Annotated in this window: 96 protein-coding genes, 2 tRNA genes and 3 rRNA genes (2 of these 101 running past the window's edge); 64 read left to right on the top strand and 37 right to left on the bottom strand. The window is 55.2% G+C overall.

The features are described 5' to 3' along the window. Positions 1-931 carry the 3' portion of an ABC1 kinase family protein gene (locus LG300_RS08695; protein WP_404374555.1) on the top strand. Its footprint begins 317 nt before the window's first position, so only the last 931 of its 1,248 coding nucleotides appear in the window; its start codon lies beyond the left edge, outside the window; it ends in the stop codon at positions 929-931. Positions 932-1,057: 126 nt separating this feature from the next. Further along, on the top strand, positions 1,058-2,878 hold the full coding sequence (locus LG300_RS08690) for an SEC-C metal-binding domain-containing protein (protein WP_404374553.1): 1,821 nt from the start codon (positions 1,058-1,060) through the stop codon (positions 2,876-2,878). Positions 2,879-2,900: 22 nt separating this feature from the next. Here the strand turns inward: LG300_RS08690 and LG300_RS08685 are convergent, their stop codons facing one another. Next, positions 2,901-4,271, bottom strand: coding sequence for an AmpG family muropeptide MFS transporter (locus tag LG300_RS08685; protein WP_404374551.1), 1,371 nt, complete (start codon positions 4,269-4,271; stop codon positions 2,901-2,903). A gap of 132 nt (positions 4,272-4,403) precedes the next feature. Between LG300_RS08685 and LG300_RS08680 the strand changes: the two genes are divergently transcribed. Further along, complete coding sequence (locus LG300_RS08680; RefSeq protein ID WP_404374549.1) at positions 4,404-4,922, top strand: peptidylprolyl isomerase; 519 nt, start codon at positions 4,404-4,406, stop codon at positions 4,920-4,922. A gap of 158 nt (positions 4,923-5,080) precedes the next feature. Next, positions 5,081-5,206: a cytochrome c oxidase subunit CcoM gene (gene ccoM, locus LG300_RS08675; protein ID WP_404374547.1), complete on the top strand. Its 126-nt coding sequence runs from the start codon at positions 5,081-5,083 to the stop codon at positions 5,204-5,206. A 191-nt stretch (positions 5,207-5,397) separates the two neighbouring features. On the opposite strand, the gene LG300_RS08670 is transcribed toward ccoM, so the two are convergent. Further along, positions 5,398-6,999, bottom strand: a complete 1,602-nt coding sequence (locus LG300_RS08670; protein WP_404374545.1) for a ribonuclease J — start codon at positions 6,997-6,999, stop codon at positions 5,398-5,400. A gap of 273 nt (positions 7,000-7,272) precedes the next feature. Between LG300_RS08670 and purU the strand changes: the two genes are divergently transcribed. Together purU and LG300_RS08660 are read left to right on the top strand one after the other, a co-directional pair. Further along, a complete protein-coding gene (gene purU, locus LG300_RS08665) occupies positions 7,273-8,127 on the top strand; it encodes a formyltetrahydrofolate deformylase (protein ID WP_404374543.1) in 855 nt (284 codons plus the stop codon). A 21-nt stretch (positions 8,128-8,148) separates the two neighbouring features. After that, the gene (locus LG300_RS08660) at positions 8,149-8,820 is read left to right on the top strand and encodes an energy-coupling factor ABC transporter permease (protein ID WP_404374541.1); all 672 of its coding nucleotides are present in this window, start codon (positions 8,149-8,151) and stop codon (positions 8,818-8,820) included. A 20-nt stretch (positions 8,821-8,840) separates the two neighbouring features. Here the strand turns inward: LG300_RS08660 and lexA are convergent, their stop codons facing one another. Further along, positions 8,841-9,518 (bottom strand): transcriptional repressor LexA, encoded by a 678-nt coding sequence (lexA, locus tag LG300_RS08655; protein WP_404374539.1) that lies wholly within the window; start codon positions 9,516-9,518, stop codon positions 8,841-8,843. A 227-nt stretch (positions 9,519-9,745) separates the two neighbouring features. Between lexA and LG300_RS08650 the strand changes: the two genes are divergently transcribed. From LG300_RS08650 to LG300_RS08635, 4 genes are all read left to right on the top strand, one after another. Then, positions 9,746-10,423, top strand: coding sequence for a TetR/AcrR family transcriptional regulator (locus tag LG300_RS08650; RefSeq protein ID WP_404374537.1), 678 nt, complete (start codon positions 9,746-9,748; stop codon positions 10,421-10,423). After that, entirely contained in the window at positions 10,401-10,916 is a 516-nt protein-coding gene (locus LG300_RS08645; RefSeq protein ID WP_404374535.1) for a L,D-transpeptidase family protein, read from the top strand. The genes LG300_RS08650 and LG300_RS08645 overlap by 23 nt, the downstream gene beginning before the upstream one ends. An 83-nt stretch (positions 10,917-10,999) precedes the next feature. After that, positions 11,000-12,010, top strand: a complete 1,011-nt coding sequence (gene nagZ / locus LG300_RS08640; RefSeq protein WP_404374534.1) for a beta-N-acetylhexosaminidase — start codon at positions 11,000-11,002, stop codon at positions 12,008-12,010. A 55-nt stretch (positions 12,011-12,065) separates the two neighbouring features. Then, entirely contained in the window at positions 12,066-12,644 is a 579-nt protein-coding gene (locus LG300_RS08635) for a hypoxanthine-guanine phosphoribosyltransferase (protein WP_404374532.1), read from the top strand. A gap of 9 nt (positions 12,645-12,653) precedes the next feature. On the opposite strand, the gene LG300_RS08630 is transcribed toward LG300_RS08635, so the two are convergent. Further along, the gene (locus LG300_RS08630) at positions 12,654-13,487 is read right to left on the bottom strand and encodes a pyruvate, water dikinase regulatory protein (RefSeq protein ID WP_404374530.1); all 834 of its coding nucleotides are present in this window, start codon (positions 13,485-13,487) and stop codon (positions 12,654-12,656) included. A 250-nt stretch (positions 13,488-13,737) separates the two neighbouring features. Here LG300_RS08630 and ppsA point away from each other — a divergent pair, with 250 nt between their 5' ends. Continuing rightward, entirely contained in the window at positions 13,738-16,122 is a 2,385-nt protein-coding gene (ppsA, locus tag LG300_RS08625) for a phosphoenolpyruvate synthase (protein WP_404374528.1), read from the top strand. A 154-nt stretch (positions 16,123-16,276) separates the two neighbouring features. Continuing rightward, on the top strand, positions 16,277-18,064 hold the full coding sequence (gene ggt / locus LG300_RS08620; protein WP_404374526.1) for a gamma-glutamyltransferase: 1,788 nt from the start codon (positions 16,277-16,279) through the stop codon (positions 18,062-18,064). Between the two features lie 12 nt (positions 18,065-18,076). Here ggt and LG300_RS08615 read toward each other — a convergent pair whose 3' ends face one another. From LG300_RS08615 to acnB, 3 genes are all read right to left on the bottom strand, one after another. Continuing rightward, a complete protein-coding gene (locus LG300_RS08615; RefSeq protein ID WP_404374524.1) occupies positions 18,077-19,963 on the bottom strand; it encodes a glycerophosphodiester phosphodiesterase family protein in 1,887 nt (628 codons plus the stop codon). Between the two features lie 63 nt (positions 19,964-20,026). After that, the gene (gene rraA, locus LG300_RS08610) at positions 20,027-20,521 is read right to left on the bottom strand and encodes a ribonuclease E activity regulator RraA (RefSeq protein ID WP_404374522.1); all 495 of its coding nucleotides are present in this window, start codon (positions 20,519-20,521) and stop codon (positions 20,027-20,029) included. A gap of 136 nt (positions 20,522-20,657) precedes the next feature. Further along, a complete protein-coding gene (gene acnB / locus LG300_RS08605) occupies positions 20,658-23,261 on the bottom strand; it encodes a bifunctional aconitate hydratase 2/2-methylisocitrate dehydratase (RefSeq protein ID WP_404374520.1) in 2,604 nt (867 codons plus the stop codon). Between the two features lie 526 nt (positions 23,262-23,787). Here acnB and LG300_RS08600 point away from each other — a divergent pair. Both LG300_RS08600 and LG300_RS08595 read left to right on the top strand, forming a co-directional pair. Further along, complete coding sequence (locus LG300_RS08600) at positions 23,788-24,444, top strand: tRNA-(ms[2]io[6]A)-hydroxylase (RefSeq protein ID WP_404374518.1); 657 nt, start codon at positions 23,788-23,790, stop codon at positions 24,442-24,444. Between the two features lie 30 nt (positions 24,445-24,474). Continuing rightward, on the top strand, positions 24,475-28,380 hold the full coding sequence (locus LG300_RS08595; protein ID WP_404374517.1) for an AAA family ATPase: 3,906 nt from the start codon (positions 24,475-24,477) through the stop codon (positions 28,378-28,380). Between the two features lie 4 nt (positions 28,381-28,384). On the opposite strand, the gene LG300_RS08590 is transcribed toward LG300_RS08595, so the two are convergent. Genes LG300_RS08590 through queC form a run of 4 tightly spaced genes read right to left on the bottom strand, consistent with a single transcriptional unit; the run spans position 28,385 to position 30,868 of the window. Next, positions 28,385-28,666, bottom strand: a complete 282-nt coding sequence (locus LG300_RS08590) for a YkgJ family cysteine cluster protein (protein WP_404374515.1) — start codon at positions 28,664-28,666, stop codon at positions 28,385-28,387. Further along, positions 28,663-29,496, bottom strand: a complete 834-nt coding sequence (locus LG300_RS08585) for a 6-carboxytetrahydropterin synthase (protein WP_404374513.1) — start codon at positions 29,494-29,496, stop codon at positions 28,663-28,665. The genes LG300_RS08590 and LG300_RS08585 overlap by 4 nt, the downstream gene beginning before the upstream one ends. Next, positions 29,496-30,158: a 7-carboxy-7-deazaguanine synthase gene (gene queE / locus LG300_RS08580; protein WP_404374511.1), complete on the bottom strand. Its 663-nt coding sequence runs from the start codon at positions 30,156-30,158 to the stop codon at positions 29,496-29,498. Before queE ends, LG300_RS08585 begins: the two co-directional genes overlap by 1 nt. Further along, complete coding sequence (gene queC, locus LG300_RS08575; RefSeq protein ID WP_404374509.1) at positions 30,158-30,868, bottom strand: 7-cyano-7-deazaguanine synthase QueC; 711 nt, start codon at positions 30,866-30,868, stop codon at positions 30,158-30,160. Before queC ends, queE begins: the two co-directional genes overlap by 1 nt. A 205-nt stretch (positions 30,869-31,073) precedes the next feature. Between queC and LG300_RS08570 the strand changes: the two genes are divergently transcribed. After that, positions 31,074-31,490 carry an SRPBCC family protein gene (locus LG300_RS08570; RefSeq protein ID WP_404374507.1) on the top strand — a complete coding sequence of 139 codons (417 nt, stop codon included), beginning with the start codon at positions 31,074-31,076 and terminating at the stop codon, positions 31,488-31,490. A gap of 26 nt (positions 31,491-31,516) precedes the next feature. On the opposite strand, the gene LG300_RS08565 is transcribed toward LG300_RS08570, so the two are convergent. The 8 genes from LG300_RS08565 to LG300_RS08530 form a co-directional block, all read right to left on the bottom strand. Then, the gene (locus tag LG300_RS08565) at positions 31,517-31,756 is read right to left on the bottom strand and encodes a DUF2789 domain-containing protein (protein ID WP_404374505.1); all 240 of its coding nucleotides are present in this window, start codon (positions 31,754-31,756) and stop codon (positions 31,517-31,519) included. Between the two features lie 100 nt (positions 31,757-31,856). Then, the gene (locus LG300_RS08560; RefSeq protein ID WP_404374503.1) at positions 31,857-32,927 is read right to left on the bottom strand and encodes an asparaginase; all 1,071 of its coding nucleotides are present in this window, start codon (positions 32,925-32,927) and stop codon (positions 31,857-31,859) included. A gap of 30 nt (positions 32,928-32,957) precedes the next feature. Beyond that, entirely contained in the window at positions 32,958-34,157 is a 1,200-nt protein-coding gene (locus tag LG300_RS08555; RefSeq protein WP_404374501.1) for an MFS transporter, read from the bottom strand. 8 nt (positions 34,158-34,165) lie between these two features. Next, positions 34,166-34,669, bottom strand: coding sequence for a hypothetical protein (locus LG300_RS08550; RefSeq protein WP_404374499.1), 504 nt, complete (start codon positions 34,667-34,669; stop codon positions 34,166-34,168). A 75-nt stretch (positions 34,670-34,744) separates the two neighbouring features. Next, positions 34,745-36,001 carry a DEAD/DEAH box helicase gene (locus tag LG300_RS08545; protein WP_404374497.1) on the bottom strand — a complete coding sequence of 419 codons (1,257 nt, stop codon included), beginning with the start codon at positions 35,999-36,001 and terminating at the stop codon, positions 34,745-34,747. A 270-nt stretch (positions 36,002-36,271) separates the two neighbouring features. Then, positions 36,272-36,859, bottom strand: coding sequence for a membrane integrity-associated transporter subunit PqiC (locus tag LG300_RS08540; RefSeq protein ID WP_404374495.1), 588 nt, complete (start codon positions 36,857-36,859; stop codon positions 36,272-36,274). A gap of 15 nt (positions 36,860-36,874) precedes the next feature. Next, positions 36,875-38,557: an intermembrane transport protein PqiB gene (gene pqiB / locus LG300_RS08535; RefSeq protein WP_404374493.1), complete on the bottom strand. Its 1,683-nt coding sequence runs from the start codon at positions 38,555-38,557 to the stop codon at positions 36,875-36,877. Beyond that, positions 38,550-39,893, bottom strand: coding sequence for a PqiA/YebS family transporter subunit (locus LG300_RS08530; protein WP_404374491.1), 1,344 nt, complete (start codon positions 39,891-39,893; stop codon positions 38,550-38,552). The genes pqiB and LG300_RS08530 overlap by 8 nt, the downstream gene beginning before the upstream one ends. A 185-nt stretch (positions 39,894-40,078) precedes the next feature. On the opposite strand from LG300_RS08530, the gene LG300_RS08525 reads away from it, so the two are divergent. The 6 genes from LG300_RS08525 to LG300_RS08500 all read left to right on the top strand — a co-directional run bounded on the left by LG300_RS08525 (position 40,079) and on the right by LG300_RS08500 (position 48,114). Further along, positions 40,079-41,053, top strand: coding sequence for a calcium/sodium antiporter (locus LG300_RS08525; protein ID WP_404374489.1), 975 nt, complete (start codon positions 40,079-40,081; stop codon positions 41,051-41,053). 225 nt (positions 41,054-41,278) lie between these two features. Then, entirely contained in the window at positions 41,279-42,694 is a 1,416-nt protein-coding gene (locus LG300_RS08520) for a cytochrome ubiquinol oxidase subunit I (RefSeq protein WP_404374487.1), read from the top strand. Positions 42,695-42,696: 2 nt separating this feature from the next. Next, positions 42,697-43,698 carry a cytochrome d ubiquinol oxidase subunit II gene (gene cydB, locus LG300_RS08515; protein ID WP_404374485.1) on the top strand — a complete coding sequence of 334 codons (1,002 nt, stop codon included), beginning with the start codon at positions 42,697-42,699 and terminating at the stop codon, positions 43,696-43,698. A 4-nt stretch (positions 43,699-43,702) separates the two neighbouring features. Next, positions 43,703-45,388 (top strand): thiol reductant ABC exporter subunit CydD, encoded by a 1,686-nt coding sequence (gene cydD / locus LG300_RS08510; protein ID WP_404374483.1) that lies wholly within the window; start codon positions 43,703-43,705, stop codon positions 45,386-45,388. Further along, positions 45,385-47,097 carry a thiol reductant ABC exporter subunit CydC gene (cydC, locus tag LG300_RS08505; protein ID WP_404374481.1) on the top strand — a complete coding sequence of 571 codons (1,713 nt, stop codon included), beginning with the start codon at positions 45,385-45,387 and terminating at the stop codon, positions 47,095-47,097. Before cydD ends, cydC begins: the two co-directional genes overlap by 4 nt. Before the next feature lie 24 nt (positions 47,098-47,121). Continuing rightward, positions 47,122-48,114, top strand: a complete 993-nt coding sequence (locus LG300_RS08500) for an adenosine deaminase (protein ID WP_404374479.1) — start codon at positions 47,122-47,124, stop codon at positions 48,112-48,114. A 37-nt stretch (positions 48,115-48,151) separates the two neighbouring features. Here LG300_RS08500 and LG300_RS08495 read toward each other — a convergent pair whose 3' ends face one another. After that, positions 48,152-49,138 (bottom strand): cytochrome-c peroxidase, encoded by a 987-nt coding sequence (locus LG300_RS08495; protein ID WP_404377949.1) that lies wholly within the window; start codon positions 49,136-49,138, stop codon positions 48,152-48,154. A 411-nt stretch (positions 49,139-49,549) separates the two neighbouring features. Here LG300_RS08495 and LG300_RS08490 point away from each other — a divergent pair. The 5 genes from LG300_RS08490 to rrf all read left to right on the top strand — a co-directional run bounded on the left by LG300_RS08490 (position 49,550) and on the right by rrf (position 54,783). Continuing rightward, positions 49,550-51,082: ribosomal RNA gene (locus LG300_RS08490) — 16S ribosomal RNA — on the top strand. Between the two features lie 86 nt (positions 51,083-51,168). Next, positions 51,169-51,245, top strand: a tRNA-Ile gene (locus tag LG300_RS08485). A gap of 103 nt (positions 51,246-51,348) precedes the next feature. Then, positions 51,349-51,424, top strand: a tRNA-Ala gene (locus tag LG300_RS08480). Between the two features lie 215 nt (positions 51,425-51,639). Continuing rightward, positions 51,640-54,531, top strand: a 23S ribosomal RNA gene (locus LG300_RS08475). Between the two features lie 136 nt (positions 54,532-54,667). Further along, a 5S ribosomal RNA gene (gene rrf, locus LG300_RS08470) occupies positions 54,668-54,783 on the top strand. Together the 16S, 23S and 5S rRNA genes with 2 tRNA genes alongside form the textbook arrangement of a ribosomal RNA operon. A 185-nt stretch (positions 54,784-54,968) precedes the next feature. Here the strand turns inward: rrf and guaD are convergent. From guaD to xdhA, 4 genes are read right to left on the bottom strand one after another with little or no spacing between them, the layout of a single operon-like run. Further along, positions 54,969-56,279 (bottom strand): guanine deaminase, encoded by a 1,311-nt coding sequence (gene guaD / locus LG300_RS08465; RefSeq protein WP_404377948.1) that lies wholly within the window; start codon positions 56,277-56,279, stop codon positions 54,969-54,971. 1 nt (position 56,280) lies between these two features. Next, positions 56,281-57,150 (bottom strand): xanthine dehydrogenase accessory protein XdhC, encoded by an 870-nt coding sequence (xdhC, locus tag LG300_RS08460; protein ID WP_404377947.1) that lies wholly within the window; start codon positions 57,148-57,150, stop codon positions 56,281-56,283. Then, the gene (xdhB, locus tag LG300_RS08455; protein WP_404377946.1) at positions 57,147-59,570 is read right to left on the bottom strand and encodes a xanthine dehydrogenase molybdopterin binding subunit; all 2,424 of its coding nucleotides are present in this window, start codon (positions 59,568-59,570) and stop codon (positions 57,147-57,149) included. Before xdhB ends, xdhC begins: the two co-directional genes overlap by 4 nt. Continuing rightward, positions 59,554-61,005 carry a xanthine dehydrogenase small subunit gene (xdhA, locus tag LG300_RS08450; RefSeq protein ID WP_404377945.1) on the bottom strand — a complete coding sequence of 484 codons (1,452 nt, stop codon included), beginning with the start codon at positions 61,003-61,005 and terminating at the stop codon, positions 59,554-59,556. Before xdhA ends, xdhB begins: the two co-directional genes overlap by 17 nt. Before the next feature lie 198 nt (positions 61,006-61,203). Between xdhA and LG300_RS08445 the strand changes: the two genes are divergently transcribed. Beyond that, a complete protein-coding gene (locus tag LG300_RS08445; protein WP_404377944.1) occupies positions 61,204-61,854 on the top strand; it encodes a TetR family transcriptional regulator C-terminal domain-containing protein in 651 nt (216 codons plus the stop codon). 3 nt (positions 61,855-61,857) lie between these two features. Beyond that, positions 61,858-64,302: an ATP-dependent helicase HrpB gene (hrpB, locus tag LG300_RS08440; protein ID WP_404377943.1), complete on the top strand. Its 2,445-nt coding sequence runs from the start codon at positions 61,858-61,860 to the stop codon at positions 64,300-64,302. A gap of 14 nt (positions 64,303-64,316) precedes the next feature. On the opposite strand, the gene LG300_RS08435 is transcribed toward hrpB, so the two are convergent. Both LG300_RS08435 and LG300_RS08430 read right to left on the bottom strand, forming a co-directional pair. Continuing rightward, positions 64,317-64,550, bottom strand: a complete 234-nt coding sequence (locus LG300_RS08435; protein WP_404377942.1) for a hypothetical protein — start codon at positions 64,548-64,550, stop codon at positions 64,317-64,319. Between the two features lie 97 nt (positions 64,551-64,647). Beyond that, complete coding sequence (locus tag LG300_RS08430) at positions 64,648-65,001, bottom strand: hypothetical protein (protein WP_404377941.1); 354 nt, start codon at positions 64,999-65,001, stop codon at positions 64,648-64,650. Positions 65,002-65,134: 133 nt separating this feature from the next. Here LG300_RS08430 and LG300_RS08425 point away from each other — a divergent pair, with 133 nt between their 5' ends. The 5 genes from LG300_RS08425 to LG300_RS08405 all read left to right on the top strand — a co-directional run bounded on the left by LG300_RS08425 (position 65,135) and on the right by LG300_RS08405 (position 69,751). Then, positions 65,135-65,308 (top strand): DUF2970 domain-containing protein, encoded by a 174-nt coding sequence (locus tag LG300_RS08425; protein WP_404377940.1) that lies wholly within the window; start codon positions 65,135-65,137, stop codon positions 65,306-65,308. 120 nt (positions 65,309-65,428) lie between these two features. Next, positions 65,429-66,544: a cytochrome c oxidase subunit II gene (gene coxB / locus LG300_RS08420; RefSeq protein WP_404377939.1), complete on the top strand. Its 1,116-nt coding sequence runs from the start codon at positions 65,429-65,431 to the stop codon at positions 66,542-66,544. 66 nt (positions 66,545-66,610) lie between these two features. Continuing rightward, complete coding sequence (gene ctaD / locus LG300_RS08415; RefSeq protein ID WP_404377938.1) at positions 66,611-68,269, top strand: cytochrome c oxidase subunit I; 1,659 nt, start codon at positions 66,611-66,613, stop codon at positions 68,267-68,269. 37 nt (positions 68,270-68,306) lie between these two features. Next, positions 68,307-68,894 carry a cytochrome c oxidase assembly protein gene (locus LG300_RS08410; protein WP_404377937.1) on the top strand — a complete coding sequence of 196 codons (588 nt, stop codon included), beginning with the start codon at positions 68,307-68,309 and terminating at the stop codon, positions 68,892-68,894. Beyond that, positions 68,891-69,751, top strand: a complete 861-nt coding sequence (locus LG300_RS08405) for a cytochrome c oxidase subunit 3 (RefSeq protein ID WP_404377936.1) — start codon at positions 68,891-68,893, stop codon at positions 69,749-69,751. The genes LG300_RS08410 and LG300_RS08405 overlap by 4 nt, the downstream gene beginning before the upstream one ends. 4 nt (positions 69,752-69,755) lie before the next feature. Here LG300_RS08405 and LG300_RS08400 read toward each other — a convergent pair whose 3' ends face one another. Then, a complete protein-coding gene (locus LG300_RS08400; protein WP_404377935.1) occupies positions 69,756-69,947 on the bottom strand; it encodes a DUF2909 domain-containing protein in 192 nt (63 codons plus the stop codon). Between LG300_RS08400 and LG300_RS08395 the strand changes: the two genes are divergently transcribed. The 11 genes from LG300_RS08395 (at position 69,928) to LG300_RS08345 (ending at position 81,296) form a co-directional block, all read left to right on the top strand. Further along, positions 69,928-70,641, top strand: coding sequence for an SURF1 family protein (locus LG300_RS08395; RefSeq protein WP_404377934.1), 714 nt, complete (start codon positions 69,928-69,930; stop codon positions 70,639-70,641). The two genes, LG300_RS08400 and LG300_RS08395, sit on opposite strands and share 20 nt — an antisense overlap. A gap of 558 nt (positions 70,642-71,199) precedes the next feature. Further along, complete coding sequence (locus LG300_RS08390; RefSeq protein ID WP_404377933.1) at positions 71,200-72,258, top strand: heme A synthase; 1,059 nt, start codon at positions 71,200-71,202, stop codon at positions 72,256-72,258. A 117-nt stretch (positions 72,259-72,375) separates the two neighbouring features. Next, positions 72,376-72,843 (top strand): DUF2489 domain-containing protein, encoded by a 468-nt coding sequence (locus tag LG300_RS08385; protein ID WP_404377932.1) that lies wholly within the window; start codon positions 72,376-72,378, stop codon positions 72,841-72,843. A 248-nt stretch (positions 72,844-73,091) separates the two neighbouring features. Beyond that, the gene (locus LG300_RS08380) at positions 73,092-73,961 is read left to right on the top strand and encodes an OmpA family protein (protein WP_404377931.1); all 870 of its coding nucleotides are present in this window, start codon (positions 73,092-73,094) and stop codon (positions 73,959-73,961) included. Between the two features lie 212 nt (positions 73,962-74,173). Next, on the top strand, positions 74,174-76,096 hold the full coding sequence (thrS, locus tag LG300_RS08375) for a threonine--tRNA ligase (RefSeq protein WP_404377930.1): 1,923 nt from the start codon (positions 74,174-74,176) through the stop codon (positions 76,094-76,096). A gap of 12 nt (positions 76,097-76,108) precedes the next feature. Further along, positions 76,109-76,648 carry a translation initiation factor IF-3 gene (gene infC / locus LG300_RS08370; RefSeq protein ID WP_404378013.1) on the top strand — a complete coding sequence of 180 codons (540 nt, stop codon included), beginning with the start codon at positions 76,109-76,111 and terminating at the stop codon, positions 76,646-76,648. 81 nt (positions 76,649-76,729) lie between these two features. Then, positions 76,730-76,924: a 50S ribosomal protein L35 gene (rpmI, locus tag LG300_RS08365; RefSeq protein WP_009724291.1), complete on the top strand. Its 195-nt coding sequence runs from the start codon at positions 76,730-76,732 to the stop codon at positions 76,922-76,924. A gap of 57 nt (positions 76,925-76,981) precedes the next feature. After that, a complete protein-coding gene (gene rplT / locus LG300_RS08360; protein WP_009097607.1) occupies positions 76,982-77,335 on the top strand; it encodes a 50S ribosomal protein L20 in 354 nt (117 codons plus the stop codon). Positions 77,336-77,492: 157 nt separating this feature from the next. Continuing rightward, on the top strand, positions 77,493-78,512 hold the full coding sequence (gene pheS / locus LG300_RS08355) for a phenylalanine--tRNA ligase subunit alpha (protein WP_404377929.1): 1,020 nt from the start codon (positions 77,493-77,495) through the stop codon (positions 78,510-78,512). A gap of 26 nt (positions 78,513-78,538) precedes the next feature. Beyond that, positions 78,539-80,920 carry a phenylalanine--tRNA ligase subunit beta gene (gene pheT, locus LG300_RS08350; RefSeq protein WP_404377928.1) on the top strand — a complete coding sequence of 794 codons (2,382 nt, stop codon included), beginning with the start codon at positions 78,539-78,541 and terminating at the stop codon, positions 80,918-80,920. 79 nt (positions 80,921-80,999) lie between these two features. Next, a complete protein-coding gene (locus LG300_RS08345) occupies positions 81,000-81,296 on the top strand; it encodes an integration host factor subunit alpha (protein ID WP_404377927.1) in 297 nt (98 codons plus the stop codon). 106 nt (positions 81,297-81,402) lie between these two features. On the opposite strand, the gene LG300_RS08340 is transcribed toward LG300_RS08345, so the two are convergent. Further along, positions 81,403-81,609, bottom strand: a complete 207-nt coding sequence (locus LG300_RS08340) for a DUF2788 domain-containing protein (protein WP_404377926.1) — start codon at positions 81,607-81,609, stop codon at positions 81,403-81,405. 156 nt (positions 81,610-81,765) lie between these two features. On the opposite strand from LG300_RS08340, the gene LG300_RS08335 reads away from it, so the two are divergent. The 8 genes from LG300_RS08335 to LG300_RS08300 all read left to right on the top strand — a co-directional run bounded on the left by LG300_RS08335 (position 81,766) and on the right by LG300_RS08300 (position 91,162). Continuing rightward, positions 81,766-82,227, top strand: coding sequence for a flavodoxin (locus tag LG300_RS08335; RefSeq protein ID WP_404377925.1), 462 nt, complete (start codon positions 81,766-81,768; stop codon positions 82,225-82,227). Between the two features lie 2 nt (positions 82,228-82,229). Continuing rightward, the gene (locus LG300_RS08330) at positions 82,230-82,598 is read left to right on the top strand and encodes a hypothetical protein (protein ID WP_404377924.1); all 369 of its coding nucleotides are present in this window, start codon (positions 82,230-82,232) and stop codon (positions 82,596-82,598) included. Positions 82,599-82,750: 152 nt separating this feature from the next. Beyond that, positions 82,751-84,103 carry a trigger factor gene (gene tig, locus LG300_RS08325; RefSeq protein WP_404377923.1) on the top strand — a complete coding sequence of 451 codons (1,353 nt, stop codon included), beginning with the start codon at positions 82,751-82,753 and terminating at the stop codon, positions 84,101-84,103. A 65-nt stretch (positions 84,104-84,168) separates the two neighbouring features. After that, positions 84,169-84,786 (top strand): ATP-dependent Clp endopeptidase proteolytic subunit ClpP, encoded by a 618-nt coding sequence (gene clpP, locus LG300_RS08320; protein ID WP_083023527.1) that lies wholly within the window; start codon positions 84,169-84,171, stop codon positions 84,784-84,786. A 75-nt stretch (positions 84,787-84,861) separates the two neighbouring features. Further along, positions 84,862-86,142 (top strand): ATP-dependent Clp protease ATP-binding subunit ClpX, encoded by a 1,281-nt coding sequence (gene clpX / locus LG300_RS08315; protein WP_404377922.1) that lies wholly within the window; start codon positions 84,862-84,864, stop codon positions 86,140-86,142. A 200-nt stretch (positions 86,143-86,342) separates the two neighbouring features. Beyond that, positions 86,343-88,769, top strand: a complete 2,427-nt coding sequence (gene lon / locus LG300_RS08310; RefSeq protein ID WP_404377921.1) for an endopeptidase La — start codon at positions 86,343-86,345, stop codon at positions 88,767-88,769. A gap of 191 nt (positions 88,770-88,960) precedes the next feature. Beyond that, positions 88,961-89,233, top strand: a complete 273-nt coding sequence (locus LG300_RS08305) for an HU family DNA-binding protein (RefSeq protein WP_009724302.1) — start codon at positions 88,961-88,963, stop codon at positions 89,231-89,233. A 111-nt stretch (positions 89,234-89,344) separates the two neighbouring features. Continuing rightward, entirely contained in the window at positions 89,345-91,162 is a 1,818-nt protein-coding gene (locus tag LG300_RS08300) for a SurA N-terminal domain-containing protein (protein WP_404377920.1), read from the top strand. Between the two features lie 91 nt (positions 91,163-91,253). On the opposite strand, the gene LG300_RS08295 is transcribed toward LG300_RS08300, so the two are convergent. Then, positions 91,254-92,024: a UDP-2,3-diacylglucosamine diphosphatase gene (locus LG300_RS08295; protein ID WP_404377919.1), complete on the bottom strand. Its 771-nt coding sequence runs from the start codon at positions 92,022-92,024 to the stop codon at positions 91,254-91,256. A gap of 14 nt (positions 92,025-92,038) precedes the next feature. After that, positions 92,039-92,539 carry a peptidylprolyl isomerase gene (locus LG300_RS08290; RefSeq protein ID WP_404377918.1) on the bottom strand — a complete coding sequence of 167 codons (501 nt, stop codon included), beginning with the start codon at positions 92,537-92,539 and terminating at the stop codon, positions 92,039-92,041. Between the two features lie 156 nt (positions 92,540-92,695). Between LG300_RS08290 and LG300_RS08285 the strand changes: the two genes are divergently transcribed. The 10 genes from LG300_RS08285 to LG300_RS08240 all read left to right on the top strand — a co-directional run bounded on the left by LG300_RS08285 (position 92,696) and on the right by LG300_RS08240 (position 105,247). Further along, on the top strand, positions 92,696-94,375 hold the full coding sequence (locus tag LG300_RS08285; protein ID WP_404377917.1) for a glutamine--tRNA ligase/YqeY domain fusion protein: 1,680 nt from the start codon (positions 92,696-92,698) through the stop codon (positions 94,373-94,375). A gap of 11 nt (positions 94,376-94,386) precedes the next feature. Then, positions 94,387-95,772: a cysteine--tRNA ligase gene (cysS, locus tag LG300_RS08280; protein ID WP_404377916.1), complete on the top strand. Its 1,386-nt coding sequence runs from the start codon at positions 94,387-94,389 to the stop codon at positions 95,770-95,772. 105 nt (positions 95,773-95,877) lie between these two features. Then, positions 95,878-96,801 carry an ABC transporter substrate-binding protein gene (locus tag LG300_RS08275; protein ID WP_404377915.1) on the top strand — a complete coding sequence of 308 codons (924 nt, stop codon included), beginning with the start codon at positions 95,878-95,880 and terminating at the stop codon, positions 96,799-96,801. Between the two features lie 3 nt (positions 96,802-96,804). Beyond that, positions 96,805-98,004 (top strand): ABC transporter permease, encoded by a 1,200-nt coding sequence (locus tag LG300_RS08270; RefSeq protein WP_404377914.1) that lies wholly within the window; start codon positions 96,805-96,807, stop codon positions 98,002-98,004. Next, the gene (locus tag LG300_RS08265) at positions 98,001-98,966 is read left to right on the top strand and encodes an ABC transporter ATP-binding protein (protein ID WP_404377913.1); all 966 of its coding nucleotides are present in this window, start codon (positions 98,001-98,003) and stop codon (positions 98,964-98,966) included. The genes LG300_RS08270 and LG300_RS08265 overlap by 4 nt, the downstream gene beginning before the upstream one ends. Then, the gene (locus LG300_RS08260) at positions 98,956-99,729 is read left to right on the top strand and encodes an ABC transporter permease (RefSeq protein WP_404377912.1); all 774 of its coding nucleotides are present in this window, start codon (positions 98,956-98,958) and stop codon (positions 99,727-99,729) included. The genes LG300_RS08265 and LG300_RS08260 overlap by 11 nt, the downstream gene beginning before the upstream one ends. A gap of 133 nt (positions 99,730-99,862) precedes the next feature. After that, the gene (locus LG300_RS08255; protein ID WP_404378012.1) at positions 99,863-101,065 is read left to right on the top strand and encodes a thiamine pyrophosphate-dependent dehydrogenase E1 component subunit alpha; all 1,203 of its coding nucleotides are present in this window, start codon (positions 99,863-99,865) and stop codon (positions 101,063-101,065) included. A gap of 1 nt (position 101,066) precedes the next feature. After that, positions 101,067-102,044 (top strand): alpha-ketoacid dehydrogenase subunit beta, encoded by a 978-nt coding sequence (locus tag LG300_RS08250; protein WP_404377911.1) that lies wholly within the window; start codon positions 101,067-101,069, stop codon positions 102,042-102,044. Positions 102,045-102,060: 16 nt separating this feature from the next. Next, positions 102,061-103,332: a 2-oxo acid dehydrogenase subunit E2 gene (locus tag LG300_RS08245; RefSeq protein WP_404377910.1), complete on the top strand. Its 1,272-nt coding sequence runs from the start codon at positions 102,061-102,063 to the stop codon at positions 103,330-103,332. A gap of 43 nt (positions 103,333-103,375) precedes the next feature. Next, entirely contained in the window at positions 103,376-105,247 is a 1,872-nt protein-coding gene (locus tag LG300_RS08240) for a protein kinase (protein WP_404377909.1), read from the top strand. Between the two features lie 9 nt (positions 105,248-105,256). Here the strand turns inward: LG300_RS08240 and LG300_RS08235 are convergent, their stop codons facing one another. The 7 genes from LG300_RS08235 to LG300_RS08205 all read right to left on the bottom strand — a co-directional run bounded on the left by LG300_RS08235 (position 105,257) and on the right by LG300_RS08205 (position 112,565). Then, on the bottom strand, positions 105,257-105,862 hold the full coding sequence (locus tag LG300_RS08235; RefSeq protein ID WP_404377908.1) for an ABC-type transport auxiliary lipoprotein family protein: 606 nt from the start codon (positions 105,860-105,862) through the stop codon (positions 105,257-105,259). Then, a complete protein-coding gene (locus LG300_RS08230; RefSeq protein ID WP_404377907.1) occupies positions 105,859-106,800 on the bottom strand; it encodes an MlaD family protein in 942 nt (313 codons plus the stop codon). Before LG300_RS08230 ends, LG300_RS08235 begins: the two co-directional genes overlap by 4 nt. Positions 106,801-106,805: 5 nt before the next feature. Next, the gene (locus tag LG300_RS08225) at positions 106,806-107,627 is read right to left on the bottom strand and encodes an ABC transporter ATP-binding protein (RefSeq protein WP_404378011.1); all 822 of its coding nucleotides are present in this window, start codon (positions 107,625-107,627) and stop codon (positions 106,806-106,808) included. Continuing rightward, positions 107,627-108,739 (bottom strand): MlaE family ABC transporter permease, encoded by a 1,113-nt coding sequence (locus LG300_RS08220; RefSeq protein WP_404377906.1) that lies wholly within the window; start codon positions 108,737-108,739, stop codon positions 107,627-107,629. Before LG300_RS08220 ends, LG300_RS08225 begins: the two co-directional genes overlap by 1 nt. Positions 108,740-108,821: 82 nt before the next feature. Further along, entirely contained in the window at positions 108,822-109,643 is an 822-nt protein-coding gene (locus tag LG300_RS08215) for an IclR family transcriptional regulator (RefSeq protein WP_404377905.1), read from the bottom strand. Positions 109,644-109,779: 136 nt separating this feature from the next. After that, entirely contained in the window at positions 109,780-110,988 is a 1,209-nt protein-coding gene (locus LG300_RS08210; RefSeq protein ID WP_404377903.1) for a 3-oxoadipyl-CoA thiolase, read from the bottom strand. A 44-nt stretch (positions 110,989-111,032) separates the two neighbouring features. Then, positions 111,033-112,565, bottom strand: a complete 1,533-nt coding sequence (locus tag LG300_RS08205; RefSeq protein WP_404377902.1) for a 3-hydroxyacyl-CoA dehydrogenase — start codon at positions 112,563-112,565, stop codon at positions 111,033-111,035. Positions 112,566-112,756: 191 nt separating this feature from the next. On the opposite strand from LG300_RS08205, the gene LG300_RS08200 reads away from it, so the two are divergent. Continuing rightward, entirely contained in the window at positions 112,757-113,908 is a 1,152-nt protein-coding gene (locus LG300_RS08200; RefSeq protein WP_404377901.1) for an acyl-CoA dehydrogenase family protein, read from the top strand. Beyond that, positions 113,908-114,867, top strand: the 5' portion of a protein-coding gene (locus LG300_RS08195) for a class I adenylate-forming enzyme family protein (RefSeq protein ID WP_404377900.1). Its footprint extends 642 nt past the window's final position; only the first 960 of its 1,602 coding nucleotides appear in the window; it begins with the start codon at positions 113,908-113,910; the stop codon falls past the right edge of the window. The genes LG300_RS08200 and LG300_RS08195 overlap by 1 nt, the downstream gene beginning before the upstream one ends.

Here is a 114,867-nt window from a genome sequence, read left to right as displayed (position 1 = left end):
AGAGCGTCCCTTTGCCAGCGCCTCGATGGGGCAGGTGCATAAAGCGGTGACCCACGAAGGGGAGACCGTGGTGCTGAAAGTGCAGTATCCAGGGCTTGCCGAGGTATTGGAGAGCGATCTTAAACAGGTCAGGCGCATGATGGGGCTTGGGCGCTGGTTCAAAGTGCCCCAGGCTCGATTGGATGCGTTGTTTGAGGAACTGGCAGCGGGGCTGCGTGACGAGCTGGACTACCACGCCGAGGCCCAGGCGCTGGCCCGTTATCGGGAGCGCTATCGCGATAACCCCGCCTTGGTGATTCCCGAGCCGCTGTTTGAGCTTTCCGGCCAGCATGTCTTGGCGATGCGCTTTGTAGGCGGCACGCCGCTGCGGGATTTAGAGAGCGCCGATGACGCCACCCGTCAAAAAGTCGCCGTCGCGCTGGCGGACTGGATTACCGAGGAGCTGTTTACCTACCGCGAACTGCACGCTGACCCCCATGCGGGTAACTTCGCCTGCGATGAGCAGGGCCGCTTGGTGATTTACGATTTGGGCGCGGTGATTCCGGTCCCCGAAGCGCGGCTACAAGCCATGATGCAACTGCTGGATGCCACTTTGGCTCAGGACCCGATGGCGATGGACGAGGCGCTGATGAAAATGGGTGGCCGCCAGGGGCAGGGCGCGCCGCTGGCGCTCTATCGTGAATCCGCCGAGTGCGTTACCCCGCTGTTTGCCCCTGGCGAGCAGGATTTCAGCGATGTGCGCGTGCACCGCCGCCTACGGGAGCTGACCCCTAAGGTGTGGGCGGCGATGGACCGGCTGCAGCCACCAGCGGATACGCTGCTACTCTCCCGGGCGCTCAACGGCCACTACTGGAATTTAGTGCGCCTGAAAGCCCGTTTGGATATGCATGGCCGCACCCAGCCGCTGCTTGAGTGGGCGCGCACCGGCTAAGCAATCATTGACCCAACAATAACCGGCCAGCGATTGCCGCTGCGGTAGCACTGCCAGCCATGCTAGACTATTGCGCTTTTTAATTGGTTTTATAGATTTATAGTCTTGAAGACAGTGGAGACGGCAATGCTGGCGGTATGGGTCGATCAGCTGCTGGGATTTGCCTCTGGGGCACTCTCGGCAATCAGGCAACAAGAACACTACCCCGATTTTATGACATGGGTACGTGCCAAAGGCGCGGAGGCGTTTAACGGTGATCTTGCCACCGTACAGGCGCTAGCGCCGATTTTATGGTCGCAGACGCCCCTTGAGCGGCTGGATTTTGCCAGTGAGCCTTTAGCGACGCCTGGCCGTAACGAGCCCTGCTGGTGCGACTCCGGCCGTAAGTACAAGCAGTGCTGCTACCGTGTCGACTTCCCGACGGAAATCCCCGAGCAGATGATGTGGATGCTCTCGCTGCGCGAATGGAAGGGTGCCACGCTGAAGGCAGCGTTAGATAGCCAGCAGGCACCGCCCCAAGCGCTGCTAGAAGCCGGGCTGATTGCCGCAGAAAGTGGCCAAACCGGCCGTGCCATGCAGATTCTGGAGTCGCTGTTTGACGGCAGCGACTGGTCGCGTCTGCCGGAGCAGGCCGAACCCGCCTTTGAAATCCTGCTGGATATCTACCAAGAGCGTGGCTTTACCCGCAAGCGTGCGGACCTGTTGGATGACGTGATGGAGCGCGGGCCACTGTTTTTACGCGGCGTGGCCCTTGAGCGGCTGTGCTTGATGCACCTGGATAACGACGACTTGGACAGCGCCCGCGCGGCGTTCGTCAAAGCCCAGCAGGCGCTGCCCGATTCGCCCACCCTGGCCTACATCGAAGCCATGCTGCTGCTCCACGAAGGCCATGAGAAGGAGGCCAAAGAGCGAGCTAACTTCTGGTACCGCCGGTTGGTGCGTCAGGGGGATCTGGACGAAGACCAGCTCGATTTCCTGGCCGCCCTGGCGGATAACCCCGGCGCGACACTGGCTGACCAGCTCCTGAGTGCTGAAGAAGATATGGCGACGCCACTGGTCTCGCTGCAAGCGCTGCTGGCGGCGCTGCCCACCGCTCCCAAGCTTTCTATTGTGCAAGATGTCGAGTCCGGCCGTCTGCACTACACCACCACCGCCCGTGAAGAGACGCTGTTTGCCGCGTGGCACGAGCAGTTCCAGGTCATGGTGGATGAAGAGGTGGCGCTGGGCTTCCGTGACGACCCCTGGGTCAATGCGATTGATTGGATGTCGGCGCTGTGCGCCCACCCGGAGTGGCTGGATGCCCCCCAGGTGGTGCAAGACCTCACGCTGGCGCTGACCAGCCGCTTCGGCAGCTTGCCGTGGATGGCTCCTAGCCTGCTGGAGCCGTTGGCGCTGCGCCTTTCACGCTGGCTGGAGCAGGCCCGCGCCGCAGGCGACGGCAGCCTGTGTTGGGACGATGCCGATAACGCTATCCTGCTACGCACGGGCTTGGCACTGGTGGTGGGGATGGAGCGCGGTGCCCGTCAGCACTCCCGTGAATTGGCCGAAGAGCTGCTAGCGATCGACCAGGAAGATAGCCTGGGCCTGAAAGAGTTGGTGCTTGACCAACTACTGCGCGATGACCGCAACGAAGAGGCGCTGGCGCTGACCGAAGAGCCGCAAAAAGATGATGGCTCGCTGGTGCTGGGGTTATTGATGGGTCGCACCCTGGCGCTTTACCGGTTAGGGCAGCTAGAAGCCGCCGAAGCGGCACTGGCCAAAGTGATTGCCCACAATCGCCACGCGTTGGAGCTGATATGCGCCGAGAACCCCAAGCCCTCCATGCCCTATGCGGATGGGCAGGTTGACCCTGGCTCGCGGGCGGAGGCGTGGCAGTACCGCACGCTGATGCGCGACCAGTGGCGTACCACGCCTGGGGCACTGGCATGGTTAGCCCGCCACCGCTGAAGGGCGTTATACATGCGTTTGGCTAGCGGCCTGCCTCGTTCACTGGGGCAGGCACTAGCTGTTTATCCCGGCTGATCCAAACCGCCAGCAGAATGGCGGGCAAGCCGAGGAGCGTGGCAATCACAAAGAAGGTGGAGTAGCCCTGGGCGCTGACCACGATCCCGCCAAACCCGCTCAGGAATTTTCCCGGTAGTGTCATTAGTGAAGAAAACAGCGCGTACTGCGTGGCGGTATACGCCCGCGAGGTCAAGCTCGATAAGAAAGCGATAAACACCGCGCTGGCCAGGCCGTTGGCGAGGTTGTCCCCGATAATCGTCACCACCAGCATGGGCACTTGGTTGCCAATCAGCGCCAGCGCTGCAAACAGCAGGTTGGTGACCATCACCAGCCCTGCGCCAAACATCAGCAGCGGGCCGATGCCGTAACGGGCCACCAGCAGCCCACCCAGAATGCCCCCCGCGATGCTCATGGCAATCCCAAAAATATTGGTGACGCTGGCAATGGTGGCCAGCGAAAAGCCCAGGTCGATATAGAGCGGGTTCGCCATCGATGCCATGGCGAGGTCGCTAATTCGGAACACCGCAATGAACACCAAGATGCCCATCGCCTTCACCCCAAAGCGGCGGAAGAAGTCGGTAAACGGGCAGACAATCGCCCCAATCACCCAGGCGCCTAGACGGCGCAGCGTTTTAGGCTGGCCCCGACTGGCGCGAATAAAGGCACGCACTTTGGGTTCGTGGATTAATTGCACGGTTAATGAGGCGCGTCTGGGCTCTGGGCGAATCAGCACGGTGAGCACGCCCACGCCTACTAGCGCGGCCATGGTGAGGTAGGCTGCGTTCCAGGACACCGCCGAGGCCACATAGAGCGCACCGGCCCCCGCCGCCAGCAACCCGCCGCGATAGCCGATAATATAGGTAGAGGCCATTGCCGCCTGAACATCGTCATCGGCAGATTCAATCCGGTAAGCGTCGATAGCGATATCCTGCGTGGCGGAGCCAAACGCCACCAGCAGCGCAAAGGCCGCTACCCACCCTAGGTTGCCCACCGGATCTAACCCGGCCAATCCCACCAGACCCGTGGCAATCATTCCCTGGGCGAGCAGCATCCAGCCCCTCCGTTGTCCAAAGGCGCGTGTGAGAAGCGGTAGCGCTAACCGGTCTACCACCGGAGCCCAGAAGAACTTGATGGAGTAGAGCATCCCGATCCAGGCAAAGAAACCGATGGCGGCCACTTCGACCCCGTCACTGCGTAGCCATGCGGAGAGGGTAGAGAACACTAGCAGGAACGGTAGGCCAGCGGAAAAGCCTAAAAACAGCATGGTGATCACTGGCGCTCGACAGTAGATAGCAAGCGCTGCCAACCAACTGCGCTGAGGAGTCGGGGTGGGCATGTGGGGGGGTACTCCAAAAAGAAAACATCGGTGTCTAGGCCCGCTCAAAAACCGGTCGGTGTTAGACTAGCCCTGAGGTTCATGGCCTGGGTTCCATGACAAAGCCGACAGCTTACCGGAGAGGAGTTTTCCATGTCGATTACCGCCCATCAGGTAGTGACGCTGCACTACGTACTTAGCGATGTGCTGAACGATGGCACTACCCGCGTGCTGGACGACTCCAACGCACGTAATAAGCCCCTTGAGTATCTCCACGGCCACAACAATATTTTGCCGGGCCTGGAGAGGGATTTGGAAGGTAGCGCCGCTGGCGATGAGCTGCGCGTGACGCTCGCGCCTGCCGACGCCTACGGCTTGCGTAATGAAGACTTAGTGCAAGAGGTGAGCCGCGCCTCATTTGGCGGCGCGAAAATTGAGCCAGGCAGCCGTTTCCAAACTGAAGGCGAGGCGGGGCCGCAGATTGTCACCGTGCTGAGCATTGATGGTGATAACGTCACGGTGGATACCAACCATCCCTTGGCGGGCCACACGCTGCGCTATCAGGTGAAGGTTCTGGAAGTGCGCGAGGCTACTCGAGCGGAACTTGCCAAGGGCCATCCGCTGCCGCCGGGCACCGAACACAGCAAAGTAGAAGACCGCAAGGTGCTCTAAAAAAGCCGTTTTTCTCGGGTGAGGCGCGTTAAAAACTGACCTGTATCAAGTTCCTACTCGCCTTAGCAACAGCCATTTTAAAAGCTTGACCCAGGTCAGGTTCCCCCTTTCCGAACACAGTAGGATAGCCCCATACATCACGGCGGGAGGGGGAAATTATGTACTGGGACGACGCTGTTATTTTCGGCTTAGCCACTGTCGCATTAGTGATCACTTTTATGGTCGGTTGGGTTGGCTTTGTGATACGTGACCATCTGCGCAAGGATGAGCGTAAAAAGCCTTAATCCAGCAGGCTGTGCTAGTCGTCAGGGGAGGGGGCTTACGCTATGCGAGTAAGCTTCCTGTTGCCGGCCCAATGGGCCGGCTTTTTTTGGTTTTGACACATTTTCCAAGAACTTAATGTCTTGAACTACCATTCCTTGAACCGCCCCACTACTGAGCGCTTGTATAGTGGCTCTTGTAGTGACGGTGCTGCTTAAAAACTACTGCCTAGCTCTGTTTCTGAAGGCATTTCCGCTGCCATGATCTGTAGATGCACCTGCGGCATATGCTGCAAGTGGTTAGCTAGCCAGTGAACTAATCTTGGTTGAAGTGCGTGGCGCAAGTCCGCCAGAGTATCCGCTTCAATGTCTTCAAGCTGCTCATCTAGCCATTCGCTGAAGCTGTCTTCATCCATGGGGCTAGCGCCACTATTGTCCAGCATCAAACGGCCAATACGGCACCAACCGGTGTCTGTTGCCGCCACGGGAAGCGCGAGAAATAGGCTGCCACGCCGGGCGGTGGAGTGGTGGTTCTCTAGCCCTGGATGGGGCACGACGCTGTTCTGATTGACGATGCAGGGCGGCTGCGGGTAGCGCGCCTCGCAGCGTAGCCCCTGATGGTCGAGAACGAGCATGTCGCCATTCACCGGTGCCAGTGGGGCGCTGATACCCAACTCTTCAGCAAGTGCCTGATGCGCCTCTTGATGGCGTGCTTCGCCATGCACCGGTAGCAGCCTTTTAGGCCTTACCCACTGGTAAAGCTTCTTCAACTCTTCCTGGGCTGGGTGGCCGGTGGCGTGAAGCTCTGGATGGTTCATTTCGTCAAACAGCGTCACACCCAACTGCAACAAGCGTTTTTTCAGCTGCTCGATAGGGCGCTCGTTACCAGGAATCGCTTTGGCTGAAAAGATCACGCTATCGCCGGGCTCTAGGTCGACAAAGGGGTGGCGGCGCTGTGCTAGGCGCTGTAGGGCTGCGCGGGGCTCGCCCTGGCTGCCGGTGGCAATAATCACCACCTCCTCCGGCGGCAGGTAACCGAGGTCGTGGGGAGGTACCAGCGGTGGGAAGTCATCCAGATAACCAAGCCCTCTGGCGACACTCACCATACGCTCCATTGAACGGCCCATTAAGCTAACGCGCCTGCCACAGGCGTGAGCGGCTAAACCGATGGCGAGTACACGGGCTAGGTTGCTGGCAAAGCAAGATACTACTACGCGGCCTTTGCATGCTTTAAGCGTCGTGGCCAGCGCTTTGGCAACATCCCCCTCACTCCCTGATTGCCCTGGCATCGGCGCATTAGTGGAGTCACCCACCAGTAAGTCTACCGGTGCGAGTGCTCTGAATTGAGCGGCGTTAACGGGTGTGCCAATCAATGGGTTAGGGTCAAGTTTCCAATCGCCGGTATGCAGCACGCGATACTCACCTGCCTGCATGATAATAGAACAGCTTTCCGGGATTGAGTGGGTGACGTTTAAGTAGCGCAGTGTGAACGGGCCGCTCTCAACCGCATCGCCTGGCTCAATAATTTCAATCGCCGCGTTACTAAGCTGGTGTTCAGCAAACTTATGGCGCAATAGCCCGGCAGCTAACGGAGTTGCAAAAATAGGGCAACCCCATTTGGGCCATAACCATGCCACGGCACCAATATGATCCTCATGACCATGAGTAATAAACAGCGCTTTGGGCGTAATGTTAAGTGTGGCAAGGGTATCGGTATTGGGTACCTGCAGCGGGGTGTTGGGCAGGTCCTGACGAATCATCATGCCGCAATCGATGGCGATCCACTGGTCGTTGTATCCATACAGCGTAAGATTCATTCCAATTTCACCACATCCACCTAGCGGGAGTAGGCGCAGAGGCGGGCGGCGACGGGGACGAAGTTGAACGCGTGGTGGATGCATCAGTTATGAAAAGCCTAAAAAGTAATTCCTTAACTATACGGGATGCGGGGGGCGGGTAACAATCACCAAGCGCCTGACGACGATGCTTCCGTAACGTGCTTACGGTACACTACCTCGGCTAATGTAGTTTACCTGCCGGTAGGTAGGTGCTTGGCGAGCGTGCCGTTTAATACGTTAAGAGTGTTTGTTATGTCCCATTATTACCGTTTAGTCGTTTCTTGCCCTGATCAAGTGGGCATTGTGGCGCGTGTCTCAAGTTTTATTGCTCAACAAGGTGGCTCAATTACCGAAGCCAGCCAGCACTCTGACTTAGAGACTGGCCGCTTTTTCATGCGTTACGAAATCCTTGCCGATTCGCTGGGTATGTCGGCGGAGGCACTACGCACAGCGTTTGATCCCGTAGCCACCGAATTTAATATGCAGTGGTTGCTGGTAGATACTCAAAAGCGTCGCCGTGTGGTGCTGATGGTGTCACGAGAATCTCACTGCCTAGTAGATTTGCTTTACCGCTGGCAGGCGGGTGAGCTGGACTGCGATATTGTTGGCGTCATCTCTAACCACGACGATATGCGCTCGCTGACTGAGTGGTACGGTATTCCTTATTACCATGTGCCAGTAGACCCTGCCAACAAGCAGGCGGCATTTGAACGAGTGCAGGAGCAGATTGATACTGCCCGTGCGGATTGCATAGTGCTGGCGCGCTATATGCAAATTCTGCCGCCTTCACTTTGCGAACGCTATTCCGGCCGTGTGATTAATATTCACCACAGCTTTTTGCCCTCTTTTGCCGGTGCAAAGCCGTACCACCAAGCCTATGAGCGGGGTGTTAAGCTGATTGGGGCCACCTGCCACTATGTCACCGAAGAGCTGGATGCCGGCCCTATCATCGAGCAGGATATCCATCGTGTTAGCCACTGCCACACGCCTACCGATCTGGTGCGTTTTGGCCGGGATGTAGAAAAGGCAGTGTTAGCACGGGGGTTGCGTTGGCACCTGGAGGATCGTGTGTTGATTCATGGTAATAAAACCGTCGTTTTTAGCTAAATAAGCAGGTGAGGGAACGCCATGTCATTTGCACAAAGCGTACTGGCACCATGGGCATTGGTAGTGACATGGCTATTCTCGTTGAGCGTTCTTGCTTGGTGCCTATACTTGCGCCCCTGGCAGCCGCTACTCGAGGATACCGCGCTTCAGCATCGCTGGATGGCGGCCACGTTAGCCGTCATGCTGATGTGGCAGCTGCGCGCGCAAGCGGTAGATTGGCTGACCTTGCATTTGGTCTTCACAGTGCTGATGACGCTGGTATTTAAAACGCCGCTGGCGCTGATCAGCAATGTGATGATTAACATCGCCATGGTGGCCATTGGCAGAAATGAGTGGCTGCTATTGGGCGCAAATGTGCTGGTAACCGGCATTGTGCCTACGTTCGTGACCGGATTGGTATGGCGGTTTGTCGACCGCCGGCTGCCCGACAATTTGATGGTATTTCTGTTTGCCTGCGGCTTTTTCGGTGCTGCTTTGGCAACGTTAGGGGGAGGGCTCTCTGCGGTTGCACTGATTATCGTGGCGGGCACTGACCCAGAGGCTGTCCATCTCGCCCAGGAGTATGCCCGCTTCTTACCGTTATTGATGCCGTCAGAAGCATTTATTACCGGTATGCTGCTGAGTATTTTGTTGGTTTACCACCCAAGCTGGGTGGCCACTTTTAATGACCACCGCTATATCGACTTGCAGTAGGCTCCCCCGGGGGCAGGCAACTAGCCAAGCGCCTGCCCATTACCACCGCGAATAACGCCGACACCCACGCCTTCGATGTCGAGTTGCTGAGTGCGCAGATCAATCTCGATGGGGGCGAAGTCGGCATTCTCGGCAATCAGGGTGACTTGATGCCCCTGGCGTTTAAAACGTTTGACCGTCACTTCGTCCTCCAGGCGTGCTACGACAATTTGCCCATCGCGTACGCGGTCGGTGCGGTGCACGGCAAGCAGGTCGCCTTCCAGTATGCCGATATCCTTCATGGAAAGGCCGCGAACCCGTAACAGGTAGTCTGCTTTGGGAGTGAAGTAATCGGCGGGCAGCGGGCAGTAGCGATCAATGTGTTCAGCCGCAAGAATAGGGCTGCCAGCGGCAACCTCGCCAATCACGGGAAGCCCGTTGGTCGGCAGCTCAACGGTGGCAGAAGGGCTTGCCACTGGCGCCTCGGCAAGCTCCTGTGGCTCCTGGCTAGGTAAGCGAATGCCGCGCGATGTGTTGCGGATAATGCGGATAGCCCCTTTGCGCTCCAGTGCACGCAGGTGCTCCTCTGCGGCGTTGGGCGAGCGGAATCCAAGCGCTTTGGCAATTTCCGCACGGGTGGGTGGGTAGCCAAGCTCACCCATGGTTTTAACAATAAAATCAAATACGTGTTGCTGACGTGCTGTAAGTGGACGCGACATACCAAACTCCAAAACAGTGAAAAAAACAGTAGCTACATGTCGGCTTAATCAGTATGTGTTTAAGTATACAGTATGTTGCTCTGTCCAGTATATGGCGAGTTACGCTCAATATAAACAGCCGCTAAACGTTAATTAACCCTTGGCGCCTTAGGATAAGAGATTGAGCCAACATAGGTTATGGCATAGTATTCAGGCATGTTTTAAACACCTGTTTTTTGGAGGGCGCCATGGCCCAGTCAGATACGGTAACGCGTATTTTAGATACCGCAGAGGTGCTATTTGCAGAGCGAGGCTTTGCCGAAACGTCGCTGCGTAACATCACTAGCAAAGCACGGGTCAATTTGGCCGCTGTCAACTATCACTTTGGTTCCAAAAAAGCGCTGATTCAAGCGGTATTTGCCCGCTACCTTGACCCATTTTCAGTACGTTTTCACAGTGCACTGGATGAGCTGGAAGCCCGCTATCAAGGCCAGCCAATTCCGTTAGAAGTGCTTTTAGAGACCATGGCCACCACCGTGCTTGCCGTGCCTGCTGAGCGAAATAGCCTAAAGGTATTTATGCGGCTATTAGGGTTAGCTTACAGTCAAGCTCAAGGGCATTTACGGCGTTACATTCAGCAGGAATATGGTGATGTATTCACGCGCTTTACTGAACTTGTCCGCAAAGCAACACCCGATTTGCCAGATGCCGAGCGCTTTTGGCGGCTACACTTTATGCTAGGTACGGTGATATTTACGCTATCGGGCTTGGATGCGCTGCGTGATATCGCCGCTAAGGATTATCAAGAGCAGGTAACGGTGCGTGATCTTGTACGGCGGCTACGCCCAGTTGTGGTCGCGGCCATGAATGCGCCGTTACCGGCAGCCGTTGAAGAGGGGCCGTATGGAAACACCCAGGTTAGCTGAATTACCGCCTTCCCAAGATGCTTGGATCGACATCGATACCCAGCAGCAGCGACTGCGTTACTGGCAGGGGAAAGAGGTGAGCTATGAGTGCGACGTTTCCACTGGAGCGGCTGGCGTAGGACAGCAAGAGGGTAGCGGCCAAACACCGCTGGGCTGGCACTATGTACGCGCGTCTATTGGCAAGGGCTTACCCGACAATGCTGTATTTCGTGGCCGCCGATGGACAGGGGAAGTGTTTTCACCCCAGTTAGCCGTCAATTTTCCTAAACGAGATTGGATTCTAACGCGCATCCTGTGGCTCTGCGGGTTAGAGCGCGGTATAAACCGTGGTGGTGATGTCGACTCCCAACGGCGCTATATTTATCTTCACGGTACGCCTGAGAATCAGCCAATGGGTGTGGCTGCCTCCCACGGCTGCATACGCCTACGCAATCACGACTTACACTACCTGTTTGACCATGCTAAACCGGGCACGCCGGTTTGGCTGCATTAAGCTCACCTTCGGACACTCTGCCAGAATTTTGACACGCTAAGCGGTTAGTCTAGAATGGCTCCCTTTTTGTTGGACTCACCACCATGACGCAACCCACTGGCCCGGTCATGCTTGACCTTGAGGGGCCGCAGTTATCCAACGCTGAAAAGCGATTGCTAAAAGACCCAGCCGTGGGCGGCGTTATTCTATTCGCCCGCAACGTAGAAGATGCCTACCAAGTACGGCAGCTCTGCAGCAGTATTCGCCGCGTGCGTGGTGATCTGCTGCTTGGTATTGATCAAGAGGGTGGCCGGGTCCAGCGGATTAAAAAAGGGGTGACCACGCTGCCCGCCATGGCGCGAATTGGCGAGCTATTCGCCAGTGACCCAGCGGCAGGGCTAACCCTAGCCAAAGACACAGGCTGGCTGCTGGGCATGGAAATGGCCGCCTGCGGCTTAGATATGAGCTTTGCACCAGTGCTGGATGTTGAGAGCGGTATCTCCAGCGTCATTGGCGACCGCAGTTTCAGCAGCGACCCCGCTCATGTCGCCCAGCTAGGCCACGCCTTTATCGAAGGCTTGCATGACGCTGGCATGGCGGCCGTCGGTAAACACTTTCCTGGGCATGGCGGTGTAGCGGCGGATTCCCATATTGCGCTTCCGGTGGATGAACGCTCCCTGGCGGAGTTGAAAGCGCGAGATCTGGTGCCGTTTCGTGAATTAGCTGGCCTGCTGAACGGGGTTATGCCTGCCCACGTCATTTATTCAGCATTTGATACCCGGCCTGCAGGCTTTTCGCCTAGCTGGCTGGGAATGCTGCGTGAGTCGCTTGGATTCAAAGGGTGCATTTTTTCCGATGATTTGAGCATGGCGGGAGCGCATGAAGCAGGGACTCCTGCCGAGCGTGCCAAAGCGGCGCTGGCCGCTGGCTGCGACATGCTGCTGATCTGCAATGACCGAGCGGCCGCCATTGAGGTGGTAAAAGCCTGCCAAGGGGTGCTGAATAAACGGCCTGCCAAGCTGCGTTACGGCCGTGCCAGGCCCGAACTCGATGCGCTCTCTGCTTTAGGCCGTTGGCGCCGTACCCATGCCAAGCTTGAAGCCCTAACCCATTAATTTCCCTACTTATACCGTTTCCCGGTGAGTTTGACCCTGTATTTGGAGAAGTAGCATGTCCAAGCTGGATAAAGACGCCCTTGAATCACTAGACTCCATGCGTGAATTGATGGATAACGCCGACTGCCTGATTTCACAAGAGCAGGTTGAGCGTGCGTTAGATCGCATGGCGGAAGAGATTACTCGCGACTTAGGCGATAAACTGCCGGTGTTTTACTGCGTCATGAATGGTGGTCTCATTACGACAGGGCACCTATTGACGCGTCTTGGTTTTCCGCTGGAAGTAGACTATCTACATGCGACCCGCTACCGCAATGAACTGCGCGGCGGTGAGCTTTTTTGGCGGGTATCGCCCGAAATTCCGATGGCGGGCCGCCATGTGGTGATTGTGGATGACATTCTTGATGAAGGCTCAACCCTGGCGGCGATTTTGGAGTACTGCAAGGAGGCTCAGGCGGCGAGTGTGACCACCGCGGTACTGGTAGATAAGCAGCACGACCGTAAAGCCGTGCCAGGGCTTAAAGCCGATTACTGCAGCTTAGAAGTAGCCGACCGCTATGTGTTTGGGTTTGGAATGGACTACAAAGGTTACTGGCGTAACGCCCCTGGGATTTTTGCACCCAAGGGCATGTAATAAACGCGCCTAGCGAGGTGAAAAGCGCCTTGCTAGGCCGGTCTCTGCAATCATGCGGGTTGAGATCTCTTCGACTGAAAAGCGCGTAGTATCAATATACGGAATATGCATTTTTCGATACAGCGCCTCTGCTTGCTCTACTTCCTGTAAGCACTGATCCATCGAGCTATAACGACTATTCGGGCGGCGCTCATTGCGAATTGCCGAGAGGCGGCGGGCATCAATGGTAAGGCCAAACAGCTTGTGGCGATGGGGTGCGAGGACTTTAGGAAGTTTTAAATTACCATCCTCATCTTGGTCATCCTCAGTTAACGGATAATTCGCCGCTCGAATGCCGAACTGCAACGCCAGATAGAGCGAGGTTGGTGTCTTACCACAGCGGGAAACCCCTACCAGAATAATATCGGCTTTATCGTATTGATGGGTGCGTGCCCCGTCGTCATTATCCAGTGCAAAGTGCACGGAATGAATGCGGTCCATGTAGACGTCATCGCTACCAATAGAGTGCGTTCGGCCAACGCTGTAAGAGGAGTGTGTCCCCAGCTCCTGTTCAAGCGGTTCTAAAAACGTAGAAAAAATATCGACTTTAAAGCCCGATGCCTGGCGGATAACGTTACGGATCTGCTGATCGACGATGGTATCGATAATAATCGGACGGCAGCCATCGCGTATGGCCGTTGATTCAATGATCTCTGCCAGCGCCTGTGCTTTCTCAACCGTATCGATATATGGCTTAGTGAGCATGTTGATGTCGACATCGCTAAACTGCGCCAGCAAACTTCGCCCTAAGCTCTCGGCAGTAATGCCGGTGCCATCCGAAATAAAAAAAGCCGTTCGTTTCATAACCTGCCCGCCAATCCGTCGTGTATAGAAAAGACCTTATTGTGTGCTGCGCTCTGGCTAAGCACAACGCTTAGTTGCCACTGCTTAGTTGACACTACACAAAACGCTAATTTCGTGTATTTGTTGTAAAAATCCTCCACTCCCTTCGCTGTTAGACCAATGGCGAATACACCACCGCAATGCTAGGGTGACAACGTCTATTCGTGTCGTCCCGATGGGTCGTAACAAAGTCAAAAAGCGAGGGGGTTGCGTGGAAGAGTACATTCTGTGGTTCGATCAGCTAGGTATGGCAGACGTCGAACGCGTGGGTGGTAAAAACGCCTCGCTAGGCGAAATGATTTCCAACTTGTCGGGTGCCGGCGTCACGGTGCCAGGCGGCTTCGCGACCACTGCCCACGCGTATCGCGAGTTCCTCTCCCATGAAGGGCTGAACGACCGCATTAATGACAAGCTCGCTCGCTTGGACGTTGATGACGTTAAAGCCTTGGCCGAGGCCGGCAAGACGATTCGCCAATGGATCATCGATACGCCGTTACCCCCCGCGTTTGAAACCGCGCTGCGTGATGCCTACGAGCAGCTCCAAGCGCAGCACCCAAGCCTCAAAGTCGCCGTTCGCAGCTCTGCCACCGCAGAAGACTTGCCCGATGCCTCCTTCGCTGGGCAGCAGGAAACCTTCTTGAACATCGAGGGGTTTGCCAATATCAAACACGCCGTTCATGAAGTGTTTGCCTCGCTGTTCAATGATCGCGCTATCTCCTACCGCGTGCACCGTGGTTACGCCCATGAGAACGTCGCACTGTCAGCGGGTGTTCAAAAAATGGTGCGCTCTGAGACCGGTGCCTCCGGTGTTATGTTTACCTTAGATACTGAGTCTGGCTACCGCGATGCGGTGTTTGTCACTGCCTCTTGGGGGCTAGGTGAAACCGTGGTGCAGGGGGCAGTTAACCCGGACGAGTTCTACGTTCATAAGCCCACGCTGGCCGCCGGGCGCCCGGCGGTACTGCGCCGCACCCTAGGTTCCAAGCTGATCAAGATGGTCTATGGCCAAGATGCCAGCGCCGGTAAATCCGTTGAAACCGTCGATGTACCTTACAAAGACCGCGGCCGTTTCTGTATCAACGATGAGCAGGTGATGGATCTTGCTCGTCAAGCGGTGACCATCGAGCAGCACTACCAGCGCCCGATGGATATTGAGTGGGCACTGGATGGCGACGACGGCAAGCTATATATCGTTCAAGCGCGCCCTGAAACCGTGGTGTCACAGCAGGAGGGCGGTAAGCTTGAGCGCTTCCAACTGCGTGAGAAAGGCCGCACCTTGATTACCGGCCGCGCCATTGGCCAGCGTATCGGCCGAGGAGCGGTGAAGATTGTCCTCAGCCCGGATGAGATGGATAAAATCCAGGAAGGCGACATTCTGGTCACCGACATGACGGACCCGGATTGGGAGCCGATCATGAAGCGCGCCTCGGCCATTGTGACGAACCGTGGCGGGCGCACCTGCCACGCGGCGATTATTGCCCGTGAACTAGGCATTCCGGCGGTGGTGGGCTGTGGTGATGCGACCACGCAGCTACAAGAGGGCATCGACGTGACCGTTTCCTGTGCAGAAGGGGATACCGGCCACGTCTACGAAGGGCTGTTGGCATTTGACTGCAACGTGTCCAGCGTTGATTCCATGCCGGAAATTCCGTTCAAAATTATGATGAACGTGGGTAATCCGGATCGTGCTTTCGGTTTTGCTGGCTTGCCTCATGCGGGCGTTGGCTTGGCACGCCTCGAGTTTATTATCAACCGGATGATCGGCGTACACCCGAAGGCGCTGCTTGAGTACGATACGCTACCTGCCGATTTACAGCAGGTGATTGACCTGCGTACCGCTGGCTATGCCGATCCGGTGAGTTTCTACGTCGATAAGCTGGTTGAAGGAATCTCCACCCTCGCAGCGGCTTTTCACCCGCAGCGTGTGATCGTCCGCCTATCGGATTTCAAGTCCAACGAGTACGAAAACCTGATTGGCGGCAAGCTCTATGAGCCGGGTGAAGAGAACCCGATGCTGGGCTTCCGTGGTGCTTCCCGCTACATCTCGGAAGCCTTCCGCCCCTGCTTTGAGTTGGAGTGCCGGGCGCTGAAGCGTGTACGTGATGAGATGGGCTTTAAAAACGTCGAGATTATGGTGCCGTTTGTACGCACCACCGACGAGGCACGGGAAGTGGTCGACTTGCTTGCCGCCAACGGCCTGAAACGTGGCGGTGACGAAACTCCGGACGGCTTGAAAGTCATCATGATGTGCGAGCTACCCGCCAATGCGCTGCTGGCGGATGAGTTCCTTGAGTATTTCGATGGTTTCTCGATTGGCTCGAACGATTTAACCCAGCTAACGCTTGGTCTGGATCGTGATTCCGGCATCGTCGCCCACTTGTTTGACGAACGTAATCCAGCGGTGAAAAAGCTTCTGGCGATGGCGATTAAGGCCTGTAAAGAGAAAGGCAAGTACGTAGGGATTTGTGGCCAAGGGCCTTCGGATCATCCAGATCTTGCCAAGTGGTTGATGGAGCAGGGGATCGATTCCGTTTCGCTCAACCCGGATGCCGTGCTGGAAACGTGGTTTATGCTAGCGGGTGAAACAATATCCTAATTCTTCCATAGCAATCATTGCGTGCTCATCATGCTACGCCCGGCCATTGTGCCGGGCGTAGCCGCTTTATAGGCTACGCTATATTGCTTGAGCTCTTAAAAGGCGTCGCCGCCTTGGTGATTCACACCTGCGAAACGATTTAAGGAGAAAGGTTATGCTGCCAAGAAGGGTACTCTCACTCACGGGTTTACTGCTAGTGCCGATGGTGAGCTGGGGGTTTAGTTATGAAGCCCCCGCGATTACCCCTGAAGTAGGGTCGGGCTTTGAAGAGAAGCCCGGCTGGGAAGCGGATACCTTTGCGGTGGCCGCTGCCAATCCGTTAGCTACTGATGCAGGTTATCAAGTACTCAAAGCCGGGGGGAATGCCATGGATGCGGCCGTTGCCGTACAAATGGTATTGACTCTGGTTGAGCCGCAATCAAGCGGCATCGGTGGCGGTGCCTTTTTAATGCACTTTGATGGTACCGAGGTACAGGCTTATGATGGCCGTGAAATAGCTCCCGCCGCAGCAACCGGCGAGCTGTTTATGGAAGATGGCGAGCCGCTGCCTTTCATGGAAGCCGTTGCTAGTGGACTCTCGGTAGGCGTGCCTGGAACGCTGCGTATGCTAGAGCAAGCCCATGCAGAGCACGGTCAACTGCCTTGGCAAGCGCTCTTTGCCCCTGCTATTACGTTAGCGGAAGAGGGGTTTGCGGTGAGCCAGCGGCTACATACAAGCCTATCCAACGATGAAGCTCTACGCCAAAATGACCTGGCTCGTGAGTTTTACTACTCCGCTGATGGCGAGCCCCTTGCGGTTGGCGAGACGCTCAAAAATCCTGCGTTAGCCGCTATCCTACGCCGCGTTGCTGAAGAGGGAAGTGCTGCCTTCTATGAAGGCGGGGTTGCTGAGGATCTAGTAGAGCAAGTTCAATCACATCCTGTTCGCCCTGGCGAGATTACGCTAGCGGATATAAGTGGCTATCAAGCTCTGGAGCGCGAGCCTGTGTGCACCCCTTGGCAACAGTGGGAAGTATGCGGATTTCCACCCCCTTCATCGGGGCATATTACTGTCATGCAAATATTGGGTATGCTCGGCCAGCAGCCGCTGCTTGAGGCGCCGTTGGAAAATGGCGTTACCAGCAGTGGCTGGCTGCATCAATTCTTGGAAGCTTCCCGGCTCGCCTTTGCTGACCGTGGCCGCTACATCGCCGACCCTGATTTCGTTGAAGCACCTGGCGGTGACTGGTCGCTGATGCTTAACCCTGACTATCTTGCCAAGCGCAGCGAGCTGATTGGTGCAGAGAGCATGGGAGAGAACGCCGAGCCGGGTAACCCTGGTGAACTGGCAGTCAGTTGGGCAAGCCAGCCCGAGCAACCTGAGTATGGCACCAGTCATATCAGCATCGTGGATGCCGATGGTAATGCCCTTGCCATGACGACTACCATTGAGCAGGCCTTTGGGTCGCGCATTTTAGCGGATGGTGGTACGGAGTTGCCCGGTGGCTATTTACTGAATAATGAGCTGACAGATTTCTCATTTACTCCTGAGGTTGATGGGCAACCAGTGGCTAATCGCGTTGAGCCAGGTAAGCGCCCCCGCTCTAGTATGAGCCCGACGTTAGTTTTTGACCGCGAGACGGGTGAGTTCGTAGCCAGCCTAGGTTCGCCAGGGGGAGCTGCCATTATCCACTATACGGCGAGAACGCTGGTTGCGATGCGCGATTGGGGGTTAAACGCTCAAGAAGCATTGAACTTGCCTCATGCGATTACGCTGGGTGGCGATGTCTATTTGGAAGAGGGCCGCTTCCCTGAGGAGATCATCGAATCGCTGCGTGAGCGGGGCCACAATGTCAGCGAGCGTGAGCTTACTAGCGGCCTTCAGGCGATTCGGCGATTGGAGGATGGCACGCTGTTCGGCGGCGCTGACCCGCGGCGTGAAGGTGTCGTGATGGGAGAGTAACGCTGCGTTGGTTTACTGGCGTAGCCAGTTGCGTAGCTTAACGAGCATAAGGCCGCCATCGCTTAAGGCACGGCGGTCTTCTGTTAGAGTGCGCAAGCGGTCAGGGTAGTCAGTGATGATGGCGTCTACGCCTAGGTCAATGAGCGCCGACATTCGCGCTTGGTCATTTACCGTCCAGGCATGAACTTCATAGCCGAAGTGCGCTGCCAGCTTGACTTCCTGATGGCTGATGCGATTGTGACGAAGGCCTAACGCATCAAACTCGCGGCGATTAAGAGTGCCCGGCAATATCAGCTGTGCCAATAGCGTGACGCGTAGTTCGGGTGCCCGTTGCTTGATAAAGCGTACTAGCTCAGGCGACATGGTCGCCATACGCATCTCCATCAGCGTATTGGGAAAGCCGCACGCCGTGACGGCAGTGAGCGCCTCATGCTGAGTGGCCCAGCAGCGGTAGCGAATGTCGCTTTCATGCTCAAGTGCCTCAATTACTGCCTGTGCTAGTGCTTGCTCTTGGCCCGGCAGGGCTTTCATATCAATCATCAGCGATGCGCGCCCGCGGACGGTCGCCAATGCATCATCTAATCCCGCAATACGTTCATCCTGAAAGGCATCGCCAAACCAGCTACCCACATCGAACTCGCTGAGTTCGGCGCGGGTGAGTTCGCCAAATTCTCGTGTGTCGCCGGTGAGGCGGGCAAGCGTGCGGTCATGGTAGAGCATGACCTGATGGTCGGCGCTCAGGCGAACATCCAATTCTATGGCATCGGCACCATCTTCCAGTGCCTGCGACACAGCGGAAAGGGTGTTTTCCGGCGCTACCATGGAGCTGCCGCGATGGGCGATGATGGCGACATTGTCGCGTATCTCAAAGCTATTGAGAATCCACCATGCTTGTAGTCCCGCGAATACCAGCACGCTAAGCTCAATTGCCCAGGCCATACGCCCTGGGTGTGCATCTGGGGAGGGCGGTGCAGGACGTGGCTTATGGTGGGCCAGCTGTAGATAGAGGCAGGCAGACAGCAGCGCATTAGTGGCAATGCCGAGAAAGGTGATAGTGAGCGTGATGAGGACATAGCCAGTTAAATAAGCAAACATTGCCGGTATCAACACGGCGTTGTGCTCGGGTAGCCACCACAGTAAGGGCGTTACCACGCTATCAAATAGCCACGTGGTCGCAATAGGCAAGCCGATAATCACTAGCAGCAGGGTGAGTACTGCTATCCCGATAGAGCGGTGCCATCCGCGGGTTAAATGAACGCTGCGCTTGAGCGCCTGGTGTGGTGGGCAGGACTCCAGTGCTACGAGCGGTAGTGCTAGCAGCCAGCGCAGATATAGCCACGCCGCCAGAGTGATCCAAATAGCCACCAGCGGTAACGCGCAAGCGAGGAAATACCACAGTACCGCTGGGCGTATGCGCTGTAGATAGTATGGGTCGATGCCGCCAAGCCAAAGATCGTATAACCATGCGAGGGCCATCATAAAAGGGGCAAGTAGCAGGAGGTGGGCGCCGACTTGGAGGATAACCAATACCGCCAGTGCAGGAAGCCGCCGTGTACTCAGCCATAGGGCTTCAAACGCCAGCCGGTAGTGGTTGTCTTTTGGTCTAACGGCCACTTGCAACATACCGGCTTGCTGCCAGTAGATCAGTAAGAACGTAATGCCCAAGCCCGCTAGCATGACTAACAGCCCAAGCGGGCTGAAGAGTAACCCCAACAGCGCATCCGTGGTAACTACCGTGCGGTTTAGCTGCGCCAAAAAGCGTTGCGATAGCCAAGCAACGGCCGGCACCAATAGGGCAGAGGCCAGTAGGGTAAACAGTAGGTGATAAGCGATGAGCGGGCGGAGGTGATCCCGAAGGGTGCGAAGAAGAGCGTCGCCTAATTGAATGAGCGGCTGCATAGTCACACAAGTGTCAAAATGAGATATCAGGGTGGCACTAACGGCCACCCCTGACAAGTGAAATTAGGAAAGCTTTAGCGGCTGCTCGGCGATGATAATGCCGTTGTTATCGGCATACAGCCACTGGCCAACGCGTAAGGTGACACCTGCAAAGGTAACGGCAATATCCCGCTGCCCCTCACCACGCTTTTCGCTTTTTCGTGGATGGCTGCCAAGTGCCTGTACGCCCAGTGGAAGCGTGGCCAAGATATCGACATCCCTGACACATCCGTACATCACCACGCCTGCCCAGCCATTTTGTGCCGCTTGCTCCGCCAGCATATCGCCTAGCATCGCACAGCGGTGCGAGCCGCCAGCATCGACCACCAGTACCGCTCCTTCGCCTGGTTCAGCCACGGCTTGCTTAACCATCGAGTTGTCTTCAAAGCACTTCACGGTGCGAATGGGGCCATAAAAACTGTCGACACCGCCGAAGTTGGCAAAGAGGGGTTCTAATACCTCAACTTCCGGGTAAGCGTCGCATAGATCTGGGGTAATGATTTGGGTGGTCGTAGTCATTGTTCGCTCCTGGGTTCACAGCGTCATAAAAAACGCCCCAACCTTGAAGGGAAGGGGCGTTCTGTCATCGGCTCAGCAAGGGGTTAGCCTGGCTGCGATGTTGCGAGCATCGGCGATGGGTCGGTGCCACAGGCTATTAAGCCTCTTGGGCAACCGGAATCACGTTCGAGGCGATTTTCTGGTACTCCTCGATTTCGTGGAAGTTCATGTAACGATAGATCTCGCCTGCCATGGCGTCAAACTCACCCATGTAGCGCTGGTACTCTTCAACCGTGGGCAGACGGCCTTCTACAGCGGCAACCGCTGCTAGTTCCGCTGAGGCGAGGTAGACATTGGCACCATCGCCCAGACGGTTCGGGAAGTTACGTGTAGACGTAGACACAACGGTGCTCTTCGCCGCAACGCGTGCCTGGTTACCCATACACAGAGAGCATCCCGGCATTTCCATGCGGGCGCCTGCACGGCCATAGATGCCGTAGTAACCCTCTTCGGTCAGCTGGTGCTGGTCCATTTTGGTCGGTGGTGCGAGCCACAGACGGGTTTTCAGACTGCCCGCAGGCTGTTTTTCGAGCAGTTTACCTGCCGCACGGAAATGACCGATATTGGTCATGCACGAACCGATAAATACCTCATCGATTTTCTCACCGGCAACGTCGGACAGTAGACGGGCATCATCCGGGTCGTTCGGTGCGCAGAGCACGGGTTCCTTGATTTGGTCGAGGTCAATCTCGATCACTTCGGCGTATTCGGCATCTTTGTCGGCACGCATCAGGCTCGGGTTAGCCAGCCATGCTTCCATGCCTTCAATACGACGGCTGATGGTGCGCTCATCGCCGTAGCCGTTGGCAATCATCCACTTCAGCAGCGTGATGTTGGATTTCAGGTACTCGGTCACGCTCTCTTCGGACAGCGTAATGGTACAGCCAGCGGCGCTACGCTCAGCGGAAGCATCGGAAAGCTCGAATGCCTGCTCCACAGTAAGATCTTCCAGGCCTTCGATCTCGAGTACGCGACCAGAGAAGGCGTTTTTCTTGCCGGATTTCTCAACGGTCAGCAGGCCCTGCTTGATGGCGTACAGCGGAATGGCGTGAACCAGATCTCGCAGCGTAACGCCCGGCTGGCGCTTGCCTTTAAAGCGCACCAGAACGGATTCCGGCATATCCAGCGGCATCACGCCCGTTGCAGCGGCGAACGCTACCAGGCCAGAACCGGCAGGGAACGAGATGCCCAGCGGGAAGCGGGTGTGGGAGTCACCGCCGGTACCAACGGTATCCGGCAGCAGCATACGGTTCAGCCAGCTGTGGATGATGCCGTCGCCGGGGCGCAGTGATACACCGCCACGGTTCATGATGAAGTCCGGCAGGGTGTGGTGGGTATCCACGTCCACCGGCTTCGGATAAGCCGCCGTGTGACAGAACGACTGCATGACCAGATCGGCTTGGAAGCCTAGGCAAGCGAGGTCTTTTAGCTCGTCACGGGTCATCGGGCCAGTAGTGTCCTGGGAGCCAACGGTGGTCATCTTCGGCTCGCAGTACATGCCGGGGCGTACGCCCTCCATACCGCACGCTTTGCCGACCATCTTCTGGGCCAGGGTAAAGCCTTTGCCGGTATCGGCAGGCTGGTCCGGCAGGCGGAAGACGTCAGAAGGCGCTAAGCCCAGTGACTCGCGCGCTTTTCCGGTCAGGCCACGGCCGATAATTAGCGGAATACGGCCACCGGCACGCACTTCGTCAAGGATCAGCTGGGTTTTCAGCTCGAAGGTGGTCAGTACTTCATCGGTGCCGTGCTTGCACACTTTGCCTTCGTAGGGGTAAACGTCGATAACGTCACCCATTTCCAACTTGGAAACGTCCATTTCTACCGGTAGCGCACCGGAGTCTTCCATGGTGTTGAAGAAGATAGGCGCAATTTTACCACCGAAGCAGAAGCCACCGGCGCGCTTGTTCGGAACGTAAGGAATGTCGTCACCGAAGAACCAGAGCACGGAGTTAGTGGCTGACTTACGTGAAGAGCCGGTGCCTACCACGTCGCCCACGTAGGCAACCGGGAAGCCTTTGGCTTTGACGTCTTCGATCTGCTTCAGCGGGCCAGTAGTGCCTGGTACTTCAGGCTCGATGCCTTCGCGCTCGTTTTTGAGCATCGCGTTGGCGTGCAGCGGAATGTCGGGGCGTGACCAGGCATCCGGGGCAGGTGAGAGGTCGTCGGTGTTGGTTTCGCCGGGCACCTTGAAGACGGTCAGGGTGATTTTCTCTTCCAGGGCGGGCTTGGAGAGGAACCACTCGGCATCTGCCCAGAATTGAATGACGTCCTTGGCAACAGTATTGCCTTGCTTAGCACGCTCTTCAACATCGTGGAAAGCATCAAACATCAGCAGGGTGTGCTTCAGCTGTTCGCCAGCTTCACGGGCCAGCTCTTCGTTATCTAGCAGCTCTACCAGGGAGGCGATGTTATAGCCACCTTGCATAGTGCCTAACAGCTTAACCGCATGAATTTTATCAATTAGTGGAGAGGTGGCCTCCCCTTTGGCAATCGCCGTTAAGAAGCCAGCCTTTACATAGGCGGCCTCATCAACACCAGGGGGAACGCGGTTGGTGATCAGGTCTAGGATGAACTCCTCTTCACCGGCCGGCGGATTTTTCAGTAGCTCAATTAAGGCAGCGACTTGCTCGGCAGTCAGGGGCTTGGGTGGGACGCCCTCAGCAGCGCGTTCCTCGACATGTTGGCGGTAAGCTTCAAGCACGTTGGGGCCCTCTCATCTTCTTAGTAGTGATGAATCAGCGGTGGCGAACACCAGCCAGCACGGTGCAGGTGTGGCGTTCGGACACGTGACATACGCTTGACAATCAGCGTCTCGTGGTTGGCTGAGATTCTACGGGAAACTGTCGACAATGTTAAGAAGCCGAGCAGTGCACCTGCTTGTACTTTGTGTTGAGGTGCTGATTGTGGGTTTCTTTTTGCTGCTTTTTCTAGTTAATTACCCCAAAAGCTGAAAGTTTTTTACCAATACAGCGTGTTTTAGGGTAAGCGCGGGTGTGATTGTTGTGATGCCGCGTTACCATAGCCATACTTTCGTTTCGCGATTAGGCATAGAAGGAATTGGTGGGTGCAGCATGTAAAGTGCTGGATAAACCATGCTTGTATATTAGGAATATACTATATAAAAGTGAGGGGCTATTAAATCAGTGGCCTTCAGAGAATTAGGGAACATAACGCCAACGGCGTTTATATATTATACAATAGTGAGCTAAACGCTTGGTAGTGGTACTATGTCTATACAACTAATGGCACTAAAAACAGCAGACCACGCCCTCCGGGCAGATGATTTGCTTCCAGACAGTCTTCACCAGTTTCTAGCCTGCCCCACGCCTGATGCTTGGTTGCAGTGGGCGCTTGCCAATCCTGAAACGCTGTTGATTGACCACGCGCAGTGTGAAAAAAAAGCGGCCTCAACGGCCATGAGTCTGCTCTACCGCTATGTGGATCAGCCGCTGCTATTGAGCAAGATGTCTCAACTGGCCCGCGAAGAACTCTTGCACTTCGAGCAAGTGGTGGGACTGATGGAAAAGCGCGGGGTGGTTTATCACCACCTGACGGCATCGCGCTATGCCGAGGGGCTGCGCAAACATGTACGCAGTAATGACCCGGAGCGCTTGATTGATGTCCTCATTATTGGAGCCCTTATTGAAGCGCGTAGCTGTGAGCGCTTTGCTCGTCTCATTCCTTATTTAGACGAAGAGCTGGCGAAATTTTACCGCACGCTAGTGAAGTCAGAAGGGCGTCATTTCGAAGATTATCTGCTGTTGGCGCGTCAACAGACCGCTGAGCCGATTGATGACCGTATTGCCTTCTTTGTCGCACGTGAAGCGGAGCTGATGACGACTCCGGATACGGCGTTTCGTTTTCATAGCGGCGTGCCCGCCTAACCCGCCGCTCGCCAAGGCAGGATGTGTATCATGCGCGATGCTCAACAGACAGACCAGCTGACCCTGTTTGGTCACTTCTCCTTAACTCAGGGGGAGGATGTACTCACTCATTTCAGTTACGACAAAGTAAAAGCCCTGTTGGTATATCTATTGCTGCATCGCCAGCCGGTGAATCGTGCGGCGCTGGCTGAACTGCTTTGGCCAGATCAGGGGCTCTCTTCTGGCCGCACTAACTTGCGTCATGCGTTGCACTGCCTGAGGCAATCGATGGGGAGTAAGGCGGACCAGGTACTGAATGTCTCGCGGCAGACTATTGCTTTTCATTTACCTGCCCATTGGCAGGTAGATTTACATGAGCTACAGCAGCTTCTTGAAGGCTCCAAAGATCTAGAGACGCTTGAAAAGGTGATGGCGTGCTATCAAGGCGATCTCATAGAAGAGCTACAGCTGACTAACTGCAGCGAATTTCAGCGCTGGCTAGTACAAGTACGTAATGAGTGGCGCCAGAGAGTGATACGCTTTGCCGAACAAGTGCTTGAGGCCTATGACGAAATACCTGACGACATGCTGGAAGGTCTGGTAAGCCGCTTTTCAGGCTATGGGCCTTTCCATGAGCGCTTGGTACGTCAGCTGGCAGAAAAAAACCAAATGGCAGCCGCACATGAGCAGTACAACAGCTATCTGCAACTGCTCGCGCTCTCGGGGCAGCAGCCTGAACCCAGCTTTTTACAGCTAGCTAACTACTGGTCTGATGGCCATCACGACCCGCGTGCTATGACGCCACAAGGCGCTTTTTCCCGTGCAATAGCCGCTGATAGCAAGCCGCTTCGTGAAGATGAAATCGAGTTGCGCCAACTCTCGGTCATGGCAATTCGCTTGCGTTTAAAAGGCGACTGGCAAGATCGGGCGGCAACCCGTAACTGCCTAGCGCTACAGCTCGAGCTTTTGCGCTGGCTGGAGCAGCAGTGCCACCACCTAGGTGGCTTTTGGCTGCCAGGAGCCACCGGCGGGCTTGGGCTGGCGTGCTTTGGTACTCACGGTCCGGCGCACCAGCTGGCCGAGCTGGTGGCGCTCTATGAGCACTGTCGACAAGCGTTGCCCCAGGAAACTCAACGCCACTGGGCTGGAGAGGGGGAGCCACCCTCTTTTGAATTAGCCGCTGGGCTAAATAGTGGCCGTGTGGTTTATCTGCCTGAGCGCCAGCTAGCTGACCCGCTGGGCCAAGTAACGCAGGTGTCTCTGGAGTTAATGAGCGCTGCTGAAGGCAGTGAGTTGGTGATTTCCCAAGAAGCCAGCCAGCACATGCCTCCCGCACTGGATCTTCAGCCTCGTTTGGTTTCCCGCCTGGTGGCGAGTGATGGTCGGGTGCGCTTGCGTGCGTTGGTGCTAGGCCAAAACGAAGGCGGGCGGGATGCGCTTCCCCCTAGCTTGGTCGGCCGCGAGACTTCGCTGCGCACGCTACGTGATGCGCTGGCTCGAGCGGGTATCGGTTTGCGCCAAAGCGTGTTGGTGCGTGGTGCATCTGGCATGGGTAAATCGGCGCTCATGGTCGGCTTTCGTCAGTTGGAGCTTAGCCGCGATGCCGCTATTTGCTGGCAGCCGACGACGCGCTTGTCGGTGCTAGAGCCGTATGGAGTGGCTCGCTCTCTCTTGGCATGGCACCTTGGAGCTACGCCTACCCAAGAAGCGCTGCATGAGTTGCAGGTATCGTTGGGTGATACGGCGCTAGACGACGCTCGCCAACAGCTGTTGGAAGAGGCGCTTGGGGTAAGGGATGTTAAAGAGATCACCCAGCTTACCCAGAATGGTGAAGCGGTAGAGTTGGTGGTTAAATTGCTGCATCGCCTGATTGACCAGCGGGCTGGCGCGCAGACGCTGGTCTTGATGGTGGATGATTTGCAGTGGCTAGACGAGCCCTCTTTCAAGGTGCTGGCGGGCCTGCAGGCGCGCCTGCCCATCAATACGGCCTTTATGCTGGTGGCAAGCCACCATGGCCGCGAGGCGCTACCGGTGAAGCTGCACTGGGATCAGCAAATTACCCTCGGCAAACTGGATGCGCTGCAGTCTTCCCGCCTGCTCTCCCAGCTCTCGCGCCGCTATCGTATGCACCTGAGCCCCCGGCTACGTAACCAGATCATTGAACGCTGTGATGGCGTGCCGCTCTATATGCAGGAGATCTGTCGACGATTGGATATGGACCGCCGAGAAGGGCGCAGTGTCCAGTTCGATGAGCTGCCGAAAGGGCTGTTAGGCCTGCTTGCCAGCCGTATTGACCAACTGGAAGGGGATCGGGAGATTGCCCATATTGCGGCGGTGTTGGGCAAACGTTTCCGCCTCGACTTCCTGGCTGAATGCAGCGGTTGGGATAAAACGCGATTATCGCAGGCAGTGGAGCATATGCGTCTGCTGGAGATTATTGAGCCGATCGATAAAGAGAGTGGCGAGCGTGAATATCAGTTCAGCCATCAGTTGTTGCAAGAAGCGGCGTACCTCTCTTGCCCAAGGGATGTGCGGGTCAAGCTGCACCAGCAGGTCGTCACGCTGATTGAAGAGCGTTTCCCGGTGTGGATTAGCCGCCATCCAGGCGATTTCGCGACCCATTTGCGCCGCAGCGGCCACTATGCTCGCGGCGCGCGCTACTTTGAGCTATCCGCTCGGGAAGCGCTGAAAGTGAGCGCGAATCGCACAGCCTTGCGGATGGCTGATGCTGGGCTGGCCAGTTTGCGCTACGTTGAGCACGAAGTGGAGCGCGAGGTCAGCTTACTCACTGTACGTGGGCAAGCAGCCTTTGCGTTGGAAGGTCACGGTTCGCCCACTGCCCATGAGAGTTTTGTGCGTGCTCGGGAATTGCTGCGTCAATCAGGTGGTGACACCCCGGAAGACCCAGAAGATTTAGAGCAAATTTTTCTAGTGAAATGGGGGCTTTGGGTGGGCCGCAGCCAGCGCTACGCCCATGCCGATGCGTTCGCATTAGCCTCCACCCTGGCAGATATTGCCGAGCGTCTGGAAGACCCTCGGTACCGCCGTTTGGCGGACTATGCCAGGGCGCACTGTGAGTACTGGGCTGGGCGCATCCAGCAGGCCCATGACCACTTGGATGAAATTGACCCGCTCAACGCGCAAATGATGATCGAGTGGTTGCCGTTCTCAGACCATCCGCAAGTAACGGCTGCCTGCTTCCAGGGTTGGGCACTCTGCCTACGTGGCGACTACCAGCGTGCCGAGCGGCACGTCTCAGCGGCTATCCGACTTGCTGAGAAAATTGGCCACCCGGGAACACTCGCGATGGCGCTGATGTTTGCTGCAGCGCTCTACCGCCAGCTGGGGCATGTGCATCTAGCGGCTCGCCACGCGGAGCGTGCTGCTGCCATGACGGGAACGCCGGACCTGCAGCTGTGGCAAATATCTGCCCAGGGCGTGTTGGGTTGGCAGCGGGCGATGTCAGGGGATCATGCTGGCTTGGTACAGGTGAGGGATAGCCTGGAGCAGATGGCCGAGCTGAATGGCCGAGACCGTTTTCAGCGTCCTGTGCTGTGGTACTCGGATGCTTGTATTGAGCTTGGCGAGCTGAAGGCCGCCGAGGAGTATCTAGATCAGTGCTTAGTGATTGCCCGGGAGCGCACCACGCTATTCTTACCCGAGCTGGCGACTCAGCTGGCGAGAGTGCGTGACCTGCTGGGCCATCCCGCCAGTGAAGTGAAGGCGCTTGCTGACATGGCTATTCATCAGGCCCAGGAGCATGGTAATCGCCACCAGGAGTTAGCGGCATTAGAGCTTTGGCTCACAAGGATCTCACCCAACGATCAACAGGCCAAAGAGACATTTCGTCGTCTGCTTAGCGAGGTCAGTCACAGCGATGCGCCGGTACTGGTGCGCTGGGTGAGCCTGCTGGATCGCCGTTTACCCCACTCGGTGAGTGTTGAAAACGAGGCGTAAACGCTCAGCGGGTGCTCTCTTCTAGCCACGACAGCGTGGCGAGCGCCTCGTCACGCCGCTCGCCACATACGGCTGGGTCGTAGTCGAATTGCCCGCACACGGCAGGCCGTAGTGGGCTGCCGAAGAGCTGGCACAGATTGTTGGCATCCAGTTGCACGCAGCGTACTCCCGCCGGTTTGCCGTTGGGCATCCCGGGTATTGGTGAGGTGATAGACGGTGCGATACAGCAAGCGCCGCAGCCTGCCCGGCATGCTGCGCTGCTGTCGCTGGTGATCAACTCGCTCATAGGGTTGCGTGTGCCGTTGCGCCTTTGTCGATACCTTCAAAGGCGTGTACCTGGGTCGCAATGCCGGTTTGCTTGGCAATCTGGTCGGCCAGCCAAAGCGCAATATTCTCTACGGTGGTGGGTTTTGGCAGCACGCTGCAGCGCTCGGTGGGTAAAGTGATAGAGAAGTAGCCCTGGGCGGCTGCATAGCGGCAGGTTAGCTGCGCTTGACTCTGCTCCGCAATGTCCGCCTCTTCCAGCAGGTATCGGTTGTCCAGCCACGCTCCCCACTGCTGTTCCAACTGGGGCTGCCTCTGTTGCTCCTGGAAGATATGCAGGCGAGAGCGATGCCCGTGGGCAATGCGTTGGCAATTACCCTGGTGGCGCTTTAACCCATGGCTATAGCCGTAGGCCGCACCTTCGATAAGTTCATCGCTTAGCGTGAGCGTCACCCGCTCAACATTGGTTGGCCGCTGCTCGGTGAGCTGGGCGCTGAGGTGGTGGGTAATGCGCTCCAGGGTGATCGACTCCCAGGGCAGCAGGGTAAATGCCTGTTCCGGGCCGCGAACTTCCATGGTATAGGGCGTGGTGGTGCGGATGCATAGCCCTTCATCGCATTCGCTGACCTCGACGCCTGGTGCTTGGGTGGGCACGAGCAGAGTATGGTCCAGCCCGCCATCAAGGGAGCGTTTGATCCAGGGTTTTACTTCACCGAAATCAAACAGCATGCCGTCATCGCCCAGTTCCCCTTCTAGCAGGGCATCCACCTGCCAGCTACAGCCAATCAGCCCTTTTGTGGGGCACCAAACAGAAACATCAATATGGGTAAGGTGGTTTACAAATAGCGCCATTACTCAAATCCTGCGATTTTGTGCGTTTGCAGTGACAACCGCCACTGGGGGTTGGCCATGCAGTACGCCGTGGTGGCGTGAATGGTCGCCGTACTGTCGGTGGCAATGCTTTTTTGCGCGACAGCACTGAGATCCATCGGCTGCAAAAAGAAGTGGTTGAACGCAAGGTGAGCAAACTGCTCCGGTGGCGCATCAGGCTGGGGAAACACCAGTTTCAGCTCATCCCCTTGGGTGATCGCTAGCGGGTTGCTGCCCTTGGGGCTAACGCAGAGCCAATCGATACCCGCCGGAGGTGGCAGCGTGCCGTTGGTTTCGACCGCTACTTCAAAGCCCTCGCTGTGTAGCGTGGCAATGAGCGCACTATCGAGCTGCAGCAGCGGTTCGCCACCGGTAAACACCACGTAAGGCACGGCATTATTGGCTTCCTGGGGCCACAGCGCTTTGATGTGCTCTGCCAGCGCTTGTGCGGTGTCAAACTGGCCGCCATTAACGCCATCGGTGCCGATAAAGTCGGTATCGCAAAAGGTGCATTTGGCGTTTGCGCGGTCAACTTCCCGGCCCGACCACAGGTTGCAGCCGGTAAAGCGGCAGAATACGCTGGCGCGACCTGCTTGGGCGCCTTCGCCCTGTAAAGTGTAGAAGGCTTCCTTAACGTGATACATCAGCGCGCCACCTGCGAGGTATCGATGGCGTAATCAAGAGGGTCAACACTGTGGTTAGCTGCAAAGGCTGCCAACCGCTCGCGGCAGCTACCGCACTGGCCGCAGGCAAGCTCGCGGCCTTCATAGCAGGTCCATGTCTGCCGATAATCCAATCCCATAGCAAGCCCGTCGCGCAGAATATCCGCTTTGCTGGCGTGCAGGTAAGGGGCGTGCAGAGTCACAGGCTCAAAATTGGCAATGCCTGCCACATGGTTCATGGCTTTTACAAACTCAGGGCGACAGTCGGGATAAAGGATGTGATCGCCACCGTGGGCACCATAATCCACACGCGCTGCGCCAATGTTGACCGCTTTGGCAATCGCCAGTGAGAGCAGGATCATGTTGCGATTGGGGACGACGGTGGCACTGAGGTTGTCAGCGTCATAGTCGCCAGTGGGCATATCGATAGCGCTATTGGTGAGCGCCGAGTTATCAATCAAGCCGTGAATCGCACGAATGTCGACAACTTGATGGGGAATGCCGAGAGTTTCGCACACCTGGCGGGCGGTATCGAGTTCCCGGCGGTGGCGCTGGCCATAGTCAAACGAGAGGGCGTGAACGTTGAGCCCTTCGTTGATGGCACGGTGTAATACGGTAAAGGAGTCCATGCCGCCTGAATAAATCACGACGGTGGTTGATGCTTTCGCATCAGATATAGCGGTAGGGGACATACGGAATGCTCATGGTCGGAGAATTTATGGCGTGCTTGCTGCTTTGGCAAGACAGTGTTCCGGGGTCCGGTCCGGAAGGGCGGCAGTTTACGCAATCGTGGTTAATCTGACCAGTATTCGCCGTTGCCACGGGCACTTTTCATTCGGTGTGTGGGGTGCCGGTTGCCATGTTAAGCTACGGGTTCTAGCCGTTAGGAAACCACTTATGGCCACTATAGAGCATAGCGAAATCGTCAAGGCGTCCCCGGAGCGTGTGTTTGATCTTCTGCGCCGTGTAGAGGATTTTGCCGACTACTCCGACCTGATCCACTCCATCGACACTCTTGGAGAGAACCGTTACCGCTGGCATGTGAGAGCAGTGGGTATGGACTGGGCATTTGATGTTGCCGTTACTGAGATTGAGCCGCCCCATGTCCTGGCTTGGGAGTCATTAGAGGGTGTTAAAAACCAAGGGCGCTATCAGCTACGTGAAGTACCGGAGGGTACGGAAGTGGCGTTGACCCTGCAGTACGATATCCGCAACCGTCTGATGGAAAAAGCGGTAAATAAGGCGGCAAAACCTCTGGTAGGCAAGGTGAGCCGCCAAATTCTGGAGCGCGTTGAAGCCCGTTTGAATGGCTAAGCGCCGCCGTGTCGGCGGCGCTGGGGCTAAGGAGATTTATGCATGGAAGCGTCGAGATGGTCGACCACTTCGGCCCAGTCGGCATCCTCGTCAACCGCCTCTCGAAGAAAGTCGGCTTGGCCCTCATTCCAACAGGGCGCATCCGCCAGCGGCATCTCTTTGGGCAGTGGTGAGTTCCGCTGGATAAAGCGCTCAATGGACTCGGCATCTGAGCGCAACCCTAACTGCTCAAAAAGCTCGCTAAAGTGATGTACCGGTTGATCCATAAGTGGCTTCCTATTCCGTGGGTGGTTAATCAATATTAATGACCTTGTTTAACCATAGCGGAGATAAGCCACAGTGCCAGTAAAACGCCGGCTAGCCCACTTAACGCTCGCCGACTAGCGCTGTCAGAAAACGTTTCCGCTGATCTTCAGGTGAAAGCGGTTGTGCTAATACATGCACCAGTTTTGTATAGGCGGCCTCAGGGGTCATGGCATCGCCGGATAGCACCCCGGCATCGGCTAAACCGTGCCCTGCGGCATACGCTCCTAGATGCACACTGCCCTGCGGGCACTGGCTGATGGCGGCAATCAGTTTGCCTTCGCCGCTCGCCTTGGCAATCACCGCCAGCAGGTCGGGGTTATCCGGTAGGTTGCCTGCCCCCCATAGCTGCAGCAAGGCGCCTTTCACGCTTGGGTGACTTAGCCAAGCCTCTAATTGCCAGGGGGTAATGCCGGGCCATAGGGTAATACGCACCACCTCACCATGAGCGACAGGCTGGTAGTCCACCAGTTCAAAGCGTGGTGCACCGCGCTGTTGGTAGGCTAACCCACGGCTGGGGAAAAGAATAAAATCGTCGCCGATGCGTTCACCCAGTAACGGGTAACTGGGCGAGGCAAACGCTTCGTCAGCTTCGCTGTGCTGTTTAATGGCGCGTACCCCCCGTAGCAGACGATTGGCAAAATAAATGGCTACTTCCTGGAGTTCAGGATTGGCGGCAAAGCGCAGCGCGCCGTACAAGTTGCCTAATGCGTCGCTATTCGCTGACTCAAGCGGTGACATAGCGCCGGTGAGAACAACTGGCCTATCCAAGCCTTGCAGCTGGTAGGCAAGGCTGGCGGCGGTCCAGCTCAGCGTGTCGGTGCCGTGAATCACTACAAAACCGCGATAATCCGCAAATCGCTTGGCGATATCTGCCGCTAGCTGTTGCCAGGTCAGTGGGGTAGCCGCGCTGGAGTCGATAAGCGATGTGTAGCTAATGACATCATAGGCAGGCAGTGATTGCTGTAGCTGTAGTGGCAGCTGGTTAAGAGCCTTGGTTAAGCGCTCCGGAAAATTACCGGCTGGGGTAAGCCCGTTTTCGTGGGGCTGCATCCCAATCGTGCCGCCTGTATAAATGACGAGCAACCGCTCTTGGCTGCTGGGGGCATCTGCAAGGAGAGGAGCTTGGCTCATCGCTGTGTCCTGTTGAAACCTAAGGTGGCGTTATTGATGGTGTACCTGTAGTTGGCCGCTTTGATCATCAAGCTGCCGCTTGCGCCCGGCGAGGAGCGCAAAGCCACAGCAAATACCGATCAACCCAATCAGCAGCCAGGCAATATGTTGCGTGGTGGCGCCGGTTTGCAGCATGAGACCCACTCCGAAGGGGCCGAGTGCCGCGATGGTGTAACCGCCCCCTTGTACCAAGCCGGAAAGCTGGCCCGCAAGACGCTCATTAGCGGTTCTAAGAACGAGCAAGCTTAATGCGAGGCTAAAACTTCCGCCTTGGCCAAGGCCTAGCAGGGCTGCACCGGGCCATTGCCAGCGCAACGGCGCAATAAGCAACAGGGCTAGCCCTAGCGCCGTAAACGCTAATACCACAAGGAGAGCAGGCCGCTGGTCTTTATATAAGCGGGCGAACCAAGGGGCGCTGAGCGCCGAGGCAAGCTGGCACATAATAGAAACAGCCATGGTCCAGCCGGCGTCTGCTTCGCTATAGCCGCGCTCAACCAGCAGCGTGGGCAACCAGCCAAAGACGATATAGGCCATGGAGGATTGAATCCCCATAAAGAGCATCACCTGCCATGTCAGCGGTTGGCCTAGCAGCGAGCTTAATGGTAGCCGTGCCGGGACGGGGCCTTGCCGTAGGGGGGCGGTGGGCGCAAAGCCTACCCAAAGTACCAGCGCCGTTATCGCCAATAGCGACCAGCTGATCAAGCTAAGCTGCCAGCTCCCCAGCCACTGCATGAGCGGCACGCTGAGACCGGCGCCCAAGGCGCCACCCAAACAGAGTGCCATGGTATAAAGGCCCGTCAGGAGGTCGGCGCTGCGAGGAACCTCGCGTTTTACGAGGGCGGGTAGGAGGGTGCCAGCAATACCAATGGCGCTCCCTGCCATGGCCGACCCGAGATAGAGGACGCCTGGAAGCGGTAACACTCTTACCATTAAGCCGCCAGCAAGCAGCACAAGGGCAAGGCTTAAGGCCCGTTCGCTGCCGATTCGTTGGCCTAGCAGCGGTGCCAGCGGCGCGGCTAGGCCAAGAAACAGGACGGGAAGGGTGGTGAGTACTCCTGCCGCGGCGGGGGAAAGCCCGGCCGTCTCCTGCAGGCGGGTGAGCAAAGGGGCAACGGATGACATGGCAGGGCGTAAGTTCAGCCCTACCACAAACATCAGCACAATAAAGCAGCGCGCACGGGATGAAATCATCGGAACGCTTACGTCAGGTAGGCGCGTAGGTCACCGCGAACGGCATCCAGCAGGGTAATAAAGTGGTAGTCTTGCGGGGTATCCAGGCAGTCTACGCGAACCTGGGTACGCATTCCTTTATTGATATCCAGCTTGTCGAAAATCTCCAGCGTCAGCTTACGCGCGGGTTTATCACCCAAAGGAATGTTGCCCTCTTCAAGAGTAAACGTCTCCAGCAGCGTGACGCGAACACGGGTGCTATTCCCTTCGCTGAGGACGCGGCGCACAAATAGCCAACCTTCACAGGGTAGCGAGGCGTTGTTATCGCGCTCCCGCAGGAACAGGGTACGGTAGCAAGCTCCCTCCATTGAAGCCTTTTCGGCCATGCTGCGATAGGCTTGTACAACCTGGTTGGCGGTTGCGCGGGCATCTTCGAGGCGCTGGGAAATACCTTGATGCTCGCGGCTCAGCTGCTCCTGCCGCTGAAAGGTCAGCCATTGGCGATAATCTGCCATGATGTGTGAAGACGCCATAGTCACTCCATGAATAAATTCAGCAAAACGCCGGAATATGCGAGGCGCTACCTTCGCATATTCCGGGCGTTCGGGCTAGCGGCGGGCGCGACGCCGGCGCTCACTGCCAGGCTGGGCGGCTTGCCCTTCTAGTTTCCGCCTGACGCGAGGCTGGCGTTGGCCGCGGCGGCCGTTTTCAATAGGTTCCGGTTTGGCGTTGGGGTCTGGCTCAAAGCCCGGTTCAATATGCTTCGGCAGGGTTTGATTAATGAGGCGCTCGATATTTTTGAGTAGGCCATGCTCATCCACACACACGAGGGATACCGCCTCGCCATTGCTGCCTGCCCGGCCCGTACGGCCAATGCGGTGTACGTAGTCTTCTGCAACGTTGGGTAAATCAAAGTTGACAACGTGGGGAAGCTCGTTGATATCCAGCCCGCGCGCTGCAATATCGGTGGCTACCAGTACCTGCAGGTCGCCGCTTTTAAAAGCGCCCAGTGCTCGTGTGCGGGCGCCCTGGCTTTTGTTGCCATGGATCGCCATCGCGGGAATATCCTGCTTGGAGAGCTGCTCGGCTAGCCGATTAGCGCCATGTTTGGTGCGGGTGAATACCAGTACCTGAAACCAGTTGTGGCGCTGAATGAGGTGGGCGAGCAGGTCGCGCTTTTTATCGCGGTCTACCCGATAAATGGCCTGCTCGATTTTTTCGGCGGTGGTGTTGCGCGGAGCCACTTCGATAAGGGCGGGGTTATTTAGTAGCTGCTGAGCTAGCGTTTGAATCTCGTTGGAGAAGGTGGCGGAAAACAGCAGGTTTTGCCGCTGTTTCGGCACCAGTCGCAATAGCCGCTTGATGTCATGGATAAACCCCATGTCCAGCATACGATCCGCTTCATCCAGCACTAAGATTTCAACGGCCGACAGATCTACATGGCCTTGCTGGTGTAGGTCGAGTAAGCGCCCTGGGGTAGCAACCAGCACATCCAGCCCCGCTCTCAGTGCGTCAACCTGCGGTTGCTGTCCCACGCCACCAAAAATAATGTGGGAGCGTAGCGAAAGATGTTGGCCATAGGTGGCCACACTTTCGCCTACCTGGGCCGCCAGCTCGCGGGTGGGGGCAAGTACTAATGCGCGTACCTGCCGCTTGCCTGGGCGTTTACCGTTAGCCAGACGCTGCAGCATAGGCAGGGTGAAGCCAGCGGTTTTACCGGTACCCGTTTGGGCGCTGGCAAGCAGGTCGCGGCCTTCCAGCACGACAGGAATTGCCTGTTGTTGAATAGGTGTAGGCTGTGTATAGCCCTGCGCAGACACTGCGCGCAATAAATCATCGTGCAGGCCAAGATTAGAAAAGCTCATGCGTTCTCCGCAGTCGCATAGCAATCGGCGCCACTAGCTCGGCGGCATTACTAGGCGTTATGTTCAAAAAGCGAGGATGGTACACCGCCGCGGCAGCAACGTTTGCTAGCTAACGCGCTGTGCCGCGACGGGCATTTGTAAGCCATGTAGCGCTTTGCAAGGCGCTACAAGGGAGTGACGGGGTAGCGCTAACGGTGGTCCCTTTCATGCGAGTGAGTGTAACACGAAAGTCCCATTTCGGCGCTGGCGACTGAAAGCAGGGTGGTGGCGTTAGAAATAGCCACCTTGGCGTAGTTGCTCTGCAATTTGCTGTGCGACAGCGTTCCAGCTATCCCCTAAGGAGCGCACAAGCGCTGGGTAGCCATCCTGATTAAGGGTACTTTCGGCAGTGAAGCTTTTGAGGGCTAGCAGCTCATTGTTGGGGCCTCTGAGTTGCCACTGGCCACTGGCCACTGCGACACCATCGTAGCGACCCTGGAACTGATCAATTTCCATTGACAGAGTGAGGGCTTCGGGGCTGTTACCTTCCGCCCGTACCACTTGCACGGTAGGCAACCGCTCCGCTAACTGGGCGCGCAAGGCGCGCTCAAGCTGGCGCCCAATGCTTTCTGCCCATTGGTGCTCCCGGGCTTCGTTTAAGGTGATGTCGTCTAGCTGCATCACAATCCCATCGACGTCTAAATAGTGCGCCAAACGGGGCGAACGTACTTGCAGGGTGTCCTGCGGATTGTCGGGAGCGCTCACTGCCGGGCCTGCCGGTAGCATGTAGCGCGCCGGTGGAGAGACGCTGCTAGCGCAGGCGGCAAGTAGCGTACTCAAGCCGATGAACAACAGCAGTAACGGTAATCGACGTAGCATGACGGTCAATCCTTATCAGCGGGGCGCGCGGGGAACCGGGTCCTGCGTTTCCAGGTTATCGAATAAAAGTGCACGGGGATTCTCGTTCAGCGTCCGTGTGAGTGGCTGTAGATCCCGCATTAAACGGTCTAGGCGCTCAATGGCGGTGGTGAGCTCTTGGTAGGCGGGAGAGGAGGGCGAGAGCCCTTGAAGCGTGTTACGCAGCTCTTCCAGCGTTCCATTAAGGTTGCCGCCAATGGCTTGGGTCTCTGGGTCGTTGAGCAGCTGATTGATAGAGGCGCTCACTTCTCGAACTTCGTTAAGTACGTTTTCCGAGGCTTGCAGGTTGCGATCCAAACCTGCCAGCAGTGGCTCGACTTCCAGCGAATTCAGTTTCTCAAGTAGATTAGTGACTTGGGCCTGGATCTGGGCAAAACCACCCGCGACGGTTGGGAAAACAGTGCGGTCGGAGAAGGTTTCCGCCACATACTCGTCGGCAAGATCTCGTCGGAAGTTCAGGTCCACAAACAGCGCCCCTGTTAACAGGCTGCCGTTTTTAAGCGACGCCCTTAGGCCCAGGCCAAACATACGCTTGAAGCGGCGGTCCCACTCTTCTAAATCGATATCGGTGTTTTCAATACCTAAACGCTGAGGCTCGATGCGGATAAGCACCGGAATGGCGAAGCGTGAACGGGAGTCGGGTTGCGGAGCCGTGAAATTCCAGGGGACGGCGGCGACGGTGCCGATACGGACACCCCGAAACTCCACAGGAGCGCCACGGGAAAGGCCGCGAACCGTATCATCCACAAGCAGGACGTACTCTAAATAGCGATTGAACGTGCCTTCCCGTGCTGTGTCTTCATCGGCATAAAGGTTAAAGCGTGTATTGGCTTCCACCGGTTTACCCATGGGGAGGTCTTCAGGCACGCCAAAGGTGACACCACCGCCTAACAGGGCTTCGAGTGACTCCACGTTGACCCGCACACCATCGGCATCCAGACGAAAGTCAATACCGCTCGCTGTCCAGAAGCGGGTGCTGTCGGTCACCAGCTGGGCATAGGGTTCTTCAATAAATACTTGATGGTGCATGGTGCGTGTTTCTGGGTCAAAGCGGGTATCTTCTACCCGGCCCACCGTATAGCCCTGATAAGAGACTGGGTCACCCACGCGCAGCGAATTGCCCAGTTGGCTGACTAGGTTGATTTGTAAGCCGGCTTGCCCCGCAGGCGCTACCGGAGGGATATCGCTCACTTCAAATTCGCGTTTAGACTCCTCGGATTGGCCTGGCTCAAGCTGGATATAGGCACCCGAGAGCACGGTGCCCAGGCCGCTAATGCCCTCGCGACCAATGCGTGGCTTCACTACCCAGAAACGACTGTCTTCCCGTAGCATGGCTTCAGCTTCAGGCTGGATCCTGGCTGTCATCACCGCATGGGAAAGGTCATCCGATAAGCGAACACTCTGTACTCGACCTATCTCAACGTTGCGGCTTCGAATAAGCGTATTGCCCGCTTCAATACCTTCGGCACTCTCCATGGTGAGCGTGATCAAGGTGCCACGACTTGAGTAGTTATCGTAAACCAGCCACAGGCCAATAAGGACAGCAACTAGAGGTACGATCCAAATCGGGGAGAGCCGAGTTTGGGGCGATGTCCTTGCGCGGTTTAAATCGTTGCTTTCATCGGTTGGGTTATTTTTAGGCGTTGAATCATTAGCCATCAACAGATTCCTTGGTGGCCGCTTTACGGCGAGTAGGTCGTGGAGGAGGAGTGTCCCAAATCAAGCGCGGATCAAAGGTCATCGCTGCTTGCATTGTCAGTACCACAACGGCACCAAACGCGAGCGCAGCAGGCCCTGGTGTTATCGACATAAGGGATCCGGCACGGATTAAGGCCACCAAAATAGCGACGACAAATACGTCAACCATGGACCAGCGTCCAATAAATTCAGTTAATCGATAAAGCCGAGTCCGGCTTTGGGCATTTAATTCATTACTGCGTTTTAAGACAAGACATAACCAGGCAAGGGCTACTAGTTTGCCTACGGGTACAATAACGCTGGCAATAAAAATAACTGCTGCCACGGGCCATGAGCCCATTTGAATGAGCTGGACGACGCCACCAACGATAGTGGATGGGGAAGTATTCCCCAAACTGGTAGTCGTCATAATAGGGTAAAGGTTAGCGGGTATGTACATAACAGCGGCTGCAAACAGCAGCGCCCAGGTACGTTGTAAACTATTCGGTAGGCGCTTATGCAGCTTCTCATGGCAGCGAATACAGCGCTCTTTACCCTGATGCATACGGTTTACTAAACCGCAGGTTGGACAGCCTGTCACCTGCTGGCTAGCCGCAGTCGTTCCCGTTTTGGTGCCTTCTGGTGCGAGTGGTTCCCCCTCTAAGGAGAACCACATCCAGTCAGCATCCAGAGATTGTGAGGTCATCAATAAAAGAATAGCGAAGACGCAAAATGCCCAGAATGAGATGCCTAGGTCAATCTGCGCCATTCCGGCGACTTTTATCAAGCTTACCAAGGCGCCAATGATAAACACATCGGCCATCATCCAGGGAGTCAGGTGGGCGAGTGAGCGGGCGATATCCCGACTGAAGGGCATAGGCCGGGCGCTTAGTAGGCCAAACTGCAACCAAATAACGCCAAACAAATAAACCGCGGGAAGCACTACGATGGTCATGATAACGGCGATAGCAACGACCGGCTGATGAAACGCAATGAGCGTGGTGGCGGTTTGGGTGAGCTCAATTCGGTTGCTGACTCCGCTGACATTGAAACTAACAAAAGGGAAAGAGATGGCTACAAGCAGCGCAACAAGCGATGCCAGCGCTAGCGCCATACTGCGCTGTGCAGGGTAGCGATGCCGCTTCACCAGTACATGAGAGCAGCGTGGGCAGGTGGCTTTCTCACCCGACTTCAACGGTGGCAATGCCGAGACCCAGTCGCACTCATGACAAGCTCGCAGGCGCCGCCGCTGTACTCGAGTTTCTGGAGGCTGGCAATCCACTTGTGGCGTATTTACCGGCAGTGAAGGGCGTTTCATAAATTGATAATTAGGCAACAGCAGACTCTCTGTGCGTAGTGCAGGTAAAACCAATACGATGGTAGTCCTTGAGAGTCAAATCAGCTTACCTGATGGCTCTTCAAAAACAGTACTTGACCCCGCCAATGAGTTGGACAAGGATGCAGCCGCGATAGTGCCTAACATTACGACATTAAGGAACTGAAATGTTACTTGCCTTTATTGCGGTAGTAGTAGGGTTAGTCCTGCTTATTTGGAGTGCTGAGAAATTTATTGACGGTGCTGCGGCAACGTCGAGATGGCTTGGGCTGTCACCGTTGCTTATCGGTATGCTGGTGATTGGTTTTGGCACCTCAGCACCCGAGATGATGGTCTCCGTACTGGCGGCCATGCAGGGCAACCCTGGCTTGGCAGTAGGTAATGCGTATGGTTCTAACATTGCCAATATTGGCTTGGTCTTGGGTTTTATCGCACTTATCTCTCCGCTAGCAGTGCATTCAGGTGTTATTCGCAAAGAAATGCCATTGTTGGTAGCTGTCATGTTGCTTACTGGCTATATGCTGCTCGACGGTTGGATTTCCCGTATTGAGGCCATTGTATTGCTCGTGGCGCTCGGCATATTTATTACGATTAGTATTATTCGTTCTCGTGGGCAGGAAGATGACCCACTGATGGATGAAGTGACCGAAAGCCTCGATAGTAAGCCGATGTCGCGTGGTAAGGCGCTGATGTGGACGCTAATCGGTTTAGTGCTGTTGATCGCCAGCTCGCGGTTATTGGTGTGGGGAGCGGTAGAAATCGCGACTGGCTTCGGGGTGAGTGATTTGGTTATCGGGCTTACCGTGGTCGCAGTGGGTACCTCATTGCCTGAACTGGCCTCTTCAATCAGTGCCTTACGGCGTAATGAGCACGATATGGTGCTGGGTAACGTTGTTGGCTCTAACTTATTTAACAGCATGGCCGTGGTCGGGTTGGCAGGGGTCATTGCCCCCATTGAGGCTGGACGTGAAGTGCTGGTGCGAGATTGGAGTGTGATGACATTTATGACGCTGTTGATGGTGCTATTCGCTTTTTCTTGGCGAGGTCGCCCGCGCCGAATCAATCGTATTGAAGGGGGCGTACTGTTCTCAATCTTTATTGCGTATACCGGCTATATGGTCAGTATTGTCGTGATGTCATAGGCTGCTCCATCGTCAGTAAGTAAGGAGGTTTGCCTGGAAGGAGTGCGTCAATGCGACACATCTTTTCAGGCAAACTATCGCTGTATAGCACTGGTCGAAGAGGTAAGCTACAACATGTGTAAAGAATAAGCTTAGTGCTTATAACTAAAATGCAGTGCCATCAAGGCTCAACTAAGCTTGTGTGACCCAGTGACGGGATATTAATCCAGGCCTTAGGAGAGTGTTATGGAACTCGACCCCTTATTACTATCGCGAATACAGTTCGCCTTCGTTGTATCGTTTCATGCGATTTTCCCGGTATTCACCATTGGCCTCGCGTCCTACATAGCGCTGCTGCACGGCTTGTACTTCAAGACAAATAACCCTGCCTGGGACCGTCTCTCCTTGTTCTGGACAAAGGTATTTGCCGTTGTGTTCGGCATGGGGGTGGTCTCTGGAATCGTGATGTCCTTCCAGTTCGGTACGAACTGGAGTAACTTCTCTCAGGCGGCCTCGAATTTCCTTGGGCCGGTATTAAGCTATGAAGTGGTGACCGCGTTCTTTTTGGAAGCAGCTTTCCTTGGCGTGCTGCTATTTGGTCGTGGCAAAGTCCCGCAAGGGGTGCATTTGTTCGCGGCCATTATGGTCGCTGTCGGCACATTTATTTCCTCTTTCTGGATTTTGTCTGCCAACAGCTGGATGCATACGCCCGCCGGTGTTGAGCTAATCGACAACCGGTTCCATGTGACGTCTTGGTCTGAGGCGATTTTCAACCCATCATTCCCGTATCGCTTTGCGCACATGGCCATGGCATCGTTCCTAACCGGTGGCTTTGTGGTAGCCGGGGTGAGCGCTTGGTTCTTACTGCGCGGTCGTGATCCAGAAGCGAACCGCCGCGCACTCTCTATGTGCTTATGGTTACTGCTGTTCCTAGCACCTGCCCAGGCGGTGATAGGGGACTTCCACGGTCTGAACACCCTAGAGCATCAACCAACCAAGGTGGCGGCAATGGAGGGGCATTGGGAAACGTCTACTAATGTACCGCTGTTGCTATTTGCCATTCCCGACCAGGATGCGCAAACCAACCATCTGGATATTGGAATCCCAAATCTTGCCAGTATTATTCTGACGCACTCACCTGATGGCGAAATTCCTGGTATTAGCGAAGCGCCTCCTGAGGAGCAGCCGCCGGTTATTATTGTTTTTTGGGCATTCCGTATCATGGTGGGCATCGGTTTGCTCATGATTGCGACTGCGCTGGCCGGTCTGCTGATGCGCAGCAAAGGTAAAGTGTACGAACACAGCGGCTACTTAAAAACATTGGTTTACATGATTCCTATGCCGTTCGTTGCGGTATTGGCGGGGTGGATTGTCACGGAATCGGGCCGTGCACCCTGGTTGGTATACGGCATGATGACCCATGCGGAGGGATTGACGCCGTCTTTAACGGGGCCGATGGCGCTATTTACCCTGATCGGCTACGTGGCAGTGTACGCTGTGGTTTTCTATGCCGGTATCTATTACCTCACTCGCGTCGTACGCAACGGTATGCTGCCCGAAGAGCAGAGTGAATCCACCAGCGAGAACTTCAAGCGCCCTATGCGCCCGTTCTCTGCCGCACATACGCCTTTTGACGACGACGTTGATCCGGTGAGGAGCTAAACATGGAAATGTTTGATTTAACGCTAATTTGGGCGGGCATCATCGGCTTTGGCATCATGATGTATGTTCTGATGGACGGGTTCGACCTAGGGTTGGGCATCCTGTTCCCCTTCGCCCCTGATGAAGATACCCGCGATGTGATGATGAACTCGGTGGCACCCGTCTGGGACGGTAACGAAACATGGCTGGTATTGGGAGGCGCAGGTCTACTGGGCGCGTTCCCGCTGGTGTATTCGGTTTTCTTGCCGGCACTCTATATCGGCGTTTTCTTGATGTTGGCAGGGTTGATTTTCCGAGGGGTGGCGTTTGAGTTCCGCTTTAAATCCCGTCGCAACCGCCGTTGGTGGAACCGGGCATTTAGCTGGGGGTCCGGCGTGGCCGCTTTTGCCCAGGGGGCTGTGGTGGGGGCCTATATCCAAGGCTTCCGAGTGGAAAACTTTGCCTTCGTTGGTGGTGCTTTCGATTGGCTAACGCCTTTCTCCGTGCTGACCGGGCTTGGGTTAATGGCGGGTTATGCGCTGTTAGGTGCTACCTGGCTGATTCTTAAGTCAGAAGGTCATATCCAGGAGTGGGCCTATAAAATTACCCCCATGCTGCTGGCGCTGGTGTTGGGTGTGTTCGCGATTATTAGTATCTGGACGCCATTCGTTAACCCAATGGTATGGGAGCGTTGGTTTGGCAATCTCCAGCTTATATGGATTTTCCCTGCGCTGGCGCTCTTTTCTGCCTTTATGGTGTACCGTTCGGTGAAGCGTCGTGACGAAGGGATCCCCTTTGTAGCGACGATTGGTATTTACGTGTTTACCTACCTAGGCTTAATCGTTAGCAAGTGGCCGGTGATTGTGCCGCCCGATTACACCTTATGGGATGCAGCCTCGGCACCCGAGTCACAGCTATTTCTGCTAATTGGCGTGCTGTTTGTTATCCCCATCATCCTCGCCTACACCGCATGGACCTACTGGGTGTTTCGCGGCAAGGTGCGTGTCGGGGAGGGGTATCACTAACCGTATGGGTAGCCATCCTCCAGAAGCCGAGACGATGGAGACCGTAACGCCGCGCCATTGGTTGGCTCAGCTTGCAAAGCGCGAGCAGCGTCAGCTGATGCGGGCGGCGTTTTGGGGAGTGCTGTCAGGCGGACACACTGCTCTTTTGGTAGTGGGGCTGGCTTGGTTAATCGATCAAATAGTGATTGCGGGCCGTTCTCCCACGTCACTGGTGCCGGTGTTTATTGGCTTAGTCGCTGTTGTTGTTCTGCGCTCCCTTTTTCAAATGCTGCAAGAGACATGTAGTGCCCAGGCGAGCTTGCGGATTCGGCAATATGCTCGCCAAGTGTTGCTCGATAAAATTGCGGCACTTGGCCCGGTATGGTTAACCCGCCAGCAGAGCGGAGCGCTGGCAACCCAGGCGGTTGAGCATATAGAAGCCCTTGATGGCTACTTTGCACGCTTTTACCCTCAGCTTAGAATCGTAGTGGTCTTGCCGCTACTAATTCTCTGCGTTGTCGGCTGGCTGGATTATTTGGTGGCGATCTTTCTGTTGCTCTCCGCGCCGCTGATTCCGCTGTTTATGGCCTTGGTGGGGATGGGGGCTGAACGCCTTAATCGGGATCAGTTTATGGCGGTATCCCGTTTATCCGCCCATTTTGTTGACCGCGTACGCGGAATGACAACGTTGCAGCTGTTTGGGCACACCCAAGCCGCTCAGCAAGATGTGTGGTATGCCACGGACCATTATCGTCGTCTCAGCATGAGAACTCTGCGTCTAGCGTTCTTGTCATCGGCGGTGTTGGAGTTCTTTGCTTCTGTGGCGATAGCTGTTGTCGCTATGTACGTTGGCTTTGGCTTGCTGGGTTATATCGACTATGGCCCTTCGCCAGCGTTAACGCTATTTAGTGGCCTAGCGGTGCTACTGTTAGCCCCTGAGTTTTTTCAGCCGCTAAGGACCCTTTCCCAGCACTATCACGATCGCGCTGCTGCGCTGGGCGCGGCCGAAAGCGTGGTCGCTATTCTTAACGAACCCAATAGAGTGGCCGTGCCGCCTTTACCCCCAGAATCGGCAGATGTACTCATTGAACTAGATGACGTAACTATCCGCTATGCCGAGCGTGCCACGGTGTTAAGCGGTGTCAATGTATCGGTGTCGGCTGGCGAGGTGGTTGTGGTTACCGGTGAGTCCGGCAGCGGTAAATCATCGCTACTTGCGCTAATGGCAGGCTTTATGGCGCCTAGCCGTGGCGAGTGCCGTTTGGATGCTTCAGCCCCCGTTGCTTGGCTGGACCAGACTCCTTGTATGTTGCAAGGCTCTCTTGCCGATAATCTGCGTATCGCTGCCCCAGGGGCTGGTGACGTAGCGTTGGTATCTGCCCTGCAGCGGGCAGGGCTTAGCGAGCTGTTGGCTCGTCTACCGCAGGGGCTGGAAACAACCGTTGGCGAGCGTGGCGTTGGCCTTTCAGGCGGCCAAGCACAGCGGCTAGCGTTGGCGCGGGTCTATTTAAGCCAGGCTCGGCTCGTTTTGTTGGATGAGCCTACCGCAAGCCTGGATGCTGCAACGGAAGAGGCGGTCATTCAATCATTACTTGAGTGGGCAAACGAAGGACGCGCGCTGATTATGGCGACGCACCATCCTGCAGTCATGGCGGTAGCCAACCGCCGTTTTGAGTGCCGCTCAGGCCGGTTGGTTGAGGTGGCAGTATGAAGCGGTTGTATCGTGAGGCTGCTCCCTGGCTCAAGCTGCTGTTGCGTCGTCGCCAGCGTTTTTGGGTGGGTGCGCTACTGGTATGGGTGACGCTACTGGCGGGGCTCTCGCTGTTAGGCCTGTCTGGATGGTTCATCGTCTCCTGTGCTCTGGCGGGCATAGCGTTGGCGGCGGGGCTGCCATCTACGCTGGATGTATATGTACCCGGTGGCGGTATCCGGTTTTTTGCACTGCTCAGAACCGTCGCGCGTTATATGGAGCGTTTGTATAACCACAATACCGTACTAACGCTCCTGGCCGATTTGCGCTATCGCGTATTTGGCAATCTGACTCGCTTGGATGATGCTGCTCTTAGGCGTCGCCGCGCAAGCGAATGGCTAAGTCGCCTCACTGCCGATATCGATAATCTGGATAATCTCTATTTGCGGTTACTCATTCCCCCCGTCGCTGCGCTGCTAATGATTCTGGTGATATCTGCTGTCATTGCGATTTGGCTGCCTATGGCCGGTGTCGTAGTAGCCATAGTGATGACGCTTCTCTGGGCCGTCGTTACACTCGGTTGTGGCTGGCTGGGCTTTGCTAACAGCTACCAGCAAGTCAATGACCAAGAGGAGTTGCGAAGGCTGGCGCTGGATCAGGTTCAAGCGTCCGCTGAGTTATTGAGTTATCAAACCAGTGTTTGGCATCGTCAAAAAATTCAGCGGCACGAGATTCAGGCGCTTGGCAATCAGCGCCGTTTAGCGGTGCAGTCTGCCGTGAGCAATGCATTTGTCTCCGCAGTAACTGGCTTTTTGCTGATAGCTATCTTATGGCTTGGCAGTCTTGCTTTCGCCACGGGCGAGGTAGGAGGGCCTATCCTAGTGATGGTAGTGATAGCGGTGCTGGGAATTAACGAGGTAGTGGCATTGCTCCCCGCTGCTTTTTTGAAGCTGGGGATGAGCTATGCAGCTGTGCAGCGCTTAAATTCGCTCACAGTGAATGCCCCATCGTCGGAGGTTGTTGAACTTCCCCGTGCTCCAGGGAGATATTCCATCCAGCTGAATGGTGTTGATTATGTCTATCCGGGAGCGGTCTATTCCGCTCTGGTTAACCTCCAGATGACGCTGCCAGCCCAGAAGCGAGCAGTAATTACCGGTGTCTCGGGTTCGGGAAAGTCGACATTGGCTAGCTTAATTATGGGTAGGGTGGTGCCGACACAAGGAACCGTTAGCGTTGCTGGCGTCTCCCCTATATATGCTTCGCCAGAGAGTCGGGCTGAGCACTTTGCACTTCTCACCCAGCACACTGACCTGTTTGATGGAACGCTGGAAGCAAACCTGCGTATTGCCAAGCCCGATGCAACAGAGAATGAGCTGTGGCAGGCGTTAACCATGGTTTCATTAGCACGTTGGGCCAAGCAGCAGCCTAGACAGTTGCTGACCCATGTGGGCGAGAAGGGGCGGCAGCTGTCGGGGGGGCAAGCCAGAAGAGTGGCTCTGGCAAGGTTAATGCTACGTAACCCCGATGTAGTGCTACTGGATGAGCCTTTTGCCGGCGTCGACTCTGATACGGCTAGGCAATTGGCTGACTCTCTTGATCGATGGCTAGTTGGTCGAACGGCTATTTTCCTTCTTCATCAAATAGACGATATGGCGCTGCTGCCTGGCGTTGAATATAGGTGGCGCCTTGATGGGGGGCGGTTATTTACAGATACTACCGGTGAAAGCTAACTCAACGGCAAGCAGGAGCGCAGTATGAACGAATTTTTACGCCAACTTCCCAAGGTCGAGCTCCACTTGCATATTGAGGGCTCGCTAGAGCCGGAGCTGATGTTTGCGCTTGCTGCCCGCAACGGTATCGAGCTGCCCTATGCATCCGTCGATGAAGCCAAGGCAGCCTACGATTTTGAAGACCTTCAAGGCTTTCTGAACCTCTATTATCAAGGGATGGGCGTACTACGCAACGAACAGGATTTCTATGACCTTGCCATGGACTACTTCAAGCGTGCACGGGAGGAAGGGGTGCTGCATATCGATATGCACTTTGACCCTCAAGCGCACCTCCAGCGTGGCGTTCCTTTAGAGGTAGTAATGGCAGGGCTACTGCGTGCTAAAGAAGAGGCGAAGGCCTCGCTGGACTTAACGGTGGGTATGATTATGGCGTTCCTGAGGGACCGTCCCGCCGAAGAAGCGCTTCATGTATTAGAGCAAGCAGCTCCCTATTGGAAGTTTCTCGATGCCATCGGGCTGGATAGTGCAGAGAGGGATAATCCACCGGCTAAGTTCCAAAAGCTTTTTGCGCGTGCCAAAGAGATTGGTTTAGTGCGCGTTGCTCATGCTGGTGAAGAGGGGCCGGCAGAGTACATTGCTGAAGCCCTTGATTTGCTTGATGTACAGCGCATCGACCATGGAGTGCGCTGTTTGGAAAGTGATGAAGTTGTTAAGCGATTGCGCGATCAGCAGACTGTACTGACTGTCTGCCCACTATCGAATGTTAGTCTGAAGGTGGTGGAGCAGTTAAGTGACCATCCGCTGCCCAAGCTCTTGTCGGAGGGCCTCAAAGTAACGATTAGTTCCGATGACCCAGCCTACTTTGGGGGTGGGCTGCTGGAGAATCATATTGCCTGTGCTCAGGCATTTGGTTGGGAGGCTGAAACCTTTCGCTTACTGAACCGCTATGCCATTGAAGAGGCTTTCGTTGATGAGCCTAGGCGCCAAGAACTGCTTCAACGTCTTGCTGCTTCTTAATACAACACCGCCGACAATATTGTCGGCGGTGTATCTTCTAGGGTAGGGCCGGTACCTCAAATGCTGGCATTTCACCCGTCAAGGTGTGCAAGAATGCAGTGATATCATCGATTGTAGCTTCATCAAACTCCCGTCCTAGCATCTCTTGCCCCATTACAGCGACAGCCTCTTCCAGGGTTGGCGTCGCGCCATTGTTCATATAGGGGTAGGTAACTGCTACATTGCGTAGCGAGGGTGTGCGGAAGCGGTATTTGTCACTTTCTTCTCCTGTGACTACATAGCGCCCCAGATCCTTCGAGCCTGGCACTTGTATGGCATGGAACTGACTGTCGGTAAAATTCGGCCCACGGTGGCAAGCAATGCAGCCATTATCCACAAAGGCAACCATGCCGTTTTTGGCTTGTTCACTAATAGCATCCATGTCTCCGCGCAAGTAGCGATCAAAAGGCGCGTCGGGAGTGTTCAATGTCCGTTGGAATGCAGCGAGTGCCTTGGCTAAATTATCAGCGCTGATCGGATCTTCCTGGTCAGGGTAGGCAGCTGAGAATTTATTCTGGTACAGGTCGAACTCAGCTAAGCGCTCTAAGGCATGATCTAGCTGCATGGCCATTTCAACATCTGCCTGAATAGGGCCTAGGGCCTGCCCTTCAAGGTCGGGCTCTCTGCCATCCCAGAACTGAGCATCCAAAAAGCCGCTGTTTAATACAGTGGGTGTATTGCGCTCCCCGACCTGCCCATTGTGTCCAACGGCACGTGGGATTCGGTCCGACCATCCCAGCGCTGGGTTATGGCAGGTAGCACAGCTGATGACACCACTTGACGAAATGCGCGGCTCGAAGAAAAGCATATTGCCTAGTTCGACCTTCTCATCCGTTTGCGAGTTGTCAGCAGGTAAAGGTGGTAAGTGTGGCAAAGGCTCAAATCTCTGGCGATAGTCCTCCAGGCCATCGCTCGCTTGTGCTGCGCTAGTAGCAAACAGCAGTGTCACTCCTATTGCTGATAACACATCAATTCTTTTATGCATGGTTCCCCTCTCATCTAGGTCTTTTTCAACGCCCACGCCTGCAAATACTGATTTTTAGGCGTCAGTATTAGCTTAAAAAAAGCTAGGTTTTAGAAGGTTGCGCTGGGTCAAACGTTAAGCCTTTTTTGTGATTGCTCTGCTCAAAGAGTAATTCCAAAAAAAGTGTTGACGTGCGGAGTTAAATACGTAAAATACGCACACATCGAACGGCAACGCCCTTCGAAAGCTCTTTAACAATTTGATCAGGTAATTCATGTGGGCGCTTGCCGATGAGGGTGATAAATCACCAAAACATCAAGGCAAGCGACTCGTCAAACAGGCTTCGGCCTAATGAATGAATTCGTTTGACCCTTGAGCCAAGTTTGGTTCGCTTCTGTTGCTACGGTGACAGGCAAGAACCGCATAGATCTTAAACTGAAGAGTTTGATCATGGCTCAGATTGAACGCTGGCGGCAGGCCTAACACATGCAAGTCGAGCGGTAACAGATCCAGCTTGCTGGATGCTGACGAGCGGCGGACGGGTGAGTAATGCATAGGAATCTGCCCGATAGTGGGGGATAACCTGGGGAAACCCAGGCTAATACCGCATACGTCCTACGGGAGAAAGGGGGCTCCGGCTCCCGCTATCGGATGAGCCTATGTCGGATTAGCTAGTTGGTGAGGTAACGGCTCACCAAGGCGACGATCCGTAGCTGGTCTGAGAGGATGATCAGCCACATCGGGACTGAGACACGGCCCGAACTCCTACGGGAGGCAGCAGTGGGGAATATTGGACAATGGGCGCAAGCCTGATCCAGCCATGCCGCGTGTGTGAAGAAGGCCCTCGGGTTGTAAAGCACTTTCAGCGAGGAAGAACGCCTAGCGGTTAATACCCGCTAGGAAAGACATCACTCGCAGAAGAAGCACCGGCTAACTCCGTGCCAGCAGCCGCGGTAATACGGAGGGTGCGAGCGTTAATCGGAATTACTGGGCGTAAAGCGCGCGTAGGTGGCTTGATAAGCCGGTTGTGAAAGCCCCGGGCTCAACCTGGGAACGGCATCCGGAACTGTCAAGCTAGAGTGCAGGAGAGGAAGGTAGAATTCCCGGTGTAGCGGTGAAATGCGTAGAGATCGGGAGGAATACCAGTGGCGAAGGCGGCCTTCTGGACTGACACTGACACTGAGGTGCGAAAGCGTGGGTAGCAAACAGGATTAGATACCCTGGTAGTCCACGCCGTAAACGATGTCGACCAGCCGTTGGGTGCCTAGCGCACTTTGTGGCGAAGTTAACGCGATAAGTCGACCGCCTGGGGAGTACGGCCGCAAGGTTAAAACTCAAATGAATTGACGGGGGCCCGCACAAGCGGTGGAGCATGTGGTTTAATTCGATGCAACGCGAAGAACCTTACCTACTCTTGACATCCTGCGAATTCGGTAGAGATACCTTAGTGCCTTCGGGAACGCAGAGACAGGTGCTGCATGGCTGTCGTCAGCTCGTGTTGTGAAATGTTGGGTTAAGTCCCGTAACGAGCGCAACCCTTGTCCTTATTTGCCAGCGCGTAATGGCGGGAACTCTAAGGAGACTGCCGGTGACAAACCGGAGGAAGGTGGGGACGACGTCAAGTCATCATGGCCCTTACGAGTAGGGCTACACACGTGCTACAATGGTCGGTACAAAGGGTTGCGAGCTCGCGAGAGTCAGCCAATCCCGAAAAGCCGATCTCAGTCCGGATCGGAGTCTGCAACTCGACTCCGTGAAGTCGGAATCGCTAGTAATCGTAGATCAGAATGCTACGGTGAATACGTTCCCGGGCCTTGTACACACCGCCCGTCACACCATGGGAGTGGACTGCACCAGAAGTGGTTAGCCTAACGCAAGAGGGCGATCACCACGGTGTGGTTCATGACTGGGGTGAAGTCGTAACAAGGTAGCCGTAGGGGAACCTGCGGCTGGATCACCTCCTTAATCGATGACTCATCCTCGCGGTAAGCGCTCACAATGAATTACCTGATCAGATAGTAGAGCAAACGGTTTACGCACGATCCCCTCTTGGGTCTGTAGCTCAGTTGGTTAGAGCGCACCCCTGATAAGGGTGAGGTCGGCAGTTCAAGTCTGCCCAGACCCACCAAATTGACTCATCGCTGCCATCTTTATGATTCGCATGACTCGTTATGCGCACCATAAAAGGTGTTGTGCTGAGTGAAATTACCGAGAGGTCAGTGTGGTCAGATGGGGCCATAGCTCAGCTGGGAGAGCGCCTGCCTTGCACGCAGGAGGTCAGCGGTTCGATCCCGCTTGGCTCCACCATTCCATAAACTGTTTGTTGTTTCGTGACCACTGATAAGTCGAACGTACCAGCGTCGCTTTATCACTGTTCACTGAACAGTCGCTCTTTAACAATGTATATCATGCTGACATGAACGTTTTTTAAAAACGTTCATACGTAAATTGTTAAGTGATACGTCTCAAGCGTATCCGGCAATCGTTATCATTGCGCGATACCAGACCCCTTCGGGTTATAGGGTCAAGCAATGAAGCGCACACGGTGGATGCCTAGGCAGCCAGAGGCGATGAAAGACGTGGTAGCCTGCGATAAGGTTCGGTGAGGTGGCAAACAACCTGTGACCCGGACATCTCTGAATGGGGAAACCCACTCAGCACCAGCTGAGTATCCTACGCTGAATATATAGGCGTAGGAGGCGAACCAGGGGAACTGAAACATCTAAGTACCCTGAGGAAAAGAAATCAACCGAGATTCCCCTAGTAGCGGCGAGCGAACGGGGACCAGCCCTTAAGCGTGTGACGGATTAGGCGAACGTGCTGGGAAGCACGGCCATAGCGGGTGATAGCCCCGTAGCCGAAAATCTGATCACGTGAAATCGAGTAGGTCGGGGCACGAGAAACCTTGACTGAAGACGGGGGGACCATCCTCCAAGGCTAAATACTCCTGGCTGACCGATAGTGAACCAGTACCGTGAGGGAAAGGCGAAAAGAACCCCGGAGAGGGGAGTGAAATAGATCCTGAAACCGTGTGCGTACAAGCAGTAGGAGCGGACTTTGTTCCGTGACTGCGTACCTTTTGTATAATGGGTCAGCGACTTATATTCAGTGGCGAGGTTAACCGTATAGGGGAGCCGTAGGGAAACCGAGTCTTAACTGGGCGACACAGTCGCTGGATATAGACCCGAAACCGAGCGATCTATCCATGAGCAGGGTGAAGGTTGAGTAACATCAACTGGAGGCCCGAACCAGGATCTGTTGAAAAAGATTTGGATGACTTGTGGATCGGAGTGAAAGGCTAATCAAGCTCGGAGATAGCTGGTTCTCCTCGAAAGCTATTTAGGTAGCGCCTCACGTATCACCACCGGGGGTAGAGCACTGTTTCGGCTAGGGGGTCATCCCGACTTACCAACCCGAGGCAAACTCCGAATACCGGTGAGTGCCAGCGTGGGAGACACACGGCGGGTGCTAACGTCCGTCGTGAAAAGGGAAACAACCCAGACCGTCAGCTAAGGTCCCCAAATCCTGGTTAAGTGGGAAACGATGTGGGAAGGCTCAGACAGCTAGGAGGTTGGCTTAGAAGCAGCCATCCTTTAAAGAAAGCGTAATAGCTCACTAGTCGAGTCGGCCTGCGCGGAAGATGTAACGGGGCTAAACCAGGTACCGAAGCTACGGGTTCATCCTCTGGATGAGCGGTAGAGGAGCGTCGTGTAAGCCAATGAAGGTGTGTTGAGAAGCATGCTGGAGGTATCACGAGTGCGAATGCTGACATGAGTAACGATAAAGGGAGTGAAAAACTCCCTCGCCGGAAGACCAAGGGTTTCTGTTCGACGCTAATCGGAGCAGAGTGAGTCGGCCCCTAAGGCGAGGCCGAAAGGCGTAGTCGATGGGAAACGGGTCAATATTCCCGTACCGGACATGATTGCGATGGGGGGACGGAGAAGGCTAGGTGAGCCAGGCGTTGGTTGTCCTGGTGAAAGTCAGTAGGCTGGTGTCTTAGGTAAATCCGGGACGCCAAGGCCGAGAGACGAGACGAAGACACCCCGGTGTCGAAGTCATTGATGCCACGCTTCCAGGAAAAGCCTCTAAGCTTCAGATCATGTGCGACCGTACCCCAAACCGACACAGGTGGTCAGGGTGAGAATCCCAAGGCGCTTGAGAGAACTCGGGTGAAGGAACTAGGCAAAATGGTGCCGTAACTTCGGGAGAAGGCACGCCGGCGTAGGGTAAGGGAACTTGCTTCCTCAGCCCGAACCGGTCGAAGATACCAGGTGGCTGCAACTGTTTAGTAAAAACACAGCACTCTGCTAACGCGCAAGCGGACGTATAGGGTGTGACGCCTGCCCGGTGCCGGAAGGTTAAGTGATGGTGTTAGGCCTCGGCCGAAGCTCTTGATCGAAGCCCCGGTAAACGGCGGCCGTAACTATAACGGTCCTAAGGTAGCGAAATTCCTTGTCGGGTAAGTTCCGACCTGCACGAATGGCGTAATGATGGCCACGCTGTCTCCACCCGAGACTCAGTGAAATTGAAATCGCCGTGAAGATGCGGTGTACCCGCGGCTAGACGGAAAGACCCCGTGAACCTTTACTATAGCTTCACACTGGACGCTGATGTTGCCTGTGTAGGATAGCTGGGAGGCTTGGAAACCCGGACGCCAGTTCGGGTGGAGCCAACCTTGAAATACCAGCCTGGCATCATTGGCGTTCTCACTCAGGTCCGTGATCCGGATCGAGGACAGTGTGTGGTGGGTAGTTTGACTGGGGCGGTCTCCTCCCAAAGCGTAACGGAGGAGCACGAAGGTACCCTCAGCACGGTCGGACATCGTGCAATGAGTGCAAGAGCATAAGGGTGCTTGACTGCGAGACAGACACGTCGAGCAGGTGCGAAAGCAGGTTCTAGTGATCCGGTGGTTCTGTATGGAAGGGCCATCGCTCAACGGATAAAAGGTACTCCGGGGATAACAGGCTGATACCGCCCAAGAGTTCACATCGACGGCGGTGTTTGGCACCTCGATGTCGGCTCATCACATCCTGGGGCTGAAGTCGGTCCCAAGGGTATGGCTGTTCGCCATTTAAAGTGGTACGCGAGCTGGGTTTAGAACGTCGTGAGACAGTTCGGTCCCTATCTGCCGTGGGCGTTGGATGTTTGAGAAGAGCTGCTCCTAGTACGAGAGGACCGGAGTGGACGACCCTCTGGTGTTCCGGTTGTCACGCCAGTGGCATTGCCGGGTAGCTATGGTCGGACGGGATAACCGCTGAAGGCATCTAAGCGGGAAGCCCCCTTCAAGATGAGACATCCCCGAGGCCGTGAGCCTCCTAAAGGGCCCAGCGAGACCAGCTGGTCGATAGGCACGGTGTGGAAGCGCTGCAAGGCGTTGAGCTAACGTGTACTAATGGCCCGTGAGGCTTGACCCTATAACACCCAAGGGGTCTGGGCGCAGTGATAACGATCGAGTGGACAGCCACTCAGAACACCGGATACGCACGCGCAAGCCAAGGCTTGCCAAAGAGACGATCACCTAACACAGCATGATATGCATTACCTGTTACGCCTGACGACCATAGCACGCGTGAACCACCTGATCCCATGCCGAACTCAGCAGTGAAACCGCTTAGCGCCGATGGTAGTGTGGGGTCTCCCCATGCGAGAGTAGGTCATCGTCAGGCACCTATTTTGCAAACCACCCAGCCAACCGGTTGGGTGATTTGTTTGCACCCAACAAAAGCCCCGAGCACACCGTGCTCGGGGCTTTTTGCTTTCTGAAAGAGACGTGACATAAAAGAAGCAAGTAGCAAAATAAACCCTAGCCAATCAGCTAGGGTTATGAACAAGTATTCGGAAGAAGCGGAAGCTAATCGCGGTGATGCTGACAGATACCGCCTGCCCAGGTTTCATAAATGGCACGGTCATCGGCGAGCATCATGAGTGCGAATAAGCGCTCACCTAAGGTGGTGCAACGACTAATGCGGCGTCCAAGTAGTGGGGTCGCTTGTGGATCGATAACCACAAAATCTGCTTCATAAGAGGGGGCAAGCTGGCCAATGTGGCTGTCTAAAGAGAGTGCTTTGGCATTGCCATGAGTCAAGCCATAAAAACCTTGCCAGGCGGTAAGCGGCTGCCTGCGCAGTTGGCCCACTTGGTAAGCGCTTTTCAAGGTGCCGAACCCCGAGAGGTCCGTACCTGCGCCAATATCACTGGCATAGGTAAAAGCCATGCCAGTCTCTCTCGCAGCTTCCCGATCAAAAAGTCCGCTGCCAAGAAAGAGATTGGAGCTAGGGCAGAATGCGATATTGGCTCCTCGCTCGGCCAAGCGTTTACGCATACCGTTATCGAGGTGAATGCCATGGGCAAACGTGCTGCGTGGGCCTACAAGTCCCGCCTCTTCATAAACCGATAGATAGTCTCTGCTACCAGGAAATAGCTCAGCGACCCAGTCTAATTCGCCAGTGTTTTCCGCTAGGTGGGTTTGTAGCCAGAGGGTGAAATCGTTACGCAGCAGCGCACCAGCGGCATCCATTTGTGTTTTAGTAGATGTCGGTGCAAACCGTGGCGTTACGCTGTAACCTAAACGCTGCTTACCGTGCCAGTCTTCAATTAAACGCTCGGTATCTGTAATACCTGTTGCACCATCCATCAAAGCGTCAGGTGCATTACGATCCATCAAGACTTTGCCCACCAACATACGCAGCTGGCGTTTTTGGCAGGCTGTAAAAAAAGCATCTACCGAGCCTGGGTGGCTGGAGCCGAACACTTGTGCTGTCGTTGTGCCTGCACGGAGCATTTCGTCTAGAAAGGCATTAGAAAGTGCCTCTGCATGGGCGTGGCTGGCAAACCGGCACTCTTCGGGAAAAGTGTAGTCATTTAGCCAGTCCAGTAGCTGACGGCCATATGAAGCCATGATGTCTAGCTGGACATAGTGGACGTGGGTATCAATAAACCCAGGCATAATCAGTTTGCCACGATAATCGAGCACCTGGCTGTCTGGCGGTAGCTGGTCGATGAGCTCGGAGTAGTGGCCAGCCGCCTGGATATGTCCATTTTTAAGCCATAAGAGACCGTCGCCGTAGTGCTCAAGGCTACCCGGTTGAGGCAAGTTATCGTCACCTGGGTCGCGGGCAAAACTCACTAGTTCCGCGCGAATGAGTGTGTCGGTAGAAGTCATATTAGCTCGGATGTGTCGCAGTATCGTTGAATAAAGAGCGCAGTGCAGCGGGTTCAAGTCCGCGGGTTTGGTGATCAATGGGTTGGTCAGTTAGCCATAAAAGCTCGGTAACCACGGTCATTGCAATCACATAGGGCGTTTTATTGCTGAGTTTGGTGTCGTGGATAGTGCCGATAGGGCAGCGCACACGCTGGATCTCGTCGGGTTTAAAACCGTCACGCTTTAAGCGGCTTTGGAAACTAGCCCATTTGCTATCAGAGCCGATCAGTCCGATGGAGGCTATGTCTTTGCGCTTGAGTAGTTCGGTGATCAGTGCATAGTCTTCGTCGTGGTTGTGAGTCATCACCAGTGCGTGGGAGTATGCAGGGAGTGCTAATACGCTTGCTTTGGGGCTGTCCAGTGTGTGGCAGCTTAGGCGGGGCTGTTGAGTATCTTGCTCGATAAAAACATCAGCACGGCTATCGTACCAATCGAGGCGCCAGGGTAACGGAGCACTGAGTTTGATAATCTCGCGCCCCACATGTCCTGCTCCAAAGAGCGCAATATGGCTGGAGAAGCCAGGAAACACTTCCAGTAGCACATTCACAAAGCCGCCGCAGCATTGCCCGCTGCGGCCTCCTAGCGAAAATGCCTCTAAGTGGAAGCCAACGCGCCCTTGCTGTAAAAAATCCCGAGCGGCGCTAATGGTTTGCCACTCAAACGTGCCACCCCCTAGCGTATCGAAAATGGCATCGGCAGTGATTACCATGCGCGCACCCGGTTCTCGGGGAGTCGAACCTGCGCTAGTGACCTGGGTTGCCAGCACATGAGGAGTACCGCTGCGCTGCAAGCGGTGCAGCGCAGCATGCCATGTTTCAGGCGACTGCGTCATAACGCTTTATTCCTAATAGCGTTAGCTGCCAGCATGACTCGTTCAGGAGTGGCTGGCGTATCCAGGTGGGGAGAGATGCGGTAATCCGTTAGGCTGGCAAGCGCATCCCGTAGCGCAGACCACACGCAAATGCCCAGCATAAAGGGCGGCTCTCCCACGGCTTTTGAACGGTAAAGGCTTGCCATTGAGTTTGGGTGGCCCTCAAGCAGCTCGACATTGAATACTTTAGGCAAGTCGCCAAAAGTAGGGATTTTATAGGTAGCAGGACCGTCGCTGACAAGCACCCCTTTGGCGTTCCACTTTAGCTCTTCGCTAGTCAGCCAGCCCATGCCCTGGATAAACCCACCTTCTACTTGGCCAATATCAATAGCAGGGTTTAGCGAGTTGCCAACATCGTGAAGGACATCGACACGGTCAACCAGATACTCCCCGCTAAGCGTATCAACGCTTACTTCGGCCACTGCTGCACCAAATGCGTAGTAGTAAAAAGGCCGACCTTGCCCTGTTGCCCGGTTGTAATGAATCAGCGGCGTGGCATAAAAGCCTTTTTCGGAAAGCGAAATACGGTTCAAGTAGGCAGTTTGAATGAGCTCACCCCATGGAATGCGCCGTTCACTCTCACCGATGCCGGCAATCAGCATACCGTTTTCTAACCGCATGCCTTCTCTGTCTAGCCCACCCTCAAAGTGTCCTGCTGCAAAATCAAACAGCCGCTCACGAAGTTTGCTTGCGGCATCGCGTGCTGCCATACCGTTTAGGTCGGCACCGCTCGATGCAGCAGTGGGCGAGGTGTTGGGAACTTTGTCCGTGCGAGTGGCGCTAATACGCACGCTGTCCAAATCTAGGCCAAGCTCACGGGCGACCACTTGGCAAATCTTGGTATGTAGCCCCTGGCCCATTTCTGTGCCGCCGTGGTTAATCATGATGCTGCCGTCGGTATATACATGCAGCAGCGCGCCCGCTTGATTAAGGTGTTGGGCGGTGAAAGAGATCCCGAACTTGACGGGAGTCAGTGCGAGCCCTTTTTTAATAACAGGGCTTGCCGCATTGTAGTCCCGAATGTGTTGTCGGCGTGCCCAGTAGTCGCTGTTCGTTTCCAGGGTATCCACTAGCGTATGCAGCAGCTGTTTTTGATCTACCTGCTGGCCGTAGTGGGTAGTATCCCGCCCCTCACGGTAAAAGTTGCGCTTACGAATCGTTAGCGGATCTTCACCAACGCGGCGGGCGATATCATCCATCGCCGCTTCAATAATCATCATCCCCTGGGGGCCACCAAAACCACGAAAGGCGGTATTTGACGCTGTATGAGTCTTGGCACGATGGCCGGTAACTCGTGCATCCCCTAACGAGTAGGCGTTATCCGCATGAAACATCGCGCGGTCTACGATGGCATCGGACAGGTCCGGCGAGTAGCCACAGTCACCGATGATAGTTATATCGCCGCCTTGGATGACGCCCTGGGTATCAATCGCCAACTGGTAACGGTTATGAAAAGGGTGGCGCTTGCCGGTGGCACGCATGTCTTCGCTGCGTGGCAGGCGAAGCCGTGTGGCTTTGCCGGTGCGGCGTGCAATGATGGCGGCAATGCAGGCCCAAGGCGATGCCTGGGTCTCTTTACCGCCAAAGCCGCCGCCCATGCGGCGAACCTCTACTGTAACAGCATGGAAAGGAATACCGAGCACTTCCGCTACTAACTTTTGGGTCTCGCTGGGGTGCTGGTTAGAGGTATGAACCATCACCCCTTCATCTTCCGTAGGTACCACAATGCACGCTTGGCCCTCGAGATAGAAGTGCTCCTGCCCACCGATAAATAGCTCGCCTTCTATAGTTTGTTCGGCTTGCTGCAAGGTGGCTTGCCAATCCCCACGCGCTTGTACGTGGGTAGGGCGCACCACCTCATGGCGCTCGGCAGCGGCTACGGGATCCAGGCTTGCCGGTTGCTCATCGATATGCAGTGTGGCCAGCTTAACGGCTTGGCGAGCTGCCTGTAGGGAAGTAGCAGCAACCGCAAATAAACACTGCCCTGCGTAGCTGATCTCCTGCTCGACAAAAATGGGGTCGCCGGGAAAAACGGGGCCAATATCCGTATGGCCTGGCACATCATGGAACGTAATCACATCGACCACGCCAGGAGCCTGCCTGACGGCGTCGAGTTCCAGTTTCGTTAGCGTGCCGTGGGCGACGGGAGAGAGCCCGAGCGCTACATGCAGGGCATCTTGGGGTGTTTTAAGATCGTCAATATAGGCGGCTTTGCCGGTAACGTGTTTTTCAGCGCTTTCATGGAAGCTGGAAGCGCCGGCTTGGCGCTGCCCATTGCTATCCACCGTATGGCGGGCAAGAGGGCCGGAGCCTTGAATGTGATCATGCAGTTCGCGGCGGGCGCGGCTGCTGTCGCCATCAAGCTTAGTGAGCGTACGCATGGAGCATCACCTCCTGAGTGGGAGCCGAAAGCGATAGGTAAAGACGTTCAAGCAGGTTGGCTGCCACCTGCTGGCGATATTGCTGGCTGCCCCGAACATCACTCATGGGCTGAAACTCTTCGGCCAGTGCCCGCTGCGCCGCCTGAAAGCCCTCTTTGGTAATGGGCTGCCCCGCTAGCGCGGCTTCCGCTTTATTGGCTCGTTTGGGGATTGCTGCCATGCCACCAAAGGCGATACGAACGTCCTGCATAACACCATCGCTGACACGGTAATGAAAAGCCCCCAGCACGGCGGATATATCGTCTTCACGGCGCTTGGAGAGTTTCCATACTTTAAGCATGGCATGATCCACCAGTCGCGGAATGAAAATTCGGCTAACGACTTCATCCACTGCCAGGGCCGTTTTCTTATAATCCAGGAAAAAGTCGCAAAGCGGCAGCTGCCGGGTGCCATCCTGGTTAGCCAACTCTACCCAAGCGTCTAGCGCCAGCAGGACGGGCGGAGTGTCGCCAATGGGCGAAGCATTGGCAATATTGCCCCCTAGGGTGCCCCGGTTACGCACCTGCTGCGAGCCTAATCGATGAAGCAAGTGGGCGAATGCCGGGTAGTGAGCCTCCAGCAGCGGTTCTAGCTGTGAATAGGTGACGCCAGCGCCTATCCACCAACCAGGCTGCCCGTTGAAGGTGGCCTCTTCAGTATGGCGCAGCTCATCGACCTGGGTTACATCAATGAGTTGGCTGAGTTGCGCAAGGCGCTGGGTGTTTTCAAGCCATAAATCCGTTGCACCGGCAACAAGACGCGCTGAAGGATGGCGCCGCCGTAGCGCGGTAAGTTCGCCAAGCGTGGTGGGCTGGGCAAAAAACGCTGAGTCGTTTGTATCTGCATCAGGAAGTGAAAGCGACGGACTGTTGGAGAGGCTAGCATCGAACCACTGCGGTGTATCCCAAGGAGAGTTTTGCATACCCAGGGCCGCATCGCGGATAGGTCGATATCCGGTGCAGCGGCATAAGTTTCCCCCTAGCGCCGCCTCAAGCCGCTCTGGGGTTAGGGGGGCAGGACGCTGTTGCTGGTTGGTATATAGCGTAAACAGCGACATCACAATACCAGGGGTGCAGAAGCCACACTGGCTGCCATGGCACTCCACCATGGCGCGTTGCGCTGGATGAAGCTCCCCTTTGGCGGCTAAGCCCTCTACGGTGATCAAGTGCTGGCCGTGCAACTGGTGGGCAGGTGTAATGCACGCATTCAAGCTCATAACGTGCGGCTCTTTATCGCTTTTAATAGTGACGGTGCACGCACCGCAGTCACCTGATGCACAGCCCTCTTTTGTGCCTGTCATCCCCAAATGATCGCGTAACAGCGTTAAAATACTGGTGTCGGGGGGCACATGACACTGGGTTAGGGTGCCATTGAGCAAAAACTCAATTGTCGCCATACCAATCTCCGTTATGATTGTTCTGACCGATCGGTCAATAACGTTGAGCTTGGGACAAAACAGCACACCTTGCAAGTGTTTGTTAGATGAGATGTTGTATGCACTATAAGCGTGCCGTTTGCATTTAAAATGCACGTTTTTGAGGCGCGGCGAAGTGCGTGAAAGCACGCTGCAAAGCTTATGAAAGGAGCTTACTGAATGACGGCTGATACCGCTAACCAGGAAAATGCCAGCAGGGATCGTATTGAACAGACCATATTAAGCGCTGCGGAGCAGGTGTTTTCACAACATGGTTACCGTGGTGCCAGCCTTCAGGCCATTGCAGACCAAGCCAAGCTGCCTAAGGCCAATATCCTGTATTACATGGGAAACAAGCAGGCGCTTTATGTCCGCTTGCTGAACCGCATGATGAGCCGTTGGAATGCGGTGTTAGAAGATATCACGGTTGATAGCGACCCGGGAAAGGTACTCAGCGATTTTATACGCACCAAAATGGTGCTTGGGCAACGCTACCCCGAGGGGTCAAAACTCTTTGCTGCAGAGATACTCGCGGGCGCACCTTTCTTGAAAGAGTACTTGTCAGGTGAATTAAAAGAGTGGGTGGCGTCACGAGCAGCGATTATTCGCCAGTGGTCTGAGCAGGGTAAGATGGATGATATCGACCCGCGCTGGCTGATTTTTTTGATTTGGTCAGCGACTCAGCACTACACCGAATATAGCGCCCAAGTTACCGGCATCCTTGGCGGGGAGGCGCTGGACGAGGAGGAGTTGGAGTCTATTTGCCAGTTCCTGGAACACGTTATTTTGAAGGGGTGCGGTATTACCCCTTCTATGATTAAAGAATATTGATGAATGGTTGCATCGCTTCCCATTGAGCAGCATTTAAGCTCGATACAAACGTCGCTTGCCGAACATCACCGGCTGATCCTGGTGGCCCAGCCCGGTGCTGGCAAAACTACCCGTGTGCCCCTTACTTTACTCTCTAGCGCTTGGGCGAAAGGCCAACGGCTATTATTGCTGGAGCCGCGTCGTGTCGCCGCCCGTTTAGCAGCTACCTTTATGGCGGCACAGCTCAACGAGCGGGTAGGTGAGACGGTGGGCTATCGGATGCGGGGCGATAGTAAAGTAGGTCCCAGGACACGACTTGAAGTTGTAACGCAGGGGGTGCTCACCCGCATGTTACAGGATGACCCACTGCTGGACGGGGTGGCGGGCATCATTTTTGATGAGTTTCATGAGCGAAGTATCGAAGCGGATCTGGGACTTGCATTAGCGCTGGATGTGCAAAAGAGCATCCGTGATGATCTTCGGCTAGTGGTGATGTCCGCTACGTTGGATGTTGCCGCCTTAAAGGGCGTTTTAGGCAGTGACACCCCCGTGATTGAGAGTACGGGGCGTGAATTTCCGGTAGCAACTCACTACCGCCCTATGGACGCGCGCGAAACGTTAGACGCAGCGGCACTGCGTGTCGTTCGGGAGGCAATGGCGCGGGAGAATAGTCGCGATGTACTGGTAATCTTGCCCGGGGTTGCGGAAATTTCCCAGCTTGTGCAAGCCCTGGAAATCAGTGGCATGGATATTGAAGTGCGCCCGCTGCACGGAGGAATGCCGGTCGAGGCTCAGCAGGCGGCACTTAAACCCCACAAAACGCGCCAACGGGTGATCGTTTCAACAGCGATTGCGGAGTCTAGTGTCACCGTTGATGGTGTCAATAGCGTGATTGATGCCGGCCTGGAGCGGGTGCCGGAATTTAGTCCCCGAACAGGGCTGACACGTCTAACCACAAGGCGCGTGAACCGAGCAAGTGCTGATCAACGGCGTGGCCGGGCGGGTAGGCAGCAGCCAGGCGTTTGTTATCGCTTATGGTCATCAGAGCAACCGCTGGTCGCTTATGGTGAGCCTGAAATGCTACAGGCAGATCTCTCTAAATTAGCGCTGGAGCTGGCACTATGGGGAGTACGTGATCCTGGTGAGCTGGCATGGGTTTCCCCGCCGCCCGAAGGCGCCTGGCAAAGTGCCCAATCGCTGTTGCGCCAGCTTTGCCTGGTAGACGCTAGCGGTATGCTGACGCCGATGGGTAAACAGAGTGCCCAACTGCCGCTTGAGCCGCGCTTAGCGGCTATGCTGGCAAAAGCGGATTCTTTAGGGGCTTTGCCGCTGGCCTGTGCCTTAGCAGCCTTAATGGAGGGGAGGGAGCGTATAAAGGGCGCCCTTCGTGATGTATTGCCCCAGTGCATCGCCCAGCCTGGGAGGTATCCTCATTGGTGGCAAGAAGCCAAGCGATTGGCAAGTATCATGAACTCGCCCATGCCGCAGAATATCTCAATGGAGCCGTTGGGAGCGCTGCTTGCCGTGGCATACCCCGACCGAATTGCCCAACTCATCACCCCAGGCCGCTTTAAACTCGCTAACGGTAAAACTGCCACGCTGCCAGATAGTCATCCCTTGGCACAAACTCCTTTTTTGGTGGCGGTTAGCGTGGAGAGCGTTACCAGCGAGGCCAAGATTTATATAGCCGAGCCCATTTCGTTCACGACGCTCGCTACTCTTTATCCAGCGTCACAGCGGTGGGAGGAGCGCATTACCTGGTCAGATGATCAGAGCAAGCTGGTGGGGGAAGCCGTTCAATGCCACGGAGAGTTGGTGTTAGCAACCCGCCCACTACAGCAATTGCCTACCGAGGCGGTCGAAAAGGCGCTGTTGGCAGCGCTCAAGCAGCGTCCAAACCTATTGTTTAGTGAGCAAATGGTGCAGTTGCAGGGACGAATGGCGCTGCTAATGAGTGCCTTTCCGGAACAATGGCACGACTGGTCCGAGGCCGCGCTGTTAGACTCGCTTGAAGCATGGCTAAGCCCATACATGGCCGGTATAACGCGCTTAAGCCAGTTAGAGCAATTACCGTTTCACACCTATCTCATCAGTACGCTTGAGTGGGCGCAACAAGCCCAGCTGGAGCGCTTGGTGCCGATGACGATAGAAGCGCCCAGTGGTAATGCCATCAAGCTGGATTACTCCCCTTGCCGGGAAGGGCGGCCACCGGTGCTAGCCCTTAAGCTCCAAGAAGCGTTTGGGTGGTTGGAGACACCCGCCCTGTTAGATGGGCGGGTGCCGGTATCGCTTCACCTGCTGTCTCCAGCGCGTAGGCCGCTGCAAATCACCCAGGATTTGCACAGTTTTTGGGTGAATGGCTACCCAGAGGTGCGGAAAGAGATGCGTGGGCGCTATTCGAAGCACCCGTGGCCCGAAGATCCTTTCACTGCTCAAGCGACAGCGCGCACAAAGCGCCATCAGGGGTAAAAGTCTCGTCCTTGTTAGTTGCTAGGAGCATTTGCCCGCGGCGTTTCCGGAATGTCGCCCGGCTTCCGGTAGCGCACACCATCAGCTTGCGGCTCTTCATAGCGGCGGTTTTCGTCTTCCGGCACTACGCCTAGTACCGTCTCTTGGGAGCCGTCTGGCCATGTATAGGTGGTACAGCCAGCTAAGGGCAATAGCAAGACGAATAGAAAACAAAAGTGACGTAGAGCGGTTCCACGGCGCTTGGGCATATAAGGCTCCATCAGGGGTGATTGCGGCTTCTAACCTTGCCAACCGTAGTGTGGGGCGCAGTACAAAAAGCCGCAAGCTGAATTGAATTACCAACGACTAAATCTCTTCCCACAAGCAGCGCCGAAAGTCATTAGATAGCTGGGTTACTCCTGCAAGGCGATCCATGTGGGCATCGGCGAGTGTTTTTGCTAACTCGTGATAGTGTTCCGTTAGTTCGGAGTGGGTACAGCGTTTGCGGCTCTGGGTCAGGCACTCTACCAACGTAATGTTGCTCTGCATCAGGGCATGAAATAGGTCTGCCTCTAGCTGCATTGCCTGCGCCATGCTCTCAATCCAGACTAACTGTAGGCGCAACACGGGCTGTGCGCTCTGTAAAAAAAAGTAGTGCCACCAAGCCGCCCCAAACTGTGAAGAGCCAACCGGGGATAGTGCTATCGCTTGACCAATCATTGCAAACTCCTTTCTTTGTCGGGCTACGTTGACGCAGCACGACCCGTAAATTTGCCTATCATCAACTATAGCTAAGTGCTACGGAGTGGTTGCTAAAACGAGCATGAAAAAACTCAACCTCGGGGGAGGCTCTATGTGGTCAGTGGTTAAGTCTGTCTTGGCAGCGCTGATCGGCGTACAAAACGACCGCCAGCGCCAGAAGGATTTTTCAAGCGACAAGCCTGCAGCCTTCATCATAACGGCCATTATCATGACGCTGCTTTTCGTCATGATATTAGTAGGCGTTGCGATTTGGGCGGCGGGTTGAAGCGTTGAGAAGCATGATAGTAGTCCGTGACGTATGCCATATGTTTTCTATACTGGAGTTATCACTTATTCCTGACCTAACAAAAGGGTTGGCGGAACAACAATAATAAAGGAGGTGGCTATGCGTCTACTGTGGCGGTGGCTTCTGACTATTACCAGTGCCGCGAGTCTCTCTCAAGCACACGCCAGCAGTTGGAATATGCCGGTGGGGGCTACGGACATCAGCCGTGATATTTTTGGCCTACACATGACGATCTTTTGGATTTGTGTGGTGATTGGTCTCATCGTTTTTGGTGTCTTGTTCTATTCACTATTCCGCTACCGTCACTCCAAAGGAGTCAAAGCTGCACATTTTCATGAACATACCTCAGTAGAAGTGCTATGGACGGCGATTCCCGTTTTGATTCTGGTAGGGATGGCCGTGCCCGCCACCGCAACCCTAAAAAATATGTATGACCCCAGCGAGGCGGATCTGGACATCATGGTCACAGGGCAGCAGTGGCGCTGGCGCTACGAGTACCTTGGTGAGGATGTTGCCTTTACTTCTAATTTAAGTACCCCACGTGAACAAATACGGGGTGAGGAGTCGAGAGGCGAGCACTATTTGCTGGATGTTGATGAACCGCTGGTGCTGCCCATTAACCGTAAAGTACGTTTTTTAATGACATCCGATGATGTTATTCATTCTTGGTGGGTGCCAGAACTAGCCGTAAAACAGGATACGATCCCGGGCTTTATTAACGAAAATTGGGTGCAAATTAACGAGCCAGGTATTTATCGCGGACAGTGCGCCGAACTATGCGGTGTGAATCATGGTTTTATGCCCATAGTGGTACATGCCATGGAGGAAGCGGAGTTTGAAAACTGGCTTGAAGAGCGCAAAGCGGCCGCCGAGCAGGAGGCAATGGGAGTTGATCGCGAATGGGCAATGGAGGAGTTAATGGCCCGTGGCGAAACGGTGTACCAATCCATCTGCTCCTCTTGCCATCAGAGCGAAGGGCAGGGCGCGCCACCGGCATTTCCAGCACTTGCCAGCAACGAGCAGTTAATTAACGACCTAGACTGGCATTTAGGCCGAGTGATTAACGGAGTTTCCGGTGCTGCCATGCCTGCCTTCCGCAATACGCTAAATCCGGTAGAAATAGCAGCGGTAGTGACCTATACCCGCAATGCGTGGGGCAATGATACAGGCGATGTCGTTCAGCCAGCTACGGTAGCTGAGCGTATCGCCCAGTAGGCATCGACCAACTTTTTCTATTAAAACGATAATTCTATTAAAACGATAAAGTATGCGGAGAGACATATGGCGCCCAAACTACCTCCACAACATGCACTGCAGCACAGCTCAACTGCCGTGGCTGGTGGCCAGTCTCAAGAAGGCCAACCGCATCACCCTCAAGCGGCCCACCCTAAAGGTATGATGCGCTGGTTGCTAACCACTAACCATAAAGAGATTGGCTCGCTCTATTTAATTTTCTCGCTCACGATGTTTTTTGTTGGCGGTATTTTTGCGCTCGTGGTGAGAGCTGAGCTGTTTCAACCTGGTTTGCAATTGGTGGAGCCGGAGTTCTTTAACCAGATGACCACTATGCACGGCCTGATTATGGTATTCGCAGCCGTAATGCCAGCGTTTACAGGCCTAGCTAATTGGATGATCCCGCTGCAAATCGGTGCCCCTGATATGGCTTTGCCGCGGCTGAATAATTTCAGCTTTTGGTTATTGCCGGTCGCTTTTACCTTACTGCTCTCAACCCTTTTTATGCCCGGTGGTGGGCCCAACTTCGGCTGGACATTTTACGCTCCGTTATCTACAACGTATGCGCCTGCCTCAACGACGTTCTTTATTTTAGCGCTTCATATGGCAGGGATTAGCTCTATCTTGGGAGCGATTAATATTATCGCCACTATCTTGAATATGCGCGCACCTGGTATGCGCATGATGGATATGCCGCTATTCGTTTGGACATGGTTGATTACGGCGTTCCTGCTTATTGCTGTTATGCCGGTATTAGCCGGCGTGATTACCATGATGTTGATGGATATTAACTTTGGTACCAGCTTCTTCGATGCGGCGGGTGGGGGGGACCCGGTGTTATTCCAGCATCTCTTTTGGTTTTTCGGGCACCCTGAAGTCTACATTATGATTCTGCCTGCATTTGGCATTGTCTCAGCCATTATTCCCACCTTTGCCCGTAAGCCTCTATTCGGGTACGCCTCTATGGTGTATGCCACCGCAGCGATAGCGCTACTCTCGTTTCTGGTATGGGCCCACCATATGTTTATTGTGGGCCTGCCGCTAACGGCAGAGCTATTCTTTATGTACTCCACTATGCTGATTGCTGTGCCCACGGGGGTGAAGGTTTTTAACTGGGTGACAACGCTATTCCGTGGCTCGATTAGTTTTGAGCCGCCCATGCTTTTTGCCTTGGCATTTGTAGTGCTATTTACCATTGGTGGCTTTTCAGGGCTGATGTTAGCCATTGCGCCTGCCGACTTCCAATACCACGACACCTATTTCGTGGTGGCACACTTCCACTATGTGTTAGTCCCTGGAGCGATCTTTGCCATTATGGCTGGTGTCTATTATTGGTTGCCAAAGTGGACAGGCCACTACCCTAATGAACGACTCGCCCAGAGCCATTTCTGGTGCTCGATTATCGGTGTCAACCTCACCTTTTTCCCCATGCATTTTGCTGGATTGGCAGGTATGCCAAGACGTATACCGGACTATGCACTCCAGTTTGCCGACTTCAATCTACTTTCAAGTATCGGTGCTTTCTTCTTTGGCGCCTCTCAACTGCTCTTTGTGCTGGTCGTGGTGTTGTGCGTGCGTGGCGGGCAAAAGGCACCTGCAAAAGCTTGGGAAGGGGCTGTTGATTTAGAGTGGAGCGTGCCTAGCCCAGCGCCGTTACACACCTTTGAAACGCCGCCCGTTTTTCACCGTGCTCGGCTAAACGATTAGCCACGCATCACGCTGGTAGTGGGCCTAGGAGGTAGCGATGGCACTAGGTAATGCAGTGCAAACTGCGGGCGTTAAACGGACGGTGATCCGTAGTATTGCCGCGCTAGTTGGCATGTTCGCTTTCGCTTTTGCCCTGGTGCCCCTTTACGACGTATTTTGCCGAGTGACAGGCATCAACGGCAAAGTGGATACCACAGCAAAAGCGATTGTTCATGAGGAGGTCGACCAGTCGCGCTTTATTACGGTTCAATTCATTACCCGCGGTAGTGCAGGGCTGCCTTGGCAGATGAGCGTTGAAACCAGGCAGATGCGCGTGAATCCAGGACAAACCGCAGAAGTTGATTTTACGTTTACCAATAATAGCCAACAAAAAAATTGGGGGCGTGCCGTACCCAGCGTTTCGCCGTCCAGTGCGACAACGCATTTACGCAAAATAAGCTGTTTTTGTTTTCAGGAACAGCAGTTGCAGGGCGATGAGCGAATTACGATTCCGCTGGTTTTCCAGTTGTCGAGAGATCTGCCCGAGCATATCAATACCGTTACTTTGGTCTATACCCTCTACCCAGTGAAGCACGTAGCGCGGAGCACCTCAATAAACAACAATACGGCGGGAGATAAGATATGAGCAGCGGCAGCTACTACGTTCCTGCGTCTAGTCGGTGGCCTATTTTAGGGTCGCTTGCACTAGGAGCCATGATGGCCGGTATAGGCATTCAGCTGGTTTACGATACTGGCGTGCCTCTATTGGCTATTGGCTTGCTGGGTGTTCTTTGCGTGATGGGGCTTTGGTTTCGCGATGTGATCCACGAGTCAATGGGCGGTTTATACGACGCACAAATGGATCGCTCGTTTCGCTGGGGAATGGGTTGGTTTATTTTTTCTGAGGTAATGTTCTTTGCCGCTTTTTTTGGAGCATTATTTTATGTAAGAACGTTCACTCTTCCCTGGCTGGGTGGCGAGGGGGCAAAGGGTGTATCTGCCTTGTTGTGGCCAGAGTTTGTTCCCCAGTGGCCGCTGCTCAACCCGCCTGATTCGTCCGTGGCTGGGCCTAGTAGTGTGCTTAGCCCTTGGCAACTTCCCCTGGTGAATACACTGATTTTGGTCACCTCTAGTATCACCCTGACCGTTGCCCATGAAGCACTAAAGCTTGGCTATCGCCGGACGTGCCGTAACTGGTTGGCAGGCACGGTGCTGTTAGGGGTCTGTTTTATCCTTATTCAAGGCGTCGAATACTACGAAGCCTATCACCATTATGGCATTACCCTTGAGGCCGGTATTTTTGGGGCAACCTTTTTTATACTTACCGGTTTTCATGGTTTACACGTCATTATTGGCACACTCATTTTAGCCAGTATGTTAGCAAGGATTGTTAAGGGGCACTTTAATAATGAGCACCATTTTGGTTTTGAGGCATCCTGCTGGTATTGGCACTTTGTCGATGTGGTTTGGGTAGGGTTGTTTGTGTTCGTTTATGTTTTCTAGCGGTTTACCCAAGCTCGCCGGATAAAAAACCGAAAATTAATAACATCATCAGAAGGCAGGCTAAGCCAATACGCCATTTAAGTGATATGAGTAGCCGTCTGGAAGAGCTGTCGTCACGAAGCAGGAAGCCTGCGCCAGCGGCCAGGCTAATCACCATACCGGCAAAAACGAGACCAATGAGCAATTTTAACCACATGATAAAGCCTTCTGATTGTCCAGCCCGTATTTACGGGTGGTATGTGTTTTGGAGCGCGATAGTAATATTAGGACTCTTCTTGGGACTATGGCAGTGGGAACGGGCGAATGACAAGCGTGAGCTGATGGCAATGCGTGATGCTGCGCCAACGCTGGAGGAGCCAACCGAGACGCCTATGGAAGGGGGTCGTGTTATTTTGCGTGGCGACTATCTTGAACAGTATACGCTCTACTTGGATAACCGCATTGCCAATGGCCGCTTAGGCGTTGCTGTGCTGACACCACTGAGGGATGCCTACGGGCAGCTCTGGCTAATTCAACGCGGCTTCATTGAAACAGGCGCAAGCCGAGCGCCACCTTCAGCCCCCACTCCCGAAGGCGTGGTTGAGGTGTCTGGCGAGTGGCAGGACACTCATGGGGAAGGGCAACTGTTCGGTGTAAACCAAGAGGGAGTAAGGCTTCAGCAGATGAGCCTGGAACCCTGGGAAGCGTCGCTTGGGCCTTTTAGTCATGACGGTTGGCTTCATGCAGAGCATGGGGCGGGTGTCTTTACCCCGTGGTGGGAGGCAAACGTTATGCCGCCGAGCCGACATCTGGGCTACGCTGTTCAGTGGTGGGGGCTGGCGCTGGCAGCCCTAGTGGTCATGCTACTGGGTGGACAGCGGCTCATCAGGGATTATCGAGTGCGCCAATAATAAGGGGGCTTTAACGTGCAAGTTCGTCGGCCAGTGCGTTATCCAAGGTTAAAGGTAGCTCTCCTGTTTGCAGCCTTTGCCGCACCTATTGTCACTGCCTGGATGATGGTGACCTGGAATATAGGAATACCCCAGAGTCATACTGCTCATGGAGCAGTAAAACTCGAAGTTCCACCGCTTGGGGAGTGGCCGCTAAAAACCTCCGTAAAATTATCTGAACAGTGGACCTTAGTCTTGGATTGCGGCAGTGGCTGTGAGCAACGGCAAGACGAGCTTTGGCGATTGCACCGAGCGCTAGGCCGTGACGCAGCGAGGCTGCAGCGGCTAAACATTGGCGGTAGCGATCTTGCGCTACCTGGAGAGTCAGTGACAGATTGGCATGACTCCCCAGCTTGGCGAGGCGAGCATAGCATTTGGCTGTTTGACCCTCTGGGGAGGCCAGCGCTTGCCTTCACTCAGGCAGTGCCCACAGCCGATATTCTTGATGACATCCGGCACCTATTTAAAGTTAATCCCATCGAGTAAATGCCCGGCTAGTCACAGCCGTAAGGATGCACCATGCTGAACTTCGAAGAGCGCCGTTTGCGGTGGCTAAGAGGCATAACGTTAGCGGGAACCTTACTGACAGCGATGGTGATATTGGTAGGCGCCTGGACGCGCCTGGTCGACGCTGGGCTAGGCTGTCCTGACTGGCCAGGCTGTTATGGCAAGTTGCTAGTGCCCGATAGCGAGCAGGCCGCCTTGCGTCACCCGGATGTGCCGCTCGAACCCTTCAAAGCGTGGGTGGAGATGGCGCACCGCTATGTCGCCAGCTTTCTTGGGTTGCTCGTTATTAGCGTATTATCACTAGGTTGGCCAATACGGAAATGGGCTGGCTATCCCTGGCGGTTAAGCATGGCACTGCTGGTGATTATTCTGCTGCAGGGTGCGTTTGGCGCGTTTACTGTGACGCTAAAACTTTGGCCGCAGGTAGTGACGCTTCATTTGCTGGGTGGGTTAAGCGTTTTGACGCTCTTCTTTTGGCTGCATTTACGTATACGCCGCTTTTTGCGGGGTGATGATTTACCTCCATTAAGAAAAAACAGCCTGCTATGGTTGCTGGTTGGCGGTGTCCTAGTGCTACAGCTTGCTCTGGGTGGGTGGGTGACAAGTAACTATGCAGGTATTGCCTGTCAGGGCTTTCCTACCTGCAACACTCAATGGTGGCCCTCTATGGATATTAGTGAAGGCTTCCACCTAACTCAGACTGTAGGGCCTAACTATCTCCATGGCCAATTGCATGCTGATGCGCGTACCGCTATTCACATGATTCACCGCTTGGGCGCGCTTTTACTGGGTATATTGTTAGCCATACTGTGGTGGCGCTATCGTCAGCTTAGTGCCGTCAGCACGGCGCTGAACATTGCGGTTGTCGTTTACTGCTTGCAGGTAGGTTTAGGCATCGCCAACGTGTTGCTGTGGCTGCCGCTTTGGCTGGCCCTGCTGCATACAGCCGGTGCCGTATCGCTAATGCTGAGTATTGGCTGGGCATGGTGGTGTTGGCGATATAAAAGTGCAGGCGAATCCACAATGATAGGTTCATTAAATGCAAGGGGTATCGCGTCTCGTTATGGTTAGTCGCGATGGTTAGTTGACAATCGTAATAGCGCGATATGTGAATCTGGTTGGTCTGCCTAGGTGAATTGGGTGTACAATTTTCGTTAAGCTATTAATTCACTGAGTACAAGGGGTGCCATGAGTTCCACGGTTGCACTGATACTGTTGGCGGTGGCTGTTATCGTCATCGCAGCACTTAGCGGCTACGCTTTTTCACTGCGTAAAGAAGTAAAGCGCCGCGAAGCTTTTCGTATCGATGAAGAGCGGCGTGCGTTGCAAAACAGTTTAGAAAATCTTGACTACGTGGTGGGGGCGCTTGTCCAAGAACAGGTGGATGTCACCGAAGGTTCTTGGCGATGTAAAGTACTGCTCGAAATTATTGACCCTAGCTTGACTGAACGTCCTGAGTTCCAAGCATTTGCAGAGGTCTACAATCGTACCCGGCACTTAAAGACGCACTCTGCACGTAAACAGCTCACTCCCAGGGAGCGGATGCAGGAAGATAAAGAGCGTTTAGCTGTCGAAGAGGAGATGCGTTCAGAGGTCTTGGCAGCCGCTGCAGCAGTCATCAAATGGCGCTCAAGGGGGCCATCAGCACTGCATTGAAATTTTTTAATGTTAACGATGGCAGCTTTGCTATGCTGAAGATGTCGGTATTGGCAAGAAGTTGATATCTCGGCGTTGTTGCCTTCTAGCGCTGAAACGTTAATGATAGGCACCCCGTTCAGTTTCACGGTGAAGGAAAACCTCCATCTTGGAGCAGAACAGCGAAAAATGGATGCTCTCGCGATAAGAAGCATTGGATAGATTTGGTCGATTGACCATATCAGCATTGGATCAAGAAGGAGTCTTGCATGAAAAAATCAACGACTGGCTTGCTAATCGGTTCTGCATTAGTAGTAGGTCTTTCTGGCTGTGCCAGCTCTGCCTCACAATCTTCTAGCCAAGCAAGCGCTAGCAGTGACCGTAGCTGGTACCAGCATCCGGCCGTTTGTGGCCTGGCGGGCAGTATTATCGGTGGCAGCATTGGTTACGCTACCAGCAGTAATTCTGATGAAGAGAGTGGTTCTGCCACAGGTGCGGTAGCAGGTGCTGCAATTGGTGGTCTGCTGTGTGCAGACCGCACTCCTGAGCCGGTAGCACCGCAGTGCCCGAGCTACGGTGAAGTGCCTGCTGGTGTTGCTGTTGATGCAGAAGGCTGCCCGCTAGACTCTGACGGTGACGGCGTGCCGGACTACCGCGACCAATGCCCGGGCACCCCCGCAGGTGTAGAAGTTAACGCTAACGGTTGCCCGCTCGACTCTGATAACGACGGTGTGCCGGACTACCGTGATCAGTGCCCGAATACCCCGGCAGGCGTTGAGGTCAACGCGCTGGGCTGCCCGGAGAGCGTTGTGCTTCAGGATGTGAACTTTGAGTTCGATTCCGCACAGCTAACACCGAATGCACAAAATGTTCTGAACGGCGTCGCCGAGCGTCTGGTGAATAATCCAGACGTACGCGTTAGCATTGAAGGCCACACCGATTCTCGTGGTTCTGATCAGTACAACAAAGACCTTTCCCAGCGTCGTGCTGAATCTGTTGCCGCTTATTTGGCCCAGCGCGGCGTAGCAGCTGACCGTATGCGTGCCGTTGGTTATGGCGAAGAGCGCCCGATCGCTACCAACGATACCGAAGAGGGTCGTTTCCAGAACCGCCGTGTAGAACTGGATGAGTGGAACTAATTCACTTAGCTGAAATGTCAATGGATGGTTCCAGCGCGCTGGCTTGCTAATCCATTTGTTAGAGAACGGGAGGCTGATGCCTCCCGTTTTATTTTACGAAAGAATAAATTCTGGTAGGCTGAGTAGCCTTCAAGATATGCCCAATACCCCGACCATTGATAGCGAAATGTGATCCTTGGTATGGATCACCACTGCGCTCAAGGAATACCTGAATGCCCATTGTGACACTGCCCGACGGCAGCCAAAGAACGTTTGATGAACCACTCTCCATTATGCAGCTGGCAGAATCCATTGGCCCTGGTTTGGCCAAGGCCTGCGTGGCGGGCAAAATAGACGGAGTGTTGGTTGATGCTGCTGATATGATTGAGCAGGATGCGGATGTCTCGATCATTACTGCTCGAGATGAAGAAGGGCTAGAGATCATTCGCCACTCGTGTGCCCACTTGATTGGTCATGCGGTGAAGCAGCTTTATCCTGATGCCAAAATGGCGATCGGCCCTGTTATTGATGATGGCTTTTATTATGATATCGACTTTGGTAAGTCCGTCACGCCAGACGATATGGAAGCCATTGAAAAGCGGATGCAGGCGCTGATTGATCACGAATATGACGTTATTCGTGAATATGTTAGCCGTGACCAAGCGATGGCGACGTTTGAAAAGCGTGATGAGCCTTATAAGCTGGAGATTATCCGGGATATCCCGGAAGGCGCCACTATTCGCCTGTATCATCACGAAGAGTACACGGATATGTGTCGTGGTCCGCACGTACCCAATACTCGCCACTTAAAAGCGTTCAAGCTTACGAAGCTGGCTGGTGCGTACTGGCGTGGTGACTCCTCCAACCCGATGCTGACGCGTATTTACGGCACTGCATGGGGCGATAAAAAGCAATTAAAAGCGTACTTGAAGCGGCTTGAAGAGGCTGAAAAGCGCGATCACCGTAAGCTTGCACGGAAGATGGACTTGTTCCACCTTCAAGAAGAAGCGCCGGGTATGGTGTTTTGGCACCCTAACGGCTGGACCATGTACCAGGCGTTAGAAGAGTACATGCGTAAAATCCAGCGTGAGCATGGCTATCAGGAGATCAGGACGCCTCAGGTAGTTGATTTGACGCTGTGGAAGAAGTCGGGGCACTGGGGCCATTACAGTGAACTAATGTTCACTACCGAGTCGGAAAAGCGCGAGTATGCCGTCAAGCCGATGAACTGCCCATGCCACGTGCAGGTATTTAACCAGGGGTTAAAGAGTTACCGCGACCTGCCGCTGCGTTTAGCAGAATTTGGTAGTTGCCATCGTAATGAACCTTCTGGCTCGCTGCACGGTCTGATGCGCGTACGTGGCTTTACACAGGATGATGCGCATATATTCTGTACCGAAAGCCAAATTCAGGCTGAAGCAGAAGCATTTATTGCCCTGACGCTACAGGTTTATAAAACCCTTGGTTTTGAAGACGTGGAGCTCAAGCTTTCCACACGACCCGAAGACTTCCTGGGGGAAGCCGAAATGTGGGATCGGGCGGAGCAGGGGCTTGAGGCCGCGCTGAATGCTACCGGACTGGCATGGGAATTGCAGCCCGGTGAAGGCGCCTTCTATGGCCCGAAAATTGAGTTTGCGTTAAGAGATTGCCTGAATCGTGTTTGGCAGTGTGGTACTCTTCAGCTAGATTTTAACTTGCCAGGGCGTTTAGGGGCGCAATACGTCGATGAAGACGGCACGCGTAAAACCCCTGTTATGCTCCATCGTGCTATCCTTGGCTCATTCGAGCGCTTCCTGGGTATCTTGATTGAGCATTACGCTGGCGCCATGCCACTGTGGTTGGCTCCGCAGCAGGCGGTGCTAATGACCATTACCGATGCGCAGCGTGATTATGCGCTCGATTTGGAGCAGCGGCTGCAAAAAAGTGGCTTGCGGATCAAGGCGGACTTGAGGAACGAGAAGATCGGCTTTAAAATCCGTGAGCATACATTACAGAAAGTTCCCTATCTCCTTGTGGTGGGAGATAAGGAAGTCGAAGCTGACTCAGTGGCCGTGCGGACTCGCAGCGGCGAAAACCTCGGCACCATGACGGTTGATGAATTCATCGAACGTTTCAATGCAGAGCGAGCAGCCCTGGCGACATCGTCAATTGCCTAAGGAGACGGAGCGATCAAGCGAAGCAACCAGCGCGGGCGTCCACAAGACAAACGCCCACCAATGAACGAGCGTATTACCGAAGAAGAAGTACGTTTAATTGATGCCGAAGGTGAGCAGTTGGGTGTTGTACCCACCACCGAGGCGCTTGAGCGTGCGGAAGCTGCCGGTTTAGATCTCGTACAGATTTCGAATGCCGATCCAATCGTCTGTAAGATCATGGATTATGGCAAATTCGTTTTTGAGACCAAAAAGCAGAAAGCGGCTCAAAAGAAAAAGCAGAAGCAAATCCAGGTGAAGGAAGTCAAATTCCGTCCTGGCACCGACGAAGGCGATTATCAGGTAAAATTGAAAAACCTGACCCGCTTCTTGGAAGGTGGTGACAAGGGTAAGGTCACATTGCGCTTCCGTGGTCGTGAAATGGCGCACCAGGACATTGGCCGTAAGCTAATGGAACGGATCGCGGCAGACCTGGAAGAGATCGGAACGGTTGAATCCTTCCCGAAAATGGAAGGCCGCCAAATGATCATGATTCTTGCCCCGAAAAAGAAGTGATCCAACGGCGAAGTTAACGGGCCAGCGTGAAAGCGCTGGTCGGCCCTGGGTTTTCTAAAAAATATCGAGCGGAGTTCTCTCATGCCGAAAATCAAAAGCAACAGCGGCGCTGCAAAGCGCTTCAAAAAGACCGCTAACGGCTTCAAGCACAAGCAGTCTTTCCGTAGCCACATCTTGACCAAGAAGTCGACTAAGCGTAAGCGTCAGCTGCGTGGCATGAAGCAGATTCATGCTTCCGACAAAGCGCTGATCCAGCGCATGCTGCCGAACCTGTAAGGTCGAATTTTCTTATCTGAGTGCATTTAGCCTCAGTCATAAAGTCAGGAGTGTGTTATGACCCGTGTTAAGCGTGGCGTAGTTGCCCGTCGTCGCCATAAAAAAGTACTGAAGCAGGCCAAAGGTTACTACGGTGCCCGTTCGCGTGTTTTCCGCGTAGCCAAACAGGCTGTTATTAAAGCCGGTCAGTATGCTTACCGTGACCGCCGCAACCGCAAGCGTCAATTCCGCGCTCTGTGGATTCAGCGTATTAACGCTGGTGCGCGCATCAATGGCATGTCTTACAGCCGCTTTGTTGGCGGCCTGAAGAAAGCCGGTATTGAAATTGATCGTAAAGTATTGGCCGACCTGGCAGTACACGAAAAAGCCGCTTTTGCTGCTATCGTGGAAAAAGCCAAGGCTGCCCAATAAGGTACTTTGCACTGGGCTAACGCCAGTGTGAAATGCCCGAGGTCATTTCAGTGTGACCCATGCAGGGGAAGAGCAGCCGCTCTTCCCCTGTTTTTTTGTCACCTTCAACATGCCAGCCATCCTTAGAGATGGCACCGCTTAATTCGGAGTAAATCGGATGGACCACCTTCCTACTCTGGTGTCAGAGGCTCGCGATGCTATCCAGGCAGCGCAGAGTGTTTCGGCGCTAGATGAGTTGCGCGTACGCTACCTAGGTAAAAAAGGCGAAGTGACAGCCTTGCTAAAAGGCTTAGGCAAATTATCGGCAGAAGAGCGTCCTGCGGCTGGCGAGCAGATTAACCAAGCGAAGCAAACGCTTGCTGCCGAAATCGACGTCAAGCGTCAGCAGCTTGAAAGTGAAGCGCTCAACGCCCGATTAGCCGCTGAGCGAATCGACGTCACGTTGCCTGGTCGGGGGCAAGAGAGTGGTGGCCTACACCCCGTCACTCGCACGTTGGAGCGTATCGAGGGCTTGTTTACCCGTATTGGTTACGACGTGGCTGTGGGTCCAGAGATCGAAGACGACTATCACAATTTCGAAGCGCTCAATATTCCAGCCCATCACCCGGCGCGCGGGATGGCAGATACCTTTTATTTCGATGCGACTCGTTTGTTGCGTACCCATACCTCTCCCGTGCAAGTTCGCACGATGAAGAGCAGCGAGCCGCCCATTCGCATCGTTTGCCCGGGGCGCGTTTACCGTAGCGACTCGGACCTGACCCATACCCCGATGTTTCACCAAGTAGAAGGGCTATTGGTGGATGAGGGGGTGAGCTTTGCCGATCTGAAAGGCACTATTGAAGACTTCCTGCAGGCGTTTTTTGAGCGTGATGACCTGTCGGTCCGTTTCCGCCCCTCTTACTTCCCATTCACTGAGCCTTCCGCTGAGGTCGATATCCAGTGTGTGATGTGCAGTGGTAACGGATGTCGTGTCTGCTCCCATAGCGGCTGGCTGGAGGTCATGGGCTGCGGCATGGTGCACCCTGAGGTTTTCCGGCACTCCGGCATCGATACCGAGCGTTATACCGGCTTTGCCTTTGGTATGGGCGCCGAGCGCTTGGCGATGCTGCGTTATGGCGTTAATGACCTGCGCTTGTTCTTTGAGAACGACCTGCGCTTTCTTCGTCAATTCACCTAAGACCGCTGCCAGCGACGGGAATCAACATGAAATTTTCAGAACAGTGGCTGCGTGAATGGGTAGCCCCGCAGCTTGATACGCAGGCTATAGCCGATCAGATTACGATGGCGGGCCTTGAAGTGGATGCCGTTGAGGCGGTCGCTGCTGCGTTTAGTGGCGTTGTCGTGGCCGAAGTACTCACCAAAGAGAAACATCCGGATGCCGATAAGCTCAACATATGTACCGTAAATGACGGTACCGGTGAGCCGGTGCAGGTCGTATGCGGCGCACCCAATGTAGATGTAGGGCAGAAAATTCCCTTCGCCCAAGTAGGAGGCGTACTGCCGGGCGATTTTAAAATTAAAAAAGCCAAGCTGCGTGGCGTTGAATCCCGCGGCATGATTTGCTCGGCATCGGAGCTGGGGCTAGAGGAAGAAACCTCGCCTGGCATCCTGGTGCTACCGGCGTCGGCGCCCGTGGGCACGAGCTTTCGCGAGTATATGCAGCTCGACGATATGACTATTGAGGTCGATCTGACCCCAAACCGCGGTGACTGCCTGAGCATTAAAGGTCTTGCGAGAGAGGTGGGGGTGCTCAATCGCCTACCGGTGAGTGGCCCTGATATCACAGCGGTTGAAGCGCGCATCGACGATACTTTCCCCGTCACTATTGAGGCGCCTGAGCAGTGTCCGCGCTACTTAGGGCGCGTCATTAAAGGCATTAATGTGGGGGCTGAAACTCCGCTGTGGATGGTTGAGCGGTTGCGCCGTAGCGGCGTACGTTCCATCGACCCTGTGGTGGATGTGACAAACTATGTCATGTTAGAGCTTGGCCAGCCGCTACATGCCTTTGACCGCGATAATTTACAGGGCGGCATTACCGTACGTTTAGCGCGCGCGTCCGAGCGTTTGACTCTGCTTGATGGCCAGGATATCGCATTGCGTCCTGAAACTCTGGTCATTGCCGATGAGCGTGGCCCTTTGGCGATGGCCGGTATCATGGGAGGCGAAAACTCGGGCGTAAGCGAAAAAACGCAGACGATTTTCCTTGAGTCGGCGTTCTTTGCACCGCTTGCCATTGCCGGGCAAGCGCGCTCTTATGGTCTGCACACCGATGCATCACACCGTTTCGAGCGCGGCGTCGATCCTGAGCTGCCTGCTATAGCGATTGAGCGTGCGACACAGCTGTTGCTCGATATCTGTGGCGGTCAGGCAGGCCCGGTAGTGGCGTCCGTTAGCGATGAGCACCTGCCTGTGTCGCGCGCCATCATGCTGCGCGAGGCTCGCCTGGAAAGCGCACTTTCTAAGCGGCTATCGGTGGATGACGTCACCGATATTCTCCAGCGTCTGGGGCTGGAGGTGAATAAGCAGGCGGAAGGCTGGGCGGTCGTTGCACCTAGCTGGCGCTTCGATGTGGCGATTGAAGAGGACCTCATTGAGGAAGTGGCCCGTATCCACGGCTACAATAATCTGCCGGTACGTCGTCCTGCGGCGCGTTTGGCGCTGCGTCCCGCCAACGAGGCACGGCTCACCCAGGCGCAGCTACGCAACCAAATGGTAGCCCGTGGCTTCCAGGAAGCGGTGACTTACAGCTTCGTCGCGCCGGACCTACAGGCGGCGCTGCTGCCGGATGCGGTATCCCCCGTGCTGGCAAATCCGATTTCATCGGATCTTTCGGTGATGCGTGCTAGTCTGTTCCCTGGCTTGGTCCGCGCTCTAGAGCATAATCTTAACCGCCAGCAAACCCGCGTGCGCCTGTTTGAGACGGGCTTGGTGTTCAATGGCCACCTCGACAACCTGACGCAAGTGCCGATGATAGGGGCGTTAGTGTGCGGTGCTCGTGAAGCCGAAGGGTGGAGCGGAGCCAAGGCCCAAGTAGATTTTTACGACCTGAAAGGGGACTTGGAAAGCCTGCTGGCAATGGGCGGAGCGTTGGATGCATGGCGCTTTGAACCGGGCGAACACCCCTCGCTGCATCCAGGGCAAACGGCACAGCTTTTCCATCATGGCGAACCCGCAGGCTGGATTGGTACGCTGCATCCGCAAGTGCGCGCCAAGTTAGGGCTTAAAGTCGACGCAGTGCTTTTTGAAGTGCGCCTGGATGCGCTGAGCCAAGGGGCGATTCCTGCCTTTGAGCCTCTCTCCCGCTATCCAGAGGTGCGTCGTGATTTGGCGTTTATGCTCAAAGAGGCGACGCCAGTACAAGCGCTGCTTGATTGTACAAAAGCGCAGGCAGGCGATTACTTGAAAGACATTAAGCTATTTGATGTCTATGCTGGTAAAGGTGTTGCCGAAGGCTATAAGAGCATTGCATTGGGCTTGACCTGGCAACACGCTTCGCGCACGCTAAACGACGAAGAAATCAACCAGTTGGTTGATTCAATCGTCACAAAAGTGCGTGATGAACTAGGTGCCGAGCTTCGCGGCTAATTAAGCTATGCCATGACACGACGCTTACCACGTTCTTGGCAATGCATTTGCTACATCGTTCGCTACATGGAGGAGCCCTATGGGTGCGTTGACCAAAGCAGAGCTAGCAGAGCATTTACATACTGAGCTGGCGCTGTCAAAACGGGAAGCAAAAGCGATGGTAGAGGCGTTTTTTGAAGAAATTCGCGCCTGTTTGCGTGAAAACGAGCAGGTCAAACTATCAGGCTTTGGCAACTTTGACCTACGTGATAAGCGTGAACGGCCGGGGCGTAACCCCAAAACCGGCGAAGAGATTCCCATCTCGGCCCGCCGTGTGGTGACCTTCCGTCCAGGGCAGAAGCTAAAGCAGCAGGTAGAGCGCTACAGCGGCCAATAAGCGGGCGGCGAGCGCTTTGTAAGCTAACCAGCAAAAGGAGTGCCAAGCGGCACTCCTTTTTATTACTTAACAGCTGTTTGCTGGTTGAGAGCCGAATACTAACCGATTAAATGCCTCCCCCCTCGATAAGCCAAGTAATCACTACCTTGATAACATATCCCAGCATACCTGCGCCTAGCACCACAAACAGCATAACCGTGCCAAACTTGCCTGCGTTCGACTTTTTGGCCAGATCCCAAATAATAAAGCACATAAAAATGATCAGGCCGCCAATCATGATGGGCGTGATCCATGTCTCAAAGGCTTGCTGCATAAGCGCTCCTGTTGGACGATTGTCGGTAGCCTATGGTGGGGCGTGCGTCGTTTTTGCCAGTCGTGTTAATATTTGAGCAAATTCATCAGGTATTTGTCGACTGCACTTTGCGGACTTAACAAAGCGCAGTGGGCACCGTTACCGAGGAGTAGGCCAATGCCTAAGTTAACCATCCTGGTTGGCACTATGTACGGTGGTGCGTTAGACGTTGCAGAACAGGTAAAACCGCTGTTTGAGCAGGCGGGGTACACTGTTGATATTTCAGAACAGCCTACCATTGAGGATGTTACTCAAGCGGGTGACTTGGCGCTTTTCTGTGTTTCCACCACGGGTAGCGGCGATTTTCCCGGTAATTTCGTCCCCTTTGTCCGGCACCTTAAGGAACAAAGCCCTTCTCTGGCGGGATTACGCTATGGGCTGATCGCACTAGGCGATAGCTCTTATGGCGATACGTTCTGCGGCGCAGGGAGGGCGTTGGATGAGCTGTTACAGGATCACGGTGCCCAACGCTTGGGTGAGCGGCTTGAAATTGACGCCATGGAAACCTTTATGGCCGATGATGCGGCGGTGCCTTGGGTGGAAGAGTGGATTGACGCCCAGCAGCTCAAGGTTGCATAGCCATGCAGCGAACGGTCTACTCTCCCGAGCGGGTGAGCGTGGCAATTGGTTTGTGCGTCGTAATGCTTGCCGCGCTTCCGCGTTATATGGCCGGTGGGCATGAAACACGCCAAACACTTCTGTTGATGGCCTTAGCGTTGGTAGGGGGCGCTGCTGCCATTCAGTGGAAAATGCTGTCCCCTGAAGCCCGGCAGGCGCTGCCATCGTTACTAAAGCGCCTGGCTATAATGCTTGTGTTCGGAGTGCTGGTGATGGGCGCTTGGCATGGGCTATTAACAGACTGGATTAGTTGGCAGGTATTTATCTCCCATGCGGCTACCTGCGGATTACTGCTGCACGCCGTCTCGCTATGGTGGTCAACACGGGAGTGATGGTTTTTATGCCTTAAAACCCTTGTAATTAGTGCTTGCGCCCCCATCTTGCGAGCATGGCGCTTGCCACCATGCGTCAGGGTTCTTAAAATTGCCCCCTTGAACATATTTTACGCAAATCAACATAACGCCCAGCCGCTAGAGGACAATTCATGCAAGTTTCCGTCGAGACGACCTCCCAGATCGAACGCCGTATCACGATTCAAGTGCCGGCAGCTGAAATCGACGAGGCCGTCAGCGCTCGCTTGAAAGACACCGCGAAAAACGTTCGCCTGAACGGTTTCCGCCAGGGCCGGGTGCCAATGGCCGTCGTGCGTCAGCGCTATGGCGACAGCGTGCGCAATGAAGTGGTAGGCGAAGTAATGCGTGAGCGCTACGTTCGTGCCATTACCGAAGAGGGCCTCAACCCTGCGGGCTTCCCGCAAATTGAACCGAAAGTCAACCAAGCGGGCAAAGACCTCGAGTTCGTTGCGATTATGGAAGTTTATCCCCAGGTTGAGCTGGCTTCCATCGAAGGCACCGAAGTAGAGCGTCCGGTGGTTTCCGTCAGTGAAGCGGATGTCGATGAAATGATCGATACCCTACGCAAGCAAAATGCTGCTTGGGAAGAAGTCGACGCAGCTGCCGCCGACGGTGATCAGGTAACCATCGACTTTCAGGGCTTCCTGGGTGATGAGCCGTTTGAGGGCGGTAGTGCTGAAGGTCATGACTTGGTTATCGGTTCCAACAGTTTTATCCCAGGCTTTGAAGATCAGCTGATCGGAGCCAAGGCGGGCGAAGAAAAAACCATTTCGGTGACCTTCCCTGCGGACTACCAAGCCGAGCATCTGGCTGGCCAAGACGCCACCTTCAAGGTGACCGTCCACAAAGTGAAAAGCCAAAAACTGCCGGAAGTTGATGCTGCGTTCATCGAGCGTTTCGGTGTAGAAGGCGGCGATGAAGCTAAATTCCGCGCTGAAATCAAGAAGAACATGACCCGCGAAGCAGCCCAGGCGGTGGACAACCGTGTTAAGCAGCAGGTGCTGGACGCGCTGAAAAAAGCGAACGAGATTCCTGTGCCCAGCGCCCTGGTGCAGCAAGAAACAGATGGTATGAAGCGCCAAGCTGCCCAACAGTTCGGCCTGGGTGAAGACTTTGACGTGAGCCAACTGCCCAACGAGCTGTTCGAAGAGCAGGCGAAAAGCCGTGTTCAGGTTGGCCTTCTGTTAGCTGAAGTGATTAAGGCCAACGAGCTGGATGCAGACGACGCAGCTATCAAAGCCAAAGTAGAAGAGCTGGCTGAACAGTACCAGGATCCGTCCGAAGTGGTAGAGTACTACATGGGTAACGAGCAGCTGAAAACCCAGGTAAAATCTGCCATTCTCGAAGAGAAAGCGGTTGAGAAGCTGCTTGAGCAAACGAACGTTAAAGATGTGGAAATGTCTTATCAGCAAGCGTTGGCGGCTGCCCAGCAGCAAGCTGAGCAAGATGAGAGTGCCGAAGAGGGCGAACAGGCCAGCGCCTGATCTCATCGCGTGGCGCACCCTGTTGGGGTGCGCTTTTCCCTTACCGGACGCAAGGAATCACCCGAATGAGTGAGTTTGATATTCAAAACGCCGGCGGTTTAGTGCCCATGGTGGTTGAGCAGAGCGCCAAAGGGGAAAGAGCCTACGATATTTATTCGCGCCTTCTGAAAGAGCGCGTCATCTTCCTGGTGGGGCCAGTAGAAGATTACATGGCCAACCTCGTCGTGGCTCAGCTACTGTTTCTGGAGTCTGAGAACCCCGACAAGGACATCCACCTTTACATCAACTCCCCTGGTGGTTCGGTAACGGCGGGTATGTCGATTTACGACACCATGCAGTTTATCAAGCCGGATGTTTCCACTGTATGTATTGGTCAGGCTGCCAGCATGGGGGCATTGCTGCTAACGGCTGGTGCTGCGGGTAAGCGCTACTGCCTGCCTAACTCCCGTGTGATGATTCACCAGCCGCTGGGTGGTTACCAGGGTCAAGCCTCGGACATTGAGATTCATACCCGTGAGATTCTTGGTATCCGTGAAAAGCTGAATCAGATTCTGGCCCACCATACTGGCCAGGATATCGAGAAAGTGGCCCAGGATACTGACCGCGACAATTTCATGAGCGCCAATAAAGCAAAAGAGTACGGCTTGATTGACGCAGTGCTGGATAAGCGTCCTACATCCTGATAGCGTGATAGGATTCTGCTTTTCTAACGAGCTTTTCAGGCGGTGTTAAGCCGCCGCAGTGATAGAGGTACGCGAATGGCCGACGGCAAAGGCAAGGACGAAGGTGGCAAGCTGCTTTACTGCTCGTTTTGTGGTAAAAACCAGAACGAAGTACGCAAGCTAATTGCTGGTCCGTCCGTATATATCTGCGATGAGTGTGTCGACTTATGTAATGACATCATTCGCGAGGAAGTTCTCGAAGCCGATGCCGAGAGCGATGAGGAGCGTTTACCTACGCCCCGCGAAATACGTCATACATTGGACGACTACGTCATCGGACAAGACCGCGCCAAAATGGTGCTGTCCGTAGCGGTTTATAACCACTACAAGCGTCTGAAGTCAGAAGTGCGTGAAGGTGATGTGGAGCTAGGTAAATCCAATATTCTGCTCATTGGCCCGACGGGCAGCGGTAAGACGCTTCTCGCCGAGACGATGGCGCGGCTGCTGAATGTACCTTTTACCATTGCCGATGCAACCACGCTAACTGAAGCAGGCTATGTGGGTGAGGATGTCGAAAACATCATCCAGAAGCTGCTGCAGAAATGCGACTACGACGTTGAGAAAGCTGAGCGCGGGATTGTCTATATCGATGAAATCGACAAGATTTCACGCAAATCGGATAACCCGTCGATCACCCGCGATGTCTCTGGCGAAGGTGTACAGCAAGCGTTGCTGAAGTTGATCGAAGGCACGACGGCGTCTGTTCCTCCTCAGGGGGGGCGCAAGCACCCTCAGCAGGAGTTTGTCCAGGTTAATACGGCCAATATCCTGTTTATTGTGGGTGGTGCCTTTGCCGGTCTTGATAAAGTCATTCGTGACCGTGCTGAAAAGGGTGGCATTGGCTTTAATGCCAGCGTGAAAAGCAAAGAGTCTTCTCGAGGCGTTGGCGAGCTATTAGCAGATGTCGAGCCAGAGGACTTGGTCAAGTTTGGCTTGATTCCCGAGTTTGTGGGGCGTCTACCGGTTATCGCGACACTGACCGAACTAACTGAAGACGCACTGGTTCAAATTCTGACAGAGCCGAAAAACTCGCTCGTTAAGCAGTACGCTAAGCTCTTCGAGATGGAAGACGTCACGCTTGAGTTTAGAGATGACGCGTTACGGGCTGTGGCTAAAAAAGCCATGGAGCGCAAGACCGGCGCACGCGGGCTGCGCTCTATCCTAGAATCTGTACTGCTGGACACCATGTATGAGATTCCCTCCTTGGAGGGGGTCAGTAAGGTTGTCATCGATGGCTCTGTTATCGCTGGCGAAAGCGAACCACTGTTGATCTACTCGCAGCAGGAAGAGGCACGTGTCGATGGCACTGATGGTTAACCCTTCGGTAAGCGCCACGGCCTCGCTTTAACCGCTTGCGCCAAACCAAGGGGTCGCTTAGGCGGCCCCTTGTTGTTCATACGCTATTACTGAAATGGCTGGCCAACACACGGTTGGTGTGTCATGTCATGCCTTTCACACTGTGAGGTACTTGACTAAGTACCCTTCAAGTACTCATCCGAATTTGAGGAACGTCTGCGATGCAGCAGAACGCCGATCAGACACAATGTCTACCCCTGTTGCCTTTGCGAGATGTGGTTGTATATCCGCAAATGGTTATTCCGCTTTTTGTTGGTCGTGAAAAGTCCATTCAAGCGCTAGAAGCCGCGATGGAAGCCGACAAGCGTGTACTGCTGGTGGCTCAACGCGAGGCCTCACAGGATGATCCTGATAATGCAGACCTCTACGCGATGGGGACCGTCGCTGACATCATGCAGCTGCTCAAACTGCCTGATGGTACGGTGAAGGTGCTGATTGAGGGCAGCTTCCGTGCGGATGTTATCGATATTGAAGAGAATGAAGCAGGTTATACCCAGGCATATCTAACGCCCCGCGAGAGCGAGCCGCTGACCAACCGTGAGCAAGAAGCGCTGGTGCGTGTCCTGCTCAATCAGTTTGAGCAGTACGTCAAGCTATCGAAAAAAGTGCCCAACGAGGTGCTGAATTCACTCTCAGGCATCGAAGACCCTAGCCGTTTGGTCGACACCATCTGCGCCCACCTGTCGCTTAAGATTGGTGACAAGCAAGAGCTGCTCGAAATGGATCGCGTCCGCGACCGTATCGAGCACTTAATGGCGCTGATTGAGTCTGAGATTGATCTACTCCAGGTTGAGAAGCGCATCCGCTCGCGTGTCAAAGAGCAGATGGAAAAAACTCAGCGTGAGTACTATCTCAACGAGCAGATGAAAGCCATCCAGAAAGAGATGGGTGAGCTAGATAACGTGCCCAATGAGGCCGAGAAGTACGAACAGGCGATCAAAGAGTCTGGAATGCCCAAAGAGGCTTCCGAAAAAGCGACTCAAGAGCTTAACAAGCTCAAAATGATGGCTGCCAACTCTGCTGAAGCCACCGTGGTACGCTCATATTTGGATTGGCTGATTGCCGTTCCATGGAAAAAGCGTACCCGCGTCAAGCATGACCTAGTAAAGGCCCAAGAGGTGTTGGACGAAGACCACTACGGTCTAGAAGAAGTGAAGGCGCGCATTCTAGAATACCTAGCGGTGCAAAAGCGCGTACGAAAAATGAAAGGGCCGGTACTGTGTTTGGTCGGCCCGCCTGGGGTGGGTAAAACGTCCCTCGGGCAGTCTATCGCCCGTGCAACCAACCGTAAGTATGTGCGCTTAGCGCTGGGTGGCGTGCGCGACGAGTCGGAAATCCGCGGGCATCGCCGCACCTACATCGGTTCACTGCCGGGTAAGCTAATACAGCGGATGAGTCGGGCTGGGGTAAAAAACCCACTCTTTCTGCTGGATGAAGTTGATAAACTCGGCATGGACCATCGCGGTGATCCCGCATCGGCCCTTTTAGAGGTGCTCGACCCCGAGCAGAACAACAGCTTTAGCGATCACTATCTCGAGCTGGATTACGATCTCTCCGAGACGCTGTTTATCTGTACGGCGAACTCGATGAATATTCCCGGCCCGTTGCTGGACCGTATGGAGATCATCCGTCTGCCGGGCTACACCGAGGACGAGAAGCTTGCCATTGCCAAGCGCTACCTGCTGCCGAAACAGCGAGAAGCCAATGGACTCAAGGAAGAAGAGCTTGCGCTGGAGGATGATGCACTGCTTGAGCTGGTGCGTTACTACACCCGTGAAGCAGGGGTGCGTGAGCTGGAGCGTCAAATCGCGAAAGTGTGCCGTAAGGTGCTGCGTGAGCGCCTAGAGGCCGAACGCGACTCTAAGGATAAGGCAGGTAGCAAGCTGCAGGCGCAGCAGGTGTTGTCAGCCGATCAAATTGAAACCTATGCCGGTGTGCGCCGCTATAGCTACGGGCTGGCAGAGCAGGAGGACCAGGTTGGCCGTGTAACGGGGCTGGCTTGGACATCCGTAGGTGGCGAGCTGCTTAATATTGAATCGGTGGTTACCCCTGGTAAAGGGCGTATTAACAAAACCGGCTCCCTTGGCGATGTCATGAAAGAGTCGGTGAGCGCGGCACAAACCGTCGTGAAAGCGCGTGCCCATAGCTATGGTATTGATCCGCAGCGCTTCGAAAATGAAGATCTGCATATTCATGTGCCTGAAGGTGCTACGCCCAAAGACGGACCCAGTGCTGGCATTGCCATGGTAACGGCGATTGTGTCCGCCTATACTCAGCGCCCCGTTCGGTGTGATGTCGCCATGACAGGAGAAGTTAACCTGCGTGGCGAAGTACTGCCGATTGGAGGGTTAAAGGAGAAATTGCTGGCGGCCCGGCGGGGTGGTATAAAGATTGTCCTAATTCCTGAGGAAAATCGTCGAGATCTCAAGGAAGTACCGGAAAATATCAAAGGAGCGCTTGATATTCGTCCTGTACGGTGGATAGATGATGTACTGGCCGTTGCGCTCGCAGAGAGCGTTGCTGAAGGCGCTTCATTAGCAAGCGCAGAGAAGTCGTTTAATACGAATGCCGTTGCAAGCACCCATTAAGCATTAAAGCAGCTTCTGCTTTAATTTTACTTAATAAAATTGCCCAATGCCTTGAGCAGCGGGCATTTCACGGCCCGGTCGCTTGACAGGCGTTTCAAGGCATTGCTATAAAACGCAGCTATGCTTTGAGGTTAATGTACTTGGTGACCATGCCGTTCAGAGCCATTTTTGAAACAGTTAAGGGGTGAAGTGTGAATAAGTCCGAGCTGATTGAAGCTATTGCCGCGTCTGCAGATATTCCGAAAGCAGCGGCAACCCGCGCATTGGATGCCATGGTGGAGTCTGTCACCGATAGCCTCAAAAAAGGCGAGAGTGTTTCTCTGGTAGGTTTTGGTACCTTCGCTATTAAAGAGCGTGCTGCACGTACTGGTCGTAACCCTCAAACGGGTCAGCCAATTGAGATCAGCGCTGCAAAAGTGCCCAGCTTTAAAGCCGGTAAAGCGCTGAAAGACGCCGTCAACTAATTGGCTTGCGTTTGCTGTACTCTAATGGGCGCATCGCATCCGCGATGCGCCCATGTTCTTTTCTGGCCCGAAGGTTTGGGCGTTAGATGGCTTTGATGATCTGAGGCTAGCATGCTGCAAAGTATACGAGATGGTTCCAGAAGCTGGGGTGCCAAGATAATTATCGGTCTCATGGTGGCTGCCATGGCACTGTTTGGTGTGGAGTCGCTGTTTAGCGTATTTGGCAGTGATCCTAATGAGGTTGCAAGCGTTAATGGCGAACCCATTATGCGTCAACAGGTTGAGCTGGAAGTACAGCGTGCCCTGCGCTCTGGGCAAGTACCGCCCGAGCAGGAGCGTGCCCTGCGCAACGATATGCTTGACCAACTGATTACCCAATCACTGTTAACCCAGTATGCTGAAGATGGCGGCTTTTTTGTCTCTGACGCCCAGTTAGATCAAATGATCGTCAGCCTGCCTGAGTTTCATGACCAGGATGGCCGCTTCTCAGCGGAAATCTTCCGTAACCGTTTAGCCGGGGCAGGCTATACGCCGCTGTCATTCCGGGAAGAGCTGCGGGTTGATATTAAGCGTCAACACCTGCAGCAGGGCCTCGCGTTTAGCGACTTTAGCCTGCCCAGCGAAGAGGAGCGCTTGGCTAAGCTGCAGAGCCAGCAGCGTGATTTCCGCTATGTGATGTTGGATGCAGAGGATGCTGACGTCGATGTGGACGTGACAGAAGCACAAATGCAGGCATATTACGACGCTAATCAGGCTCGCTTCGAGCGCCCGGAGCAAGTGCGCATTGAATACGTCTTGATTGACCGCCAAGCCATGGCGGAAGAGGTTGAGGTGGATGAGCAGGCACTCCGTGATGCCTGGCGCGAGCAGAGCCAAAGCGCTGACCGCCGCGTGTCCCACATCATGGTGACCTTTGGCGATGAGCGTAGCCGCGACGAGGCAGAGTCAGTGGCCAGTGAAGCCCTCAACGCTCTCAACAGCGGTGAGAGCTTTGCCGATACTGCCGCGCGTTACTCCGATGATACCGCTAGTGCTGAAGATGGCGGCGACCTTGGCGTTATTAGCCGTGGTTTCTTTGGTGAAGCGTTCGATGAGGCAGCGTTTTCACTGGGGGTAGGGGAAACTTCCCAACTGGTAGAGATGGATGGTGCCTTTCATATCCTTAAAGTGACTGAGCTAGCCGGCCCCTCGTTTGAAGAGCAGCGCGATGCGCTTGCCCAAGAGGTTGCCCTTGATAGTGTCAGTGACGAGTTTAACCAGCAGGTGCAGCGCCTGATCGATGAAAGCTTCGCAGCTGATGATCTACAGAGCGTTGCCGATGACCTTGGCTTGACGCTGAACCAAACCGACTGGCTGGCCCGCGGTGAGGGAGAAGGCGTGCTTTCCGAACCAGGCGTGTTGGAAGAAGCCTTTAGCGCGGAGGTGCTGGAAGAGGGCTACAACAGTGAGGTGATCGAGCTCGACAATGATCGCCGTCTGGTATTGCGCGCCGCCGAGCATCGTGACGCCACCGTGCTGCCCCTAGAAGACGTTCGTGATGAAGTAGCGCAGGCTGTTGCTGCTCAGCAGCGCCAGGCAGCACTTCAGGATCAGGCAGCAGAATTGATTGCTTCACTGCGTGCAGGTGAAGCCGCTGAGCTGGAGTGGCTGGACGCTGGCAGCGTCACTCGTCAAGCTAACAGCACGCTTCCCCAGGCGCTGGTGCGTGAGGTATTCCGTATGCCACGCCCGGAAGAGGAAGAGAGCGTCTATCGTGCAGTGACTATGTCACAAGGGGTCGCAGTCGTTGCGCTGGATAGTGTCTCTGTTGGCGAGGTGGATGAGCAGATGACAGCGTTTATTGCCCAGATGGCCGAACAGCTACGTGCCCAGTCAATCATCCAAGGGCTGATCGACGATCTACGCAGCGACGCGGAGATCGAGCGCTAGGCACCACTTCTTCAAGCATCTATTGCCATGAATAAAGCCGATCTCTTGATCGGCTTTATTTTTAGGCTGAAGGAGGTGTTTAAGGGGCTGTTTAGGGCGGGGTATCTAGCGAAAACTGGCGCAGGACTGGCTCCGCGTGCCGCTCTTCAGAGCTTTCAATCACAATATCCCAACCATGCGTGCTGTCCCAATCGCCCAGCACGAACCGCTTGGCAGGCACATCTTCGACAGTTAAATTGTGCACCTTAGGGCGATGGGTGTGGCCATGAATCATGGTAGATACACCACAGCGCTGCATCAGTGCGACAACTTCTTCCTGGGTGACATCCATGATGTCTTCGGCCTTACCGGCATTGGCATCCCCTGATTGCATGCGCAGGCTCTTAGCAAGCTCTAGCCGCTGTTCTAAGGGCAGGGAAAGTATTTGTGATTGCCACTGTTCGCTGCGCGACTGCGCCCGAAAAGCCATGTAGGCTTCATCTTTGGTGCACAGGCTGTCGCCATGCAGGATAACGGCGGGCACCCCCTGCAGCTCTACCTCTTCGCTTTCGGGGAGTAGCGTGGCTTGGCAGGCACTAATAAAGCGCTCGCCGAGTAGAAAATCCCGGTTGCCGTGGATGAAGTAAACAGTGGTACCGGCGTCGCTTAGTGCACGCAGCCGCTTAATGACCTCGTGGGCGACGGCGCTTAACGGATGAGTGGTATCCAGCAGGTCATCGCCAATCCAAGCATCAAACAGGTCGCCAAGGATATAGAGCGCGTCGGCCCCTTGGGCAGTATGTTCCAAGTAGCGATAAAACCCCTGATTAAGCTCAGGGGTATCGCCGCTTAGATGCATATCAGCTATTAGCAGAGTACGCATAAAGCTCCCAACGGTTATTCCGCTTCCTTCACGTAAGCACGCTCGATGATGACATCTTCCGCAGGGACATCCGCATGCATACCGCGGCGAGTAGTGCTAACGCCCTTAATGGTGTTAACTACATCCATGCCATCGACCACTTCACCAAACACCGCATAGCCCCAGCCTTGCAGGCTTTTGCCGCTATGGTTAAGGAAGCTGTTGTCGCCGACGTTAATAAAAAACTGGGCAGTGGCAGAGTGGGGATCTTGGGTGCGCGCCATTGCCAGGGTGCCGACGGTGTTCTGCAAACCGTTGTCCGCTTCGTTCTCAATTGGGTCGCGGGTAGGCTTCTGGTTGAACTCCTGGTCGAAACCGCCACCTTGAATCATGAAGCCATCAATGACGCGGTGAAACAGCGTGCCGTCGTAAAAACCGTCGCGCACGTACTGTTCGAAATTCGCCGCGGTTACCGGGGCTTTTTCATGATTAAGCGCAATGGTGATGTCACCGTGGTTCGTCTGTAATACGATCATAGATAAATTCCTGTTCAATAAAGGCGTTCGCCTTGGCGCTGTGCATCGGCGTCACGTTATAATAGCGGTTTTGCTCGGCACCGCGAAGCGCAAACCCTTTTAGCGTAGGCATCGGTTGCCCAGCACGCCATCCACCATGAGGTTATCAACACCACCATGACCAACGAGACCACCCCAGCGCCGAACTTCATTCGCAACCAAGTACGCGACGAGATAGCGGGCGGCCAGGTCACCAAAATTGTGACGCGCTTTCCCCCCGAGCCCAACGGCTTTTTGCACATCGGCCACGCCAAGTCGATTTGTCTAAACTTCGGGTTGGCAGAGCAGTTGGGTGGTGAGTGTCACCTGCGCTTTGACGACACTAACCCAGCAAAGGAAGAGCAGGCATACATCGACGCCATTAAGGAAGACGTCAGCTGGCTGGGGTTCGAGTGGGCCGGCCCGGTACGTTTTGCATCTGATTACTTCGACCAGCTCTATGCTTGGGCGCAGCACTTGATCCGTGAAGGCAAAGCCTACGTAGATGACCTGTCACCGGAGGAGATCCGTGAGTACCGCGGCACGTTGACCGAGCCGGGCAAGCCGAGCCCCTACCGGGAGCGCAGCGCCGAAGAGAACCTGGACCTGCTGGAACGGATGCGTAACGGTGAGTTTGGCGAAGGTGAAAAAGTGCTGCGGGCCAAAATTGACATGGCGTCCCCTAACATCAATTTGCGCGACCCGATTCTTTACCGCATCCGCCATGCCCATCACCACCAAACGGGTGATAAGTGGAAAATCTACCCTTCTTATGATTTTACCCACGGCCAATCCGATGCGATTGAAGGCATTACTCACTCCATCTGCACGCTGGAGTTTGAAGACCACCGCCCGCTATACGAGTGGTTCCTAAACAATTTGCCGGTGCCCGCCAAACCCCGTCAAATCGAGTTTGCACGCCTCAATCTGAATTACACCTTGACCTCCAAGCGCAAGCTGAAGCTGCTGGTGGATGAGCAGATTGTTGATGGCTGGGACGACCCGCGGATGCCGACAATTTCCGGTATGCGTCGTCGCGGCTACACGCCTGCTGCTATCCGCAAATTCTGCGAGATGATTGGTGTTACCCGCTCAGATGGCGGCTTGGTAGATATCGCCATGCTTACCCACGCCATCCGCTCGGATCTGGAAGATAACGCGCCCCGCGCCATGTGCGTGCTGAAGCCGTTGAAGGTTGTGTTGACCAACGTGCCGGAAGACCATGAAGAGGTATACGAAGTACCCGGGCATCCGGCCCGTGACGATATGCCAATGCGTAAAGTGCCGTTTGGCCGTGAGCTGTACATCGACCAAGATGATTTTATGGAAGATGCACCGAAGAAGTTCTTCCGCCTGGCGCCGGGTAAAGAAGTGCGCTTGCGTAACAGCTACGTCATTCGCTGTGATGAAGTGATCAAGAACGACGCAGGCGAAGTGGTTGAGCTGCGCTGCTCGGTGGACTTCGACACCCTGGGTAAAAACCCGGAAGGCCGTAAGGTAAAAGGCGTGATCCACTGGGTCAGCGCTGCCTATGGTGTGCCGATGGAAGTTCGTTTATACGACAACCTGTTTATGGTTGAGCAGCCGGATCGCGATAAGGATGTCGACTTCCTAGAGCATTTAAATCCCGAGTCGCTGTTGGTATGCCAGGCGATTGGTGAGCCAAGCCTTGCTAACGCGGCGCCGGAAGATCGCTTCCAGTTTGAGCGGGTCGGCTACTTCTGTGCGGACCGCCATGCTTCCACCGCTGAACATCTGGTGTTCAACCGTACCGTCGGTCTGAAAGATAGCTGGGCGAAAATCAAACAGAAGGGTTAAGGAAACGTCATATGCACATTTACAATACGCTGACACGCCGCAAAGAGCCTTTTAGCCCACTGGTTGCTGGCAAAGTCAGCATGTATGTCTGCGGCATGACGGTGTATGACTACTGCCACCTTGGCCATGCCAGGGTCATGGTGGCTTTTGATGTGATTACCCGCTACCTGCGCCATCGTGGCTATGACGTGACCTACGTGCGCAATATCACAGACATCGACGATAAAATCCTCAAGCGTGCCGACGAGAATGGGGAAACCATCAGCGCACTCACCGAGCGCATGATTGACGCCATGCATGAGGACGAGGCGCGTTTGAATGTGTTGCCGCCCAGCCAGGAACCTCGTGCCACGGGGCATATTGGCGATATTATCGCCATGATTGAAACGCTGATTGAGAAGGGCTTTGCCTACGCAGCGGAAAACGGCGATGTGTATTATCGGGTACGCAAATTCACCGACTACGGCAAGCTGAATAATCGCCAGTTGGATGAGATGCGTTCTGGAGCGCGGGTTGAAGTGGATGTGCACAAAGAGGACCCGCTGGACTTTGTGCTGTGGAAAGCAGCCAAGCCTGGTGAAGCCCACTGGCACTCCCCCTGGGGAGAGGGGCGTCCGGGTTGGCATATCGAGTGTTCCGCGATGTCAACCTGCTGCCTGGGCGACACCTTCGATATCCATGGTGGCGGGCCGGACTTAACCTTCCCGCACCATGAAAACGAAATTGCCCAATCCGAGGCCGCTACGGGGAAAACCTACGTCAATACCTGGATGCACGCTGGCGCTGTGCGTGTGAACCAGGAAAAGATGTCGAAGTCGCTGGGCAACTTCTTCACTATCCGCGATGTGCTGGCCGAGCACGACCCGGAAGTGGTGCGCTATCTATTGGTAGCAAGCCACTACCGCAGTGCGATTAACTACTCGGTGGACTCGTTGGTCGAGGCGCGCAAGTCGCTGACGCGTTTCTATACGGCGCTGGAAGGTGTTAACGCCGATGAGCAGGCAGCGCCCAGTAGTGTGACGGAGCGCTTTATGGCGGCGATGGATGATGATTTCAACACGCCGGAAGCGTTGGCTGCGCTATTTGACTTGGCCCGTGACCTCAATCGTGCGAAAAGCGACCAGCCTGACGAGGCGCCCCGCTTGGCAGGTGAGCTGAAACGCTTAGCTGGGGTGTTGGGGCTATTACAGCAAACGCCTCAAACGTTCCTGAAAGGCACTCAGCAGCAGGTGGCGCTGAGCGAAGCGGAGATCGAAGCTAAGATAGCCGAGCGCCAAGCTGCAAAAGCCAACAAAGATTTTGCCCAGGCAGACGCCATTCGTGATGAATTAGCAGCCCTTGGCATTGTCCTGAAAGACTCCCGAGAAGGAACTACTTGGGTGATTGAAGCGCCTTAATCGTTGTAAAAAGTCAGGTGCCGTAAATGCGGCGTCTGACTTCAACGCAGTTGGCTCTTATACTCAAGCGATACACCCAAGACGCTTATTAAAAAGGATGACAACATGCGCTCCTTGCTGAAACCTACCCTTGCTGTGTGCATTTCTGCGGTAACACTCTCAACAATGGCACTCTCAACGGCGAGTGCGAGCGACCCGGTCGTGGTCTCTTCTAAGATTGATACTGAAGGCTCTGTGCTGGGTGAGCTGATTATTCAGACGTTAGAGCGCAACGGCATTCCCACGGAGGATCGTCTCCAGCTTGGGGGGACCAGCGTGGTACGTAGTGCCCTTCAGGCAGGCGAAATTGACCTGTACCCGGAGTACACAGGTAACGGTGCCTTCTTCTTTGATATGACCGATAGCCCGGTGTGGAACAGTGCTGAAGATGCCTATCAAACTGTCAGCGAGCGCGATGCCGAGCAAGGCTTGATCTGGCTTCAGCCTGCCAGCGCCAACAACACTTGGGCGATGAGTATTCGCCAAGATGTGGCCGAAGCCAATCACTTAGCCACGCTAGAGGACTTGGCCGCTTATTTGGCAGAGGGTGGAGAGTTTAAATTCGCCGCCAGCGCTGAGTTTGTGGAGTCAGCCCAGGCGTTACCTGCTTTTCAAGAAGCTTATGGCTTTGAGCTAAGCGACGATCAGCTGCTGGTACTCTCCGGTGGTAATACGGCTGCAACGATGCGCGCGGCGGCGCAGCAAACAAGCGGTGTTAATGGTGCCATGACCTACGGTACCGATGGTGGGTTAAACGCCTTAGGCCTTGTGGTGCTAGAGGACTCCAAAGGCGTTCAGCCTGTCTATCAACCGGCCCCAGTGGTGCGTGAAGCGGTGCTGGATGCCTACCCAGAGATGGAAACGTTGCTAAACGACGTGTTCGCCACGCTCGACCTGGTTACCCTGCAAAAGCTAAACGCCGATGTCGCGGTAAACGGTTTCTCGCCGGACCAGGTAGCCAGTGATTACCTTGATAGCCTGGATGACTAATGAATGTCGTTAATCGACGCGTTGCCATCGTCCACTTTCAGCCGACGATCATGGCGCCCGAATGTTGTGCTGCTATGCCTTAGCGGCACCATGCTGGCAGCTGCTTGGCTGTTAAGCCTCGTTAGCGTAGCGCCTAATCGCATTGTAAACGGCACGTCCTACGGCATCCTCGCTGCTATTGGCTGGCCGGGTGCTGTCCTTGTGTCGTTGCTTTTTATAGGGATTGCTTTCTTCGCCGCGGTGCCTAGTACCCGCCACTACCTTGCGATTCTGGGCATTATAGTACTAACGCTGCTATTAATGCCGTTTGGCCTCATGGTGGCAGGGCACTGGCTAGTTGACCCCTCCTTACCACAAGCGCGGCTGGGTGTCGGGGCCGCCTACTGGACGGTGCTCTTTGTCCTGCTGCTGTGCCTTGTAGAGCTACGCCTGCGGCTAGGCCTCTCACGGTGGTGGACCACGCTGCTGCTTGTTGGTATTGGTTTCGCGTGGTGGGGCTGTGCCGCGCTGTGGTTGGATAGCCTTGCTCTAGTGCAAGAATTCCAGGCCCGAAAGGCACAGTTTTATCAGGCGGTAGGGCAGCATATTGTGCTGGTGAGCACCGCGGTTGGGGTAAGCGTCGTGCTGGGCATGCTATTGGCAATGCTGATGCGCCGTTATCAGCGTCTGCAAAAAGTCGCCTTCGCGCTGCTTAACTTTCTGCAAACTATCCCAAGTTTAGCGCTATTTGGCCTGTTACTGGCTCCTCTAGCATGGCTTGCCGAACATGTTCCGGTGCTGGCGGCGCTGGGTGTCAGCGGTATTGGCAATGCACCGGCGCTGATTGCTCTGATTGCTTATAGCCTGCTACCCATGGTGCGTAATACCTATATTGCGCTAGAAGAGGTCAGCGCTGAAACGCTGGAGGCGGCCAAGGCCATGGGAATGCGCAATGGGCAGCGATTTTGGCAGGTGCGCTTTCCGCTAGCGCTACCTGTGCTGTTAGAAGGCGTGCGTATTACAGCAGTTCAGGCGGTTGGGCTAACGGCGGTGGCGGCGCTCATTGGAGCGGGTGGTTTGGGAACGTTTATTTTTCAAGGATTGGGTCAGGCTGCTATGGATATGGTGCTATTGGGTGCGCTGCCCATTTTAATCCTAGCGCTGATCGTCGATGCGGGTTTAGGGGCGTTAGCGGAGGCGCTGCGCCCTGGAGGACAGGAATGATAGAGCTTTCCCACGTTTCCAAACGCTTTGGTGATGACACGGCGGTCGATGACATAACGCTGCGGGTTGCGAAAGGAAAGTTCTGTGCGCTGGTGGGTACGTCGGGATGCGGTAAATCAACCACGCTGCGTATGATCAACCGGCTGATTGAGCATACCAGCGGTGAGATTATTCTGGATGGCCAAGCCATCGAGCAGTACGACCCGGTTAAACTGCGCCAGCGGATCGGCTATGTGATCCAGAGTACCGGCCTTTTCCCCCACTGGAGCGTTTCCCGCAATATTGGTTTGGTACCAAAACTGTTGAAATGGCCTGCGGCTGAGATCACCGCCCGTGTGGAGGAACTGATGGGTGTGCTCGGCCTGCCGGTAGCTGAATTCGCCCACAAGTACCCCCATCAGCTTTCGGGTGGGCAGGCGCAGCGGGTGGGGGTAGCGCGTGCGTTGGCCGCTGACCCTGATATTTTATTGATGGATGAGCCTTTTGGCGCACTGGACCCGATTACCCGCGACAAACTCCAGGATGAGCTGGCTAAATTACAGTCACGGCTACATAAAACGATTGTGTTTGTGACTCACGATATGGACGAAGCACTCAAACTAGCTGACCACCTAGTCGTTATGCGGGAAGGACGGATTGTGCAGCAAGGCACTCCGTTGGCGCTGTTACAACACCCCGCCGACCCGTTTGTGGAGTCGCTGCTAGGGGGGCTTGAGCGCGGTTTGAAACAGGCAGCGCTGACTCGTGTGAAGGATCACATGACATCGCTAGGCCCCACACTGCCCGCCCAGTCACGGATCCCTGGTGATTTCACACTACGTCAGGCGCTTTCCATGATGCTGCGGGATCACTCCGACCGCTTAACCGTGGTGGATCAAAATGACGTGCCGATTGGCGAACTGTCGTTGCGCCGCATCGTTAAAGAGGCGCAGTTGGATAAGGTGAACCAACGTGACGCTTAATCGCCAACCCACTTTGCCTAACGCACCAAAGCCCCAGTGGATTTGGCCGTTGGCTTGGGCTGCATTACTGCTGCTTAGCCTGGTAGGGATGACGGCCCTTGAAGGCGTGTTTCGTTGGATCGAGCCTGATGCGCGTCAAGTGATCTACGACCGCGCTGCGTTTTCCACGCTATTAGGCCGTCATATGCTGGTTGTGGGCGTGGCCGCGTTGGTAACAGTGACGATAGGCGTGCTGGCAGGGGTTGCCGTGACGCGTGAGCGGGGGCGTGATTTTTTACCGCTGGTAGGGCAGTTGGCTTCACTGGGACAAACATTTCCCCCTGTTGCAGTGCTGGCGCTGGCGGTGCCGGTATTAGGGTTTGGTACGCTACCCATTATGGTGGCGCTGATGCTCTACGGTCTGTTGCCGATTGTACGCAACACGCTTGCTGGTATTAACGATGTCGATCCGACCATTAAGCAGTCTGCCCAGGCCATGGGGATGACCCCGGGGCAAGTGTTGCGCCAGGTGGAGTTGCCTTTGGCGGCCCCTGTCATTCTAGCGGGGGTGCGCACTTCCGTAACGATCAATATTGCCACGGCGGCGCTCGGTGCCACTGTGGGTGCCAGCAACCTTGGCGATCCCATTATTGCCGGTATCGTTAATGGCAATATGGCCTATGTACTGCAAGGTGCGCTATTGATCGCACTGCTGGCGCTAAGCATCGATAGTGCCTTTAACGTCTATCAGCAGCGGCTTCGCCAGCGCCTTTCTGCGTCTTAAGTTGAATCCCTAAAACCGCCGTACTGAGTTACTGTCCACGTGTTGCGTTGACCCTTGCTAGATAAATCCACTGGCATAAACGGTCATCACCGACAACACTGCCCTCAAAAGGGGTAATACAAGGACAATAATGATGACTCATTACGTACACCAGCCGTCCTTTATGACCGGCGATGAATTCTCCATTGAAACCTTCAGCCTGCTGAACCCCGAAGGGGAGCTCTATGAAGGTGCCGAGGAACCCCCGCTAACCCGTGACCATGCCCGCAGGCTGTACCATGCCATGCTGGCTACGCGTATTCTCGATGAGCGTATGATGGCCGCTCAGCGCCAGGGGCGGCTTAGCTTCTATATGCAGTGCACCGGTGAGGAAGCCGCTGTGGTGGGTGCCGCCGCTGCGCTGGATGACGCCGATATGATCATGGCCCAGTATCGCGAGCAGGGCGCCTTGATGTATCGCGGCTTCTCTATTGATGAGTTCATGAATCAGCTGTTTGGCAATGAGCTTGATTACGGTAAGGGCCGCCAAATGCCGATTCACTACGGCTCCCGTAAGCTGCACTACATGACCATCTCTTCCCCTCTGGCGACCCAGATTCCCCAAGCCACCGGCTACGCCTACGGTCAAAAACTTGCCGGTGAAGGCCACTGCACGCTGACCTTTTTTGGCGAAGGGGCCGCTTCGGAAGGCGACTTCCACGCCGCGCTGAATATGGCCTCGGTGCATCAGGTGCCGGTGATTTTTTTCTGTCGCAATAATGGCTATGCCATCTCTACGCCTGCTACAGAACAGTTCGCCGCTGATGGCATCGCCCCCCGCGCCTTTGGTTACCACATGCACGTGATTCGTGTAGATGGCAACGATGCTCTAGCGGTCTATGAAGCCACCCGCCAGGCACGAAAAATCGCCGTTGAGCAGAATCAACCGGTGCTAATTGAAGCGATGTCCTACCGCTTGGCTGCCCACTCATCTTCGGATGACCCTTCAGGCTATCGCGCTAAAAGCGAAGAAGAGGCGTGGCGCGTGAAAGATCCACTGCTGCGTATGCAGCGCTGGATGGCCAAAAAAGGCTGGTGGAGCGATGAGGAAGAGGCCAGCCAACAAGAGAGCCTGCGCCGCGAAGTGCTGGAAACCATGAAGCGTGCCGAAAAACGCCCGTCGCCGCCACTGGAGTCGCTGATCAGCGATGTCTATGCCGATGTGACCCCTGCGCTACAGCGCCAGCTGGATCAGTTAACGCGTCATATACGCCGCTACCCAGATGCCTACCCGCGAGGTGCAAAATCGCTAGACCTGACGCTTTCGTCAGCCGCTGATAACCAGGGAGACGCGTAAAATGACCACCATGAACATGCTTCAGGCGATCAATAACGCCCTGGATATCGCCATGGCAGAAGATGAAAAAGTGATCTGCTTTGGTGAAGACGTGGGTGTGTTTGGCGGGGTTTTCCGTGCCACTAGCCACTTGCAGGAAAAGTACGGTAAAGCGCGCTGTTTTAATACGCCGCTGGTAGAGCAGGGCATCATTGGCTTTGCCAACGGGCTGGCAGCGCAAGGTTCGGTGCCCGTCGCTGAAATACAGTTCGCGGACTACATTTTCCCCGCGTTTGATCAGATCGTTAACGAGACCGCTAAATTCCGCTACCGCTCTGGGGACCTCTTCAATGTAGGTGGCCTTACCATTCGCACGCCCTATGGTGGCGGCATTTCCGGCGGCTTATATCACTCCCAATCACCCGAAGCGTACTTCACCCACACCCCCGGTTTAAAAGTGGTGGTACCGCGTAACCCTTACCAAGCCAAGGGGCTGCTATTAGCGGCTATCCGTGACCCGGACCCCGTGCTGTTTTTAGAGCCAAAACGACTCTACCGCGCCGCCGTGGGCGATGTGCCTGATGAGGATTACCAGCTGCCGATTGGTGAAGCAGAGGTGGTGCGAGAGGGTACTGATATCACGCTGGTAGGCTGGGGCGCGCAGATGGAAGTGATCAGCAAAGCCGCCGAGCTTGCCGAAGAGCAGGGCATTGCCTGCGAGGTGATTGACCTACGCTCATTACTGCCCTGGGATGTGGATACTGTTGCAGAGTCGGTGTTCAAAACCGGCCGCATGATTGTCAGCCATGAAGCGCCGCTCACCGGTGGCTTTGCTGGTGAAATTGCCGCGACGATACAGGAGCGCTGTTTTCTCTATCTGGAATCGCCGATTACTCGGGTCACCGGTCTGGATACGCCTTTCCCGCTTGTGCTGGAGAAAGAGTACCTGCCTGACCACCTGAAAATTTTTGAAGCGATTCGCGAAAGCGTGAACTTTTAGCGCCAGGAGAACAGCCATGAGTGATTTTTTACTGCCGGATATCGGTGAAGGTATCGTTGAGTGTGAAGTAGTGGAGTGGCGAGTTGCCGAAGGCGACGCCATTGAAGAGGACCAGCCGATTGTCGAGGTTATGACCGACAAAGCGCTGGTCGAGATTACCGCGCCGGAAGCCGGTACAGTGACCAAGCTTTATGTGGCACAAGGGCAAATCGCCAAGGTGCACGCGCCGCTGTACGCCTACCAAATCGCAGGACAACCGAGCAGCGAAACCACCGCTGAGCAAACGCCATCGGTAGCATCGGGAGAATCGGTAGATAGTAGCGAAACGGCTGCTGATGAACGTGCCTCGGATAGCCAACCGCCTAACAGCCAAGTAGTTTCCTCTACTGCTACAGGAAAAGTGCCTGCAAGCCCGGCGGTACGACGGTTAGTGCGTGAACACAACCTAACGCTGACGGACATTCCGGGCAGTGGCAAGGATGGTCGAGTGCTGAAAGAGGATGTGCTGGCACACCTGAACGCTCCTTCTGTGTCTACCCAGCAAGCCCCTGCTTCCGTGCCTGCGTCTACGTCTGGTATGCAACCTGCCAAGGTAGAACCGCTGCGCGGCGTCCGTGCTGTGATGGCGAAGCGCATGGTAGAAGCCGCTAGCACTATTCCTCATTTCCACTACGGCGAAGAGATTGATGTCACTGAACTGCTGGCGCTGCGCGGGCGGCTCAAGCCGCAGGTAGAAGCGCAGGGCGAACGGCTCACGCTGATGCCTTTCTTTATGAAAGCAATGGCGTTAGCTGTGGCTGAAACGCCCATCCTCAACGCGCAGTTGAATAGCGCGGCCGACGAGCTGCACTACTACTCACAGTGCAATATCGGCATGGCAGTGGATAGCAAAGCGGGGCTTTTGGTACCTAATGTGAAAGGCGTGGAGCGCTTAACGCTGTTTGAGATCGCCAAAGAGGTCGGCAGGCTAACCCATGCTGCCCGGGAAGGTCGCGTGGACCAAGCGGATCTGAAAGGCGGCACCATTAGTATCTCCAATATCGGCGCGCTAGGGGGAACGTATGCTGCGCCGATTATTAACGCGCCGGAAGCCGCCATTGTGGCCATAGGCAAAACCCAGTGGCTGCCGCGCTTTGATGAGCAAGGGGCCGTTCAGCGGCGGGCTATTATGACGGTCACTTGGGCGGGCGATCACCGCTTTATTGATGGTGGCACCATCGCCCGTTTCTGCAACGCTTGGAAAGGGTATTTGGAAGCCCCAGAAGCCATGCTTCTGCGTATGGCATAGAGATCGAGCACCCCGTGATCAATCAAATGTAGGTTAACCTGCTATGAGCCAGGCACCGCTGCAGCAGTTTTACATACCTGAAGAGCAGTCGGTCTACCTGCTGAGTCATCACGATGCCCGCAAGCTTAAAGACTGGGTGGCGCTGTGCCAGTCTCAGCTTGCCCAGCTTGGCTATTCGGATATTGAGCTGGTAGGTAAGGGAGCTTACGGCTTTGTGTTTGCGGGTAGTGCCTGGCAGCAGGGGGGCATGGCGCACTATGTGTTCAAGTTTTCAAGAATCACGCTGCCTACCCACTTACAAGAGCGCCTCGAAGAGGAGGCGTTTATGCTTGACCAGGTGTCACACCCTCGTATTCCTAAACTTATCACCTACCAGCGCGCCCGCGGCCAGTCGATTCTGGTCATGGAGCGTGCGGCAGGCTGGAACCTGGAGCAGGTCTCGCTTAAACAAGGGCGGCTCTCGCCTCGTTTGATTGTGCGTATTGCCGCGCAACTGGCAGATATTCTGCTGGCGCTGCGCCGTGAAAACGGCCCTAACGCACGTCCGGTAGTTCATGGAGATATCAAACCCTCTAACTTGGTGTTTAACGCGGCCAGTGAATCCATCGCGCTGATTGACTGGGGCTCGTCGGTGTTTGCACAGTTGGATGAAACGCTGCAGTTCGTTGGGGCTAACGTGATGGAGCTGATGTCTGACAACCTTCAGCAAACCAACGCCCGACTGGGCGATGTCTACTTCATCGGTGAAGAGCAGCTTAACGGAGCACTCTCATCGCCACGGTTCGATGAGCAAGGCGCAGCAGGCACGCTCTATGCGCTAGCCTCAGCTCAATCCTGCCGTTTTGGTCATCGAGCGATTCCGGCAAGTTCCCTGGGTTTACCCATCGAGTTCGCCCGCACCCTGGATGGCATGTTGGACCCCGACCCGCATATCCGCCGCAAGGCGGGGGACCACTTCATCCGTGAAATGCCACGTATGGCAAAGCTAGTGATGATTGACCTGCCAAGCACACCCCAAATGCCACTGGTGCCCGTATGGGGAAAAGGCCAGCATCGCTCGGCCAACCAAGAGATTGATACCGTTGTTTACAGTTCAAGAAAGGCGTTTTTACGGGAAGCGAATGCCGAAGAGACGCTTAATGACGTGAACGATGTCCAGCTAGATCGCTACTACAAACAGTTTATGCAGGGCATGGGAGAAACCGAAAAAGCCTTCCTGGCATCGGTGAGCCGATTGGGCAAATACCCTGTAGTAGGCGGTTTAGCGGTGCGCTGGGAGCGGGAAGGGGTGTATATCGATTCGTCGCTGAACCTACATGACCCAGCCCTGAAACCTGCGTTTATTGAAGCGGTGAACAACATGGTGCACTTGGCCCGGGCGATTCATCGCCAGGGGGTGTTTAAAAGCTGTCTGTTCAATGCCCGCCAAACCCTGCATTTAGAGCGCGCCAGCCCAGAGGAGGCGTTTCACTGCCAGCCCAATATGGCAATTAATTACGAGGTGAGTGCCGTGCCGGAAATGGAGGACCGCACCCGGCAGCACAGCTACTTTGAAGATGGCCCAGACCCAGAAGAGCTATTGGTGCTGCCGGATACCATTATGCAAACGCTCCAGCGGCTCAATGAGATCCACCATACTGGTATGATCATCTTTGAAGCGCTACCTAAACATCTTAAAATCCATAGCTACTACCGGCTGCTTGACCCCCAGCGCGAGCAGGAGTTTCGTAGCTTGCTGAGCCGCATGCTGGACGCTGTCAGCCAAATTGAAGGGCTGGGCGTGTCGGGGTTTATGAAGATGCCCTACAAAGACACGCGCTTTTTCACCCACCTGGAGCGGCAGCCGGAGCACTTTTACCCCAAAGACCCAAAAGAGTACCTTAGAAAGTGCTCCCTACCTTCACCGCAGCGTTAGGGGCCACGCTCAATCGCGCGCATGGGTAGCTAACCAGCTTGCCAACTGCTCGGTTAAGCGGTCGGTGGCGCTACCAAAAGCGTTCACCACGTCCGGTATTTCCTTGCTAGTAGCACGCTCCCTAATAGCAAAGCTGGTGGATGCCACTGGTTGTTGGTCGGCACCGACTAATTGAACGTCTAGCTGTAGGTTAACGCTTGGCGGCGTGGTGTTGTCGTACTCGCTCTGAAAATGGCGCAGTGCGCTCAAAAGCCGTAAATCGTGGGGGAGGCGGTCACTGCTTACATTGGCGAACAGCTTGCGCTGTTGCAGCCCGGCAATAAGCTGGGTTTGTAGCATATCTGGCGCATCTTCATGCCAGCGAGCGCCTTCATAGACGTTCACCACATTGCCTTCGGGAAATACCACAATACGGTTGCTGCTTAACAGGTGGCCTGCTTCCGGCGTGGCGATACCCAGCCGAACTGGCAGCGTGGTGGTGCTGCGGGTGCTCTGCACCGTTGCGGCAGGCAAGCGATACAGTGTCGCTGGCGTGTTCTCCGGTAAAATAGAGCAGCCTGGCAGCGCTAAGAGAGCGCTTAGCAGAAAGCCGATACATAAAGAGTGCGTTTTCATGGGCGGAACTCCTCTACCTGGTCGCGGCCCAGCAAAAAGTCCGTTGGGTTCTCTTCAAGTTCTCGAGTAATACGATCCAGGGTAGCGAGCGTCGATCGCAATGCGGCAAGGGCTGGGGCTATGTCGCGGGTGCTTTGTAGAGCGCCTTCTACGGCGTCCGCATTATCATTCACCAACTGTTCTATACGTTGGGCAGCGCTGGCGACATCGCGGCTGGCGTGCTCTGCGCTCAGCATTACCTGCTGACCCTCTTGGCTCAATAGGCGGTTTGCCTCCTGGCTAAGCGCTTCAATGCTTTCAAGTGTCGTCGTGGCTTGGCGCGATACATTGCTAAATAACGCCATATTTTCATCCAAGGCCGACTGTTGGGAAGCAATCATTTCCGTGATTTGGGCAATATTGGTCAGAATAGTAGCAGCCTGCTTGCGATTGTCGTTGTCAAAAAGCTCGTTCACGTTTTGCAGAATGGCGTTAAGGTTCTGAACCATCTCTTCACCCTCGTCAAACAGCGTAGCAATAGGCGACGGGTCGGCACGGATAAAGGGAGCCTCGTCGCTGTTTTGCGCCAGCAGGCGTGGGCTTTCCGGTGTGCCGCCGTATAGTTGCACTGACATGCTTCCGGTAATGCTGGCAAACGCCAGTTTGGCGCGTGTATCCACTTTGATGGGTGTATCTTCATACACACGAATGCGGGTAATCACCTGCCGTGGGTCGTCGGGATTCAGCGAAAGCTCGGTGACATCCCCCACCTCAATGCCGTTGTACTGCACTTTGCTGCCCACCGAGAGGCCGCTCACGCTGCGTTCAAAAAGAATATGGTAAGGCTGATAGTCGCGTTGGCCAGCGGCATAGCTCATCCAGAGCGCAAACAGCAGGGCGGCGGTGGCCGTTAACACGGTAAACAAGCCGATGAGTACATGGTGTGCGCGGGTTTCCATATGCGTCACTCCTGGGAGGGTGTTATGCCTGCAGCGCGCTGGGCGGCGCGCCCACGCGGGCCATTAAAGTAATCCTGTACCCACTCATCGTCGGTTGTGGCGACATTCTCAAGGGTATCGACCACCAGTACACGCTTTTGCGACAGCACGGCGACGCGGTCGCAGGTCGCGTACAGGGTATCGAGGTCATGGGTGACCAAAAAAACGCTAAAGCCAAGTGCATTGCGTAGCGTGACCAGCAGCTGGTCAAACGCGGCGGCGCCGATGGGGTCTAGCCCAGCGGTAGGCTCGTCTAAAAACAAAATATCCGGGTCCAGGGCAAGTGCCCTGGCAAGCGCGGCGCGTTTCACCATGCCGCCGGAGAGCGATTCTGGAAATTGCCGTGCGGCGTGAGGGGATAGGCCCACCAGCGAGAGTTTGATGCGCGCCAGATACTCAGCCTCCTCACGAGGCAGCTTCGCGTGCTCGATGAGCGGCAGCGCAACGTTTTCTTGCAGGTTAAGCGAGCTAAATAGTGCTCCGCGTTGAAACAGTACCCCAAAGCGCCGCTCGACTTGGCTGCGTTGAGAGCCACTTAGCTCATTTAGCCGCTGGCCGAGTACCTCCACGATACCGCCGTTGGGCTGCTTTAAGCCTACAATACTGCGTAGTAGCACTGACTTTCCCGTGCCAGAGCCGCCGACCACGCCAAGAATTTCTCCTCGGTTAAGGGTCAAGTCCAGCCTCTCGTGCACCACGTTATCGCCAAAGCGATTCACCAGCCCCTGTACACGAATGACCGCCTCGTGGCTGGCATCCCTTTGTGTCGTCTCTGCGCTTGTGTCTATCACCAGCCCATCTCCATAAAAAAGAGCGCCGCTAAGGCATCTATCAGGATCACCATAAAGATGGACTGCACCACGCTTGACGTGGTGTGTGCGCCTACCGATTGGGCGCTGCCGCTGACTTTAAACCCTTCCAGGCATCCAATCACGGCAATCACAAAGGCAAACACCGGCGCTTTACTCAAGCCAACAAGGAAGTGAGTGACTGACACTTCTTTTTGTAGTGTGGTCATAAACTGGCTAACAGAAATATCCAGCGATAGAGTAGCCACGACTGCTCCGCCAAATAGACCGCTCAGCATGCCCACAAAGGCCAGTAGAGGAAGGCTAATCAGCATCGCCATTACCCGGGGAAGTACCAGCAGCTCGATAGGGTCTAGCCCCAGAGTTTTCAGGGCGTCAATCTCTTCGTTGGACTTCATTGCGCCGAGCTGGGCGGTAAAGGCGCTGGCGGTGCGGCCTGCCAATAGAATAGCGGCCAAGAGCACACCAAATTCGCGCAGAAATGAAAACGCCACCAGATCAATGGTGTAAATCGTTGCCCCAAAATCCTGCAGTACGGTGGCCCCTAAAAACGCCACCACGGCACCCACCATAAAGGTTAATAGAGCAACGATAGGCACCGCGTTCAGGCCGCTTTGATGAATATGTGCGACGGTCGCGGTGAGACGCCAGTGGTGGGGGCGAAGAAGCAGTGAAGCAAAAGTGGCGAGCACTAGGCCGATAAAGGCCAATAGCTGGCGCTGCTGCAACCACAGTGCGATCATTTGCTGGCCAAGCGCCGCTAGGGCTTCGGTGGCTCGGCTGGGCCGCGGTGGCGTACTCTCCTGCGGCGCCTCCATTGCTTCCGCAATACGCATCAGCAGCGCTTGCTGGGTGTGGGGGAGGTGGCTTGACCAATCGCCAATCTGTTTGGCTTTCTCAACACCAATGAACTCAACGACCAGCGTAGCGCCAGCGGTATCCAATCCTTCAAAGCCGGGCAGCGACACCGGCGCCGAGCCTAGCTTGCCATGTTGGTGTAGAGCGCGTCTTAGTTCAGCATAGTGGCGTAGTGTCCATTCGCCATGTAACGAGACGTGCTCGCCCTCCTGAGTGATCCACTCGTTTGGCATCCCTGCTCCCCATTGCCTGCATATGACAGTGAAGATCTATGATGCAGTCAAACGGGGGTTAGTAAAAGCGCAGCATGGCAACTTAACGAGATGCACGATATTTCGGGGACAGCTCCTGCTTAATCTTCGCCGCGACCTCTTTTAGGCGTGGGCCAAGATTATTAACGAGACGATCATGATCTAAGCGTAGGCTAGAGCCACCGCAGTTAATAGCCATCACTTCGGCGCCATCTTCGAGGATTAACGGCATCGCCACGGCACTGATATCCCGCTGCCAATCCTGCTCTGATAGGCAGAAGCCGTACTCGGCATAGTCGCGCAGGCTCTGCTCAATTCCTACCTCCAGGCGCGGCCACTCATTGCCATGAAATTCCGCCAGTTCGCGCATTACCTGCTGGCGACGCTCGTCGGTCAGTCCGCACAGCCAAGCCCGTCCAATTGCGGAGGTGGCAATAGGAAGCCGAGAACCGACATCTAAACGAATAATCAGCGGGCCATGCCCGTGGCAGGTTTCCAGGTACACCATATCGCTACGGTCAGCGCCGCCCAGGCTGACATTGCAGTCGGTAGCGTCGGCAAAGTGCTGTAAATGGGGGCGGGCAATTTCGCGAATGCCCATATTGGCTAGAAAGCGGTAACCCAGCGCTAATACCCCCGGGCCTAGGCGGTATTTCTCCAAGTGGCGATTGTGTTGCAAGTAGCCAAGTTGGGTCAGCGTGTAGGTTAACCGAGACACCGTGGGGCGTGGGATGTTGGTGCGATTAGATAGCTCGGCGTTGCCAAGATACTCTTCGCCCGTACCAAAGGCGCGGAGCAGTTCCAAGCCACGTGCGAGAGCGGTGACGAAGTTGCGATCTTTTTCGGGGGATTGCGGCTCTTCAGCGGCAGCGTCGGTTGGTTCCATCAAGCGTCTCGGTTAATCAATGATTGAGTGGCAAGTATCGCATATCTGCGCAGGGGCATTGCAAAGTGCTATAGCAGGGCTTCGTCAACGCTTGGCCAGCGGCGCTGCTTGGCAGCGCCGCAAAAACTGAGAGCGTTTAACTATCCAGACGCTCGATGATGGTTGCAATGCCTTGGCCAACGCCGATGCACATGGTCACCAACGCATAGCGTCCGCCAGTGGCTTCTAGTTGGCGCAGCGCGGTGAGCGCAAGGCGCGCCCCAGAGGCACCCAAGGGGTGGCCAATAGCAATCGCGCCACCGTTAGCATTTAGGCGTGGATCGTCGGCTGAAAGTCCCAACTGCTGAACGCAGCCCAGCACCTGCACCGCAAAGGCCTCGTTGATCTCGATGACATCCATTTGCTCAAGCGATAGGCCCGCTCGGGTTAGCGCTTTTTGTGAGGCGGGCACTGGTCCCAAGCCCATCACCCGGGGGGCAACACCGGCCACGGCACTAGCTACAATCCGAGCGCGGGGGGCAAGCCCTGCACGCTCACCAGCGGCGCGAGTGCCCACGATCATCGCCGCGGCGCCGTCGTTCAAACCCGAGGCGTTGCCTGCAGTGACCACACCGCCTTCAAACAGGGCGCCCAATTTGGCCAGTTTATCTTCTGTGCTTCCTGGGCGAGGATGCTCGTCTTTATCGACTAACAGCGGCGGCTGTTTGCGCCCTTGGGGTACCTCGACCCCAAACATCTCGCCGTCATAAAAGCCGTTCGCCAACGCTTTGGCATAGCGTGCCTGGGAGCGGGCAGCAAAGGCGTCGCTCGCTTCTCGGCTGATGTTCAGGTCGTGGGCAATGTTGTCAGCGGTTTCCGGCATGCTGTGGCTGCCGTACTCCTTAGCAATCCACGGGTTGGGGAAGCGAGAACCAATCACCGTATCAAACATCGGCTGATTGCGAGCGTAAGGGGAGTCGGCTTTGCCCAGCACGTAAGGTGCACGAGACATGGACTCCACCCCGCCGGCCAGAAATAGCTCGCCTTCACCCAGGCGGGCGGCGCGGGCCGCATCCATGATAGCGGCTAAGCCACTGCCGCACAGGCGGTTGACGGTTTGGCCTGCCACTTCAATAGGCAGGCCCGCCAGTAACGCACCATGACGGGCGACGTTACGTGAATCTTCACCTGCCTGGTTGGTACAGCCCGCCAGCACCTCTTCATAGCCCTCTGGGGCAAACGGATTACGCGCTACCAGTGCTTTTAACGTTAGGCCCAGCAGTTCATCTGGGCGAATAGCCGCTAGGCTGCCGCCATGGCGGCCAAAAGGGGTACGCAGCCCGTCGTAAATGTAGGCGTCTTGCATGGTTATTCTCCTTGTTTGTGTAAGCCGTATTTGAGACTGAGGTATTAGCCCGTTGGCCCGTCAGTGAGTGGCATAGTGAGCGCGGCGCGGCGGCGCAGCCACGGGCTAGGGCGGTAGCGGGGGTCGCCGGTGGCGTCCAGCAGATTGTTTAATATGGTTATGATGCGCGAAGCGCCGTAGTGGTCGCCCATGCGTAGCGGGCCAAAGGGGTAGCCGAGGCCTAGCTCCACCGCGCGGTCGATGGTGGCGGGTTCTGCGACCCCTTGCTGAGCGATATCGGCCCCGACATTCACGATGCACGCCACTACTCGCTGCAGTACAAATCCGTTGCTGTCATGAAGCGTGCTAACCGGCGTGCCATCGGCATTGAGCAGGCTGGCGGCAGCATTGATCAGGTCAGGCCGGGTAATAGGAGAGGCCATCAGGCTGCGGCGTTTATTTAGCCCCGCTAGCATATCCACTGCGACGCACTGCTCGGCGTTCAAACCTTGGCGCAGGGCGCAAGAAGTCGTGTCTTCACCCAACGGCGTCAGCAGGCAAAGCGCCTCTGCAGAAGGGTATTGACCACCCTCAAGCGGCCAGCCCGCCGCGTTAACCAACTCGGCTAGCTGGGCGGCGCTGTCAGGGTCGTCCTGGCTGATCCACACCGGGCAAGGGGAGGATGAAGCAATGGCGGGTTCATCCGGCATTTGCTGCTGACCATCCACGTAGCGATAAAATCCTTCACCGGTTTTGCGACCCAGCAGGCCCGCCGAAAGCCGCTGGCGGGTCAGCGGGGAAGGGCGAAAGCGCGGCTCTTCATAATATTGGTGGTATACCGACTCCATGACGGCATGGGAAACGTCCAGGCCGGTTAAATCCAACAGCGTGAACGGCCCCATTCGGAAGCCGCCTTGGTCGACCATAATGCGGTCAATAGTGGCGGGGTCGGCAACACTCTCACTCAGAAGTCGTAGTGCTTCAGTGCCAAAGGCGCGCCCGGCATGATTCACCAGAAAGCCAGGGGTGTCGGTGGCCTGGGCGGTAAAGTGACCCATGGCGGTGCCCAGCGCATTGACACGCTGGGTGATGGCGTCGTCAGTTCGCAGCCCTGGGATGACTTCGACAATCTTCATCAGCGGAACGGGGTTGAAGAAGTGGAACCCAATCACGCGCTCGGGGTGCTGGCAGGCGGCGGCAATGGCGGTGACCGAGAGCGAGGAGGTGTTGGTTGCGAGTACGGCATCTTGGCTGACAATGCTCTCTAAATCGCTGAATAGTCCCTTCTTTGCTTCCAGCTTCTCGACAATCGCTTCGACGACAATATCGCAGGGGGCAAGAGCGGCGAGTTCGCTGGATTGAATCAGTCGCTCACTGTACTGCTGTGCCTGCTCTTGGGTAATCCGCTGCTTTTCGGCACTGCGTTGCCATAAGCCATTAATAAAGGTGATGGCCTCTGTGACCGCACCCTCTTTAACGTCAAACAGCATGACATTTAGGCCTGCTTGCGCGGCTAGTTGAGCAATACCGCGGCCCATCGCCCCGGTGCCGACAATGCCAAGGGTGTTAAACGCATGGTTGGCTGCTTCGTTGGGCATAGGTCACATCCTCGCTGCAAAAGGTTTTGTTCTGCATTGCAAAATAGCATTTCGTTTATTGACTGCCATCCTAGGCTATGCAAAAGTGCCTGACAAGAGAGTGAACAATAGTTTCGCCATGCAGAATATTGGCAGCTCTGACTGCCTGCGCGAACGCCAACCATAAAAAACCATTGCCACCAGGAGCCGTTATGATCCGTGATCCCGAACTGCTGAATCAGTTGGTTGATACCATTGCCCGCTTTGTACGGGAGCGTTTGATTCCCAATGAGGCACGGCTTGCCGAAGAGGATGCAGTGCCTGCCGAGATCCTGGCGGAAATGAAGGAGATGGGGCTGTTCGGGCTATCCATTCCTGAAGAGTACGGCGGCTTAGGGCTCACCATGGAAGAAGAAGCCCTGGTAGCCATGGAAATCGGCAAAACGTCTCCCGCGTTCCGCTCGGTATTTGGTACGAATAATGGTATCGGTGCCCAAGGCATTCTGATTGACGGCACTGAAGAGCAGAAAGCCAAATACGTGCCGCGCTTGGCCACCGGGGAAATTCTCAGCTCTTTCTGCTTAACCGAGCCGGACTCTGGCTCCGATGCCGCCAGCCTGCGCACCACCGCCGTGCGCGATGACGACCACTACGTGTTAAACGGCACCAAGCGCTATATCACCAACGGTCCGGAAGCGGATCTGTTCACCGTGATGGCGCGTACCGACCCAGACAACAAAGGCGCTGGCGGTATCTCCGCCTTTATTGTTGAAGGCAATACGCCTGGTCTGATTCGCGGCCCGGCGGATAACAAGATGGGCCAGAAGGGTGCGCATACCTGCGATATCATTTTTGATAACTGCCGTGTACCGGCTGAAAACATCATTGGCGGTAAAGAGGGGCAAGGCTTTAAAACCGCCATGAAAGTGCTCGACCGTGGGCGGCTGCATATTTCCGCCGTGTGTGTGGGCGTGGCCGAGCGCTTAGTAGAAGAGTCGCTGCGCTACACCATGGAGCGTAAGCAGTTCGGTGCGCCGCTGGCGGAGCATCAGCTGGTGCAGGCCATGCTGGCGGATAGCAAAACCGAAGCCTACGCAGGCAAAACCATGGTCATGGACGCCGCACGCCGCAAGGATGACGGTGAAAATGTCTCCACGCTCGCCTCCTGCTGCAAGCTGTTCTGTGCCGAGATGGTGGGTCGCGTCGCGGATCGCGCCGTGCAGGTGCACGGCGGTGCGGGCTATATGTCGGAATACGCGGTTGAGCGTTTCTACCGCGATGTGCGTTTGTTCCGCATCTACGAAGGGACGACGCAAATTCAGCAGCTGGTGATTGCCCGGAATATGGTGCGGGAGGCGTCCTAATGGCTCTGTCGGTCCCTTACCAAGCGCCAGATGAGAAGATCTTTGGCCGTCTGGCAAGCGAGCTTTTGGCAGAGCTGCCCGAGCGCTTGAGCACTCGCGTGCTGGAAAACGCGAAACGCCTAGCGGATCACCCCGCGCTTGTGGATGGCAACGTTCGCTGGAGCTACGCCGAGCTGGGGCAAGAGATTCATGCCGCCTGCGAGTGGTTAGCTAATTTAGGCGTACGGCCCGGCGACCGTATTATGACGGTCAGTGAAAACTGCCGTGCCCTGGTGGTACTGCTGTTGGCCGCCAGTGAAATGGATGTTTGGGTCGCGATTGTCAATTCGCGCCTCTCCGCTCAGGAAGTGGATTTAATTCAGGGCAACTGCCTGCCGCGCCGAGTGTTTTACACCTGCGAAGCCTCCCAAGAGGCGAGCCAGCACGCCGAGCGCCACGCGGCTGATCGCTATCAGCATCCGCAGCTCGGCGGCCTGGCGATTTCACCGCTATTTGAGAGCGAGCCAGAGCCTGTTCACGCTAGCGGTGCCGAGCAGGTCGCGGCGATGATCTACACTTCAGGCACCACCGGTACGCCGAAAGGCGTCATGCTGACCCATCGCGGTATTCTGTATATCGCCTCTATTTCCGGCGGTATGCGTCATCTGAGTGAAGGGCAGCGGGTGTATGGCGTGCTGCCGATGTCCCATGTGTTTGGCCTCTCCTCGGTGTGTATGGGGGCGCTGTATAATGGCGCGTGCCTGTACACCGTGCCGCGTTTCGATGCCGCTCAACTGCTGGCAACGCTGAAAGAGGAGCGTATTACCGTACTGCAGGGCGTGCCTGCGATGTACGCTCGCGCCCTGGAGTACCTGAAACGCGAACAGCGCGCGCTAGAAGCGCCTGCGCTGATCTATATCTCCGCAGGTGGTTCGCCCCTGGATAGCGATACCAAAAACCGCGTGGAAGCTGCGTTTGGC

The organism is Vreelandella aquamarina (assembly GCF_044805175.1).
Lineage (GTDB): Bacteria > Pseudomonadota > Gammaproteobacteria > Pseudomonadales > Halomonadaceae > Vreelandella > Vreelandella aquamarina_B.
This window is presented reverse-complemented; position numbering and strand designations above follow the sequence as displayed.

What these genes read in the sequence shown, in the direction of transcription:
- LG300_RS08265 (WP_404377913.1), top strand. Translation starts at nt 98,001, where the DNA reads ATGATAGAGCTTTCCCACGTTTCCAAACGCTTTGGTGATGACACGGCG.
- tig (WP_404377923.1), top strand. Translation starts at nt 82,751, where the DNA reads ATGCAAGTTTCCGTCGAGACGACCTCCCAGATCGAACGCCGTATCACG.
- LG300_RS08495 (WP_404377949.1), bottom strand. Translation starts at nt 49,138, where the DNA reads ATGCATAAAAGAATTGATGTGTTATCAGCAATAGGAGTGACACTGCTG.
- xdhB (WP_404377946.1), bottom strand. Translation starts at nt 59,570, where the DNA reads ATGCGTACGCTCACTAAGCTTGATGGCGACAGCAGCCGCGCCCGCCGC.
- cydD (WP_404374483.1), top strand. Translation starts at nt 43,703, where the DNA reads ATGGGTAGCCATCCTCCAGAAGCCGAGACGATGGAGACCGTAACGCCG.
- thrS (WP_404377930.1), top strand. Translation starts at nt 74,174, where the DNA reads ATGCCCATTGTGACACTGCCCGACGGCAGCCAAAGAACGTTTGATGAA.
- LG300_RS08295 (WP_404377919.1), bottom strand. Translation starts at nt 92,024, where the DNA reads ATGCGTACTCTGCTAATAGCTGATATGCATCTAAGCGGCGATACCCCT.
- LG300_RS08230 (WP_404377907.1), bottom strand. Translation starts at nt 106,800, where the DNA reads ATGGAAACCCGCGCACACCATGTACTCATCGGCTTGTTTACCGTGTTA.
- LG300_RS08560 (WP_404374503.1), bottom strand. Translation starts at nt 32,927, where the DNA reads ATGAGCCAAGCTCCTCTCCTTGCAGATGCCCCCAGCAGCCAAGAGCGG.
- LG300_RS08530 (WP_404374491.1), bottom strand. Translation starts at nt 39,893, where the DNA reads ATGAAACGCCCTTCACTGCCGGTAAATACGCCACAAGTGGATTGCCAG.
- LG300_RS08220 (WP_404377906.1), bottom strand. Translation starts at nt 108,739, where the DNA reads ATGCCAAACGAGTGGATCACTCAGGAGGGCGAGCACGTCTCGTTACAT.
- rpmI (WP_009724291.1), top strand. Translation starts at nt 76,730, where the DNA reads ATGCCGAAAATCAAAAGCAACAGCGGCGCTGCAAAGCGCTTCAAAAAG.
- LG300_RS08550 (WP_404374499.1), bottom strand. Translation starts at nt 34,669, where the DNA reads ATGGCGTCTTCACACATCATGGCAGATTATCGCCAATGGCTGACCTTT.
- cydC (WP_404374481.1), top strand. Translation starts at nt 45,385, where the DNA reads ATGAAGCGGTTGTATCGTGAGGCTGCTCCCTGGCTCAAGCTGCTGTTG.
- LG300_RS08240 (WP_404377909.1), top strand. Translation starts at nt 103,376, where the DNA reads ATGAGCCAGGCACCGCTGCAGCAGTTTTACATACCTGAAGAGCAGTCG.
- LG300_RS08555 (WP_404374501.1), bottom strand. Translation starts at nt 34,157, where the DNA reads ATGATTTCATCCCGTGCGCGCTGCTTTATTGTGCTGATGTTTGTGGTA.
- LG300_RS08690 (WP_404374553.1), top strand. Translation starts at nt 1,058, where the DNA reads ATGCTGGCGGTATGGGTCGATCAGCTGCTGGGATTTGCCTCTGGGGCA.
- LG300_RS08290 (WP_404377918.1), bottom strand. Translation starts at nt 92,539, where the DNA reads ATGATCGTATTACAGACGAACCACGGTGACATCACCATTGCGCTTAAT.
- LG300_RS08595 (WP_404374517.1), top strand. Translation starts at nt 24,475, where the DNA reads ATGCGCGATGCTCAACAGACAGACCAGCTGACCCTGTTTGGTCACTTC.
- LG300_RS08245 (WP_404377910.1), top strand. Translation starts at nt 102,061, where the DNA reads ATGAGTGATTTTTTACTGCCGGATATCGGTGAAGGTATCGTTGAGTGT.
- LG300_RS08235 (WP_404377908.1), bottom strand. Translation starts at nt 105,862, where the DNA reads ATGAAAACGCACTCTTTATGTATCGGCTTTCTGCTAAGCGCTCTCTTA.
- LG300_RS08255 (WP_404378012.1), top strand. Translation starts at nt 99,863, where the DNA reads ATGACTCATTACGTACACCAGCCGTCCTTTATGACCGGCGATGAATTC.
- LG300_RS08615 (WP_404374524.1), bottom strand. Translation starts at nt 19,963, where the DNA reads ATGCAGCCGCTCATTCAATTAGGCGACGCTCTTCTTCGCACCCTTCGG.
- coxB (WP_404377939.1), top strand. Translation starts at nt 65,429, where the DNA reads ATGCGTCTACTGTGGCGGTGGCTTCTGACTATTACCAGTGCCGCGAGT.
- lexA (WP_404374539.1), bottom strand. Translation starts at nt 9,518, where the DNA reads ATGTCGCGTCCACTTACAGCACGTCAGCAACACGTATTTGATTTTATT.
- LG300_RS08410 (WP_404377937.1), top strand. Translation starts at nt 68,307, where the DNA reads ATGGCACTAGGTAATGCAGTGCAAACTGCGGGCGTTAAACGGACGGTG.
- LG300_RS08425 (WP_404377940.1), top strand. Translation starts at nt 65,135, where the DNA reads ATGTGGTCAGTGGTTAAGTCTGTCTTGGCAGCGCTGATCGGCGTACAA.
- LG300_RS08545 (WP_404374497.1), bottom strand. Translation starts at nt 36,001, where the DNA reads ATGAGCTTTTCTAATCTTGGCCTGCACGATGATTTATTGCGCGCAGTG.
- queC (WP_404374509.1), bottom strand. Translation starts at nt 30,868, where the DNA reads ATGTCCCCTACCGCTATATCTGATGCGAAAGCATCAACCACCGTCGTG.
- nagZ (WP_404374534.1), top strand. Translation starts at nt 11,000, where the DNA reads ATGACGCAACCCACTGGCCCGGTCATGCTTGACCTTGAGGGGCCGCAG.
- LG300_RS08660 (WP_404374541.1), top strand. Translation starts at nt 8,149, where the DNA reads ATGTCATTTGCACAAAGCGTACTGGCACCATGGGCATTGGTAGTGACA.
- LG300_RS08570 (WP_404374507.1), top strand. Translation starts at nt 31,074, where the DNA reads ATGGCCACTATAGAGCATAGCGAAATCGTCAAGGCGTCCCCGGAGCGT.
- cydB (WP_404374485.1), top strand. Translation starts at nt 42,697, where the DNA reads ATGGAAATGTTTGATTTAACGCTAATTTGGGCGGGCATCATCGGCTTT.
- LG300_RS08525 (WP_404374489.1), top strand. Translation starts at nt 40,079, where the DNA reads ATGTTACTTGCCTTTATTGCGGTAGTAGTAGGGTTAGTCCTGCTTATT.
- LG300_RS08285 (WP_404377917.1), top strand. Translation starts at nt 92,696, where the DNA reads ATGACCAACGAGACCACCCCAGCGCCGAACTTCATTCGCAACCAAGTA.
- LG300_RS08205 (WP_404377902.1), bottom strand. Translation starts at nt 112,565, where the DNA reads ATGCCCAACGAAGCAGCCAACCATGCGTTTAACACCCTTGGCATTGTC.
- LG300_RS08600 (WP_404374518.1), top strand. Translation starts at nt 23,788, where the DNA reads ATGTCTATACAACTAATGGCACTAAAAACAGCAGACCACGCCCTCCGG.
- LG300_RS08650 (WP_404374537.1), top strand. Translation starts at nt 9,746, where the DNA reads ATGGCCCAGTCAGATACGGTAACGCGTATTTTAGATACCGCAGAGGTG.
- LG300_RS08300 (WP_404377920.1), top strand. Translation starts at nt 89,345, where the DNA reads ATGCTGCAAAGTATACGAGATGGTTCCAGAAGCTGGGGTGCCAAGATA.
- LG300_RS08250 (WP_404377911.1), top strand. Translation starts at nt 101,067, where the DNA reads ATGACCACCATGAACATGCTTCAGGCGATCAATAACGCCCTGGATATC.
- LG300_RS08435 (WP_404377942.1), bottom strand. Translation starts at nt 64,550, where the DNA reads ATGCCCAAGCGCCGTGGAACCGCTCTACGTCACTTTTGTTTTCTATTC.
- LG300_RS08210 (WP_404377903.1), bottom strand. Translation starts at nt 110,988, where the DNA reads ATGCAAGACGCCTACATTTACGACGGGCTGCGTACCCCTTTTGGCCGC.
- clpX (WP_404377922.1), top strand. Translation starts at nt 84,862, where the DNA reads ATGGCCGACGGCAAAGGCAAGGACGAAGGTGGCAAGCTGCTTTACTGC.
- LG300_RS08340 (WP_404377926.1), bottom strand. Translation starts at nt 81,609, where the DNA reads ATGCAGCAAGCCTTTGAGACATGGATCACGCCCATCATGATTGGCGGC.
- LG300_RS08645 (WP_404374535.1), top strand. Translation starts at nt 10,401, where the DNA reads ATGGAAACACCCAGGTTAGCTGAATTACCGCCTTCCCAAGATGCTTGG.
- xdhA (WP_404377945.1), bottom strand. Translation starts at nt 61,005, where the DNA reads ATGGCGACAATTGAGTTTTTGCTCAATGGCACCCTAACCCAGTGTCAT.
- LG300_RS08520 (WP_404374487.1), top strand. Translation starts at nt 41,279, where the DNA reads ATGGAACTCGACCCCTTATTACTATCGCGAATACAGTTCGCCTTCGTT.
- LG300_RS08275 (WP_404377915.1), top strand. Translation starts at nt 95,878, where the DNA reads ATGCGCTCCTTGCTGAAACCTACCCTTGCTGTGTGCATTTCTGCGGTA.
- LG300_RS08685 (WP_404374551.1), bottom strand. Translation starts at nt 4,271, where the DNA reads ATGCCCACCCCGACTCCTCAGCGCAGTTGGTTGGCAGCGCTTGCTATC.
- LG300_RS08270 (WP_404377914.1), top strand. Translation starts at nt 96,805, where the DNA reads ATGTCGTTAATCGACGCGTTGCCATCGTCCACTTTCAGCCGACGATCA.
- LG300_RS08670 (WP_404374545.1), bottom strand. Translation starts at nt 6,999, where the DNA reads ATGAATCTTACGCTGTATGGATACAACGACCAGTGGATCGCCATCGAT.
- guaD (WP_404377948.1), bottom strand. Translation starts at nt 56,279, where the DNA reads ATGACTTCTACCGACACACTCATTCGCGCGGAACTAGTGAGTTTTGCC.
- rraA (WP_404374522.1), bottom strand. Translation starts at nt 20,521, where the DNA reads ATGACTACGACCACCCAAATCATTACCCCAGATCTATGCGACGCTTAC.
- ggt (WP_404374526.1), top strand. Translation starts at nt 16,277, where the DNA reads ATGCTGCCAAGAAGGGTACTCTCACTCACGGGTTTACTGCTAGTGCCG.
- LG300_RS08565 (WP_404374505.1), bottom strand. Translation starts at nt 31,756, where the DNA reads ATGGATCAACCGGTACATCACTTTAGCGAGCTTTTTGAGCAGTTAGGG.
- LG300_RS08400 (WP_404377935.1), bottom strand. Translation starts at nt 69,947, where the DNA reads ATGTGGTTAAAATTGCTCATTGGTCTCGTTTTTGCCGGTATGGTGATT.
- lon (WP_404377921.1), top strand. Translation starts at nt 86,343, where the DNA reads ATGCAGCAGAACGCCGATCAGACACAATGTCTACCCCTGTTGCCTTTG.
- ctaD (WP_404377938.1), top strand. Translation starts at nt 66,611, where the DNA reads ATGGCGCCCAAACTACCTCCACAACATGCACTGCAGCACAGCTCAACT.
- LG300_RS08445 (WP_404377944.1), top strand. Translation starts at nt 61,204, where the DNA reads ATGACGGCTGATACCGCTAACCAGGAAAATGCCAGCAGGGATCGTATT.
- LG300_RS08635 (WP_404374532.1), top strand. Translation starts at nt 12,066, where the DNA reads ATGTCCAAGCTGGATAAAGACGCCCTTGAATCACTAGACTCCATGCGT.
- hrpB (WP_404377943.1), top strand. Translation starts at nt 61,858, where the DNA reads ATGGTTGCATCGCTTCCCATTGAGCAGCATTTAAGCTCGATACAAACG.
- rplT (WP_009097607.1), top strand. Translation starts at nt 76,982, where the DNA reads ATGACCCGTGTTAAGCGTGGCGTAGTTGCCCGTCGTCGCCATAAAAAA.
- LG300_RS08345 (WP_404377927.1), top strand. Translation starts at nt 81,000, where the DNA reads ATGGGTGCGTTGACCAAAGCAGAGCTAGCAGAGCATTTACATACTGAG.
- LG300_RS08215 (WP_404377905.1), bottom strand. Translation starts at nt 109,643, where the DNA reads ATGGAACCAACCGACGCTGCCGCTGAAGAGCCGCAATCCCCCGAAAAA.
- LG300_RS08630 (WP_404374530.1), bottom strand. Translation starts at nt 13,487, where the DNA reads ATGAAACGAACGGCTTTTTTTATTTCGGATGGCACCGGCATTACTGCC.
- xdhC (WP_404377947.1), bottom strand. Translation starts at nt 57,150, where the DNA reads ATGACGCAGTCGCCTGAAACATGGCATGCTGCGCTGCACCGCTTGCAG.
- queE (WP_404374511.1), bottom strand. Translation starts at nt 30,158, where the DNA reads ATGTATCACGTTAAGGAAGCCTTCTACACTTTACAGGGCGAAGGCGCC.
- LG300_RS08330 (WP_404377924.1), top strand. Translation starts at nt 82,230, where the DNA reads ATGCAGCGAACGGTCTACTCTCCCGAGCGGGTGAGCGTGGCAATTGGT.
- clpP (WP_083023527.1), top strand. Translation starts at nt 84,169, where the DNA reads ATGAGTGAGTTTGATATTCAAAACGCCGGCGGTTTAGTGCCCATGGTG.
- pheT (WP_404377928.1), top strand. Translation starts at nt 78,539, where the DNA reads ATGAAATTTTCAGAACAGTGGCTGCGTGAATGGGTAGCCCCGCAGCTT.
- LG300_RS08385 (WP_404377932.1), top strand. Translation starts at nt 72,376, where the DNA reads ATGAGTTCCACGGTTGCACTGATACTGTTGGCGGTGGCTGTTATCGTC.
- pheS (WP_404377929.1), top strand. Translation starts at nt 77,493, where the DNA reads ATGGACCACCTTCCTACTCTGGTGTCAGAGGCTCGCGATGCTATCCAG.
- LG300_RS08200 (WP_404377901.1), top strand. Translation starts at nt 112,757, where the DNA reads ATGATCCGTGATCCCGAACTGCTGAATCAGTTGGTTGATACCATTGCC.
- LG300_RS08430 (WP_404377941.1), bottom strand. Translation starts at nt 65,001, where the DNA reads ATGATTGGTCAAGCGATAGCACTATCCCCGGTTGGCTCTTCACAGTTT.
- LG300_RS08380 (WP_404377931.1), top strand. Translation starts at nt 73,092, where the DNA reads ATGAAAAAATCAACGACTGGCTTGCTAATCGGTTCTGCATTAGTAGTA.
- LG300_RS08395 (WP_404377934.1), top strand. Translation starts at nt 69,928, where the DNA reads ATGAGCAATTTTAACCACATGATAAAGCCTTCTGATTGTCCAGCCCGT.
- LG300_RS08390 (WP_404377933.1), top strand. Translation starts at nt 71,200, where the DNA reads ATGCTGAACTTCGAAGAGCGCCGTTTGCGGTGGCTAAGAGGCATAACG.
- cysS (WP_404377916.1), top strand. Translation starts at nt 94,387, where the DNA reads ATGCACATTTACAATACGCTGACACGCCGCAAAGAGCCTTTTAGCCCA.
- LG300_RS08590 (WP_404374515.1), bottom strand. Translation starts at nt 28,666, where the DNA reads ATGAGCGAGTTGATCACCAGCGACAGCAGCGCAGCATGCCGGGCAGGC.
- ccoM (WP_404374547.1), top strand. Translation starts at nt 5,081, where the DNA reads ATGTACTGGGACGACGCTGTTATTTTCGGCTTAGCCACTGTCGCATTA.
- LG300_RS08335 (WP_404377925.1), top strand. Translation starts at nt 81,766, where the DNA reads ATGCCTAAGTTAACCATCCTGGTTGGCACTATGTACGGTGGTGCGTTA.
- LG300_RS08680 (WP_404374549.1), top strand. Translation starts at nt 4,404, where the DNA reads ATGTCGATTACCGCCCATCAGGTAGTGACGCTGCACTACGTACTTAGC.
- purU (WP_404374543.1), top strand. Translation starts at nt 7,273, where the DNA reads ATGTCCCATTATTACCGTTTAGTCGTTTCTTGCCCTGATCAAGTGGGC.
- LG300_RS08500 (WP_404374479.1), top strand. Translation starts at nt 47,122, where the DNA reads ATGAACGAATTTTTACGCCAACTTCCCAAGGTCGAGCTCCACTTGCAT.
- LG300_RS08405 (WP_404377936.1), top strand. Translation starts at nt 68,891, where the DNA reads ATGAGCAGCGGCAGCTACTACGTTCCTGCGTCTAGTCGGTGGCCTATT.
- LG300_RS08585 (WP_404374513.1), bottom strand. Translation starts at nt 29,496, where the DNA reads ATGGCGCTATTTGTAAACCACCTTACCCATATTGATGTTTCTGTTTGG.
- pqiB (WP_404374493.1), bottom strand. Translation starts at nt 38,557, where the DNA reads ATGGCTAATGATTCAACGCCTAAAAATAACCCAACCGATGAAAGCAAC.
- LG300_RS08540 (WP_404374495.1), bottom strand. Translation starts at nt 36,859, where the DNA reads ATGCTACGTCGATTACCGTTACTGCTGTTGTTCATCGGCTTGAGTACG.